The following is a 115,343-nucleotide window of genomic DNA, read 5'->3' as shown; positions in this document are numbered from 1 at the left end:
TGCTGCACTTCTAAAACTGCCTTTTTTACTTCGGTGTTATTTTTCATCACACATTCCAAGATCGCAGCTTCCTCATGAGAAATAGTTCCCATGGCATAAGCTTTGATAACGCCTGATGATATGTAAGTTAACGAAAACATCCTGCATGACTTCATCGGCTTCCACTTCGTAGCGAACGATCCGGATAATCACCCCATAAAGGGCGCCTGAATAATTTTGATACAAATAATTAAAACCTTTCTCATCTCTACTGATAAGTAAAGATAAAAGTTGGTCCAGGGAAATTTGTTCGGTTTTCAATTGTTGTATTCGCCTTCAAAAGTAGTTTTTTTTATTAAGATACAAACCAAATTTTTCATAAATCCGTATATGTTATCATATTAATTAAAAGAAATGAAAAATTTAATCAAAATATCAGTCGTACTGGCTTTAGGAACTTGTGCCTCCGGTAAAATGGAAGCACAAAGAACCCAGACCGTCAACGGGAAGAACGTTGTGAACCCCTATTATTCACGAACAAATACCAATGCCCTAAAATTACCGGATGCAACTTGGAAGAAAGTTTTAAATGCAAATTTATATTCAGTAGCCAGAAAAGGAGATACCGAAATGGCGTTCACCGGAAAATACAATGATTTCGACGGCATTGGAACGTACTACTGTGGCTCGTGTGGAAATGCCCTTTTCAAATCGGATGCTAAATTCTCCAGCACCTGCGGGTGGCCGAGTTTTTTTGAAACGATTCGTCCAAAATCTGTCATCTATAGAAAAGACACTTCTTATAATATGGAAAGAACTGAAGTTTTATGTGGAAGATGTGAAGCACATTTAGGCCACGTTTTCGATGATGGTCCAAAACCCACAAAAAAAAGATTCTGTATGAATTCTATCGCGCTGGAATTTGAAGCAATGGCAAAAATATCAAAATAATCTTTACAAAAAAAATCCAGCCGAACTTTTATCTCGTAAATGATAGTAACACAAATTTATTATATAACATTAAACAAATTAAAAAGATGAACTATTCAAAAATTACCACCGCAGCCTTAGCGCTGACATTAACGATCGGTTTTGCAACACAATCTTGTGCACCCATGAATAATATGGCTCAGGAAAAAACCGTAATGGTTGGCGGAGCGCCAATGTATCCTTCTAAAAATATCGTTGAAAATGCGATGAATTCAAAAGATCATACCACCTTAGTTACCGCAGTAAAAGCTGCCGGATTGGTTGAAACGCTACAAAGTGAAGGACCATTTACAGTTTTCGCGCCCACCAATGCCGCTTTTAATAAATTACCTGCAGGAACCGTGGAAACCTTAGTGAAGCCGGAGAATAAAGCAATGTTGACCAATATCCTTACCTATCATGTTGTTCCTGGAAAAATTTCAGCGAAAGATTTATCAATGTGGATCAAGAAAAATGATGGAAAATACATGGCTAAAACAGTACAAGGAGAGGAACTAACCTTCTGGATGAAAGGAATGGACCTCTACGTAACAGATTCTAAAAATAATACTGCGAAAATTACAACAGCAGATGTTAATCAGTCAAATGGCGTAATTCATGTGATCGACACGGTTTTAATGCCATAGTTTCATAGTTTTATTTTTAATGTTGCTACCCAGATTTCGGTCTGGGTAGCTTTTTTATTTTGTTGAATTATACTCAGTTCCTGAAGTTTCATTAACTTTAAAGAAAATAATGATAAATATGAAAAAGATAATTTTAAGTGCATTTCTCGCCGTTTCTGTATCAGCTTACTCACAATGGTCTACGCCCGTTGCCAGTCCAAAGCAGGTGATCGAGCAGCAGTTTTCAATGTCGAAGATTTCAGTGGATTACGGAAGGCCAGCGGTAAAAGGTCGAAAAATTTTTGGCGAACTCGTTCCTTACAATAAAGTTTGGCGTGCGGGCGCAAATGAAGCTACAAAAATTACTTTTGGACAAAATGTAAATTTTGGCGGCAAAATGGTGATGGCCGGAAATTACAGTCTGTTTGTTGTTCCACAAGAAAAAGAATGGAAGGTTATTCTTAATTCAAATGCGAACCAATGGGGAGCGTATACGTATGATGAGAAACTGAATATTGCAGAGGTTACGGTACCTGTTCAGAAATTAAATGATAAACAAGAATCCTTTGAGATCACCTTTCAACCCCTTGATGATCATTCGACAAATCTCGTCATGAAATGGGATATGACTCAAGCCAAGGTCTTGATTAAAGAAGCAAAACCGGAAACAGTACTTAAAATCATTGAAAAACTGAACGAAATTAAGCAGATCGAAAAAGAAGCTGCCGCTAAAAAATAACGCAAGTGAACTTCGGTTCACTTTTTTTCGAAAAATACTTGTTAAGTTTTCGGTTGCAGCGCAATTGGAGTTCAGGTATTTTTGATTTAAATTTACGATATGCAACTTTCACAGGAGATCATGTATCAAGCGTCAATCAATAAAAACCCTGACTTCGAAGGCGTTTTCTGGATGGGCGTAAAAACGACTGGAATCTTTTGCCGGCCAACATGTACCGCTCGAAAACCAAAACCTGAAAATGTAGAGTTTTTTCAGAATACAAAAGATGCGATCTTAAAAGGTTACCGCCCTTGTAAAGTTTGTAAACCATTGGAAAATCCTGATGAAACGCCAGAATATATTCACACAATTCTAGAAGAACTGGGAGAATATCCATCTTTGAAATTGAAAGATTCAGATTTAATTCAGCGTAGTTTAGAACCTGAAACAGTAAGAAGATGGTTTCAGAAAAATCATGGAATGACATTTCAGGCTTTTCAAAGAATGTTTCGTTTAAATAGGGCGTTTAAAAAAATACAGCAAGGAGAAAATATAATGGAAACTGCTTATGACAGTGGTTTTGAAAGTTTGAGTGGTTTTAGTGAAAGTTTCAAATCGGTATTTGGAGTTTCGCCGAAAAATTCGAAAGACCAAAAAATCATTGATTTAAAAAGAATCGAAACTCCGATTGGAACAATGTACGCTGCAGCAGTGGAAGAGGGAATTTGCATGCTCGAATTCACCGATCGAAAAATGCTGGAAACTGAATTCAAAGATTTAGCAAAATCATTAAATGCAACGATTGTTTAAGGTGAAAATCCACATTTTAAAACTTTAGAAAAAGAACTTTCAGAATACTTCGATGGAAATAGAACAGAATTTACCGTTCCACTTTCACCGGTAGGAACAGAATTCCAAAAATCGGTCTGGAAGGTTTTACTCAAAATTCCTTATGGAGAAACCTGGAATTATAAAAAACAATCTGAAGTTTTAGGAGATATAAAGAAAGTTCGTGCAGTTGCCAATGCGAATGGAATGAATAAAATATCCATCTTAATTCCCTGTCATAGGGTAATTGGCAGCAATGGAACTTTAACCGGTTATGGTGGCGGAATCTGGCGTAAACAAAAACTATTGGAATTAGAAAAAGCAATTCTTTTTTAAGTTCCAAGCAAAGCAATTTTTTCTAAATTATAAAGAAATCAACAAGTCAATTGCACGCTGCCAATTCGCCAGAGGCGAACTTTGCGCCTTAATTTGTTTCAAGAAGTTAAAACCTTTGCGCCTTTGCGTGAAAATTTTCCACACTGATTAAAATCCAAAACTATGAATCCAGAAGAATTAAAAAATATCGCAACACTTTGGTTCAAAGCCTTCAACGAACATGATTTAGAAAATTTACTCGAACTGTATGATGACAATGCAGAACATTTCAGTCCAAAATTAAAAATCCGCGAACCCGAAACAAATGGATTAATACAAGGCAAAGAGGCGTTAAGAAAATGGTGGAAAGACTGCTTTGAAATACTGCCAACATTACAATATCAGCTTAATAAATTAACAGCCGATTCTGACCAGGTCTTTATGGAATATACCCGAAGAGTAGACGGAGAAGATGATATGGAAATTGGCGAAGTTCTGGAAATTAAGAACGGTAAAATTATTTTCTCCCGAGTCTACCACGGATAAATTTTATCAAAATAGGTCTAAAAATACATGAAAACCTGTAGTCAAAATTTCAGATGATTTTTATATGGTTGCCAAAACTTATTTTTATCTTTGAAAAAACATCACCTATGAATTTCTCGATTCAACCAACTTTAGAAAATGAAAACATCAAATTGATTCCTTTGCAGGAAAGTGATTTTGAGAGATTATTTGTGGTCGCATCTGATCGGGAAGTTTGGGCGATGCATCCTAATAAAGAAAGATATAAAAGACAGGTCTTTCAGAATTTCTTTACTGGAGCACTGCAAAGCAAGGGCGCTTTTTTGATCATTGATAAAAATTCAGATGAAGTTTTAGGCAGCACAAGATTTTATGACTTTAATGAAAAGGATAAAAGCATTTTTATTGGCTATACTTTTTACGGCATTAAATCTTGGGGGAAAAACATTAATTCCAGCGTTAAAAAAATGATGTTGGATTATATTTTTGATTTTGTTGACAAAGTTGTTTTTCATGTTGGTGCAGACAACATCCGTTCGGTTAAAGCCATGAATAAACTTGGTGCAGAAAATCTGGGGGAGGAAGAAGTTGCCTATTTCGGAGAGGCATCAAAAATGAATGTCGTTTTTCAAATCAAAAAAGAAGAATGGAAATTAAAGCAGAATCTACATTAAATCTATCTACTGGAACAATCCTGAAACAGTTCTGCGCCGTAATAAAAAACGAAAAGCCACGCAATTCCTTTCACCGTAAAAAAAATAAGTCCGCCAATTCCAACGCGCTTAAACCATTTTTTAAATTTCGAATTTTTATCTTTAGGCTGTAAATTTTCCATGGATAACTTTTTTCAAAATTAGTACAATTATTTTAGACTTTAAAATTTTGGTGACCGGATAAATGTCATTTTTAATTTTCCGTCTTACTTATGCTGTTCATCGTATTTACAGTATTGTTCAAGATTGTTTTAATTAGTTAAATTTTAATTAAAAGGTAGCTTAAATTTTTCAGATTTCAGTAATTTTTCTATCTTTAAGGACAATTCAAATTAATATTATGTCCCAAACAATTCAGGATTTTGGAATCGAAAAATCCCTTTCTAATTTAGGTATTACAAAAGAAAATAAAGGAGTCTCTTCCGGCGGAAATTACTTTGCCAATGGAGATCTACTCGAAAGTTACTCGCCTACAGATGGCAAACTCATCGCAACTGTTAAAACCGCAAACGCGCAAGACTATGATCAGGTGGTGGAAACGGCCAAAAAAGCGTATTTAGAATTTCGTCAAATCCCAGCACCAAAAAGAGGAGAACTGGTTCGTCAGTTTGGTTTAAAACTCCGTGAATATAAAGACGATCTAGGTAAGTTAGTTTCTTATGAAATGGGAAAATCGCTTCAGGAAGGTCTGGGAGAAGTTCAGGAAATGATTGATATTTGTGATTTCGCGGTGGGATTATCCCGTCAACTTCACGGTTATACCATGCATTCAGAAAGACCAGGTCACCGTATGTACGAACAATATCACCCACTTGGAATTATTGGAATTATTTCTGCTTTTAACTTTCCGGTTGCGGTGTGGTCCTGGAACACTGCACTTGCCTGGATCTGTGGAAACGTTACCATCTGGAAACCTTCAGAAAAAACACCACTTTGTGGAATTGCATGTCAAAATATTATTACCGAAGTTTTAAAAGAAAACAACCTTCCGGAAGGAATTTCTACCATGATTGTGGGCGACCATGAAATCGGTGATAAAATGGTAAATGATAAAAATGTTGCTCTAATTTCCTTTACCGGTTCTACTAAAGTTGGAAGAATCGTAGGAACAAATGTGGCAAAAAGATTTGGAAAGTCGATTCTTGAGTTAGGTGGAAATAATGCCATCATTTTTACTGAAAATGCTGATTTAAATATGTCAATTATTGGCGCAGTTTTCGGCGCGGTCGGAACTGCGGGACAAAGATGTACTTCCACCAGAAGATTAATTATTCACGAATCTATTTTTGATGACGTTAAAAACCGTTTGGTAAAAGCGTACGGACAAATTAAAATCGGAAATCCTTTGGATGAAAATAATCACGTTGGACCATTGATCGATAAGCAAGCCGTTCAACAGTATCTAGATTCCATCGAAAAATGTAAGAAAGAAGGTGGGAAATTCATCGTTGAAGGTGGAGTTCTTGAAGGCGAAAATTTAGAATCTGGTTGTTATGTAAAACCATGTATCGCTGAAGTTGAAAATTCATACGAAATCGTTCAACACGAAACTTTTGCACCGATACTTTATGTGATGAAATATAAAACTTTGGAGGAAGCAATCGCAATGCAGAATGATGTTCCACAAGGCTTGAGTTCCGCAATTATGACGACAGATATGCGTCAGGCAGAATTATTCCTTTCGCAAAATGGTTCCGACTGTGGAATCGCGAATGTGAATATTGGAACTTCCGGCGCAGAAATCGGTGGTGCTTTTGGTGGTGAAAAAGAAACCGGTGGCGGTAGAGAATCCGGTTCCGATGTTTGGAAATACTATATGAGAAGACAAACCAATACTATTAATTATACAGATAGTTTACCTTTAGCACAGGGAATTAAATTCGATTTGTAAAAATAAAGAAACTAAATTTTAACCTTGGACTTCGGTTTTCCGACTTCCAAATTTTAATACAAAAATATGAACAACGCAATAGCCTCCCATCCACAACCAACAAACGAAGTCAAGCAAATTCTCTCCAGGCACATGCTTGCTGATGGTTTTGATTTTGTGATGGATTTTGATAAATCTCAAGGTTCCTGGATTCACGATCGAGTGACGGGTAAGAATTATCTTGATATGTTTTCCATGTTTGCCTCGGCATCTATTGGTTACAATCACCCTTATTTAGTGGAAAAATCTGCTTGGCTGGGAAAAATGGCCATCAACAAACCGACTTTAGCCGATGTTTACTCAGAAGAATTCGCAAACTTTATGAAAGTTTTCGAAAGAGTAGCCATTCCAAAAGAATTACAGTATTGTTTTTTCATCGAAGGCGGAACAATGGGTGTAGAAAACGCCATGAAAGCATGCTTCGACTGGAAAACACGTAAGAATTTCGAAAAAGGATTAGACCTTGAAGCTGGAATCTGTATTCATTTCAAACAGGCTTTCCACGGTAGAAGTGGTTATACATTGAGTTTAACAAACACTTCAGACCCAAGAAAATATCAGTATTTCCCGAAATTCGACTGGCCGAGAATTCTGAATCCTCATTTGACTTTCCCAATAACGGAAGAGAATTTAGAGGAAACCATTAAAAATGAAAACTTAGCGCTTTTAAATATTGAAGAAGCCATTCTTTCTAATCCAAATAAAGTTGCGTGTATCATCATCGAACCAATTCAGGCTGAAGGTGGCGACAATCATTTCCGGGATGAATTTTTTGTGGGTTTAAGAAAGCTTTGTGATCAAAATGAAGTTCTACTTATATTTGATGAAGTGCAAACCGGAATCGGCTTAACCGGAAAAATGTGGGCTTTCGAACATTTCAGTGTTGTTCCGGATATTATTTCTTTTGGTAAAAAAGCACAGGTTTGCGGCGTTTTGGCCAATAAAGACAAGTTCGATGAAATTCCAAATAATGTTTTCAGAGAAAGTTCCAGAATTAATTCTACTTTCGGTGGGAACTTTATCGATATTCTTCGTTTTCAGCTAATTTTAGAAGTGATTGAGAAAGAAAATCTGGTTGAAAATGCAAGACGTGCCGGTGAATATCTTTTATTAGGTTTAGAAGGTTTAGCGCAGAAATATCCTCATCAAATTTCAAACCCGAGAGGACGTGGTTTGATGGCGGCTTTTGATTTGCCAACAGGCGAAGACCGTGATCGTTTACGCGAATTGATCTATGATGAGAATATGATCATTCTTGCTTGTGGAGATCATTCGATACGTTTTCGACCGCACTTAAATGTATCCACTGAAGAAATTCAGATGGCACTTGATATTATAGAGCGCTGTTTGCCTAAATTGTAAGGAAATGCGCTATAAGAAGTGATTTCAAGATAGATTATGGTTTTTCTCTTATTTTTTAATTAAGATAATAGGGAAACCATAATTATTTTGTAACTTTATCATTCTAAAATGAAATGATTATGGAAAGAGAAACTAGAGTAGCAGTATTTGAAAGTGAAAAACCGTCAGACATTCAGTTGATAAAATCAAAACTTGATGCGGAAAAAATCCCCAATTTTTTAAATGATAATTACATGTCTTTTACGACCACACCAACAGCGCAAACTGTTCGTTTGATGGTCAATCTTCAGGATGAGCAAAGAGCATTTGAGATTATTGATGCCGTAGTAAAAGACACAGACCTAAATCCAACTCATAACTAAAACCAATTCATATTTTTAAATTTTACGTTTTACAGAAGTCGGAATCATTTTTTGAGGTTCCGATTTTTTTGCTCTCACGTTAAAAATTGGTGAAGAATTAAGTTTTGGTTTCTTAAAAAACTTACAATTTACTTTTCATCATTTTCATAAAAACCGATGGTTTTAAATCAAATTTTCTTCGGAAATGGTCAGAGAAATTCTCCGCACTTGAAAACCCTGCAATAGTGGCAAGTTCTTTTACATCCATATTAAGATATTTTACGTCATTTCTCAAATGGTCAATAATGTAATCTAAACGAAGATCGCTAATGTAGAGAGTGAAATTTTTTCCTTTATATGTATTGATAATTTTTGAAAAATAAGTGGAGTTGGTTCCTAAATCGTCACTCAATGATTTTTGTGAAATCTGAGAATCCAAGAATTTATTTTCCTTTTCGAAGACACCGAGCTGCTTCAAAATATTTTCTACAAAAAGTGGATTAAGACCCGGAATTTTATTATAAAAATCGTAATCAAATTTTTGGTCCTCTTCCTTTTCTGTTGAATCGACCATTATTTTTTCTTCTGTAGAATTTTCTTGATTTAACTGATCAATAATTTCTTCAAACCTCTTTTTATAATTTTGTTTTTCTTTATAAATCCTGAAACCGAAAAATACAGAAATGACCAGTAGAATGATAAATAATGTTATGAAAATTGTTCTTTGGTTTTTAAGTTTGCTTTCAATTCTGTTTTTTTCTGCAACCAGTTTTTTAGTGTCATATTCTTTAGCAATTCTTTGGTATAAAGATTTGTAATTTTTTTCATATGAGCGATCCAGCGTCATCAGTTTGTTGATGTATTCCAACTGTTTCTCCGTATTCCCTGTAGACTTATAGTATTTTATTAAAATCTCATAAGCAGATCTGAATTGTGGATCTAGTTTTTTTGTTTTATTGTAGTGTTTATCCAGTTCTTCCAGATATTTGACGGCTAATTTTTTCTTTCCGGTATGCCAGTAAGAGAGTCCGAGATAAAAAACTTCGGTGTTGTGTTGCCATTGATCATTATAAAGTCTTACTGCTTCTGAAAGTTTTTTTATAGCAGTTTCATAATCTTTGTTGTAATACGCATTGGTTCCTTCTGATGAAATAAAATACGGAAGGTATTGTTCAAGTTTATTTTTGTCGATATATTCGAAAGCTTCATTTAGCAATATTTTATTTTCTTTAAACCTTGAAAGTTTTGTGTTAGAATCAATGAGGCTCATTAAAGAATAAATGTAATACATCTCGTAATTCTTTCCTAAAGAAGATTTATTTTTCAGATTATCTTTAAAAAACTTTAAACAAGTTTCAAGCTCCCTATTTGCATCTTCATATTGACCCAGATAAATTTTATTTTGAGCGATGTAATAAATTGTTTTATTGAAAATGTAATCATTTCCGGATTCTTGGGAAAGTTTATTTGCGACCAAAATATCATCAAGTGCTTTTTGATAGAATTCTTCAGACATATTAATGTTGCCACGGTTCAAATAGGCATCCAATAATATTTTTTTAATTTCCGATTTTTGACCTGTGATTAATGCACTGTCTGCATACTTAATGTTTAAAGGATGTTTGCTTGTGTTGCTTGCGTATCGATATGCGTAAAACAGAGCCTCCTTATCATTATTCTTTTTTGACTTACTGATATAGAAATTAATAAGTTCCCACATTTTGGTAGGATTGCTACTGCTTTCGTCAATCTTTTTTTCAATTTCCTCATTGCTGAGATTTGAATTCAAGACGGTTTGAGCTCGAAAAGTATCAGTTGAAAGGAGTAAGAACAGTAAAAGAACAGAAAAAATATATTGAAGTTTCATAAAACCTTAACAAAATGATTATTAATGATATAACTTAATTTTCTTCATTTGTTTTACAATAATACTGCTATTTTTTTAAAAAAGCAGTACTCAATTTACAATATGCTTGTGATTTTTTATAAACTAACGGCTGTTTTTTTTGTTTAATATATGTTGGTAACGATACATTTGTAAAAAATAAAACGAATGAAAAAAATAGCATTTATCGCCGCCGTAGTTTTTACTACACTTAGTATTCAGTCTTGTAGAGAAGCAGATGATATACTTTCTCCAGAGGAAGTAGTTACCCTAAAAAGAGTACAGGATTTATCAGATGCAAATTCAATTAAGAAAGATGCTGATACGATAGATACGCAGCAGGCACCCGAAACCACTTCTAATCTTGACGTCGAAGTTGACGGAGAAATCGCAGCCCCACCAAAAAAATAACATTCATTTTACATTCATATTAACTAAAAAAATTTTTTTTTTCATCATTTGTGTTGGTTCTTCCGTGGATTTATTCGCGGAAGAATTGTTTTTATACGAATTTAACCAATACTTTTCTCTCAGTTTTAAAGACGATTTTAGTAGAAAAATAAATCTTTAAAACAGATTTAAGGTTACTAAAACCACGGATGCCGAAATACATAACAGCGCTGTAATGAATAAATAATCTGCAATTTTTTCGTATTTTTTTTCGTAATTCTCTTTAAAGCTTCTAATCGCCATAAAAGACAATAAACAACTTATAGATAGACAAAAACTCGCTATTCCCGCAATTTCATCAATGTAAGTTCGGTCACTTACTTTGGTTATTTCTAAGGAAGTTAGGATGACCAGGCAAAAGCCCAATAATCCGGAAGAGGCATTTAAAATGTGTGGAGATTTCTTTTCCATGGTAATTAAAAGTTTTTTTTATGATATTAGTTTTATCAAATTTATAAAAAAGGATTCGAAAAAATAAAAAATTTGTAAAAAATTAAATTTCAAATTTTATAGATTCAATTCTATTATTTATCTTTGTGAAAATTCACGTTTATGGAAACTACCTATATAGAAACGCAGCAAATTTCTTTTCAAGACTTTAAAAACCAGATCCTGGAAGATTATAAACTGGGCAGAATTTCCCGGGAGATGTCTTACCTCGGAAGAAGGGAAGTTTTGACCGGAAAAGCGAAATTTGGAATCTTTGGCGATGGTAAAGAATTGCCGCAATTGGCGATGGCCAAGGTTTTTAAAGATGGTGATTTCCGATCTGGATACTACCGTGATCAAACTTTTGCATTAGCAATTAATGCTGTAACGGTAGAAAGTTTTTTTGCGCAATTGTATGCTGATACCAGTATTGAGCGCGAACCCGCTTCTGCAGGACGTCAAATGAACGGGCATTACGCGACCAGAAGTTTGAATGAAGACGGAAGTTGGAAAAACTTAATGAAGCAAAAAAATATTTCTTCTGATATTTCCCCAACCGCTGGCCAAATGCCTAGATTATTAGGATTGGCCTTGGCTTCGAAAGTATATAAATCTGTAAAATTTGAAGGTTCAGAAAAGTTTTCAGATAACGGAAATGAGGTTGCTTTTGGAACCATCGGAGATGCCTCAACGGCAGAAGGACATTTCTGGGAAACTTTAAATGCGGCTTGTGCCTTACAAGTTCCGATGATCACCTCAATTTGGGATGATGGTTACGGGATTTCTGTTCCTACCCATAATCAAAGAGCAAAAGCAGATATCGCAGAAATGCTTTCAGGCTTCCAAAGAAAAGAAGGAGAGAATCAAGGTTGTGAAATTATTCAGGTAAAAGCTTGGGATTATCCATCGCTCTTAGATGCTTATGCAAGAGCGGAACATTTTGCGAGAACAGAAAGTGTTCCTGTTGTAGTTCATGTTATTGAAGTTACGCAGCCGCAAGGTCACTCAACATCTGGATCTCACGAAAGATATAAAGATGAAGACCGATTGAAATGGGAAGGAGAATTTGACGGATTACTAAAATTCAAAGAATGGATTTTAGATTACTCCATCGAAATTGAAGGCGAAGAACAACAGTTGGCCACTGCAGAAGAATTAGAAAAAATTGAATCTGAAGCAAAATCTTTTGTAAAGGCGGGACAGAAAAAAGCCTGGGAGAATTATCAGAAAACGATTCAGGATTTGAAAGAATCGGTACTTCCTTTGGTTGAAAATTTAAAATCACAGAATGCTGAAGTTGCTGCAGAATTAGAAAAATTCAAGGCGGTGATTTCTGTAGCGAAGAAAGATATTTTCCATTTGGTAAGAAAATCTTTATTGCTAACAAGAGCAAATCAATCGGCAGAAAGACAAAATCTTCAAACGAAATTCGAAGAAATTTACGCTGTTGAAAAAGAAAATTATTCTTCTCATTTATATTCTCAGTCCGAATGGAAAGCAACGAATGTGAAAGAAGTTGCACCAGTATTTTCTGAGGCTTCAGAAACCGTTGATGGTAGAGTGGTGGTTCGAAATAACTTTGATAAAATTTTTGAAAAATATCCTGAAACTTTAGTCTTTGGTGAAGATGCTGGAAATATCGGTGATGTAAATCAAGGTTTAGAAGGACTTCAGGAAAAATATGGCGAAGTAAGAATTGCTGATACCGGAATTCGTGAAGCCACAATTCTTGGACAGGGAATCGGAATGGCAATGCGTGGTTTAAGACCAATTGCAGAAATCCAATATTTGGATTATATTCTTTACTGTTTGCAAGGAATGAGCGACGATTTAGCAACCGTTCAGTACCGAACAAGAGGCGGCCAAAAAGCACCATTAATCATCAGAACCCGTGGACACCGATTAGAAGGTGTTTGGCATTCAGGTTCACCGATGGCCGGAATTCTTAATCTTTCTAAAGGAATTTTAGTTTTGGTGCCGCGTAACTTAACGATTGCTGCAGGGTTTTATAACACGATGCTTCAGGCTGATGAACCTGCTTTAATTATAGAATGTTTAAATGGTTACCGTTTGAAAGAAAAGCAACCGGATAACTTAGGCGAATTCACTATTCCTGTTGGGAAAATTGAAGTAACAAAAGAAGGGTCAGATGTTACTTTGGTAACGTACGGTTCAACCTGGAGATTAGTTATGGAAGCAGCAGCAGAATTAGAAAAAATCGGAATCTCGGCGGAAGTGATTGATATTCAATCCTTAATTCCATTTGACTTAAGTCACGAGATTTCTGAAAGTGTAAAGAAAACCAATAGATTAGTAATCATCGATGAAGATGTTGAAGGTGGAGCGTCTGCATTTATTCTTCAGCAGATTTTAGAAAAACAAAAAGCCTTTAGATATTTAGATTCTGATCCATTAACAATCAGTGCAGAAAATCACCGTCCACCGTATGCGAGCGATGGCGACTATTTCAGCAAACCAAGTGTTGATGATATGGTGGAGAAAGTTTACGCATTGTTTACGGAAACTAATCCAACGAAATTTCCGAAAATCTAATAAATACAATTTACTTTGTCAAAGTTTAAAATCTTTGACAAAGTTTTTTTACACTCAACCCTTTCAGCCTTTCAAAAGCTGAAAGGGTTTTTAATTAAGGCTATTAAACCTCAAAAAAATTCCGTAAATTCGCATTAAATTTTTAAATAATGAACTACGATATTATTGTCATTGGGAGTGGACCTGGTGGATACGTTACGGCAATCAGAGCCGCACAATTAGGTTTTAAAACTGCCATTATTGAAAAAGAAAGCTTAGGCGGAATTTGCTTGAACTGGGGCTGTATTCCAACCAAAGCATTATTAAAATCTGCACATGTTTTTAAATATTTAAAACAAGCCGAACAATACGGTTTAAATAAAGTAGAAAATCCAGGTTTTGATTTTTCAAAAGTCATCCAGAGGAGTAGAGGAGTTGCTCAGAAAATGAGTGGTGGAATCGCTTTCCTGATGAAGAAAAATAAAATTGATGTTATTATGGGAACAGCAACCTTACAAAAAGGTAAGAAAGTTTCTGTAACCGATGAAGATGGTAAATCAACTGAATATTCAGGTGAACATATTATTATCGCAACCGGAGCACGTTCCAGAGAATTGCCAAATATTCCACAGGATGGAAAAAAAATAATCGGATACCGTCAGGCAATGACGCTTCCTGAGCAACCAAAATCTATGATTGTTGTAGGTTCAGGTGCGATCGGAATTGAGTTCGCAGATTTCTACAACACCATGGGAACCAAAGTGACGGTGGTAGAATTCATGCCGGTTATTTTGCCGGTTGAAGATGAAGATACTTCAAAACACGTTGAGAAATCTCTAAAAAAATCAGGGATTGAAATTATGACCAACGCTTCCGTAGAATCTGTTGATACTTCCGGAAACGGCGTAAAAGCAACCGTAAAAACAGCAACCGGAAATATTACTTTAGAAGCAGATATTTTACTTTCAGCCGTTGGAATCTCTTCCAATATTGAAGGTCAAGGTTTCGAAGAAGTAGGAATCCAGACTGATAAAGGAAAAGTTTTGGTGAACGAATGGTACGAAACTTCTGTTCCGGGCTATTATGCGATTGGTGATCTATTGCCAACCCAGGCTTTAGCGCACGTTGCGTCTGCAGAAGGAATTACGTGTGTTGAAAAAATCAAAGGTCTTCACGTAGAAAAAATCGATTATGGCAATATTCCGGGATGTACGTATGCTCATCCGGAAGTTGCGTCTGTTGGTTTAACCGAAAAGCAAGCAAGAGAAAAAGGTTACGAACTGAAAGTAGGAAAGTTCCCGTTCTCAGCTTCCGGAAAAGCCACTGCAAACGGTGATACCGATGGTTTCATCAAAGTGATTTTCGATGCCAAATACGGCGAATGGCTCGGTTGTCACATGGTCGGCGACGGCGTTACCGATATGATTGCAGAAGCAGTTGTAGCGCGTAAATTAGAAACAACTGGTCACGAAGTGTTGAAGTCAATTCACCCGCATCCAACCATTTCAGAAGCCGTGATGGAAGCAGTTGCTGCCGCTTATGGCGAAGTGATTCACATCTAAAATATTCGAAATATTGATATAGAAAACTCCAGTAATTTGCTGGAGTTTTTTTATTTGGGCAACTGTTTTAATTCTTTTTATTTGGGCAGCTATCTGACTTCGTCGAATGTCTATTAATTGTTTTTTTATGGCAGACATTTCCGTCTTCCACTCCCGCTTTTTTGTTCCACTTCGTTACACAAAAAGAGCTCCGTTCAAGCCGGGCTGCAGAGTGGGTGTTTTTAAAATTTTTTTTCTATTGTTTTAAGAACTTACGTATATTTGAGAGTTAGCGGTAATGTTAAATTGAGTATATAAAATTAGACTAGGTTCATAAAATGTTTAAATTTGTACTGTGAGTACTAGAATAGAAAATATAAATAAAGAATTAATTGAATGGGCTATTATTAGAAATGGTAATAGTGTAGAAGAATTTTATTCTCAAAATGCAAATGTTGAAAGTTGGATTAATGGAGAAAAATTTCCTACCGTAAAACAACTAGAAACCTTCACCCACAAAGTCCATGTTCCTTTTGGGTATATGTTTTTGCCAAAACCGCCAAATGAAACTATTCCATTACCCTTTTTCAGAACTGGAAAAAATAGCACTAATAAGGTTAGTCTTAATGTATTTCATACAGTTCAAATAATACAAGATAGACAAAATTGGCTTACTGAATATTTGGAAGATTTACACTTTCCACAATTAGATTTTGTGGGGAAATTCAGCATTAACGATGATTATATAGATATAGTTAATCACATTAGAAATGTCCTTAAACTTGAACTTGATTGGGCAAGTAAACATAATAAATGGGAAGAAGCTCTTGATTATCTAACTATTAAGATTGAAGAAGCGGGTATTATTGTAACTTATAATGGTATTGTGGGAAATAATACCCATCGAGTTATCGATGTAAATGAATGTAGAGGATTTGTATTAGTTAACAAAAAAGCTCCATTTTTATTTATAAATTCTGCAGATGCTAAAGCAGCCCAAATGTTTACAATAATGCATGAATTGGCTCATGTATGGCTTGGTGAGAGCGCAGGTTTTAATAATGCTAATTTAATACCTGCAGATGATCCATTAGAAATACTTTGTGATAAAGTTGCTGCAGAACTTTTAGTTCCTGAAATATATTTTTTAAAGAAATGGAAAACTAGTCAGAATTTTAAATATTTGAGTAAGATTTTTAAAGTAAGTCCAATAGTAATTGGTCGTCGAGCTTTAGATTTAAAATTAATTACTTTCCAACAGTTTATTCGATTCTACAATGAATATATGAATGAAATCAAAGAAAGAAAAGACCGACAAAGTTCCGGAGGTGACTTTTACGCAACTACAAAAAAAAGAATTAGTTTGCGTTTTGCAGCGTTTGTTAACAATGCAGTGAAAGAAAACAAACTTTTATATCGTGACGCTTATAAACTCACAAATATGAAAGGCGAAACGTATAATAAATTTATTAACGAATATCTTTATTAGTGGCAAAATACTTATTAGATAGTAATGTTTTTATTCAAGCACATCGAATGTATTATCCATTTGATGTAGTTCCTAGTTTTTGGAATAAAATATTAGAATTATCTAATGATGGAATAATTATAAGCATTGATAAGGTAAAAAAAGAACTTTGTGAAACAAGCAACCCTGACCAACTATCGGTTTGGTGTGAAAATGAATTGGTTAGCAGTTTCTTCGTAGATTCGACCTCTTGTGTAGATATTTATGCACAGTTAGCAAATTGGGCACATTCAAGTACCCACTTTTTACAATCTGCAAAAGATGAATTTTTAGCAACCGATCTAGCCGACCCTTGGTTAATTTCTTATGCTAAAAAGCATGACTTAACAATAGTTACGCATGAAATTAGTCAACCACAAAGGAGGAATCGAATAAAAATTCCTGAACCATGTATTCATTTTGGAGTAAAATATCTATCTCCTATTGAAATGTTTAGAGAAATAGGCGAAAACTTCTGAAATAACACCCGATGACGCGGATTTATAATCCGTGTCTCTTCACCAAAACTTTCCCATCTAGTAATTTAATTTCAAAAACAAAATTATAAAACCATTATTCGAAACCTGTTAATAAATCGATTACAAATGAAAATAAATAACGAACTCCTCACAAAAGGATTTATTGCAGCAGGATTGATGAATGTCTTTGGCGTTATAACTTTTTCCAGAATTTTCACCAATACCGTCATTCCGGAGTTTGACTCTCAGGCGATGTCCAATTTTGGGTTGTTAATGATCGTAATTTGGGGCTTGGTATTTATCGCGGTTTCTAAAAATTTTCAACATTTAAAATGGCTCATCGCCGTATTTACCCTTGAAAAATTGATTTATGCAACACATTGGACAAAATGGATGACAACAAATAATCTTAGAGACGTATTTGAAAAAGATAAAATGGCTGGAATATTTTATACAATTTACGGCATCAATGATTGGATCTTTTTCACATTCTTTTTATTTGTTTTTATCCGTTTAACACCTGAAAGATAAGCCCACGTTACTGCACGAATCCTTTCGTCTGGTGTAGCCAATATAAATAAAATTAAACTGTGGAAACTTTATGAAGTGGGTAAAAAAAATGTAATCCTTTAAGTTTCAAAATCGCTTCCTCAAAACCATCTTTTATAACTTCTCAATATTTACCCGATGTCGCGGATTTGTAATCCGTGATTTTATCTTCAACACTTTGTCTTCCAATAATTTAACTTCAAAAATAAATTTTTGAAATCAACATTCGGTACATTTGTGTAAACTAAAAACACAATACCATGAGATTCTTCGATTTTCATTGCCATCCGATTCTGAAACAACTATTTAGCGATTCGCCCAATATTGATTCCCTGATTTATAAAAACGATGTTGCTTTTCTACCCCGATTTATGTCGGATCTTCCAAATATTATTTAATCGCAAATCCATCAGTCCCAACTCGCGCAGTTTAATGAAGAAGTGGTTGTTGGTGCTGTACTTTACAGTCCGGAACGGTATGTTGCAAAAGCCGTAATTCCTTTAATTCCATATTTAAAGGCAAGTTCTCGTTATAAACTTTCGACAGCGCTTTTAGAAAAAATTGAGAATAATCAATACAAAGCCTTCAGCGATTTCTTGATGAACAGAACGCTGCAACCTTATCTCGATGCGAAAACCTCGTTCAATATTCTGACAAAAGATAGTTTCAAGACCGGACTTCCAAAAAATAAAGTCAATGTTTTCTTTATTATTGAAGGTTGCCATTCTTTGGTGGACGAAAATAATTTCTGCGATGCGACTCATCATTATAATCCGGATACGATTTTAAAAAACCTGGATAAAGTTTTGGCAAAAGTCAATGTGCTTGCGGTCAACATTACACATTTACAACAATCCAATCTTTGCAACCACGCTTTTGGAATGCAGATTTCTGATACTATTGATTTTCTTCCGGCGGGAAATGGTTTTGAAAACGATGGACGAAAAGTCGTTCAAGGCTTATTTGACCGAAAAATTTGTGTGGATGTAAAACACATGAGTTACCAATCCAGAAAAGATCTCATCACCGAAATCGAAGCGGGGAAATTCAAGAATAAACAACCTTTAGTTTGTACGCATGCTGGATTTACTGGGACTTCATTTAAAAACTGGCCGGGTTTTATTCAAATGAAAAAACCACTTTCAGGTGCGATTTATGTGGAACATACCAAACCATTTGACGCTAAAAAAATGCTGACCAGACCTGGATTTCCTACCTTTAATTCATCAACCATTAATTTATTTGATGAAGAAATTGCCTGGATTGTAAAAAATCGGGGAGTCATCGGAGTTTCTTTAGACCGAAGAATTTTAGGATATGTCGATCGAAATGATGAAAAACCTACGGGTCAGGATTCTACCGGCGAAAGAATTGTGGATAAAGAATATTTCAGCAAAACAGAATGGGCGGCTTTAGGAATTAAGAATCAGGATATCGGCAAAAACATTGATGATGATTTTACTTTAAAAATGAGCGAATTAGAGGAATGTACTGAACAATCAATTCCGCAGCGTGATGAATATTTTTACGATCACTTTTTGAATCACCTCTATCATTATTTTAAAGTCTGCAAAGCAAACGGAATCGATCTTAAAAAAGCCCAGAAACAAATTACGGTCGGTAGCGATTATGACGGATTGATCAATCCTTTCCTGAATATTTCAACTGTTGATAAAATGTCGAATCTGAAAAGTTATGTACGCATTAATTTCGGATATTTTCTAAACTCTATGGAGGATTCTAAAAAATGGTCCGGCGAATTAAACCTTGATGCTTTTGTTGAAGATCTTTTTTACAACAATGGAATTGCGTTTGTGAAATCAAGATTTTAGAAAACGGAAAAAACTGATCGTGCGTTCAACCAATTGCACAGATTTGTATTTTGAAGCGGTGTATTTTTTATTTCCTAAATAGTCTTATCTTAACATCAAACTATTATTAATGAAAATCAAATATCTATTACCGATTTGTCTGTTTTCCGGTGCGGCATTGTTTGCTCAAACTAAAAACGATATTGTCGTTCCGAATGAAAATTTAATTACGGAAAATATTCCGGCGATCCCGAAAAGTTTAAACGAGAAAATCAAGAAATATTCTGAAAGCAGAGGGGCGAACTTTACCGCAATTCATCCGAATGGAAAGGAGTTGATTATGGTCACACGATTTGCTTCTACCAATCAACTGCATCAATTATCAAAACCTTTAGGAAACAGAAAACAAATTACCTTTTTTGATGAACCTGTGAATTCTGCAGATTTCGAACCCACAAAAGGAGAATATTTAGTGTATTCAAAAGATATTGGCGGAAATGAATTTGGTCAGCTTTTCACATTAGATTTAAAAACCATGGAATCCACCTTGCTGACTGATGGAGGAAGATCCCAGAATGGTGGAATGAAATGGAAAAAAGATGGTTCAGGATTTTACTTTTCCTCCACCAAAAGAAATGGTGGTGACCGCGATATTTATTACATGAATCCTTTGAGCCCTACAGAAACCAAATTAATTTTGGAACTGAAAGGCGGTGGTTGGGGAATTTCTGATATTTCAGACGATGATAAAAAGTTGATTATCGGAGAATATGTATCAGCAAATGAATCTTACCTTTATTTATTCGATACCGAAACAAAAAAGCTGGAGCCAATAACGGATCGTAATGAAAAGCAAATCGTTCAAAGCAGTGCAAAATTTGCGAAGAATTCAGACGAGATTTATTATGTAACCGATCGTGACAATGAGTTTAAAAGATTGGCTTTGATAAATTTAAAATCCAAAAAAATCACTTATTTCACTAGCAATATTCCTTGGGAAGTTTCCGATTATACTTTATGTAAAGACAAATCTAAAATTGTTTTTGAAACCAATGAAAGCGGTTTGAACAAGTTGTATTTAATGGATACTGGAACTAAAAAGTATGCACCAATAAAAGGTTTACCGATTGGTTTAATCAATAATATTGAGTTTACAGATGATGGGAAATCACTCTTTTTCTCCCAATCCACTTACGATTCTTCATCTGATATTTATCGTTTAGATATGGCTTCTAAAAACATTGAAAGATGGACGGACAGCGAACAGGGAGAAATGCAGAAAAGCGATATGGCACAACCGAAACTTATCGAATGGACAAGTTTTGACAAGATGAAGATCTCGGGATTTTATTATCCGGCCTCTAAAAAATTCACCGGGAAAAGACCGGTGATGATCAATATTCATGGCGGTCCGGAAGGGCAGTCGATGGCTTCATCTTTAGGAGCGAATAATTATTACCCTAATGAAATGGGCGTTGCGATTATTTACCCGAATGTTCGTGGTTCTTCCGGTTTCGGTAAAACATATATCGCAAGTGACAATGGTTTTAACCGAATGAACTCTGTGAAAGATATCGGAGCATTATTAGACTGGATTGCCAAGCAGCCGGAATTGGATAAAGACCGAATTATGATTATGGGCGGTAGTTACGGCGGTTTCATGACTTTGGCCACGGCGTACGAATACGCAGATAAAATCAGATGTTCGGTTGACGTAGTAGGAATTTCGGACTTCAATACTTTCCTGAAAAATACGGAAGAATACCGACGTGATTTAAGAAGAGCAGAATATGGCGACGAACGCGATCCGAAAATGAGCGCATTTTTCACCAAGATTGCTCCTTTAAACAATACAGACAAAATCAAAAAGCCAATGTTCATCATCCAGGGAACCAACGATCCCAGAGTTCCTGTTACCGAGGCGATGCAAATGCGCGATAAGTTAAAGGCGCAGGGAAATACGGTTTGGTATTTGGAAGCAAAAAATGAAGGACACGGATTCCGAAAGAAGGAGAATGTAGATTTTCAAAGGTTAGCGGTAATTAAATTTATGCAGGAATATCTTTTAAAATAAAAGAGATCTTACCATTCATACACACAAAACCGCAGATTTAGTTTGCGGTTTTGTGCTTTTAAATAATATTTAATTATGAAAAATTATAAACTCGGACTGGTGCTTTCGGGCGGAGGAACAAAAGGGATAGCACATGCCGGCGTATTGAAGTTTCTGGGGGAACAGAATATACGGCCTGATGTTTTGGCTTGTTGCAGCGCGGGTTCAATTGTTGGATCATTATATGCAATTGGTAAAACTCCCGAAGAAATGCTCGATTTCTTCAAGTTAGTCTACCTATTTAACTGGTGGCATTTTGCTTTTAACAAACCAGGTTTGATTTCATCAGAGATTATTGCGACTTATCTGAATCCTATTTTTGGTGACATGCGAGTAGGTGATTTAAAGATTGATCTTAAAATTGTTGCAACAGAACTGGTTACAGGAAAGCAGAAAGTTTTCGGAAAAAAAGATAAGGTCGTAGATGCGATAATCTCTTCCTGTTCGATTCGCGGAATTTTTACGCCTCATGTCATCGGTGAAGAAATGTTTAGCGATGGGGGAGTTTTAGATAATTTTCCGGCAGATATTATTTGTCATGACTGCGATAAATTAATCGGGGTGTATGTCTCGCCGTCTCATAAGGTAGAAGTTTCAGAATTAAATTCCATCAAAGCAATTACCACACGCGCTTACGAGTTGCTTTCTCACCGTACAGAAATGTATAAGTTCTCTTATTGCGATTGGTTCATCAGTCCACAAAAATTATCGAAATACGGCATTTTTGAAAAGAATGCCAGCCGGCTGGAAGAAATTTTTAATATTGGCTATGAGGCAGCAAAAAGTTCCTATGAAGAATGTGTTTTAAATTAGAAAAGTAAAATGCTCGATCAATATTAAAGTAATTTCCATTAAAAATAATTAATGGAAATTGAAAGTCCATCAATTTTAATAAAAGTAATAAGCATCGCATTCAAAAATAAAAAAATGAAATCACCGAATTGTGTTGCTGGTTTCTTAATTTTGACCAACTTTTTATTATGGAAAAATTTAATCTCGGTTTGGTCCTTTCGGGCGGTGGAACAAAAGGCGTTGCACATGCAGGTGTTTTAAAATTTTTGGTAGAGAAAAATCTTGAAGCAGATGTTTTAGCTTGTTGTAGTGCGGGATCTATTGTTGGTGCACTCCATGCATACGGAAAGAGTTCAGATGAAATTCTGAGTTTTTTTAAATCGGTCTATTTTTTCAACTGGCGACATTTTACTTTTAATAAACCCGGTTTGGTTTCATCTGTGATTTTTTCTTCTTATTTAAATCCGATTTTTGAAGATATGTTAATTGGCGATTTAAAGAAGGAAGTCAAGATTGTGGCCACAGAACTGGTCTCGGGTAAACAAAGGGTTTTCGATAAATACACGAAAGTGGTTGATGCGATTATTGCCTCGTGCTCCATTCCCGGCATTACCACGCCTTATGTGGTGGGTAATGAAATGTTTAGTGATGGCGGTGTTCTTAACAATTTCCCGGCTGATATCATTAACAATGATTGTGAGCACTTGATTGGAAGTTACGTGTCTCCGCCGCAAAATGTAGAATTAGGAGATTTAAAGACGATTAAATCTATTACTTCGCGCGCCTACGACCTCATGTCGCACCGTACAGAAATCTATAAATTTTCCTATTGTGACTGGTTCATTACTTCTCAGAAATTGGCAGACTACGGAACATTTGAAAGAAAAGCCCACCGTTTGGAGGAAATTTTTGAGATCGGATATCAGGCTGCAAAAACTTCTTACGAAGAAAGCGCATTTAAAACAGATATTTAGAATACACCAGTAAACCGACGATTACAGCGCCAATTGACATTAGAAATACTGCACTTGCCGCAATATCTTTAATGATTTTTATGCGTTCATCAAATTCGGGTTGAATGAGATCGCAGATTTTTTCAACGCAGGTATTTAGAATTTCTAATCCCAAGACAGCAAATGAGACCGCAAAAATTAGAGCGGCATCATTTACGGTTAACTTTAAATAGAGTATCAAAAAGACATTAATTAGAAGAGCAGAAACTTCAATCTGAAAATTACGTTCAGATTTGATCAGCCACATCACGCCTTTAATGGCATTCCAAAAACTACGGTGAATTGGGGGTTTTCTCATTACCAGTTTTTATCGACCATGTAAATTAACTGTGCCATTGCTGAAGCTCCTAAAAGCAATTCTCTGCGGTTCACTTTATCGAAAGTATCTTCTTCGGAATGATGAATGTCGAAATATCTTTGTGAATCCGGACTTAATTCGGCTAAGGGAACTCCGAAAGGTTCCATCGGTTCAATGTCGGTTCCGGCATATTCCAATTCGAAATATGAACGCCGTACGGTAAGAAAAGATTTCTCCAAGACTGAACTTGCTGGCGTTTTTCAGGACTCATAACCAAGCCAAATCCGCGTGGGGTAAAACCGCCACCATCACTTTCTATGGCGAAGATATGTTTTTCATTATTTTTCTTAACGTTCTCTGCATATTGATTTCCACCGCGAACGCCGTTTTCTTCATTGGCAAAACAAACGACGCGGATCGTATGGTTATTTTTAATGCCCAGTTTTTTTAAAGTTCTTAAAACTTCGATACTCTGAACAATTCCGGCGCCGTCGTCCTGTGCTCCTTCGCCCACATCCCACGAATCTAAATGTCCGCCAATTACGATTACACTTTGGTCCTTATTTCCTGTAATCTCTCCAATCACCGAATGCGAAAGTTTCTCCCCTTTCATGGTTGCATTGGAATTTAATCTGGCGAATACCTTTTTGTTTTTCAAAGTTTTCTCCAGTTCATCGGCACTTTTCGGACCGATGGCAACGGCTGCTATTTTTGCGGTGTCATCTTCATCATAGCGCATCATTCCCGTATGCGGAACATCATCAAAAGCAGAAGACAGCGAACGGATGATAACGGCCTTTGCACCTCTTTTTCCAGCCCAGGAAGCAGCACTTCTTCTATATTTCCCGGCATCACCATAAGCTTGCCCGGTCGAAATAAATTTTTGGTTAAAGGCGTAATTAAAGAATATAATTTTTCCTTTTATCGCAGCATCAGGAAGTTTGTCAAAGTCTTCTTTGTTTTTTACAAAGACAATTTCGGCTTCTACATCTTTACCTTTTGTTCCTTCAGAATTCCCCAATGAAAGCATTTTTAAAGATCGCCACTTTCCGTTTCCTTCTTTTATCTGAAGCGATTCTTTGCCACGTTCCCAAACCGGAACCATCACTTCTTCTTTCCAGATCTTATCTGCGCCGGCTTCTTTCAATTTTTGAACAGCCCAGTCAGTGGATTTTTCATAAGCTGCAGATCCGCTTAAACGGTGTCCAATGTTTTGTGTTAGATCGCGTAAATTTTCATACGCAGTTCCATTAACCAAAATTTCATCAGAAATATTTTTAAATTGAATGGAATCAACGGCATTTTGGGAAAACAAAATTCCGCCCAGAAAGAGCGGAAGTATTTTTATAATAGAATATTTCATAATTTTTAAAATTGAAGTACCCAAATTTAAATAAAATTAATAACAATCTGGATTTGCAATTTCAAAACTTTACTTATTGCTTCATATCATACATAATTAAAGCAGTCACCAATTTTGGTTCTATATAAGTGCATTTTGGTGGCATGATGATCTTGTTATCTGAAACCTTTAACAAATCATTAAAACTGACGGGATAAATTCCGAAACCTACTTTTGCTTCACCTGAATCTACCATTTTTTTAATGTTGTTCATTCCGTCAATGGTAGAATTTCCTTTCAGATAATCCACTTTATCGGTGGTTTTTGGATTTTCAATGTTTAAAATATCCTTTAAAATATATTTTTCCAGGAATAAATGATCCAGATCATTCATCTCGTTCTCTTGTTTCCGCAGATCATGTTTTACGTGAAGCGAATAGAACTTCCCCTCTAAATACATAGAGATATGAAATTTTTTGGAAGGGAAATAAGGCTCAGTCCCTTTCTCGTGGATCAGGAAACTTTTTTCAATTTTACTTAAAAATTCTTCTGAACTTAATTCGTTTAAATCACTTACAAGACGGTTGTAATCATGGATTTTTATGGATTGATTTGATACAATATAGCTGAAAACATAATTGTAAAGTTCAGTCCCGGTGTGTTTCTTATTCTTATCTCTTTGATGCTTTGCGTGTAGAGCGGCAGAACCAATGCGGTGATGGCCATCGGCAATGTAGAAGGAATCGATTTGCTCCAGAACTTCTTTAAATTGAAGCATCTTCAAGCGATTGTTGATACGCCAAACTTTGTGCCGGGTTCCGTTGTCATCTAAATAATTCAGAATAGGAACATTCTTTTCTTCGTGATTCATCAGCATTTCCACCTTAGGATTTGCCATGTACGTGAGCAATACGGGTTCCGCCTGCACATTTACTTTATCTAAGTAATAGGCGAGTTTCTCTTTTCGCTGCGTAAGCGTGGATTCATGTTTCTTGATCTTGCCGTTCCAAAAATCATCAACACTCACCAAACCTAAAAGTCCGCGATACACTGTTTTATTTGGTAAAAACTGCTCGTATAAATAGTAAGATGAGTTATCCTGTATCAGCTTTCGGTCTGCCACAAGTTCTTCGAAATTGGTGCGGATTTTACGCAGATTACGGTCCAGATCCTTGGATTTGCTTACCACGTACGGTTTGATCATCTGAATATAAGATGAATCGATTTGAGATTTTTTATTTATTTCTTCTTGCGTATAATTATCCAGCGGATGAGTAGGGAAGATATCAACATAATCTTCGCTGGGTCGAATTCCTCGAAATGGTTTAAATGTTGGCATACTTTTCTACAATTTCTTTTTAATCTCGATGATTTGCTCAGCAAGTTCCCGGCCAATTTTCTGTTGGGCATCCTTTGTATTTCCCCCTAAATGTGGAGAAAGTGACAAATTGGGATTCATTAAAAGGGTGAGTTCAGGGCTCGGTTCATTTTCAAAAACATCCAAAGCAGCTCCTGCTACTTTTCCGTTTTCAATGGCGTCCAGTAAAGTGACTTCATTGATGACACCGCCTCTTGCTGTGTTTACGATAAAGATCCCATCCTTCATTTTTTCAAATTGGGGAGTATCAATAATATATTCTTTTGTTTTTGGCGTGTTGATGCTTAAAAAATCCAGATCTTTCAAGAATTCATCTGTATTGTTGTCTGAGGAAATCTTAAAATCAACCTTTTGCCCATCAAAAAACTCCAGAGAGATCGTTTCTGTTCGAGGTTTTCGGGTCAGCACTTTAACTTTCATTCCCAAAGAAATTCCAATCTTTACCACTTCCTGACCAATGCCGCCAAAACCAATAACGCCTAAGGTTTTTCCCTCCATTTCTATCGCATTTGAAAAAGCTTTTTTCATGGCTTTGAAATGGGTATCACCTTCCAGAGGCATTAACCGATTCGACTCATGAAGGAATCGGGCTAAAGAAAAGAAGTGTGCAAAAACCATCTCCGCGACAGACCGCGAGGAAGCATTTGGGGTGTTGATGACGTACAGTCCTTTTTCAATGGCGTATTCTACATCGATATTATCCATACCAACGCCGCCACGACCAACTATTTTTAATCCGGGACATGCATCGAGTAGATCTTTACGAACTTTGGTGGCACTGCGGACCAGTAAGACATCTACCTTATTTTCATTAATGAAATTGATCAGATGTTCCTGAGAAACTTTGGCTTCTAGGAACTCTATTCCTGCCCCTTTCAGCAGCTCTTCTCCGGCTTTAGATATACCGTCGTTTGCAAGAACTTTCATATCAGTTTAAATTTTTCATTACATCGACCAAGACCTGAACACTTTCGATTGGCATTGCATTATACATACTTGCGCGGTAGCCGCCTAAACTTCGGTGACCATTCAGACCACTGATTCCGGCTTCTTTCCAGGCGTTATCGAATTCTTCTTTTTTTGACTCGTCTGTTAATTTAAAAGAAACGTTCATTAGCGAGCGGTCTTCTTCTTTCACACAGAACGTTTCGAAGAATGGATTTCGGTCAATTTCTCCGTAAATCAATTTTGCTTTGGCTTCATTTCTTACTTCTGCCGCTGCGATTCCTCCGTTATTTTCTAAATGTTGTAACGTTAAAAGGGAAGCATAAACCGGGAAAACCGGTGGAGTATTATACATGGATTCTTTGGCAATATGTAAAGAATAATCCAACATCGATGGAATATCACGTCCTGTTTTGCCTAAGATTTCTTTTTTTATAACTACTAAAGTTGTTCCTGCCGGACCCATATTTTTCTGAGCTCCAGCATAAATTAAATCAAATTGTGAAAAGTCAATGACTCTGGAGAAAATATCTGAACTCATATCGCAGACCAACAAAGTATCAACTTTTGGGAATTCTCTCATTTGAGTTCCGTAAATAGTGTTGTTGGAGGTGCAATGAAAATAATCGTATTCACTTCCTACTTTATAATCTTTTGGAATAGAAGAATAATTTTCTGCTTTTGAAGAACCAACTACATCAACAGTTCCTAATTTTTTTCCTTCTTTAATGGCACCTGCAGCCCAAGTTCCAGTATCTAAATAAGCAGCTTTTCCATTTTCAGATTTCATTAAATTAAAGGGAACCATTGCAAATTGTAAACTGGCACCACCACCTAAATATAAAACTTCATAATCGTCACCCAATTTCATGAGTCTTTTCACGATGGCTCTGGCTTCATCCATGACCGCTACAAAATCTTTGCTGCGGTGAGAAATCTCTAGTAGAGAAAGTCCGCTTCCGTTGAAATCCAGAATGGCTTCTGCAGATTTTTGAAAAACTTCTTCCGGTAAAATGCAGGGTCCTGCACTAAAATTGTGTTTTTTGCTCATTACTATTTTTATTTTTTAGAAGAATTTGAGTGACAATGAAATTGTTGAGATTCTTGTGATAATGAATCTAAACTTGCTAGAAAAAACGCCCACAATGAGTGAGCGGTATTATTTATTCTCCGTGTAGAAATGCTTTTTTCTCGAGTAGACTTTCTTCTGATTCTACGTGATCTTCATCTGGAATACAGCAGTCGACCGGGCAAACCGCGGCACACTGTGGTTCTTCATGAAAACCAATACATTCGGTACACTTATCGGTGACTATGAAATATACATCGTCACTTACGGGTTCCTGCGGTGCATCTGCATCAACAGTTAAACCGGATTTCAAAACCACTTTACCTTTTAAGGCAGTGCCGTCTGATGCTTTCCAGTCTACTGCACCCTCATAGATGGCGTTGTTCGGACATTCCGGTTCACAAGCACCACAATTTATACATTCGTCTGTTATTTTGATAGCCATTGCTACTTTATTTTTTAAATTTGCACAAAATTACTAAAAATCCCTCAATTTTCCACACAATGAAGACAGAAAAACAAATTTTAGGACTTTGTAAGTTAAGCACTTATATTAAGGATTTTCTGAATACTGATCCAGAGAATTTTTCTGCAGAAGAAGAGGAGTTTATGGGGGTTTTGAGAAGATCTGAAATTGAAAATTCTTGGTTTACCATTGAAAATCAAAAATTTGCTTTACAAAAATGGACCGATTTATTGGAAGAAAAGTCCCTTAAAAGTTGGCTTGCCGATTATGAACCCGCAAAAATTCCAAAAAAAGTAGGACTTATTTTAGCGGGAAATATTCCTTTGGTAGGATTTCATGATGTGATTTCTGTTATACTAAGCGGTCATAGTCCGATCATTAAACTGTCCTCCAAAGACAAAATGATGCTTCCGTTTTTATTGAAGAAATGGCAAATTTTTTCGGAGGAATCCATAGAATATGAATTGGTGGAAAGACTGCAGAATTTCGATGCAGTAATTGCGACAGGAAGTAATAATACCGCCCGCTATCTGGAGTATTATTTTAAAGATTCATTAAGTATTATCCGCAAGAACAGAACTTCGGTAGCAGTTTTAAAAGGAGACGAAACGCCAGAGGAACTTGAGCTTTTAGCGGAAGATATTTTCCGGTATTTTGGTTTGGGTTGCCGCAATGTGACTCGACTTTTCATCCCGCAAGATTTTAAAATTGATCTCATCTTCGAAAGTTTCCTGAATTTTAAAAATGTAATAAATCATCATAAGTATGCCAACAATTATGAGTACAACCGTGCGATTTATCTGTTGAATGCAGAGCGTTTCTGGGATAATAATTTTGTGATGCTGAAAGAAGATGCTGCTTTATTTTCTCCGCTTTCGGTGCTGAATTTTACGCGGTATAAAACACTGGATGAGGTGAAGGATTTCTTATCCGAAAACGAGGAGAATATACAGGCCGTGGTCGCTAAACCGGAGTTGGGATTAGACTCCATCAACTTTGGTGAAGCTCAGACTCCAGGCTTGGATACTTACGCCGATAACGTAAACACCATTAATTTTTTAGCCGTGATTTAATGTGTTCACGATTTCATTTAAAGGCCGAAAAGCTTTTAGTATCGTTAAAAACATTTTCTTAAAATAAAAACCCCAAACTTTAAATTTGGGGTTTTGTAATGGATATGTTCCTTCTACATCTGTGATTTTCTTGGATTGAGAGCGGTTTGAAAAATCATCACCTGGTCTCCAAATTCTTTTTCTATTCTTTCCGTAATATTCGGGAGTTCAATTTCAATAAAATCCTGACGTTTTTCTATGTTTTCAAACATCAAAAGCAGGTTGGTATTTTTTCCTTCCGAGATCATATCGCTTTCAACTTCTGACAACAGATACTTTTCTGCATCAAGTAAATTTTCTACCATTTGGTGAAGATCTTCAACAAGGTATTTTTCCCAGGCAGCGCTGAGGTTTTCTGTGGTGTGAAATGTGATGCTTAAAACGCTCATTATTTTTAACTTTTTTTATGATTTTAAGGGCGGGATTTAGGGCAAAATTCGGTAATTTTTTCGTAATTTAGCGCGTTATTAAAATTAGAATTGTAAGAATTTTCAAGCGTAATTATAACTGCTTGATTTTCATTTTATTAAAATATTATGCATAAAGAAGGAGAAAGGTTAATTCCTATCAACATTGTTGATGAAATGAAATCCTCTTATATCGATTATTCGATGTCGGTAATCGTTTCCAGAGCGTTACCCGATGTAAGAGATGGCTTAAAGCCCGTACACAGAAGAGTTCTCTACGGTATGTACGGATTAAACGTTTTTTCAAACAGGAAACATTTAAAATCTGCCAGAATCGTAGGTGATGTTCTCGGTAAGTATCACCCACACGGTGATACCTCCGTTTATGATGCGATGGTAAGAATGGCGCAGCCTTGGAGTTTGCGTTATCAGCAGGTTGATGGTCAGGGTAACTTTGGTTCTATGGATGGTGACCCGCCGGCAGCAATGCGTTATACCGAAGCAAGATTGCAGAAAATCTCCGATGAGATCTTGGCTGATCTTGACAAAGACACCGTTGATTTTCAAAACAACTTCGATGACTCCATGACGGAGCCTACCGTAATGCCTACAAAAATCCCCAATCTTTTGGTGAATGGAACTTCGGGTATTGCAGTAGGAATGGCGACGAATATGGCGCCTCACAATCTTACAGAAGCCATTGATGCAATTAATGCGTACATCGATAATCCTGAAATTACAGTTGATGAGTTGATGAAACACATCATCGCACCGGATTTCCCAACAGGTGGAATTATTTACGGTTATGATGGTGTTCGTGATGCTTTACATACCGGTCGCGGTAGAATTGTGCTTCGTGCGAAAGTTGGTTTTGAAGAAATCGGTAACAGAAATGCAATTATCGTTACTGAAATTCCTTATCAAGTTAACAAAGCCGAGATGATTGCCAGAACGGCAGAACTCGTAAAAGACGAAAAAATCCCGGGAATCTATGAGATCCGTGATGAATCTGACAGACAGGGAATGCGCGTGGTTTATGAATTGAAACATGATGCCATACCGAATGTAGTTTTGAACATGCTTTATAAATATACGGCATTACAAACCTCTTTTAGTGTAAATAATATTGCCTTGGTGAAAGGCCGTCCGGTACAGTTAAATGTAAAGGATATCATTCACCATTTCGTAGAACACCGACATGAAGTTATTGTTCGAAGAACGAAATATGATTTAAGAAAAGCCAGAGAAAGAGCCCACATTCTTGAAGGTTTCATGAAAGTGATTGGAACACAGGATGACTTAGATAAAGCAATCGCAATTATCCGTCACAGTTCTAATCCAGCGGAAGCGAAAGATGGTTTGATGAAAGAATTTGATCTTTCTGAAATCCAGGCACAAGCGATCTTAGATTTAAGATTGGCCCGTTTAACCGGAATGGAACTCGACAAAATCCGGGCGGAATACGAAGAGATCATGGCCTTAATTAATGATTTAGAAGATATTTTGGCAAATGAGCCAAGAAGATATCAGATCATTAAAGAGGAAATGCTTGAAATGAAGGAAAAATACGGCGACGAAAGACGTACAGAAATTGATTATTCAGGCGGCGAAATGTCAATTGAAGATTTAATTCCGGACGAAAAAGTGGTGCTTACAATTTCTCATGCAGGTTATATCAAAAGAACTTCGCTTTCAGAATACAAAGTACAAAGCCGTGGTGGCGTAGGAAACCGTGCAGCAACGACCAGAGATGAAGATTTCTTGGAATATATTGTCGCCGCAACCAATCACCAGTATATGTTGTTCTTTACAGAAAAAGGAAAATGTTTCTGGTTAAGAGTATTTGAAATTCCGGAAGGTTCGAAAACGTCCAAAGGAAGAGCTGTTCAAAATTTAATAAATATTGAGCCGGACGATAAAATTAAAGCGTACATCAGAACCAATGATTTAAAGGATCCGGAGTATGTGAATCAAATGAATGTGGTGATGATTACCAAAAACGGAACCATCAAGAAAACTTCATTAGAAGCTTATTCCAGACCAAGAACCAATGGAGTAAATGCCATTGAAATTAGAGAAGGTGATCAGCTTTTAGGTGCGAGATTAACCAATGGAAGTTCCCAGATTATGATCGCGACGAAGAATGGTAAATGTATCCGCTTCCCGGAAGAGAAAGCCAGAGCAGTTGGACGTGGATCCATCGGAGTTCGTGGAATCTCTCTTGAAAAAGGAGATGAAGTTATTGGTATGATCGTTGTAAACGATCTGGAAAATGATACGGTCTTAGTGGTTTCTGAAAAAGGTTATGGTAAACGTACCGCGGTGCTTGACTATAGAGAAACAAACCGTGGTGGGAAAGGAGTAATTACCTTAAACGTGACGGAGAAAACAGGAAATCTGATCGCTATTCAATCAGTTACCGATGAAGATGGTCTAATGATCATCAATAAATCAGGTGTCGCCATCAGAATGGGAATGGATGAAATGCGCGTCATGGGTAGAAATACTCAGGGTGTGAAAGTCATTAATCTTAAAAAGAATGACGAAATCGCCGCCATTGCAAAAGTTGAAATGGATAAGGAAGTTGTGGATGAAGAAGCAGATGAATCTACGGAAGGTCTACCAACCGAGCATGTTGATTCTGCAAATCCTGATTTCAGCGAACAGCCTTTAACCGGGAATAATGCCTACACCAATATCGGAGATCCGGAAGAATTGAAGAAAATTGAGGATGAGGAGGCAGCACAAAACGAAACAACGGAAACAGAAGAAGATTCTGAAGAAGAATCGGAAGAATAATAAATAACCAAATTAGTAAATAAAATGAAAAAAATATTTTTAAGCGTAGCAACATTAACGGTTGCCTTCGCATTTGGACAAAAAAAGGAGGTCGCAGCCGCTTTTAAAGCAATTGAAGCGGGCGATGTAGCAACAACCAACGCACAAATTGCACAGGCAGAAAGTGCGATGGGAGATAAAACCTATCTCTTGGAGCCTGCAGTCTTAGAGCAGTATTATTATGCGAAAGGATTAGCACTTTTAAAATCAGGGAAAACTGCAGAAGGTGCTTCTTATTTAGCTAAAATTAATAGTCTTGCTAAAAATAAGATTTATGTAGGTAAAGATTCCTCAAAAAATAAAGTCTATTACGTAGGAAAAGAAGCAGCTGATGCTTCCGGGATCCAGGGTTTAAAAGAAGAATCTTACACTCCAACGCTAACGGGTAAATTAGGTTCATCTCTAAATCCGGGAATTGAGGCAGCCAACAAAGCCGCTTTAGATTCTTACAATTCGAAAAAGTATGCAGAGGCCGCTCCAAAGTTTAAGGAAGTCTATGACTTATTAAATGCAGCGGGACAAGACAATAAAAAATACCTTTATTATTCAGGTCTTACCTATGCTTTAGCAGATAAAAAGAAAGAAGCGATCGATGTTTACATGCAGTTGTTAAACGACGGCTATACCGGAATTGAAACTACTTACACGGCGAAAAATAAGAAAACCAATGAGGTTGAAAATTTGGAAAAAACCAGCTGGGACCTTTATAAAAAAATGGGAGCTGCCGGAGATTACACCGATTTTAAAACTGAAACTTCAAAAAGTTTAGAGCAGGAAATGTATGAAACCACTGCTGCTTTGTTGCTGGATTCAGATCGTGCTGAAGAAGCTTTGGCCTTAATCGAAAAAGGGATGAAAAAATTCCCCGCAAGTTCAAAATTGTCTGAACTTCAGGGGAATGCGTATTATAAATCAGGGAAAACCAATGAGTTTGTAAACAATTTGAAAGCGCAATTGGCGAAAAACCCAAATGATCCTAACAACTGGTACAACTTAGGAGTTTTGCAAAGTAAGGATCCGGCAACTGAAGCGGACGCCTTAACTTCTTACAAAAAAGCCATTGAGTTGAAACCGGATTTTGCACAGGCGTACCAAAACCTTACCTACATGACGATGGGTGACGATGCCAAAGCAATTGATGATTACAATGCAGCCAGAAAAGCCGGAAAAACTGAACAGGCCAATAAAATCATCGAAGCCAGAAGAGCGAGATTAGCAGCCACACTTCCATACGCTGAAAAATGGTACCAATATGACCAAAACAATATTGACGCTGTTACTTTGTTAAAAGGTCTGTATCTTTCAACTAAGAATGACGTAAAATTTAAAGAGCTTAAAGCAAAAGAAGATGCGATGAATGCTTCTCAGAAGTAAACCTTATCGTTGATTATTTTATAAAGTATGCTGAATTCGTTTCAGCATAGTTTTTTTATGCGCATACATTATAAATTTAGTAAAACTTTAGCATTAAGACTTTTTTAGAGTCTGATATTCTTCGTAAATTCACATCAAATTTTATAATATGACTTCATCAGAAAAAATAGCAGCACTGCGCGAGCAGATGGCTCTTCATAAAGTAGATGCTTTTATCATTTACTCCGCCGATCCTCACATGAGTGAATATTTACCTGACGAATGGCAGGAAAGATCTTGGCTTTCAGGATTTACAGGCTCTGCGGGGTTGGTTGTAATTACCCAAGACAAAGCAGGTTTATGGACCGATGGAAGATATTTCGTGCAGGCACCTTTAGAACTAAAAGGTTCCGGCATCGATCTCTTTAAAGATGGCATGGAAGGAACACCCCATTATATCGACTGGATCATTTCTGAAATTCCGGAGGATGGCACCGTGGCAGTTAATGCTTTGGCAACTTCACACGCCAACTGGGAATTATTAAACGAAAAATTAACAGCCCAAGGTAAAAAGCTGATTGATTTGCCTTTATTAAAAGAGATTTGGAAAGACAGAAATCCCAACGCGAAAAAAAATCCGGTCTTTGTTCATCCCGTTGAAAGAGCCGGGAAGTCGGTTACCGATAAAATGGCCGATATCCGTGCTAAAATGGAAGAATTGGGCGCTTCCGTACATATTATTTCCAGTTTAGATGATGTCGCCTGGACTTTAAATCTCCGTGGATCTGATGTACAGTCGAATCCCGTTTTTTTAGGTTACATTATCTTAACTAAAAATGAGGCAAAACTCTTTGTCGATTTAGAAAAGTTAGAGGTCGAGTCCAGAAAACAGATGGATGATGCTTGGGTAAAAATGTTACCATACGAAGAATTTTATGAAGAGCTTAAAAACTTTAAAGATGAAAAAATATTGGTTTCACCTACGAGCAATCAAGCCATATTTGAGACTTTAAAAGAAAACAACACCTTCATCAAAGCGCCAGTTCCCGGAAATTTAATGAAAGCCATTAAAAACGAAACAGAATTGGAGGGATTTAGAACCGTGATGCAGAGAGACGGTGTTGCCATGGTGAAATTTCTGTATTGGTTAACGCATCAGGCAGGCAAAGAAAGCATGAATGAATATTCGATTGGGGAGAAGTTGTTAGGCTTCCGAAAAGAGGGTAAAAACTTCGTGGGCGAAAGTTTTGGCAGCATCGTCGGATACAGAGAAAATGGTGCGCAAATGCATTATTCTGCAAAACCTGAAGGCAGCAAAGAGGTAACCAATGACGCGACCATTTTGGTAGATTCGGGTGGTCAATATTTAGAAGGAACTACCGATATCACGCGAACTTTCGCCTTAGGCAATGCCTCCGAGGAATTTAAACACAATTCAACTTTAGCTTTAAAAGGAATGATTCAGCTTTCCATGGTCAAATTTCCGAAAGGTACACGTGGCGTTCAGCTCGATGCTTTTGCGAGAATGGCGCTTTGGCAGGAAGGTAAAGATTACAACCACGGAACCGGTCACGGTGTAGGTAGTTTTATGAATGTGCACGAAGGCCCACAAAACATTAGAAAAGACATGAATTTTCAGGAATTGATTCCGGGAATGGTTCTGTCAAATGAACCCGGTTTTTATTACGAAAACCATTACGGAATCCGTCATGAAAACCTGATTGCTGTTCGCGAAGTAGAAACTACGGACTTCGGAACATTCTATGATTTTGAAACATTGACGATTTGTCCTTTCGACAAAAATGTGATCGCCACCGAATTATTGACACAGCCGGAAAAAGACTGGTTAAATAATTACCATAACTGGTGTAAAGAAAAACTCGAAAACGATTTGCAGGGCGAAGTCAAAGACTGGTTCCTGGAAATGGTTCAACCGATATAAAACCTTAAAGTGTAGATTTTTCTACACTTTTTTTATTTGGGCGTGCCCCAAGGGTCGGGCTATTCATTACAATCTTTTTATTTGCAGTAAAGCACCTCTACGGCGCATTACTGCAAACAAAAAGGATTTCCATTGCTATCCCTCACGCAAAGAGATCATTTAAATAGAGGAGGAATACAATCGTAGTTTCATCATTATTAAAGATGTTCCACAGAAAAGCCTTCATGTGCTAATATGAGCGTTTCCGTGGCGAGTTGAGAATCATTACTCATCAGCACAGGACCGATATAGTGAGAAGGAAAACAATTTTTAACCCTCCAGGAAATGACAGGTTCGTGTTTTTCATTAAGTAGAGAAATAGTAACAATGGTTCCAAAACTTCGGGTTTTAATCCAATTGTAAAATTCATTATCACCGACTTTTACTGCTCTTTTCAAAACAATATCTTTATATCTCGTTAATCCCGGAATTTTTATTTCACTCTCTTCTGGAGAACTTCCGCCTCGCATGGGGACGATATCGACTACAATATCCAATCCCGAAATTTCGAGAAAATCGATTCTGGATCCGCCCCATTCTGCTAAGAAATGATACTGACTGATAACTGGTTGTGTCATGGTATTTTGTTTTTGTTTAAGCTAAAGATACTCGTTTTCTGTGAGTTAGCTTCTTTAAAAAACACATGTATAAATAGAGATGGGATTCTATTTAATTTTAATCTATTCGTTTTTAATTTTCATGTAAGAAATTACTCAGTCCGCAAAGGCTTGTCCGTAGAATATGAGAAAAGAATCCGAAGAGCTTTGGTAGGTGAGGCATTCCCAATTGCTGTAGACTTGACTGGTCGGGATTGCGACAAAGCGCACTTTTTTTGCGGTGCTCATTCCTTTTGAAAAACAACCATGCTCAGGTGCAAAATTTTCATCTTTTTTTAAACCCTGCAAAATGATCGGTTTTGCTATAAAAAATTGACCCACATTTTTTCCCAGAAAGTCTTTCTGCTCAATAATTTCTTCTCCCATTTGATAATCAAGCGTTCCAAAAGTACTGTAGTTGCAGCCTGCATCTTCCAAACCATTTTCAACTTTCGCCGTTCGGTAGAGTTCCCGATAACTATTTTTATCTGCCTGATACACAAAAATTTTAATGATGGATTGATTCTTATCAAACAAGATAAAAACATGATCACTTTCTTCTGCAGAAGTAAGCGAGCCTTTGGTAACAGATAAAAGTTCATATTGCGGATGTGCTGAAAAAAAACTTTGATGTTGGGAAGAAAGTTTTTTCAGTAGAGGACCGCTGATTGCTTTAAAAATTTTATGGTCTGAAAGAGAAGCGAGTGCTGTTTTATGATTTTCGAGTCTTTCTTTTAAATCAGTCCGATCATAAGTGGACTCCTCAAATTTCTGAAATATTTCGGCATTTGTAGCTGTAGTTTTTTCAGTGACCTCAGGTCTCAAAATATTATCTTTAATGGAGATTTTTTCAGCAACTCTGATATCTTCATTTTTCGAAGCAGATTCTACAGTTTTCTTGGAGTCAGTATTACTTTTTGATTCTAAAGCGGTGTTTGCTTTATCGCAATTCACCATTAATAGAAAGACACTGGAACAGACTACTACTTTAAGCATATCTTTTTTAATAAAAATGATTCTTTTTATTTTTTCGTCCATTTCAATTCATGAAGTTTTTTAATTTCCTTCAGTAATTCACCCTCCGCTGGGCCACGAACTTCCACATTTTTAATAATATCTTCTACGGGTACAAAGTGAATAGGAGCAGAAGGAAGATTAAATTCCTTTTGCCATTCGCCCAACTGTTGCGCAGAACTTAAATAAACCAAAGTTCCAATCCCAACCCAACCATGTGCCGCCGAACACATCGGACAATGTTCGCCGGTAGTATACATCGTTGTCGTGCTTCTTTCCTCCGCCGATAAATTTTCAGCAGTCCAATAGGCCAGATCAAGTTCTGGATGAGCCAGGATTGTTTTTTCATGGACTCTGTTTCGGGCTTCTGCAATAATTTTTCCGTCTACATTGACCAATACAGAACCAAACGCTACATCTCCCGCTTCTTCCGCTTCTTTTGCGAGTTCCAAACATCCTCTTAAATATTTCCCGTCGCTGTCTTTTAATTGTTGCGCCATGTTATATTGATTATTAAAGATGAAGATATGATTTATTATTGACCTGATTCTACTCAAGCCATTTCCTGAAGTTCGCGGTAGTCGCCGCACTTGTTATCAATTTAGTTTTATGATTTCGCAGGGTTATACACAGCCGGTCACCAAAGTAAGGTTCTATTTTTTCGATGTAATGAATATTAATGAATTCACCTCTGTTGATCTGGAAAAATATTTTTGGATCTAGTTCTTCCGCCAGATCAGCCATTTTGTACCGGAATTCATGTGATTTACCGTGGTCATCAATTGCAGACAGTTTTCCGGCATTTGATAAAATAGCTGCCGTTTTTTCAGTATTGAGAATATAGAGTTCTCCTGCATTTTTAATGATCAGCCGCTCTTTGTAGGTCTTCGAATTTTGATGAATAAGTTGCGAAATTTGGCTCCAGTCAATATTTTTTGAGCTCGAATTTAAACTTTCAAATTTTTTCATCGCTTCACAAAAACGCTCATAACTCACAGGTTTCAGCAAATAACCGATTCCGTTAACGTCAAAAGCTTCCTGATAGAAGGTATTGTAGGCGGTCGTAAAAATAATGGGCGACGTAATTATATTTTTTTTTAAAAGTGAAAAAACATTACCGTCCAGCAACTCGATGTCGCAAAAAACCAGATCTGCCTGTCCATTTTCTTCTACCCAAATTTGCGTTTGTTCCTTGCTCTGAAGAAGTCCAGGAATACGAATCGTTGGATCGTACCGCTGCAGAAAATCTACGATAATTTCAGCGTTTAATGATTCATCTTCTATAATTAATACGTTCATACGATTAATGGTATTTCGACAGTGTAATGAGTGTCTGTGGTGTTAAAATTAACTTTTTTTCCGAAATGAACTTCATAACTCTTTTGAAGGAAAAGATTGCCCATTTTCGCTCCCTGCGTAAAATCGACGGGGCGCAAATCATTAGATACAATCATCATATCATTTTCTCTTATGATCTCTATATTTAAAGGGTTTTCTTCTGCGCCACGATTATGTTTGATGGCATTTTCTACGGCAAGTTGAAGCGAACAGGGTAAAATCAAGCCTTCTTCATTCTCAATGTGAATGCTGAAACGATAAGCATTCTTAAAGCGCTTTTCCATCAGCGAAATATATTTTTTTAGAAAAACAACCTCCTTATGTAAAGGTACAAGCTCCTGATCATTGTGTTTTAGATAGTAGCGATATACTTCCGAGAAGTCATGAATAAATCCATCAACTTCCGCCGGATCTTTTCGTATCAAGCCCGATAAAACACTCAGGTTATTAAAAAGAAAATGAGGTTCCAGATTTTTTTGTAGCATTTTGAACTGCAACATTTCCTTTTCTTTTTCAACACGTTCTAATTGAACAGCATTTTTTGCGTTTTCCTGAAAAGAAAAATAAGCCAGAGAAAGTCCGCTGATATAAAGATGAAAAATAATGAAAGTAAAAACGAAATTTCCCACAAGCAGGTCCAGATCAGTCGATAATTGATAGACTAAAAAACGTTCTGCTGCGAAAAATATACTTTGAACTATTGCGTAGATTAGAATCGACGCTCCAAACGCAAGCACCATTTTCGGAATCTTTCTTAAAGTCAGTTTGCCAACCAATTTCCACGCAATAATGGTACTTAGAAGCGAAAGTGCGCAGGAAATAATTCCAAAAATATGCGTCGGGATTTTATAAAAATCAATATCCCCAAATTCCCGCGTGATGTGTAAAACATACGTTTGTATCGTATTAACTGCTACAATAAAAAGCAGAATTAACACCACGCGTAAAATAACTTTCTTGTCTTTCATAAACCCAAATATAAAAATGAGCATTTTTTTTCACATAAAGAGGGGCATAATCTAATTTTTATTTCGTTTCGCTCACAAGAAAATCGCGTGTTTCCCCTTTATCATTCATTGTTTGAATTTTTGGCTGTCCTTTTTCATCTACATAAATCATCAATTTTGGCTGTCCGCTTTTGTCAGATATAAATAAACCCTGAGAGTTTCCTCTTGTTTTTCCGACAAACAGTAAGCTTTTACCACCATGAAGTTTAGTGATCTCGCGTAACTTTTCAGTACGGAGTTTTTCATCGGTGATCTTTTCTGCTTCTGCATAGGCTTTATTTCTCGCAGTCAGACCTTCCAGATCCGGATAATCATTAATAATGAGCCCACGTTCGGAAAGTATTTTATTATTTTTAATACTTTCACTGTTCAAGATTTGTAAAACCTGGTCGTCACGGTATCGATCCATGGTGATGGACATGCCGCTCACAATGGAGCCATCTTCTTTTTTCTTGGCGGCGTAAATTAGTCCACCAGATTCATCGCCCAGATCATTGAAAAACATTAAGCCTGCCTGTCTTTCACGTTTTTCAAAATCCTGACCGTCCATTCTTCCGGAATGTTGAAGTTCTTTGTTGGAAATAACCATTCGTAGAGTGCCGTCTTTTTCAATGATGTTGATGCGTTTTACATTAATTTCATCAAAGTTTTCTATTTTACGTTCCAGACGAAAAGAGTTCAACTAAGTGAAAAGTAAGACAACGATGCTAAAAAGAACAATGCTTACCGGGATTTTTAGGGTAGTTTTCATGATGTAAAATTTTTAGGTTTTAATAATGAATCAAAGGTATATTGACCCCACTGTTTTTGAAAGCAGATTTCATTGAAGTGGGGAAAATCAAATTTGAATCCCGGGAAACTTGAGATGAAGTTATTTCTGTAAAAATCATCTACGCAGAGCGGCTCGCAGTTTCTCTTAAAAAATAAGAGGTTTCAGCATTGTTAACCACTCGAAAATCAATACGAGGAATCCACTTATTTTTTTTATAATATTAAATTTATAAATGAAAACACCATCGATCACGGTTACTTTTCCATGAGCGATTGTATCAAAAATGCCAAATTGAAGTGCTGTAAAACGATAATCTTTCCTATAAGTAATTTTGAGATACGAAAAAATCGGAGTTAAAATTTCGCACAGAAGTGCTCAGAACAGAATTCTTAAAAACCAGTAATAAAAAAAATATGGAGACTTAAAGGTGGGATCGCATCAAAAATTTTTATGCTTTCCAAATCCGTGCAATAAAATCCAAAGCATTCTGACTGCTGATTTTATTCATTTTTTCCGCGCCAAATTGATTCTCCAGCTCCGTGTTAATTTCCGGATAACAACCCGCATTCTCATGTGCTGCAAAATAAAACGGAATTCGAGATTTATCGGGATGATCTTTCGTGTAAAAATAGTCAGCGCCGTAACATATTGCGTTTTTTCCGCCCAAACTAATTCCGTGAGCGACGTGTTCTTCCAAAGCATTTGCATTTTCCGGATTTACGAAAGCGCGCACAAAGTTAAGTCCGATCAATCCTTTTTGATGAATGATTTCTTTGGCCACATCATCGGGTAAATTCCGTTTGTGATCAAAAACCGGACGATAGTTGGAATGACTCGCTATAATCGGAACGTTGATGTTTTGTTTAGAAATGTAGTTTAAAATATCATACGCTAAAGCATCACTCGTATGCGAAAAATCAATGGCAATTTTTCTATTGTGCATGTAATCGATTAAAGCTTTTCCGTCGTTTTTCAAGCCGGCAGTAGAGTAGTTGCCGCCACCAAATCTGTTTTCAGCATGATGCGTAAATCCAATATAAAGGATCGAACCTACGTTTTCAATGATCTTTTCTAAGTTTTGAAAACCTTCTTTCAAAGAAATGTTTTCATCACAAAATGCCGAACCACTTTCTACCGAAGCCAACATTCCGATATTTTCATTCGTATGAAAATTTGCTAAATGATGTTTTTCGAAACGGTATAATTCGTTTTCTTCCTTATTTAAATTCTTAAAAATTTCACTTTGTTTTAATCCAAATTCATGACTGTTATATTCAACGGGTGCAAAAATCGCCATGATTTGTAACTTTACATTTCCCTTTGTCAAATAGGGAACGGCGCAACCAACATCTTCGGTATTGTAAATGCTTGATTCTGGACGCGTCAGATAACTGAGTAAGTCGCAGTGGAGATCGATTACAGGTTGGTTCATGAAAAGTTTATTTTTTTAAGAATTGCCAGCTTGTTAGTTCTTGACAAAGAATTCTATTTTATTTAATCTACTAAAATACCACTTTTGAAATAACCGTATATTCCTTTGATTCAAAAATGTTTTTACGCAAAGATTCAAAGTGGTTTTATCTCGTATAAAGGACGAGACAGTAGTTTTCATCTCGTGTAAAGTTCAAGACTGAGGTTTTCATGCAAACTTGCAATGATTTTCATCTAGCCTTTATAGACGATACAATGGTTTATGAAAAAGGAGATTCCGGAGGAATCTTATCTCTGTAGATTATATTAGGGGATAGTTTGGGCGTTCCGGAGGAACGCTATCTTGTAGATAGGTAGCTTTGTTCCATTCACAATGAATTTTTCGCTCGATTCAATCAATTTGTATATTTCTCTTCCAAAGGTTTGTAAATTATCCTGTTTTTGTCGGAGTGATTTTGGATTTTCGAAACCGTACTTTAAAGTTGTCGAGTTGAAAGCGTGCGCAGCATATTCCTGACTTTGATTCAGGTTGAATGTTTTTTTAACTTAAATTACATGGTTTAAAAATCAATTCTTCAATTAATTCAAGGTCGGGAAACTGAGCATTCAATTTCTGCTTAGAGGGAATTAGTTTGGTTTTTTTCTCCGGCATCTTTGTTTGCTTCTGATTTGTTTTGTGCGTCCGGATTATCCAATTCCGGAGTGGCCATTACTCTAGACATGAACTAAATTGTCCCTTTCCCTTTCAAGGCTTTGTTTGCCCACATAATACCTAAAAACAATCCTAAAATAGCTACAATAATTCCTAAAATAAGAGTGATTGAACTTGGATTGGGGAAATAGATTAAAGCCCCAATTATAATCCCAATAAGAAAGGGTGAAGCTACGATTTGTAACCAACCGATTGATTCTGTTATTAATTCAAAAAAATTTTTCATTGATCTATATTATTTTATTTCATTGTTTTTCTGATAAAAAAGAATCGTCGGCCACGACGAACAATACTGGAAACAAATTTTCAAATTATCACATTCACAAATTAATATTTATTCTTCCTTCTTTTTTCTTGATAAAAAAGAATCAAAAAATCAAGACTGGAAACTTACCTAAAGTTAGAATTTAATTCTAAGACTACCAAACTCGGGCGGAAATGTTAATTTTGGTTCTTGTCATTATTTTTGCCGCCACTCAAACACTGGAAGTTTTTTAACGAATTAATTTCTAATTTTCTTAACGGCTCCGTTTCCTAAGTCATATTAAATACAAGTTTGTTTTTTATAAACTAATTTTGTCATTCAGAGCGGAACAAAGTGGAGCGTGGAATCTCATCATTAATTTTTACTCTTCATTCTTTTTTCTTGATAAAAAAGAATCAAAAAATCAAGACTGGAAACTCACCTAAAAATTAGAATTTAATTCTAAAACTTCCAAACTCGGGCGGAAATCTAAAGTTTGATTCTTATAATTATTTTTGCCGCCACTCAAACACTGGAAGTTTTTAAACGAATTAATTTCTAATTTTCTTAACGGCTCCGTTTCCTAAATCATATTAAATACAAGTTTGTTTTTTACAAACTGATTGGTCATTCAGAGCCGAACAAAATGGAGCGTGGAATCTCATCATTAATTTTTACTCTTCCTTCTTTTTTCTTGATAAAAAAGAATCAAAAAATCAAGACTGGAAACTCACCTAAAAATTAGAACTTAATTCTAAAACTTCCAAACTCGGGAGGAAATGTTAGTTTTGATTCTTGTCATTATTTTTGCCGCCACTCAAACACTGGAAGTTTTTAAACGAATTAATTTCTAATTTTCTTAACGGCTCCGTTTCCTAAGTCATATTAAATACAAGTTTGTTTTTTATAAACCGATTTTGTCATTCAGAGCGGCACAAAGTGGAGCGTGGAATCTAATCATAAATTTTTATTCTTCATTCTTTTTTCTTGATAAAAAAGAACCAAAAAATCATGACTGGAAGCTCACCTAAAAATTAGAATTTAATTCTAAAACTTCCAAACTTGCGGGGAAATCTAAAGTTTGATTCTTATAATTATTTTTGCCGCCACTCAAACACTGGAAGTTTTTAAACGAATTAATTTCTAATTTTCTTAACGGCTCCGTTTCCTAAGTCGTATTAAAACTCGTTTTTAAACTTTCAAATATGCACATCAGCACATTCTCAAATTCTCCCTAATCCATCGCCAATAAGATCTTCCCAATATGTTCGCTGCTTTCCATTAATCGATGTGCTTCGGCGGCTTCGGCGAGGGGGAAGGTTTTGTAGATGATGGGATGAATTTCTTTTGAATGAAACATGGGCCAGATATTTTTTTCAACGTCTTTGGCAATCTGGGTTTTTACTTCGGCGGTTTGGGGTTTTAGAAAACTTCCCGTCACCATGAGATTCTTTGCCATAATGGTGCGCAGATTAATATTGACGTCCATGCTTTTCATGCCGTTGATGTAACAAAGGCTGCCTTTTTTGTTCAGGATTTCGAGATTCTTTTGGGTATAATCTCCACCGACCATGTCTAATATGACATCGATTTTTTCGTCTTTGAGGACTTCTTCGAAAGCCTCTTTTTTGTAGTTGATGACTTTGTCAACGCCCATTTTTTGGAGGAAATCGATCTTGTCTTCACTTCCGGCGGTAGTGTAGGTTTTGCAGCCCCACGCTTTTGCCATTTGCAAACCCATGGTTCCGATACCGCTCGTTCCGCCGTGGATTAATAATTGTTCACCCGGTTGAAGTTTGCCTAAATGAAAGACATTGAACCAAACCGTAAAAACCGTTTCTGGAATTGCCGCCGCGTCGGTCAGACTGATTCCTTCAGGAACAGGAAGACAATGAGAACTGTCGACTGCCACATATTCGGCATAACCACCGTCTGCAATAAGAGCGCAGACTTTATCTCCGACTTTTTTATCTGTTACGGCTAAACCGATTTCTATTATTTCGCCGGAAACTTCTAAGCCGGGAATTAAAGTAGTTGGCGAACCTTTGCCATAAGTGGCTGTGTTTTGTCGCGTGATAATATCGCTGCGATTGACTCCGGCAGCTTTTACTTTAATAAGAACCTGGTTTTCTGTCGGTGATGGTTGTGGAGTTTCCTGTAATTGTAAAACTTCCGGTCCGCCTGATTTTGTGATATGGATTGCTTTCATTTATTCTTTTTACGGATTGACCTTAAAGGTAAAAAAATGTTACTGGAATCGAAAGAAAGTATAAATGAAATTAGTAAAACTTCAAAAGGAAAACTTATGTTTTGGACTTAATTAACTGAAATAGGAGCTTAGATTTAATCTTCAGATTCGTAATCAATCCATTCAAACTTAGATTTTCCGTTTTCAGATATTGTTAGATGAAAATCATTTTCAAAATCGGTGTTGGGAATGGATAAGATTCCTACGAAAATGAGGTCGTTATTTTCTTCATTAAGTGATTCAAACCTAAAATCTTTAATGGTGGCCTTGTTAATAAATGACACTGTCCCGCAAAGTGTGTAAGTTGAAAAGTTTAAGACTTGAGTTTTTTATAACTTGAGCCTTTCTTCAAATATAAGCATAAATTGATTTAATACGATTCCCCAATCTCGAATCGGCATTGTCCATTTTTTTGTTGCTTCTCTTAAGGCAAGGAAAACTGACTTTAAAACCGCATCATCAGTAGGAAAAGACATTTTATTTTTAGTATATTTTCTTATTTTTCCGTTGAGATTTTCTATTAAATTGGTGGTGTAAATGATTTTACGGATTTCCACCGGAAATTCGAAAAATACCGTTAATTCATCCCAATTATCTCTCCAGGATTTGATGGCATACGAATATTTAGATTCCCATTTTTCTGCAAAATCATTTAAGGCGGCTTCTGCGGCTTGCTTGGTGGGAGCGTTGTAAATGTGTTTCATGTCGGAAGTAAAGGCTTTTCTGTCCTTCCAAACTACGTATTTACAAGCATTTCTAATCTGATGCACCACGCAGATCTGAGTTTGAGATTGTGGGAAAACACTGCGAATAGTTTGGGTAAATCCATTGAGATTATCCGTTGCAGTGATCAGTATATCTTCTACGCCACGTGCTTTTATGTCAGTTAAAACGCTCATCCAAAAACTGGAACTTTCGTTTTTTCCAAGCCACATTCCCAGAACTTCTTTTCTTCCATCCCGTCTTAAACCAACGGCAAGATAAATGGTTTTGTTGATAACTTTTGAGTTCTCACGGACTTTAAAAACAATTCCATCCATCCAAACAATGAGGTATAAATCCTCTAGTGGCCGATTTTGCCAAGCGACAATCTCACTGGAAACCGCATTGGTAATCCTGGATATTGTGGATGTTGAAACATCAAAATCATACATTTCCTTGATCTGATCTTCAATATCACTTACACTCATTCCTTTGGCATAAAATGAGATGATAACATTTTCCAAACCTTCAATAATATTATGCCTTTTGGGAACTAAGGCTGGCTCAAAAGTACTTTCCCTATCCCGCGGAACTTTAATTTCATCTTCGCCAAAAGAGGTTTTTATCTTCTTGGTTTGATGGCCATTGCGATAATTTCCGTCTTTTGTTTTTTGATGTTTCTCGGTATCCAGATGGTCATCTAATTCGGCTTCGAGCATATGTTCTACGGCTCGTTTGTGCATTGTTTTGAAGAAAGAGGTTAAATCTTCTCCACTCTTGAAGGATTTGTAGAAATCCTTGTTGTTTAATAATTCTTCTTTGTCGATCATAACTGTATAAAGTTTAAAAATAGTAAAAAGTTATTTCCGAAAAAGTTTTGAGCTTTTGAAGGCTCAAAATTTTTCAGAATAACTTTTCAACTTACACAGTTAGTGAAACACTACCTAATAAATTCGTAGAAATTCCCTTTTGGAAAGTCTTTTTTCAAAAAAGATTGATTGAAAATAACTGCGTTATCCCGTTCTATTTTAATAGTGCTTTCCATTTCGGGATAATAATTTCTGACTACAATAGAATCCGCTAAGTAAAAATCCTGATAAATATATTTTTCGTAAATATTCTTATTGGTTACGGAGATTTTCAAATTTCCTATTAAAGTATCTCGAGTTACATTGTAGACAATCTGTTCGTTTCTTTTTAAAGTGTCAATTTTAAAAGTGTCTTTATTAAGCGTTTGAACGTTTACAACTTTTTCTTCTAGTTTCTCATTGTCGTTTTTTGAAGAACACGCAAAGATGGATAGGATCAAAAAGGAAGCAGTAAGGAGGTTGAGTATTTTTATCATGGTCTTCGTTGAAAAATTTGTCACACATTTTGTTTTTTATAAATACAATTAGGGAATCACTTTATATATTGTATTGTCATTATTTCCAAAAACTTCTTTTTGAATACGTTTTGCTAAATCGACCGTTTCCGTGATACTCGTATTTGTTTTAAGACTTAAATAGGGGATTCTGTCCAGTTTTTCTGTTTCAAAATTGATATTGTGTTTCGAAGCAAATTGTTCTAAGAGTTCTAAGTAAGGAAGTTGAATCTTTTTAAGTGCCCTAAACTCTACATTAAAATTCCGGTCGTTCCTGACAAAAAAGAGACTGTCGTATTCATTTGCAGTGATTCCAATAAAATTAAAGTCGGTTTTTCCCTCCAGGAGCAGGTTGAGTTCTTCAGCTAAATCATCCAATTGAATTTGCTTTGCAGTAAATCGATCTCTGCGTTTTTCAGTGCTGGTATTTTTACCAAAATTTTTGACGCTGTTGATGATGGATTTAAGTATATTCATATTGATTTAGCTTTTTAATAGAACGCTTTTACTTGCTTTTTGCTTTCTGCAATTCAAGACGGAAAACCTTACTGTCTTTTAAAAGTTCTGCCTCTTTACTTTTCTTATCCATTTTAGTAAAAAACTTTTTTCCTGTTTGCTTTATTGAAAATAATTTGGAGTTTTCGAAATAAAATCGACCTGTGTAGATGGATTCGATTTTTGTGTAATCCAATCCAGTTACTTGATTTGATTGGTCTTTTATATCTGCAAATTGATCCTGCTTTTCAAAAACGAAAATTAATTCATCGTCTGAAAAGAAATATTCGTAGGTTTTCATTCCATAAGAAAAACCGACGATGTAAACTATTTTTTTCATTTTCCCATTTTTATAATAACCGGAAAGTTCTTGTCCGCCATCAGTAACTTCGTTTTTTACATTCGCGAAATAGTCGTTATCTAATTTTTTGATCTGGTAACTTTTTTCTGTATTGATGGTTTCAACCTTTTTGCGAACAACAGCAATTCTCTGTGCGGTTTGTCCGAAAAGCAAAGTCGTTAAAGCAAGAAATGTTAGCAGGATGAGTTTATTTTTCATTGAGGTTTAGGAGTTTCTTTTAAGTATAAAACTTTTGATATACAGGATTTTGTGATGTTGATTATTTTGGTATTATTTAATAGACTAATTGTTAAGCCAGTTAATTGGTAATTCAAAAATTTCACGTAGATTTTGACACTCGTTATTTATCACTTGGCTTTCCTTAACGTAACAATAAGGTAACCCTAGTTGTTTAAAATCTAAAGAATTTTCCGTAAAAGGATGCGCAAAAATCCAATATTTGCTCTCAGGAATATTATTAGGAAATATCCTATTAACCATTACGCCACTTACATTTCGAATTCTTTTGGCTCCGTTGTTATAAAATATTCCATCTGCATTTCTAATAAATTTTCCATTTGTATTCTCTGGATTAGTAGAAAAGGATATTGCAAGAGAACCCCAAATCGCACTTTCAATATCATGTAAAGAAGAAGATTTTATGCTCAAAGCATTTACGCAAATTAGATAAGGTTTGTCAAGTTTTCCGTATCGCTTCGACTTTTTACGAATTGATTCTCTAATTGCTTCTTCTGCGCCTCCAATAAATGTTTCTATTGGTGTAATCCCAACGCTTCTTCTTGCATTACCTATTGCATCTACATTAACTGGTAAGAAAGTTATTGAAATATTAATTTCATTATTCTCGTAATTTATTTTTTGAAAATTATCAAAATTTTTAGTTTTCGCTTTTTCTAATTCAGTATTATGATTTAACGTAGCTAACTTTTCTAGTATTTTAGCTTTCAGTTCTTTTGTGGATGGCTGATTTGTGGTTTTAATAGTTAATTCTTCAATATGAAAAATAAAATGATCTGATTTTATCTTACTTATTTTATCATAAAATCTTCTTATCAAATTATCAAACGATTTTTCCACTTCGGATTTAGCTTCTGATATTTTAGCTTCTACGTATATTTCTAGATTATCTTTTTTTATTAAAAAATCTGGACGTTTCTTAGTGTTTTTAATAATTGGATGAATTATAATTTCAAAACCTAGTTTTAGAAAAAAATTATAAAGAAATAATTCATAAAATACAGAATCAAAATTTTTCTTAAACCTTTCTTTTGTTTCGTTCTTTTCATTATTCGGCAAATTTTCAAACCAACTTTCAAGAAGTTCTCTCACATTTCCAATATCTTTTCTTGCACTTCGATCGTAATAATTATATATTGTTTCATTCTCATCTGCAGGTCCTTGAAATTTTCGTGGCTTATTTTCAAATAGTTTCATATTTTCGGTGTATCATCTTTAATTTGAGAGTGTGAATTAAAATTAAATTAAATACCTACAAAATTTAAATACTATTTCTTAATTTCATAATGTTTTTCATAAAAAGTGAGGACATTTCTATTATGAATTCAACTTCTTGTTTATTAACTTTATCATTGTGCTTTATGTACGAGTTTTGATATTTACTATAATAATCAATTAACTTTTGAAACATATTAGTAAATTCTATACTTCCACCTTTTTTAGTGACAAAATTTCCTATTTCAGAAATTTGATTTTCTAATGATTTATTATTATTAAAAATTTTCTTTAGTAGTAATTCTAAACATAATCGCATATCATCTAAAACACTTCTTTCAAAATATTTTAATTTGTAATTATTAATCGCTTTATCATAAAGAGTTTTTATTTCTGGAAAATCGTCCAATAAATGTTTTGTTTTATCTAAAATTTCCAAATCCAACTCATCATTTTCTGTATTAATCATATCTAAATTAGAAAAATCATTTTGAAGTTTGATTCTAAGACCAAGTACTTCGTTTGAGCCTGTAAATATTTGATCTGTGCATAAATCATCAATAATAAAGTATTTTTCTTCATCCGAAAAAGATTCCAAATTCATTCGGAAAGCTTCTCTTTTCGGAATAAGTTTACCGTCTTTTGTAAAAACGTTGTTATGAAATGGGATGGGCTTATTAAATTTTACTGAATATTCTACAAATCTTTTGACTATTTCAGATCCTGTGAATCCTTTATTTGAATCTGCTAAAATTTGGCTTGAGTAAGAGATGAATGCATTTGTCATTAATATACTTTTTATTTAGAAAGATTATTATCAAATATACAAAACCTTCTCATAAAATATATTCTGCTTATTAACCTTGAAAGAAACCACCCTTCAATCTAGCCCCGATGGAAACGGCATCCTTTTTTGTTTCGCCGACAGGCGGAACAAAAAAGATAGAGTGGACAGCGGGACGGGTCTTCGAAAGAGGCGAAATCTTGGTGCTCCTAAAAACAGGAATAATTCCGTAATTTTGGGGCATGAATCAAGATACTATTTGTGCAATCGCCACGGCAAACGGAGTTGGAGCTATTGGAATTATAAGAATTTCGGGTCCCGAAGCGTTTAAAATTGCAGCCAAAATTTTTGAAGGTAAAAATCTGGAGGAGGCGAAAACGCACACCATTCATTATGGATATATCGTTGATGGTAAGAGCCAAGTAAAAAGTGAAAAGAGCCAAGAGGAAAGAGAAAAGATAATAGATGATAGACAGATAGAAGAAATTCAGAATCAAACATTATTTGAAGCTGGAGAAACTATCAACCCTCAACTATCAACTGTCAACCAAACTGAGGTGATTGATGAAGTGATGGTTTCGGTTTTTAAAGCGCCGAAAACCTTTACGGCAGAGGATTCTGTGGAAATTTCTTTTCATGGTTCACCGCATATTGCGAAGAAAATTCTGGAAGTTTTGGTGAAGAATGGGGCTCGACTGGCGAAAGCCGGGGAATTTACGATGCGTGCTTTTATGAACGGCAGAATTGATCTGGCGCAGGCGGAATCGATTGCGGATTTGATTGCTTCGGAAAATGAGGCGTCGCGGAAAGTGGCTTTGAATCAGTTGAAAGGGGGAATTACGAATGAGATTTCGATCCTGAGAAATGACTTGCTGAATTTTACGTCGCTGATTGAACTGGAACTGGATTTCGGGGAAGAGGATGTGGAATTTGCGGACCGGACCGCCATGAATAAATTGCTGCTCAACCTGCGTCATAAACTGAGCGCTTTGATTGAGAGTTTCCAATACGGAAATGCGCTGAAAAATGGAGTAGAAGTCGCCATTATCGGGAAACCGAACGCCGGGAAATCGACGCTTTTGAATGCTTTGTTGAAAGAGGAAAGGGCGATTGTTTCTGAAATTGCAGGGACGACGCGCGATACGATTGAGGAAGTGATTCATTTGAAAGGAACGGCTTTTCGGTTTGTGGATACGGCGGGACTTCGGGAAACGACGGATATCATTGAGAAAATTGGCGTGACGAAAGCGAAGGAGAAAATTGCTTCTGCAAAAGTGCTATTGTATCTCTACGATGAGCACGATTCTACAACGGAGGAAGTGATTGCTTTTGTGAAGGAATTTCACCGCGAGGATTTGAAAATTGTGCTGGTTCATAATAAAGTGGATTTGACCAACGACGAAACTCTAAACGAATTTGACGCCACTTTAACTTTGGAATTGTTTCCGGATTATTGTGATGAGTTGTTGCGGATTTCCGCGAAGGATCAAACAGGAATTGAAGCCGTGAAAACGGTTTTGATCGATTACGTGGAGAATTTGAAAGATCAGGAAAGCAATGTGATTATTACGAATCAAAGGCATTTTGACGCCTTGCAGAAATCGCTGCAATCTGTTCTTCAGGTGGAGGAAGCGGTGAGTTCTGGGATTCATACGGAATTGTTGGCGTATGAGTTGAGAAATGCGCTGGAGCAGTTGGGAGAGATTTCCGGGGAGTTTACGAACGATGAAGTGTTGGGGAATATTTTTTCTAAGTTTTGTATTGGAAAGTAATACCTAATCAATATAAAAGAAGCCTCCAGATCATCATGTTCTGGAGGCTTTATTTTTGCTGAATAACTTTATTACTACTATTTCTATCAAAAACATAAATATTTCAAACTTAATTTACATATTTTTGATCATCTAAATAACTTTCTCATCAATATCATTTCAAATATGAAAAACATCCTTATTCTCTTCATTGCCCTATTTACATTTTCTGGAGTCAAAGCACAAGATAAAAAACTGAAGGATATCAATGGTTTAGATACCTCCATTAAACCTGGTGATAACTTTTTTATGTTCGTCAACAAGAAATGGTATGACGCCACGCCCATCCCTTCAACGCAAGCTGGAGTTGGTGCCTACATGTTTCTGAACTTTCCCCAAAGAATGCGGTTGCAGGGGATTTTGGAAGAGGTGTCACAGCGTAAGCAACCTGCGGGAAGTATCGAGCAAAAAGTTGGAGATTTTTACGCTTCCGGAATGGATACGATCACCATTGATAAACGAGGTTACGATCCGATAAAGCCAACATTAAATCGTATTGAAGCCATTAAAGATATTTCCTCTTTAATGAAATTTGTTGCGAATGAAATTAAAGTAGGCAATGGTTCCATTATGTCTTTTGAAGTGGGACCTGATGATAAAAACAGCAGCATCAACATCGCTCACAGCTACCAAACAGGAATCGGTTTGCCGGATCGGGATTATTATTTTAAAGCAGATGCACCAACCGTTACCATTCAAAATGCCTACAAAACCTATCTTGCTACCTTGTTTCAATTGACAGGTACTGATGCAGCAACTGCTAAAAAGGATGCGGAGCTTGTTTATAATATCGACCAACAAATTGCGGCTTCCCATAAAACAAGAGTTGAACGTCGAGATGTTCATGCGAATTATAATATGATGGCCATCTCAGATTTAGAAAAAAGCCAACCCAATATTGAATGGAGTACTTTTCTAAGAAACTTAGGTGCTCAAACAGATTCCATTGATGTGGCTCAACCTGCCTATTATGACAAATTGAATTCCCTTTTAAAAACCGTTCCTCTTAAAAACTGGAAACTGTACCTCAAAGCAAAAACGATAAGAAACTATGCGGGTGATTTAAGTAAACCCTTCGTGGATGCCAATTTTAATTTTAATAAGGTGATTTCGGGCCAGGCTGTTCAAAAAACACGTGGAGAATTGATGGCCACGGCGGTTGATAATTATTTGGGTGAAGCCCTGGGACAATTGTATGTGAAGAAATATTTTTCGGAAGCGGCAAAAAAACGCATGGCTGTTTTAGTGGATAATGTACAAAAGGCTTATGCAGCAAGGATTGACAAACTGGACTGGATGAGTGACATGACCAAAGTAAAAGCGAAAGAAAAGCTGTTTGCCATCACCAAGAAAATTGGATATCCGGATCAATGGAAAGATTACAGCAATGTGAAAATTTTAAGAGATACTTATTTTGAAAATATGATGAATGCTTCTGCGGCCGAATTTCAACTTGAGATTGCAAAATTAGGAAAGCCAGTGAATAAGTCAGAATGGTTTACAACGGTGCCCACGGTTACTGCATATAACAATCCGTCTGCCAATGAAATTGTGTTTCCGGCGGGAATTTTACAAGCTCCTTACTTTGATAATGAGGCCAATGATGCTTTGAATTATGGCGGCATTGGAATGGTGATTGGACACGAACTGACGCATACTTTCGATGATCAGGGTGCGCAATATGATAAAGAAGGAAATGTGAAAGACTGGTGGACCAAGGATGATTATACTCAGTTTAAATCAAGAATACAGCAAGTTATCAACCAGTACAATCAGTTTACTGTTTTAGATAATTTACATATTAATGGCGCGATGACGGTAGGCGAGAATACCGCAGATATTGCCGGAATCGCAGTAGCCTACGATGCTTTTAAAATGACAAAAGAAGGTCAAAGCAATACGAAAATTGATGGTTTAACGCCGGATCAGAGATTCTTTCTTTCTGTTGCTAAAATATGGAGAGTGAAGATGAAGGATGAATTTTTACGTTTGTGGATCGAAACCAATCCGCATTCCCCTCCAAGGTGGAGAGTAAATGGTCCTTTGATGAACATCACCCCTTTTTATGAAGCATTTGAGGTAAAGGAGGGTAATAAAATGTTCTTGCCTAAAAAAGAACGCATAACGATTTGGTAGATATGATACCGATAAAAGTTTTTCCAATGAAACAACTCTTGGTTTTTATATGACCTTGCAATTAATGACAGATCATTTATCAGAAATCTATAGTATTGGAAATCATACGTAAACAAGAAGGAAGCTCCGTTAGAAGCTTCCTTTTCTTATGAACAATTTGGGATTTTGATCTATTTCTGATCAATGTCTACCATCTCAATTTTAGAAATTGATTTTGGATTTTGCCCCAAAAGAATTCTTAGATTTTATCTTAAATTTTAGAGAGCAGAATGAAATTACTGCTATTTTTAATTTTCTTTTACGGCACTCATAAATGCTTGCGAACCGCCCACGATTGGCAGAGTCAGCATCGTTCCATCAAGGTCCACTGTTAATTCTGTTCCGGGTTCCGGGTGTAGGGTAAATTCTTTATCACTCGACATAATCATTAAACCTATTTGCTGTCCTTTTTTGATGATTTGATCGTCAGGCTGTAAATCAAAAGATACTTCATAGAATTTGCCTGGTATCAACGGTTCTCCTTTTCTTATTGAAGCCTGGTTTTGCGGATCAGCCCAACCGCGCGTAATAATATTGTCCGTTATTTTTGTGGCTCTTCCTTCATTCCACGGGAGCGAAACCAACCAAACCGATAAATTTGCGGCTGGTTTGCTGCTTGCTAATTTGACGGTGATTTTGGGCACTCCAGAAAGATGAACGTCGGTCATAAGTTTTGGACTTACATATAATAAACGGTGATCCGTGTTTTCTGCTTTGGCTAAACAGGCGCCCTCAAATGAATAGTTATCTACTAAAGTTTCTTTTCCTTGATTGGAAGATTTGGTGGTCATTAAACCTCCAGCTTTTGGTGCACCTTTCGTTAAATAAAACGAGACTGGTTTCGCGTCTGGATTCGGATAATCTTTGTAAGGCGTTGGATTATTTAAATCATCATTTTCCCGAACAATAAAGGCTTTGTTCTCTTCTTTTTCGATGCCATTATCAATCCCAAATAAATAATGGGTGAACCATTTATTCATCATTTCAAGAGGCGGATTTCCGCCGTGTCCATTTTGGTGATAGTAAATTGCGGTTTCCAGGCCCATTTCTTTGGCTTTCTTATAAATACGGTAACTGTGCTCCGGCATCACATTCCAGTCATTAAAACCATGCGCCATCAATATCGCTGCTTTCATCTTTCCCATCTTGTTCAGGTAATCACGTCCGGCCCAAAAATCGTTGTAATCTCCCGTAATCCGATCCATTCCGTTTTTCATTTCGGTGTCCCGAATTTTTGCATTGCTGTAGGCGCGTTTCGATTCATCACCACTGTGAATAAAATCATACAAAACATCAACGTCTTCTCCTAAATAACCGCCGGGTGAACGTACTAATCCGTTAGAACGGTAGTAATGATAATAGGAAGTATTGGGCGCCACGGGAATGATTACTTCTAAACCTTTTACTCCCGTGGTAGCTGCGGCAAGTGGAATTGTTCCGTTGTAAGAAGTTCCGGTCATCCCAACTTTTCCGGTTGTCCAGTAGGCTTTCACTTTTTCATTTCCATCTGGGGAAGTATATCCGTTTGCTCTTCCATTCAGCCAGTCAATGACTGCTTTTGGCGCTAAAGATTCATTTTCTCCACCGACCGTTGGTGAGCCTTGCGATAAACCTGTTCCCGGAGAAGAGGAGTGAACTACAATAAATCCGCGTGGTACCCAAGTTGAAATAAGTGAGTTCGAAATAATCGGACGTTTTCCGGTTCGAACAACTTCCGGGTGAACTCTTTCCTTTGCAGCCGCTCCCAATTCGTGATTCACGTTCCAAAAACTACCCTCTACATCTGGTGCAACTCCAGCATAGTAAGGACTTGATTCATAAATTACAGGTAGTTTCAATCCTTCATTTTCAGTTTGAAAAGGCCGCGTTACATCAACGTGCATGCGGTCTTTTTTACCGTCGCCATCGGTGTCAAATGAGGTTTCTACCCAAAGATCAGTCCTGATCCATTTGTCGGCATCTTTAAATTCCGGGACTATTTGGGCTTGTCCATTTTCAAAAACCGGAACTGCTTTACCTATGGTTTGAGCATGTACAGAATGAAATGTAATAAGAATTAAAAAAAGAAAACTTGACTGAATGATTTTTTTCATAATATTATTTGTAATGATAATTTTCAAGATAGGGTAGTGTCCAGGCCCATTTGTGGCCGTTTCGAAGTCTTTTTGTAAAGATATAATTTCTTCTTTAAGGAAAACATAATTTATAAAAAAAAATATTTGTTTGGTGAAAACTCTTTGTTTTCACTATTTCATTGAAATAAAATGTTCTAAATTTCTAATACTGGATTAAACAGAAACGGTCCTGCTTTATATTTCTTTTGCTTCAAGTTGAACAAATACAAAGCGCTTTTCGTTTACATACAAGCTGGAAAAATCGTTTATTGCTGAAATATTTTCCAGATATTGTACCGCAAAATAACTTAACTTATCTTGATCTCTTATTTATAACGTTTTAAGATGACCTTCAATATATGACAACCACCGACATAAAATACGATTATATCATCACGGGTTCCGGATGTGCAGGATTAAGTTTACTGTATAGAATGCTCATTGATCCCGTTTTGAAGTCTAAAAAAATACTGGTAATTGATAAATCTGAAAAGAAACAAAACGATCGCACGTGGTGTTTCTGGGAAGAAGGAAAAGGAATATTTGAACCGGTTGTAACGCATGAGTGGCAATCTTTAATTTTTAAAACATCTGATTTTACACGCCAATTTGATTTGGAAAAGTATCGCTATAAGATGATCCAGGGAAAGGATTTTTATGAGTTTGTGCTGTCATTTGCAGAAAACTTTCCAAATGTTACTTTTAAAGTCGAAAATATCGTAGGTATTAAATCCAACAAAACGGAAGCGACCGTTGAAACGGAGGGTGGCTTTTACAGCGCTCAATTTGTCTTCAATTCTACCGCGCTCTTCAATCCGGAGATCAATACAGAGAATTCTTTGCTGCAACATTTTACGGGTTGGGTGATTAAAACGAAAGCTGAAGTTTTCAATGATAAGGTTGGGACTTTAATGGATTTCACCCTTGATCAAAAAAACGGCGTCACTTTCATGTACGTTCTTCCGACAAGTTCTACGGAAGCCTTGGTCGAATTTACCTTATTCAGCAAACACATTTTGGCTAAAGAGGAGTACGAAAAATCCTTAAAAAATTATATTCAAAATGATCTTCAGATAGCAGATTACGAAATTAAGCATACCGAATTTGGAGTCATCCCAATGTCTTTGGCAAAATTTGAAAGAAGTACAGATGCATGGCAGCGTATTGTAAATATCGGTACTGCAGGCGGATATACGAAAGCGAGTAGTGGCTACACTTTTCAGTTCGTTCAAAAAAACACAGAACAAATTATCAAAAACCTACGTGCTGAAATCAATCCAAATCCTCAGAAATCATGGAGTGATAAGCGGTATGAATGGTACGACCGTACTTTACTGGAAGTCATTTTGTCGGAAAAAATGGAAGGAAAAGAAATATTTGCGACGATGTTTTCCAAGCGCTCGCCGGAAAAAATCTTAAAGTTTTTAGGTAATGAAAGTTCCCTTTTAGATGATATCAAAATTGTAAGTGCACTGCCAATTAAACATTTTTTAATAGCGGGATTAAAACAAATTTTATAAGAAACAATGCAAAAAAATGATGCACTCATTGCAGTCGTAAACAATCTTCAAATCACAGAAAAGAGGATGGGAGGCGAATCAGATGAAAAGCAGTTCGAACTTCTGGTGGAATTTATCGATGACTTGATTCGGAATGATTTCAACCGATTATTAAGTATTCTCTATCGGGTAGATATTTCTGAAGAAAAGCTAAAATTAAAATTGGCTCAAAATAAAGAAACGCCGGTGCCATCAGCAGAAATTATTGCACACCTACTTATTGATAGAGAAGCGGAGAAGATCCTATCGAGAGAAAAGTACAGAAAGAAATGAAGACTGTAATTTTAAAATGTAAATCGCCTTTAAGACCACAGAATTCAGGAATTTAAAATACATTTATAAAAGTTATTTCTAATTAATAATGCTGCAATTGCGGCTCGATCATTTATTTTTTAATGGTGAATGTTTGATTTTAAAGGAATTAAATAAAAATTATTTTTAAAAAGGTGATGATTTTAATCGTAGTTTTACTTCGTATTCTCTTCACTCAATAAAATATACTTCTGATATATGATGTTGAAATTTAACACATTGCAAATTTTCTGAATCATAAAGAAGCCTCTTATCATATTCGCTGTCATTATTTTCATTTTCTTAACGACTCAAATCTATTTTATTGTGGCAAAAACGGAAACGCAACCTTACCAGGTTATTAAAAAAGAAAAAGATTTTGAGATCAGAAAATATCCGCCTGCGACCATGGCAACGGTTTCGATGGATGCAAGATCCTACAAAGAATTGTCTTCTACGGGTTTTAGGAAATTAGCCTCTTTTATTTTTGGTGGCAATCAGTCGAAAAAAGGTATTGCGATGACCTCGCCGGTTCATATGGATATCAACGAGAACAAATCGTCAATGAGCTTTGTAATGCCTTCACAATATACCAAAGATAATTTACCAAAACCCGACAATACGGATATAAAAATTCAGACCACTGCCGAAGAATATGTGGCCGCGATTCAGTTTGGAGGATATGCCGACGATGAGAAGATAAAAAAATACGCTACCCAATTAGAACTTGATTTGAAGGAAAATGGAATTGAATATTTTGGTAACTTTCGTTTTTTAGGCTACAATGCGCCCTATCAAGTGTTGGATCGCAAAAATGAGATCATTGTAGCTATTCATTGGAAAGAGTGATCAGATTTGAATTTTCTTAGGTTCAAAAATTTTAGTCGTTTCTCAATTTACTGTAAGCCTCACTTAGTAATTTCATCGCTTCCTCCATCTCCTGAAAATTAAGATGCGCAAAACCGAGTCTCAGAGAAGTAGTTTTTCGATTTTGGTACAGGCAAGACCTTGGAATAAAAAGTCCTTTTTCTTTAGCCTTCTTTTGTAAATCAGTGAGCGAAACAGAATTTTTAAACTGAATCCAAAATGCCAGTCCTGAAACCGGTATATTAAAAGAAATCTCATCTTCAAAATAAGTGGCAAGCAATTTAGCAAAAACCTCTTTTCTTTCCGCAATAACCTTTGTAACTTTCCTCTGATATCGGTGAATATCACCTTGATGAATCAGTTCGCCCAGGGCTTTTTCCATCATAGAATCGGGTTTACCGAAAATATTCAGGTATTTTGCACCTTCTTCTAAAAGATCTTTTGGCGCGATAATGAAATTCATTTGAAAACCAGGAGTCAGAAACCGCCCGAAAGAGCCGATGTAAATAACGCGGTTGCCTCCTTTTTTTCGCAGCAAAATTTCTTTTTTATTTTTAATGGAAGAGAACTCAAAGTCGATATCATCTTCAATCACAATGAAATCGTATGCTTCGGCCAAAGCCAGCAATTCCGTTTTTCGCTTTTCAGAAAGCGCAACCGTAGTTGGATATTGGCATTTGGGATTAAGGTAGACTGCCCGAATTTCTCCGGGTTTAAAATGCGTTTGAATATAACCGATATCCATTCCTTCTTCATCCGTCGGAATGGTTTTCAGCTGAGCACCCGCCTGACTGTAAATCATATTAGGTAAAAAATAACTGAGTTCTTCCACCAAAATTACCTCGCCTTTGTTAATTAAAAGTCGCGATAATATGGAGTGAACTTTTTCCAAACCCGCTACTGGCAATAAAAAATCCCGGGAAAGGTGAAATCCTCTTGTTAAATTCAAATAGTAGCTCAATTGATCTCTAAAGAAAATACTTCCATCACTTGCGCGATCCATAATTCCTGATCGGTTTTTTCGCCGTACTACCGCGGTGTAAAAACGCACCAGTTCCTCTGATTTTATGATGGTGTAATCCGGCGTACCATCTGTGAAATAGAATTGTTCCCTACTTTTTTCCAGCGGAGTGTCCAAAATAAATTCTTTTCTGAAAAGAAAAGGCGCTTCTTCAGGAGGATGTTGGAATGCTTTAGATTTTTGAATGGAAGAGGCTGAACGTTCCGGATTTCGGACAAAAGTGCCGATATTAGGAATCGTTTCTACCCAACCCTGATCCTGTAATTCCGCCAACGCAGCAACTACGGTCTTCCGGTGAAGCTGAAGGTTTTCAGCAATCACCCTGCTGCCCGGAAGTTGGTCATGTTCTTCCAGAAGATTGCTTTTGACCGCATTAATAAACTGATAAACAATCTGTAAATAAACAGCATCTTTTTTACGACGGTCTATTTTAACAAAGGATTGAAAAGGACGAATAACCGGACTACTCATTATTTACATTTCGGACTACCAAAAGTACTGTTTTATTTCAAATCTTTGCACCCGATTTAAAACAATACGGTTTACACCATCAGATATGAAAAAAGTAATACTCAGCTTGGGAATTCTTTCTACGATGTTGACTTTTGGACAACAAAGTAATGAAGGCATAGATTTAAAAATTAAAAGTGATGATCTGGAGGAAGTTATTATTCAGGGGAATCGTCTGCAGACCCCTTTTAATGAAGCGACCCGCGATATTCAAATCATTACCCAAAAGCAAATTCAGAACCTTCCCGCGAAGTCTTTGAATGAGGTGCTGTCTTACATCAGCGGTGTTGATATCCGGCAGCGTGGGCCATTTGGAACGCAGACCGATATTTCTATTGATGGTGGAACTTCCGAACAAACCATAGTGCTGATCAATGGGGTAAAAATGATTGATGCCCAATCTGCCCATAACATGATGAATATTCCTGTTCCCTTAAGTGCCATCGATCATATTGAAGTAATCCGAGGGGCTGCAGCACGAATTTACGGTATTAATGCGTTGACTGGCGCGGTAAATATTGTGACTAAAAAAGGGAAAAATTCTTCAATTTCTGCAGATATTCAAGCCGGGAGTTCTTTCAAATCAAAAGACGAAGGCGATGGATCAGGAATTTATGGTGGAATTTCAGCGGAACTGACCGGAGTATATGGTACTGAAAATCAAAGTCAATTATTCTCCGTCGCACAAAGTGATTACAATGGTCAGCGTTACAATTCAGCCGCAAAAAATACGCGTCTTTTCTACACGGGTCATTATGCTTTCAATGCCAATAACAGCATTCAGGCCATGGCGGGTTATGCCCGGAACCGCTTTGGTGCTAACGGATTTTATGCGGCTCCGGGTGATGTGAATTCTGAAGAGCACACCGATTCTTCAGTCTTCAGTCTTTCCTCCAAACACACCTTTGGTAATTTTACCATTTCTCCCAGAATCAGTGACCGTTATGGGGAAGATGATTACCGTTATTACAGAGATGATCTAAGCAAAGGCAGATCGGTTCATTTCACCAATGCTTTGATGTTGGAGGTAAACAGCAGTCTTACAACAGCCATCGGAACTTTTGGGTTCGGTGTGGAGTCTAGGTTAGAAAAGATCAACAGTTCAAATATAGGGCAGCATCAACGTGATAATCACGGAATTTATGCAGAATTAAAAACGAATATAGGGCAGAAATTGAGAGGAACTATCGGCGTCTACGGAAATTATAATACTGATTTTGGATATCAACTTTATCCCGGACTTGATGTCTCTTATCTTTTGAATGACTATTGGAAAATATCCACAAGCATAGGGTCGGGGCAACGAATTCCATCTTTTTCTGATTTATATCTGAATCAACGTCCGGGAAATATAGGTAACGAATTGCTTCAACCCGAAAGTGCCTGGAATTACGAAGGAAATCTACAGTACAGCAAAGGAAATATGCAGTTTAAAACCGGTTACTTTTACCGAAATATTACAGATTTTATCGATTGGGTAAGAGATAATCCTTCTCAGCCTTATTCACCCAGCAATTTGGGGAATAATAAAATGCAGGGTTTTTATGGAAGACTGCAACAGGATTTTAATCTTTCGGAAAATCAGACGCTTGGTTATGACGTGAGTTATAATTACTTAAATCCTTCGTTGGAAACATCTGGCGATAAGCAATCAAAATACACTTTAGAATCTTTGAAGCATCAGTTTGTTGCAGGAATTCATTATCAAATCAATGATTTTTCATTTCAATTAAAAGACCGGTGGCTGAAACGGGAATTGGGAGATTCTTACCACGTTGCCGATGTCCGTCTTAATTACAAATTGCAAAAATTTCTAGTATATACGGAAGCTACCAATCTTTTCAATGCAGATTACAAGGAAGCTGGTGCGGTTCCGATGCCCACAAGATGGTTGAGTTTGGGCGTAAAATATCAATGGAATCAGAAGTAAATCTAGTTTTAAATCACAAAAAATGTTTCGCTCGCAGATTTTGGGTTTAATGCCACAAATGAACAAATATTTTTTTGTGATGATGTATTGTAATTATAGACAACAAAAGGTGTTTTTCTCCCACATGTTTACCGATTCCGCATCTTTTAAAATGCAAAAAATAAATCTGCGGAGTTTTTAAAACCTTTCCGTTATCAATAAAAAACTTACCATATGAACCACTCCAGAAAATGGACTCGAGATGAAGTCGTCTCTCTATACAACAAACCGTTGATGGATCTGCTTTTTGAAGCAGCGTCCGTTCACAGAAAATACCACGATCCAAACAAAGTACAGGTTTCAACCTTGGTTTCCATCAAAACTGGTGGTTGCCCGGAGGATTGTGGGTATTGTCCACAAGCGGCAAGATATCATACCGATGTTAATGCAAAAGAATTAATGGGTGTAGAAGAAGTAATTGCCAAGGGACTTGAAGCAAAAGCTTCCGGAAGTTCGAGGATTTGTATGGGCGCCGCGTGGCGAAATATAAAAGACGGACCGGAATTCGATCAGGTTTTAGAAATGGTGCGTTCCCTTAATAAACTCGATATTGAAGTTTGCTGTACGCTTGGTATGATCACCGAAAATCAGGCACACCGACTTTCGGAGGCAGGACTTTACGCTTACAATCACAATATCGATTCTTCCGAAGAATATTATGAAGAAATTATTTCGACCAGAGGTTATAAAGATCGGCTTCAAACCATTAAGAATGTACGAAAAACCAATATCACCGTTTGTAGTGGTGGAATTATTGGCATGGGCGAAAGCATCGAAAACCGTGCGGATATGTTGATTACACTGGCTTCCATGACACCTCATCCCGAATCTGCCCCCATCAATGCTTTGGTTCCTGTAAAAGGAACACCTATTGGGGAAATGGAATTGGTCACCTCCTGGGAAATGGTGCGAATGGTTGCTACGGCCAGAATATTATTGCCGGAAACCCAAGTTCGTTTGTCTGCTGGAAGAACAAATATGAGTCGGGAAGGGCAAGCTTTGTACTTTTTTGCCGGAGCCAATTCCATATTTGCGGGCGATCAGTTGCTCACTACTCCGAATCCTGATATCAATGAAGATGTGAAAATGTTTGAAGCGCTGGGATTGGTTCCGCAACAGCCTTTTGAGAAACATGCGCAGCGACAAACAGTGGAAGCTGAAAATGCACAGTTTCATGCTTTAGGCGAAAAGCCGAAATGGTCCAGACCCGATCATAAGATTCAAAGAAATCTTGAGGCGCAAACTAAAAGAAAATAGGCCTTTTTAACTATTAATATTCACATTCCTTATTATAAAAGGGTTGTACTTTCCATGAAATACAACCCTTTTATATTTATATTATCATCATCAAGTTAATTTGTTTTATCATGAGAATCTGTACTGATAAACATTTCGTTTCTTTCTTCAGATACAATATCTAAAAACCGATCATAATGTTTTAAGACATCGGAGATTAATTCATTTTTAGTGAAATACTGAATGTCATAACTTTCTCTGGTATCCCCAAAATAAGCTCGTGGGTAAAAGGCGCCATTTTTTACAACTTCAGGAAGATTTTCTTCGTCAACTAAAAAATTGGAAACATTTTTTGCACTGGTTTCAACTCCATAGATAAAATTATTGATGACATCATACTTGATCTCAATTTCAATTTTTGAAGATTTTATTTGATTGATGTTCGCGGTAATTCCATTTTCTGCAAATTCTGCCTGTAACTCCAGAAAGGCTTCTTTCACAGTAGTGTTGATGAAAAGATCGATGGATTTACGGTCTTTTGTAGCAACGATGAGTTTTAGCCTTTCTTTCCACAATCTTCCGGACCATGGAACGGTGGCTTTCGAAAAGTTGCGTTCGTAATAGGACTGGTCGATGCTTAGCGCTTTAAGTAAACTTACAATAAAGAGCAGCATAATGATTGAAAATGGTAAAGCCGTAATAAGTGTCATGCTTTGTAAGGCTTTTAAGCCACCTGCATTCAGTAAAAGTAAAGCAAGTACCGCCAACAAAGTTCCCCATAAAACGGTCTGCCACTTCGGAGATTTTGCTGCATTTTTTGTCGCAATACTGTTCATTACAAATATTCCGGAATCAGCTGAGGTCACAAAAAAGATGATCACGATAAGAATGGTAATGAAACTCGCAACGGTAGAGAAGGGAAAGTATTCTAAAAATTGAAACATGAGCGCATCCGGATTACCGGCGACGGCGCTTAAAGCACCTTTGCCAATGTTCATATCAAACCAAATGGCACTGTTTCCAAATACGGTCATCCAAATAAAATTAAACAAAGAAGGAATCACCAACACGGCAACAATGAATTCCCGGATCGTTCTGCCTTTAGAAATTTTAGCTATAAACAGCCCAACATAAGGCGACCATGAAATCCACCATGCCCAGTAAAGGATAGTCCAGTCATAAAACCAGGGTAAAGCTTCTTTATCATAAACGTGTGTACTGAAAGTCAAATTGAAAAAATTATTGATATAATTACCGAGGCCTTCTGTAAAACTACCGATCAAAAATGGTAGTGTTTCACTAACTGTGTAAGTTGAAAAGTTATTCTGAAAAATTTTGAGCCTTCAAAAGCTCAAAACTTTTTCGGAAATAACTTTTTACTATTTTTAAACTTTATACAGTTATGATCGACAAAGAAGAATTATTAAACAACAAGGATTTCTACAAATCCTTCAAGAGTGGAGAAGATTTAACCTCTTTCTTCAAAACAATGCACAAACGAGCCGTAGAACATATGCTCGAAGCCGAATTAGATGACCATCTGGATACCGAGAAACATCAAAAAACAAAAGACGGAAATTATCGCAATGGCCATCAAACCAAGAAGATAAAAACCTCTTTTGGCGAAGATGAAATTAAAGTTCCGCGGGATAGGGAAAGTACTTTTGAGCCAGCCTTAGTTCCCAAAAGGCATAATATTATTGAAGGTTTGGAAAATGTTATCATCTCATTTTATGCCAAAGGAATGAGTGTAAGTGATATTGAAGATCAGATCAAGGAAATGTATGATTTTGATGTTTCAACATCCACAATATCCAGGATTACCAATGCGGTTTCCAGTGAGATTGTCGCTTGGCAAAATCGGCCACTAGAGGATTTATACCTCATTGTTTGGATGGATGGAATTGTTTTTAAAGTCCGTGAGAACTCAAAAGTTATCAACAAAACCATTTATCTTGCCGTTGGTTTAAGACGGGATGGAAGAAAAGAAGTTCTGGGAATGTGGCTTGGAAAAAACGAAAGTTCCAGTTTTTGGATGAGCGTTTTAACTGACATAAAAGCACGTGGCGTAGAAGATATACTAATCACTGCAACGGATAATCTCAATGGATTTACCCAAACTATTCGCAGTGTTTTCCCACAATCTCAAACTCAGATCTGCGTGGTGCATCAGATTAGAAATGCTTGTAAATACGTAGTTTGGAAGGACAGAAAAGCCTTTACTTACGACATGAAACAGATTTACAACGCTCCCACCAAGCAAGCCGCAGAAGCCGCCTTAAATGATTTTGCAGAAAAATGGGAATCTAAATATTCGTATGCCATCAAATCCTGGAGAGATAATTGGGATGAATTAACGGTATTTTTCGAATTTCCGGTGGAAATCCGTAAAATCATTTACACCACCAATTTAATAGAAAATCTCAACGGAAAAATAAGAAAATATACTAAAAATAAAATGTCTTTTCCTACTGATGATGCGGTTTTAAAGTCAGTTTTCCTTGCCTTAAGAGAAGCAACAAAAAAATGGACAATGCCGATTCGAGATTGGGGAATCGTATTAAATCAATTTATGCTTATATTTGAAGAAAGGCTCAAGTTATAAAAAACTCAAGTCTTAAACTTTTCAACTTACACACTTTGCGGGACAGTGTCTCTTTAAACTGAGCATTACGTGCCAGCACTTCTTTGTGAATCGCCTGATCGACTTTTACGCCATAATTTTCGACCAGGTTTTTTGCGGCGTTATAATCGCCTTCCGACTTAATGCGTTGTGTTTCGCGCAGGAGCTGACCAAATAAGTCATGGAGCTTATCGTAATCGGTAATGTTGAAATAGGTTTTGCCGTTGCGTACCACTTTCTCAATCACATTGTCTTTTTTACCTTTCGCAAAAACCCACGCACTGACCCATTGGCGGTTCCGCATGTGTGATTCTTCAATCTCGGCCCCCGGTTCCAAACGCACAAGTTGCATCATCAAGCCATTACGGATATAATTGTCATAAGCTGCTTTACCCATGTCTTTCCAGTTGTCTACCAAACCTAATTCCTGCAATTTGGGATCATAAAGAAAATAAAGTCCTACCAGATCTGCGCGGCCTTCTTCCATGGTAGAGGCATAGCTTTTCAAGGTTTCTTTCGGCGTTCCCACACCCGGATTAATTTGTCCCGAAGCATGACCTACCACTTCATGAAGTGCCGTGTGCAGCTTGCTGGAAAGCTCGCCATATTTTTCAGCCAGACGAAGCTCTTCGTCATCATTGACGAATTCTTTTAATCGACCCGAACCGCCCGCATTGTTATAGGCATCGATAATATTCCCGAGTGAAACTGATTTTGAACCGTGCTCCGCGCGGATCCAGTCTGCATTTGGCAGATTAATACCAATAGGCGTGCTCGGTGAGGAGTCGCCGGCTTCGGAGGCAACGTTGACCGTTTTATAACTCACACCCACCACATTCTTCTTTTTGTGTTGCGGCAGAAGTGGGGAGTGGTCTTCAAACCATTGTGCTTCGCGGGAGACTACTTCCATTTTTCGCGACATGTCAAAATCTTTGATCTGAACAACACTTTCATAGGAACCTTTGTGTCCCAAAGGATCGTTGTACACTTCGATGAAGCCGTTAATGTAGTCTATGTTTCCGTCGGTAGCGCTCACCCAAGCGGTGTTATAATCATCCCACTTTTTCAGATCGCCGGTTTTATAATATTGAATAAGCAAGGCTAAAGCATTTGCCTGTTTTTGATTTTCGGCAACGCTTTTGGCTTTTTCTAACCAATTAATCACCTGGTCAATCGCTGGACCGTACATACCACCGCTCTTCCAGACTCTTTCAGTGAGCTTGCCGTTTTCTTTAACCAACTTAGAATTTAAGCCGGTGGATAAAGGACGTTCTGCATCCGGGCTCTTCATTTGGGCATAAAACTTTTCAGCTTCATCCGAAGTGACACCGTCTCCATAAAAGTTGACGGCGGAACCTTGAAGTAAGCCTTTGCTCAGATCCAGGTTCACCTTTTTGGTGTCTACATTATTAAAGAGGATATCAGCGATCTGGGCGTCAAGTTTGGTATTGCTTGCCTTTAAAAGCTGCTCAAAATATGCTTTCGAAAAAGTGGGCTTCATCTTCTCGTTGGAGTAGTGGTGGTGGATGCCGTTGGCAAACCAAACCCGTTTCAGGTAGATCTCGAAATTTCGCCAGTCTTCGGTGTCCTTATTACCGCTGTAATTCTGGTAAATATTTTCCAATGCACGGCGGATTGTCAGGTTGTGTTTATAATTCTGATCCCAGATGATTTCGCGGCCTGCATAGCCAGCCTGACTCAGATAATAGACATATTCTTTTTCTTTTAAAGTTAAATCACTCCAGCCCGGCACTTGGTATTTCAGGACTTCGATGTCGGCAAAACGATCGATGCTGTTTCCATCATTCTTTACACTTTGTTCTTGTGGAGTCGATTCAGACGTCATCTTTTGCTGTGCAGTACAGGAAAATAAAAGTACCGCAGCCAGCGCAAGAAGGGTTATTTTGGATTTTTTCATAAACAATATTTACACAAATATATTTAATTTTATTTTCAGCAACGAAAACGAGTGTTACAATAAATTTATGAAAAGAAGCATCCGACCATTCACACAGATTTGATGCAACTTAAATAAATGCTATGCAAACGAGGAATTCTGTGCTGTAAAAAGTTGATAAGAAGTTTTCTTAAATTGAGAAAATAAGTAAGTAGTTGATGATTTAAATTAAAAGTTGTCAATTTGAGGTTAATTTCGGCAATGCATTACCTTTATCTAAAGTTGTGATAAAAGATAGATCATCATGAAAATCTATTGTTGCACAGCCAGGAGAAATCTCCAACCGCTAACTGCAATTTTAAACAAGACAGAATGAAAAAAGTAATTACGAGAATGTGGCACGGACGGGTAAAGAAAGACGATGCCCTCAATTATAAAAAATATGTAGAGGAAACAGGCCTTAAAAATTACCGTGAAGTAAAGGGGAATCTGTCTGCAAAAATTCTCCTGCGCTATGAAGATGAAATTTGCCATATCTTAACGGTTACAGAATGGGATTCCTATGAGAGCATAAAAAAGTTTGCGGGGAAAGATTTTCGAAAAGCCCGATATTACCCGGAAGATGAAAAATATCTACTGGATTTTGAAGAATTTGTAACCCATTATGAAACCTATATTGAGGAAAGCTAGGGAATAAAGTTGTAGATTTATTCGACGAATTTTATCACTGCAATTTTGGATAAAATAAAAGGAGACGTAAACGCTAATGCAGAAGTCTAAATAGTCTTTTAATAAATATTCAGGATTTTTTGGATGAGCATTTTAAACAAGTTGAAGATTTTAATTTTACACCTTAAAATTTTCCGTTAAAAGAAAGAGCATTCCCAAAACTGATATTTACAGTAGCTGAAGCAGTTTAAGCTGATGTTTTCTATGTGATCGAAGCTTCTCTTTTGGGAGAATTTGGCTGACTTTTTGTAAAAAGAATATTTTTCATCATTGATGAAAATAAAATAGTGCGATTCCATTCCTTTAGACTGCTAATTATCGGAAAAATAATTTTCTATTTCAGGCCTTTATATTTGTTGATTATATCATATTAAAGAAAACTTCACCGAATTTTAAAAATAAACTATGTCTACTTACCAGGTTAATTCTATTCCCCTAAAAGACGTCATTATCAGTTTGGCGAAGTCCTTCGGTGTAAAATACCAAAACCGCTGCGGTGAATATTTCTTATCAATTCCCAAACACATTGGAGAAGGCCAAATCCGAGGTATCAATTTTGAAAATGGTCTGGGATTAATTATTTATAAAGCAATTTTTAAGGAAGACACGCGCCTGGAATTTACTTTAGATGAAATTCATCCCGTAAAATTTGTTTATACGCTACACGGTTCTATTTCACATGAATTTGCAAACGAAAATATAAAACATTCCATTGAAGAATTTCGGTGTGCCATTGTAGCCAGCGAACGAAATAATGGTCATATCATCGAATTTAAAAAAAATATCCTGCACGAAGTGGTAAGTGTAGAGATTGATCGAAAAACTTTTGGGGTAAAGGAAAACTGTGAACTTGCAGGCTGGAATTCCGAACTTAAAAATGTAATTACCGATGTGGAAGGGGTTAGCCAGTTTTATCATGTAGACAGTTGTGGAATCTATTACAAAAATATTTTACAGAATATCGATGATTATAAAGAACTGCTCATTGCGCATCAACTGAATCTACAGGCGATGACTTTAGAAATGTTTGTTCAGCAGGTTGTTCAGTTTGATGACGATCGGTTAACAGCGGAAGAAAGATCTATTCTTAGAATTCAGGAATTGAAGCGCGTGGAAGAGGCCGGAAATCATATCAAAGAAAACATCAACGGTGATTTATCCGTAAAAAATATTTCGCGTATCACCGGTTTAAACCCGAACAAATTACAGACTGGCTTTAAGTATTTATATTCTACGACCCTGAATGAATATGTAACGAACAGCCGCCTCGAACAGGCAAAAATCCTCCTGCAAAATAAAGAATATAATGTAAACGCGGTTGTTGCCGCAGTTGGTTTGGAAAGCAGCAGTTATTTTTCTAAAATTTTTAAGAAAAAATATGGCATTACGCCTAAACAATATAAAAATGTTGAATTTTGAATTTAAGAAGTTCAATTGATCTTTTCGTTAAACTTTCACCTTTATCCAATTAATTTTTAGTCCTATTAAATTTAGATGATTGTTTAAACCGTATTAATGATAACTTTATTCCTTCCGAAAAAACTTATCATTGATCGACCAAATATCTTCTGAATATTCTGATTTAATAGAGGCTGTAAAAAAAAGCATTCCTCTTGCTTTAACAGAAGCATCGGAAACCGATTCACCCAATTTGTTTCCTGAAAAAACTTTGCAGTGTCTTAAAAATTCAAATATTTTCACAGCCTGTATTTCCACCGATTTTGGCGGCAGAGATTTAGGATTAAAAGAAGGCTCTAATCAGGCTTTGCTAACTATTTTAAAATTGATTGGGTCCGGAAATTTAATGGTCGGCAGAATTATCGAAGGTCATTTCAATGCCCAATTCCTTATTGGTCGATACGGCACTTTCGACCAGAAGAAAAGATTTGCAAAAGACAGCTTCGATGGAAAATTATTTGGAGTCTGGAACACGCAGGCTGAAGATGGAGTCTCCCTGAAGTTTGAGAAAGGGCGTTACCAATTAAATGGTTCTAAAACTTTTGCTACAGGCACAGATTACGTTTTCCGGCCAATCGTTACCGCGTCCTCGCAAAAAAAAGGGTCATGGCAGATGTGCATCGTTGATCTGGATGAAGTTTCTTTACAAAAAGATTATACTTGGTGGAATCCAATGGGAATGAAAGCCACGCGAAGTTATAAAGTAACTTTCAACAATATTCCCCTTCCTCACAATAATTTATTAGGCCTTGATGGAAATTACTATGAACAGCCTTACTTCAGCGGCGGTTCAGTTCGTTTTTCAGCAGTTCAGCTGGGCGCAGCGGAAATTCTTCTCTCGGAAACGATACTTTATCTGCAAAAATTAAAAAGAACGGAAGATCTTTTTCAAAAAATGAGAATTGGACAAATGCGGATTCTTGTCAATTCAGGAAATCAATGGCTAAAAGCTGCAGCGGAGTCCATGGACGTTTTTACAGCCGTACCTTCGGCGGAAAATTCCAACTTATTTCTGGATCAGAGTAATATGGTAAGAATTGCCATTGATGAAATCTGTACAGAAATAATGATGCTTTGCCAAAAATGTATTGGCGCACGCGGCCTGAATAAACCTCATCATTTCGAAAGAATTATACGGGATTTGAATACTTATATACGTCAACCTGCACCGGATCACACTTTATTAGAAATCGGAAAATTTGCTCTGGGCGAAACCCCACCGGTAAAAAATTCATTTATAAAAAACATCAAAAAATGGATCAAATTAAAATAGAAAATATTCCTGTAGCCCCGGAACATTGTGTTATGGGTTTAGGCACCACATTAATTGTAGCACCGCATGCTGATGATGAAAGTCTTGCTTGTGGCGGAGTTATTTCTTTATTAAGAAAGTATAACCAAACCGTCTATATTCTTTTATTAAGCGATGGAACTCTTTCGCATCCGAACAGTGTAGAATATCCGGCGGAAAAACTAAGAAATCTTCGGGAAAATGAATTGCTGACGGCCGCCCGCGCCTTAGATGTTCCTGTTGAAAATATTATATTTTGCAGATATAAAGATCGCCAAGTTCCTGGACTTCAAAATCCGCATTTTGATCAGGCCCTTTCCAATATGAATAAAATAATTGAAATCATTGGTCCTCAAAGTATTTTTGTGCCGTGGCGAAAAGATCCACATCCGGATCATATTGCCGCTTATGAATTAATTGATAACGCAGCAACAAACGGTGCCAAAATTTATGAATATGCGGTTTGGCTTAATGCAATAGCATCTGCTGCAGATTTCCCTTCATTAAATGAAATCATTCCATTTAAACTGGATATTTCCAGTGTATTAACTAAAAAGCAGAATGCCATTTCCGCTCATCAATCCCAGATCTCGGATTTGATCACAGACGATCCGGAAGGATTTAAATTATCTCCCGAAATGTTAGCTCATTTTAATCAACCCTACGAACTATTTTATATTTCAAAATAATGGAAAAAAAAGAAACACTGTCAGCCGATTACTTCGCTCAGGTTTATGATGCACAAGATGATCCCTGGAATTTTGAAACCAGTCCTTACGAAGCGCAGAAATATACCGCAACCATACAGGCTTTACCGAATTCACATTATCGAAAAGCGTGGGAGATTGGCTGTTCAATAGGAGTTCTTACCAAAATGTTGGCTGAAAAATGCCTGAATCTTTTAGCCACTGATGTTTCAGAAAAAGCCCTGGATTTTGCTAAAGTTAGATGTAATGATGTACCAAATGTAACTTTTAAAAAATTAAGTTTTCCTCAGGAACTTCCTGACGACCGTTTTGATTTAATCCTTATATCAGAAGTTGCCTACTATCTGTCGGAAGAAGACTGGAAACTTTCGATTCATAAAGTATACGACCTGCTGCCAGAAAATGGTGAAATAGTGTTAGTTCATTGGTTACCAGAGGTTCCTGATTATCCGCAGACGGGCGACCAGGTTCATTATTCTTTTAAGAAAGAAATAGGAGCAAAAATGAATAATGTTTTTAAAACCAGAACAGAGCAATATCGGATCGATGTTTGGAGAAAATCTTAGGAAGAATAATTCGATAGGATAGACCGTAAGTCTACTATGGCTTCATCAATCTCAACAGCTTGAAATTCTGCTTTCCACCGGAGTTTATTCAAAAGTTTAATTTCTTGAAACCATTCTCCGAAATAGGTGCTGGTACGGAATGCTTCTATAATGTTCTGATCAAAGACCATTTCTGTTTCGATGCTTTTCAACTCCTCTTCAATTGAATTGTTGATAGAATTTCGCTTATTCCACAGCTCAGTCACCCGTTTTTTAAGGATGAACCGATGTAAAAGCGAGTTGCCGGACTCCACCAGGAATTTATTTTTCTGAATATTCATATTTTTCCACATATTCAACTGTTGTGATAATCCAATATCAGTTCGACCAATACATCGCGCGGAAGTGCGCACTACAACGTCATGGCTATGTCTAGTTCTGGCATCAATTTTTTCTAATCGCTCATAGCACAATCTTCTAAATGCGTAACGAGTGGAATTCCTCCCGATTTTTTGTAGCATTCAGTCGTTACTGCAAAGCTTCCATTAAAGTGTTGATGATGGCAACATTTTCCATGATCAAAATTTTCCAAAATTTTCGCCTCTAATTCAGCAATTAGCAGTTGATATTCTTCATCTTTTTTATGAAAGAACGCACTTCCTTTATCCAGACCTTCCCACTCATTTTCTTTTAATAAAATTCTTCCTCCGACGGCGTCTGCTCCTTTTTCAATTTCTGCCATATTTTGACAGATCCACTCTTTCGATACGATGGTGTCACCATCAGTGGTAAGAATGATCCCGCCGCCATTTGTACATAGTCTTGCGTAGGCTAAGTCCATCAAAGTTTTACGGACATAACCGATATTTGCTTCCTCCGCGTCGAGCGTAACTTCTTCTAAGTAAAGGTTAATTTCGTCATTCTTTTTCTTAAACTCTTTAATTAAATTAACCGTTTCGTCTGTGCAATTGTTGGCCAGGATTAAGATTTCAAAGTAGACGTAATCGATCTTATTTCCAGACAAATCGACTTGACCCTTGAGCGAATTCAATAAATCTTCAATATAAGTTTCTTCATTTTTTACTGGAATTACAATCGACGCTTTAACCGTTTGTTGAATGGGGAAATTACTGAATAATTGTTTGTGGTGATGAATATACATTTGCCTAATATCTTGTTGATTTTAAAGAAATTTAACAGCGCTCTTTAGATAATTCTGTTTGAATGGTAATTTTCACAAGGGTCAAAATGCGATGTCAAACACATTAAAACATTTTCGATGGTTTACTCGTCAACATGATTTACATTTTTTTCAATGTTCATAAAACGAGCTTTTTTAATCTTAAACTTAAATTCATTTTCACTCTTAAAATAGAAAATAGCTTACCAGTTATCTAAGGTAAACTCTTTTTTCGTTGGAAATTGATTGATAATGCGACATAAAATGATATGCATCTTTAAAAATTTTTTTAAGGGCATTTTTCCTTTCCAGATGTTCTACTTTTACTCTACCACAAAATAATTAACATATGAAATTACTAAAAAATACAGATTTTCACTCGCACTATGATATGATCGTATTCTGTCATTTGCGCTGGGATTTCGTGTACCAACGCCCACAGCATCTCATTAGCAGGATGTCTGAAGATTTTAAAATATTGGTAGTAGAAGAACCGATCGGAAAGAGAGACCACAGTGAATTACAAGGTTTGGAGGTCAGTGAATCCATCCACGTTTTGCAGCCGACGATTGACCATATACAAGAACTGGGAAGTTTTCTGAAGAAAATTTTAAAAGCCCAAGTTTTCCAGGTCGGTTGGTTTTACTCCGCCGCATTTATAGATGTATTAAATTATCTGGATTTCGGAGCGATCGTTTATGACTGTATGGATGAACTTTCCCTTTTTAAAGGTGCTTCACATCAATTAATCGAGCAGGAGCAATCTTTATTAGCAGCCGCCGATGTAGTTTATACAGGTGGCAAGTCTCTTTATGAAGCAAAAAGAGAAAAACATCATAATGTGCATTGCTTTCCAAGTTCTGTCGATCAGGATCATTTTGAAAGAAATGGGAAAAAGGATGAACTTCTGTTGGATATCCAATCCATCCCAAAACCTATTGTGGGATATTATGGCGTAATTGATGAACGTATTGATCTCGATCTGCTGGAAATGAGCGCCTTAAAAATGCCCGAAGTTTCTTTCGTGATGATTGGCCCCATTTGCAAAATTGAAGAAGAGGATCTGCCCAAAGCGAAGAATATTTTTTATCTGGGAATGAAGACCTACGAACAGCTTCCAACCTATCTTAATGAGTTTGATTTCGCCATGATGCCGTTTGCCTTAAATGATTTAACCAAATTTATCAGTCCCACCAAGACTTTAGAATACATGTGCGCGGGGAAACCGATCATTTCTACAAAAATTAAAGATGTCGTGCGCGATTACAGTGACTGTATCAATTTAATTGAAGATGAAAATGATTTCTACAAAGCAGTTAACGAGCCTAAAAGCGGCTACGAACAACACTATGATCAAATTTTAAAACAGACTTCCTGGGATATTACAGCCTCGAAAATGTCTCAAATCATAAAAGTAATAGCATGACCAATTTTGATATATTAATTATCGGTGCCGGGATTTCCGGTGCTGTCCTGGCAGAACGATACGCTTCGGCAGGAAAAAGAGTTCTGATCATAGAAAAGAGAGACCATATCGCAGGTAATTGTTTCGATTATTACGATAAAAATGGAATACTAACGTCTAAATATGGAGCCCATTTATTTCACACCAACGACCAGGGCGTGTGGGATTATGTGAATCAGTTTGCCGAGTGGTATACGTGGGAGCATAAGGTGATTGCGAAAGTTGATGAACATTTGGTGCCGATTCCGGTAAACATTACGACCGTTAATACTTTATTTCAGGAAAAAATTTCTTAAGAAAAAGAAATGCAGGAATGGCTGTCGAAGAACAGAGTTATTTACAATCCACCAAAAAATGGAGAGGAAGCAGTTTTAAATAGAGTAGGTGAAGTTTTATACGATAAAATGTTTAAACATTATACGAAAAAGCAGTGGGATAAATATCCTGCAGAATTGCATGCTTCAGTTTTAGAGCGTATTCCCGTAAGAGATAATTATGATGACCGTTACTTTTCCGATGTTCATCAGGCCTTGCCAAAAGGGGGCTATACCAAAATGTTTGAAAATATTTTAGATCATCCAAATATCACTGTCCTGCTTAATACCGACTATTTTGAGGTTAAAGATCAGATATCCGGGTACGAGAAATTATTCTATACCGGACCTATCGACCACTTCTTTAAATTTAATAAAAATCTTACTGAAAAATTAGAGTATCGCTCCATTAATTTTGTTCGGGAAGAGATTGACCAGGAGTTTTTTCAGGAGAATTCTGTTGTGAATTATCCCGGAAAAGAAGTTGATTTCACCAGAATTGTGGAATATAAGCACTTTGGAAATCAAAAATCACCAACTACGAGTATTGTTAAGGAATTTACGGTTGATGAAGGGGAACCTTATTATCCGGTTCCGAACGAAAAAAACCAGGTAATTTATGCTCAATATAAAAAAGAAGCCGATAAGTTGCTCGATGTTCATTTCGTAGGAAGATTGGCTAACTACAAATATTTCAACATGGATCAGGCTTTTAGAAATGCTTTAGATCTTTTTGAAAGTTTAGAATTAAAAATGCCTAAACACCACCAACATGCAAAATCCATTTAGTTCATTTTTCCTGGGAGGTTTTGAATGTGCCGATCACATTAATCGCTCCGGCGAGCGCGTTAATCTTTTAGAAAACACGCAGCATCATTTAAGAGTAGAAGAGGACTATAAGCTCCTGATCGATATTGGTATCAACTCAGTACGGGAAGGAATATGCTGGAGTTCTGTCGAAGTCAGTCCCGGTATATATAATTTTAGTGAAGTATTAAACAGGATCAAAATCGCAGAAAAGTTGGGCATTCAGCAGATTTGGGATCTGATTCATTTTGGTTATCCCGATGATCTGAGTCCCACGCATCCGAAATTCTGTGAACGTTTTACTTTGTTGTGCGTAGAATTTGTGAAATTTTACACACAACATTCTACCCAACGTCTCATGATTGTGCCGATCAATGAAATTAGCTTTTTATCCTGGTTTTCCGGCGATGTCAGAGGAACAGTTCCCTTCCTGGAAAAATGTGGCTGGGATGTAAAGTATCATCTCTGCAAAGCGGCGATCTATGGAATCAAAGCCATCAGGGAAGAAGATCCCTCCGCTTTAATTATTTTGGTTGAACCTTTAATAAAAGTTCATCAAAATGGAGAAGTTTCAGACGAAAAGATTTTTGAAATTAATGAATATCAATTTGAAGCTGCCGATATGATCTCCGGGAGGATCTGTCCGGAATTGGGAGGAAGTAATGATCTGTTCGATATTCTGGGAGTCAATTATTATTGGAACTGTCAGTGGGTCGAAGGTGGTGAAACCGTGTACTGGCCGGATGCTCTTAACGCAAGAGTTCCATTAAGTAAGTTACTGTTTGGCGCTTTCCTTCGCTATGAAAAGCCGATATTTATTTCAGAAACGGGCCATTTTGGGGAGGGACGCATAGAGTGGCTCCAGGAAATTTCCGCGGAATGCCAGTCGGTCATAAAAGCAGGGATTCCGTTTTGGGGAGTTTGTATTTATCCTGTAACGGACCGACCGAACTGGGACAACCTTTCTGAATATAGCAATTGCGGTATTTTTGATCTTGATGAGCAAGGCAACCGAATTCCTCATTTGGAATATATCAAAGAACTAAAAGATCAACAACTTTATTTTGAAGATCTTTTGGTTAAATTAATTTAATAAAAACATTGTTATGGAACAATCATCTAAAAAAACAGGCATTACATTTAGTGCTTTTGATCTTCTACACGCGGGACATATTCGTATGTTAGCAGAAGCAAAACAACAATGTGACTATTTAATTGTTGGCTTACAAACTGACCCTACGATAGACCGACCGGAAAAAAATAAACCAACTCAAACGGTAGTTGAGCGTTATATTCAATTACACGGCTGCAAATTCGTTGATGAAATTATTCCCTATACTACAGAGAAGGATTTGGAGGATATTTTGCGACTTTATGAGATCGATGTTCGGATCTTAGGTGATGAATATCGGGAAAAACCTTTTACAGGCAGGGAATATTGTGAAAGTGCCGGGATTCGCCTACACTTTAATGAAAGACGGCATCGCTTTTCCAGCACCAATTTAAGATTAGAAGTTTTTAATAAGGAAAATCTGAGATTAAATATTTCCCAAAATTACAAATAAAATAAATATTTTCATTTAAAAACTTAAGCATCAAAATCAAATTTTGGTGCTTAGTTATGATCTGTTTTTTAATAATATTGAAGCTTAAAATATATCATGCTTAGTAAATCAAGAATTTTAAAATTAATTAAATTTCTACCATCTAAAGTTTTCGTATTTTTAACTCAAGAACTACAATATCCAAAAGTCAAATTAAATAGATTTAAAAACAGGATATAATAACCTTTAACAATTATGAATATTCAAAAGTCAAAAACCAATTTCTCAAATATTGCCATCATAGGAAGTGGACCGACGGGACTTTATTTACTTCAATATATTTGGGAACATATTGATGTTTTGGCGTCTGAAATCAAAGAAATAACCATCTTTGAGAAAGAAGATATTCTGGGAATGGGAATGCCTTATCATCCGAAAACAACCGACATATACAATCTTGCAAACATCTCCTCAGAAGAGATTCCCCTCCTGCAGGAGTCTTTTGGAAACTGGCTTCGAAAACAGGATGCAGATTTTCTGAAAAAACTTAATATCACTGATCTACCGATTGATGACTCTGAAGTCTACAGCCGCGTTTCTTTGGGTCATTATTTCGTAGCACAATTTAAACAGATTGTTTCTTTGCTTGATTCCAAAGGAATAAAAATTGTACAGAAAGCCAATTGTGAAGTCTCTGATATTCGTGAAGAGGACGGGAAATTAACGGTGACAGACTGTAATAATGACAGCCATCAGTTTTCCACAGTCGTCATTGCAAACGGTCATGAATGGAACAATGAAGATCACCCGGCTTCAGGATATTACGCTTCGCCCTGGCCGATTCATAAATTAATTCCAAAAACCGGAGAAACGTATGATTTTCCTGTGGGTACCTTAGGTGCTTCTTTAAGCGCTTTCGATGTGGTAACCTCTTTGGCACACCGACACGGAATATTTGCAAAAGAAAACTTGAAATTGATTTTTAAGAAGAATCCTTCAAATCCAAATTTTAAAATTGTTTTACACTCCGCAGAAGGTTGGTTGCCGCACTTGCAATATGAGCAGAAAGAACCCATAAGAGAAATATATCGCCATTTCAGCCGGTCTCAATTGCTGGATATTATCGATGACGAGGGATTTATGAGAATTGAAACCTTTTTTGATCGCCTTTGTCGACCTGCCTTAATTGAAGCTTTTAGTAAAGACCGTTTAACACACGTCGTTGATCAGTTAAAAAAGCCGGATTTCACTTTTAAAGATCTAGTCTCTTTAATGTCAGAGAAGCATGAATATGTCGATTCTTTTGAAGGAATGAAGAAGGAAATGATTACCGCAAGAAATTCGGTCGTTCACAACATTCCGATTTACTGGATGGAGACTCTTGATGATTTAATGTACAGTTTAAATTATCATGCAGAACTTTTACCCGCGGAAGATCATCAATTTTTCCATAAAGAAATTATGTCTTTTTTAATGAATGTGATCGCTGCTTTGCCGTTGCAGTCTGCAGAAATACTGTTGGCTCTTTATGATGCAAACTGTATCGAATTAAAATCGGGATTCGTCCATTTTCCTGAAGATGCTTTTTCCGAAGGTTTTACCAAAATAATTCTGGAGAATGAAAATGGAGATAAGGAAGAGGTTGATTACCAGTTGTTTGTTAATTGCGGCGGAGGTCAAAAATTAGAATTAAAGGATTTTCCCTTCCAGACATTAGTTAAACTAGGGGTTGTAAAAGCGGCAACGGTAAATTTCGCTGATGAAAAGGAGTATAAAGATAATCTAACGGAAGATAAAAAGAAAGGTCTGAAAATTCTGGATGATCATATCGCTTTCAAATTGTCGGGCATACAAATCGATTCAAGTTACAGAACAATTAACAGTCAAGGTTTAGCCAACAACTTTCTCTACGACATCAATTTCACGCATACGAATGGATTACGACCGTATTCCTATGGATTGCAGGCGTGTAGTGCAACAAGTTTAATTTTAGTTGAATCCTGGATCTCTGAAATTGTAGATCATAAAAACGTAGGTGAAGAAATAGAAACCATCACGAAACTATATAAAGATATTGAGGGATTATAAAATGTTTCTTCCATTTTTTATTCTTCATCAAGGTATTCTTTCTGCTTCCGTGCTTATCGTTTTTGCAGATAAATAAATAGCGTTTTTTTAAAAAAGATTTAAAGACTTAATAATCAAGATATATTTTTGACTTCAATTAGAATAAACAGATAAAAACTCGAAATCATTTAGGATTACATTTTAAATAGAGCTTCGACTTACTTAATTAATATTTCCAATAATTTATAAAAAAGAGCGGCTGTGAAGCCGCTCTTTTAAAGTTATAATTTACAATTTTTAGGCAGGGACCGAATTCCCTTTTTCCCTTTTCCAAAAGCGGTGTTGTTTAATATCTGCGACGAAATCATTTAAATTTCCCGTCGTAGAAAGACCTTCACTTTTTAGAGCAGATTTTGGTAAGGCTTCTTCCAGTAAATTTTTACCGTTCTTATTAACAGCAATAGGTTTACAATGTTTAAAGGCTTCTGCAACAAAATGAACCGCATCGGCATTCTCGCACAGGATTTTCACACTGTCACCTCCGGGCACATATACGGCATCGAAGACAACGGAAGCAGCGGTCAATAAACTCTCATCAACTGGATATTGATCACCCGATTTTGTAGTAACAAACCCATGTTTTGGTGCGATAATAGCAACCATTGCACCCAGGTCGCACAAGTTTTTTTTCACTTTTGTGAACGCCTCATCTTCCACACCATCTGCAGTCAAAATTGCAATTCTTCTTGCTTGAATGTCGGTGGGTAATTTTTTAGACATAGTTAAAGACGGTGCATCCTGAATCGGAAGTTTTTCTTTAAAGGAATGGTAACGTTCTAAATCACCATCCGCAGGAATGCTGTCGGTGATAGGCTGTGGTAATCTTTCAGGGACTAAACCTAATTTATCGCCCACGATTTGAGCCAGTTCTTTATCGATTTCTAAAAGCATATTCACCATTCGCTGGCGGATCGGAACGATTTTCACCTTTCCTAATTCAAAAGCAAAGGCATTTTGAATATGTCTTTTTTCATCTTCCGACATGCTTTTGTAGAATAATTCAGGTTGACTGAAATGATCAAAGAAACTTTTGCTTCTTCGTCTGATTTTCTTAGAATCAATTCTTTCCTCGAAAGAAGAGAATCCACCTTCGGAGATCATGGCTTGGAACGGACATCCACCGCCCATAGAATTGGGATTATATGCCACTCTTCCTTTATTGATCTGCATTCTGTGCATTCCATCACGCTGATTATTGGTGACTTCAGGAATCGATTTATTGATTGGAATCTCATGGAAATTTGGACCTCCTAAGCGAGAGATCTGTGTGTCGGTATAAGAAAACAATCTTCCCTGAAGCAGTGGGTCATTTGTAAAATCAATTCCGGGAACTAAATGTCCGGGATGAAAAGCGACTTGCTCCGTTTCTGCGAAGAAATTATCCGGATTTCTGTTTAAAGTCATTTTTCCAATGATTTCTACAGGAACCATTTCTTCCGGAATCAATTTTGTTGGGTCCAGAAGATCGAACGGATATTTATGCTCATCTTCCTGAGGCACGATCTGTACTCCCAATTCCCACTCCGGGAAATGTCCTTCATCAATGGCTTCCCATAAATCTCTTCGGTGGAAATCAGTGTCTTTACCGGCAATTCTTTGTGCTTCATCCCAGGCTAAACCGAGGACTCCCTGTTTTGGCTTCCAGTGGAATTTTACAAAATGCGACTTTCCTTCGTCATTAATGAATCTGAAAGTATGAATTCCAAAACCTTCCATCGTTCTCAAACTTCTTGGGATGGCACGGTCGCTCATGAGCCACATCACATTGTGCATTGCTTCCGGCATCAAAGAAATAAAATCCCAGAAAGTATCGTGCGCAGATGCCGCTTGTGGAATTTCATTATGGGGTTCGGGTTTTACGGCATGTACTAAGTCCGGAAATTTCGTGGCATCCTGAATGAAAAAAACAGGCATATTATTTCCTACCAGATCGTAGTTTCCTTCCTGCGTATAAAATTTAACAGCAAAACCCCGAACATCCCGCGGTACATCGGTAGAACCTCTAAAACCAGCCACCGTTGAGAATCTTACAAACACGGGCGTTTTAATCGAAGTATTGTTAAGGAATTTTGCTTTGGTATATTTTTCCATTGACTTGTACAGTTCAAAAACGCCATGAGCGCCGGAACCTCTTGCATGAACAATTCTTTCCGGAATTCTTTCATGATCAAAATGCGTAATTTTTTCTCTCAGGATAAAATCTTCCAGTAAGGTTGCACCTCTTTCGCCAGTTTTTAGAGAATTCTGGTCATCATTAATTTTTAAACCTTGATCTGTGGTCATAAATTCACCCTGATTATCGGTGGTAAATTTCCCCAGCTGTTCTTGTTTAGGATTTGCGCCGTTCTCGAACGGTTCGCTTTCATTTATTTTCATAAGGCTATTTCTACGGTGTTGGGATTGTTTTAGACTGCATTTAGATCTTTGGACTGAAGTTTTCCATCTACAGCTTGCGAATTCAAATTGGTATCGGCGATATAGCTCAACAGCATATCCGATTTTTTTTCTTCGCCTAAAGTTTTCAATATTAAATCTAAGGCTGTTCTTTCATTTAGAGTTTTCGCAAACGCGGCTAAAGTTCCGTAAGTTGCAATCTCATAATGCTCTACTTTTTGAGCACTTGCAATAATTCCTGCGTCGCGAACCGGTCCTTCTGCCGTTTCATTCATAATTTCTTCGCCTTCCTTAATGATACCGTCAATGGCGTGACATTGTTTTGCTTCTGCTTTTTCACCCATCGATTCGAATGTTTTTTCTAATCTTACAACTTGCTCTTTTGTTTGAGCCAAATGGTCTTTGATGGCTGTTTTTAATTTTTGATCAGTTGCCTGTTCGAACATTTTTGGCAATGTTTTTACCAGAGCATTTTCTGCATAATAAATATCCTTTAACCCATCGATGAAAAAATCTCTTAAATTAGATGCTACGGCGGATTTGTCTTGCTTTTCTTTAGCTTTTTTGTTTTTTTCCATTGTTTTTTATTTTAATGATATTATTGGAACTACAAATTGAATCCTAAGTTAGTTATAAAAGTGGATAAAATTCCTCATTTATCTAAGAATTATATAAAGTAAATGTTTTTGCAGATTCAAAACAGCATCCTAAAGTCATATAAATTCTTTTGCATCTGTAAAAAATTGTTTTAGGTCATTTTTTCATTGAGACCTCTGATTTTTACGATAGAATAAATAACGGAAAGTTAAAAAAGTAAAAAACGGGAAGATTATTATTCCACTTTCAACGAATCTGGACGAAATTATTTTGATCAGTTGCGTTGAATGTTTTTTATCGGCGACCGCATCTTTAGTTATTGCTGGACTTTAAAAAAGAGCATTTGGAAAACAGATGAAAGAAATATTAATACAAAGTTTGACGATGGTATTTACTTTTGTGATCATCGCTTCCCCTTATAAGATGGTAGAAGAGGAGATGCATTAGAATTAAAAAATCTTTAATGTAAAGTAGATTTTGATGATGAAATAGGAAGCATTCGAACTTATTTTCATTTTATATGAACATTTATTGCTAAAAATGATGCTTCGAAAATATCAACTCGGACTATAGAAAATGGGTTTAATTAACACATATCATATTCGCCTAAACGGATTTTACAGCTAAGATTTTGGTGTGTTTTGAAAGGATTTGAATTATTTTTTCTGATGAAAGTTGTTTTTTCGCCAATAATTTATGATACTAAAAAGGCAGATCGATTCCTTCCGGTATAACAAAATCCTTCGTGTAGGGATTTTCCAGAAAGCTTAAAAAGGGTTTTTGAAACTGAATGATATCGCCTCTTTGAATTCCGTAAACTGACCAGTAATTGGTGAGCAACTGTGCGAAAACTTCATCATCCCAGAAGCCGAAAACCGGACGGTTTTCTTTTGCTGTAATAGGAATCGCTTCGATGGTAATTCCGGCGTCGGTGTTTTCAATCTTATATTCCGCTTTGTACTGTAAAAGATAATCGCAGTAATGAAAACGAGCAAACAACTCTTCAAACTGAATGGGATGCAGAACATGACCTTCCATTTTTTCCAGAATTTCTTTTTGCTTGTCGCCAATTACTCCATTATCCTGCAAACACGCAACTAAACCAAAACCATTTACCCCAAACTGAAACAATAAATTTACCGTATCATCACGGTAACTGAAGATATCAGCAGAATATTTTAAGGGGAATACCGCAATACTCCAGGGTTTTTGTCCCACAAAAGAAATCGGTTCTATGATTGACTGCATCATGAGATGGAAATTCCCGAAACGTTCCCGCAATAGTGGTGATAGATTGAAAGGTTCCCGCATTCGGAGCATGCGTTCGCTTTCGTACCGCATTTCGTAATAGAGCATTCCATAAACCATTCTGCCCGTCCAGAGGAAAAGCAGGTGTTCGTCTAGGGACTTCATTCCTTCAAAACCTTTTTTATAGGCTTCCTGAATTTTTTCTTCCAGCTCTTCAAAGGCTTTTTTCACGCGTGCAGAACAAGGCAGCTGAAGATCTGCATAGGTGTAAGATTTGGATTTATCCATCATCTCAATCCGGTCGCTGCCAAATTTGAAATGCTCCATCAGCCATTCCGGATAGACCGTCATTTTCTCCGTGGTTAAATCGCCGGTAAGAAAACAGAACTGTTCGTCGAAAATTAAATCAGTAAATGGATTGAAAAGGGATAAAGACATAGTGGGTAATTAAATTGAAAACTTCGGACAAAGATAATGATAATCGCTGATTTACCTTACGATATTCGGTTCAACTTCTTTTATAAATAAAAGAAAAATGGACAGCTATTCCTCTTTAACTGAGTCTGAAATATTTTTTTTCAATAATCTAAAAATCTGCTGTAAAAAATAAAAAAAATTAAAATTTTAAGTGAATAAATGATAGATTTGTAAATACAATTCGTTTTTTATTAATCCTAAGTTAATATCATGATTGACGGCAGTGAATATACATTTGATCTCGGAAATTTGTTATTTGGAGATTTCAGTTTACTGATTTACTTAGAGATCATTATCAGGGTGACCATTATTATGGCGTATACGATCCTGATTATCAGATGGATAGGTAAACGCGCCATAGGAAGTTTGGGCAGTGCAGATGTTCTGTTGATTATCGCGATGGGAAGCGCGGTGGGTGATGCTACTTTTTATCCCTCAATTCCATTGGCAATACCACTAACTGTTATTACTTTAATCGCTGCTTTTCAAAAACTCTACGTTTATATCGGAATTAAAAATGAATCTGCCCGCATGGTAACGCATTCTAAAGTTGTAAAACTCGTGGAAAAGGGAAGGCTCATGACCGAGAATTTTACAGTGGACGAAATTGATGAAAATGAAGTCTATATGCTTTTGAGACAAGCGGGAATCCGGTATCTTTCGGAAGTTGAACATGCCTATTACGAGCAATCCGGCGTCATGAGTGTTTATAAATATGAAAATCCAAAACTGGAACATTCAATTTTGCCCGAACACTTGAAAGAACAAAATGTGGTGGAATAATTCTCTATTATTCTAATTTTAATATTTTTTAAATTTCCTTTAATTAAAGTCATTATCACATCAAAAAATGGACGAAAATATTTTAGGTCTTGTCGCAGGAGGAATAACCTCAGTCGCGATGTTGCCACAACTCATCAAAGTTTTAAAAAATAAAGACGTAGAAGATTTGTCGATTCTCATGATTCTTTTTTTAGTCCTCGGATTATCTCTGTGGGTTTGGTATGGCATTATCAAAGAGGAGTTGCCCATTATTTTGTCCAATGCTTTTGCGGTGCTGGTGAATATCTGTCTTCTAATTTCCTATTTTAGGTATCGAAAAAAATAGAAGTAAAGATTATCTTTTTTCTTTGAATTTTTTTGTAAGAAATTAATATCATTTGTAAGTTTTACCATTTTATTCATCGATGATCGGAATATTATTCTGTAATTCTGTGCTTCTGTCGTGTTTTAAACTACACTTGCTAAAAGCAAATTCTCCGATTTAAAAATTACTCCTATATTTAACTTTAAATTATAAAAATTAAAACGCATGAAAAACGCTAGGTATTTACTACTTCCACTGGCTTTCGCCCTTTTACAAAGTTGTGCTGCCAACCTTTCTTACTCTGGTTCACCATTCAAAAAATCAATGGAATCAATTACTGCAGATGAATTGAAAACCCATCTTTACATTGTCGCTGCGGATGATATGGAAGGTCGGGATACGGGCAGTGAGGGACAGAAAAAAGCCGGTCGGTACCTGATCGAACAATATCAAAAAATGGGAGTTTCTCATCCAAAATCAATGACCTCTTATTATCAAACCGTACCTTCGGAAGCAATGAAAGGCAGACGAGGAAATTTACCGCAATCTGAAAATATTCTGGCTTTTGTAGAAGGTTCCGAAAAACCTGAAGAGATTATTGTAGTTTCTGCACATTATGATCACGTGGGAATCAAAAACGGAGAAGTTTATAATGGTGCTGATGATGACGGAAGTGGAACAGTAGCGCTGCTCGAAATGGCGGAAGCTTTTCAGATGGCTAAAAAATCAGGTCACGGACCGAAACGTTCGATTCTGTTTTTACATGTAACAGGCGAGGAGCATGGGCTTTTAGGTTCTAAATATTATGCTGATAATCCCATATTTCCTATGGCAAACACCGTTGCCGATTTAAATATCGATATGATTGGCAGATGCGATGCTGAAAATTGTGGAAAAGAATATGTGTACGTCATTGGTTCTGAAATGTTGAGCACCGATTTAAAGAAGATCAGCGAACAGGCCAATAAAGAAACGGTAAACTTAGAACTCAATTATAAGTATGATGATCCGAATGATAAAGACCGATTATATTATCGATCAGACCATTACAACTTTGCAAAAAATGGGGTTCCTGTCATTTTCTATTTTGATGGAATTCACGAAGATTATCATAAACCAACTGATACGCCTGATAGGATTGATTACAAAGCGCTCCAAAAAAGAACGCAACTTGTTTTTGCGACAGCTTGGGAATTAGCCAATAGAAAGGATCGGATTGTAGTAGATAAGAAGTAGAATAGTCATAGTGAAATAGTCACCAAAAAAGTTTAAGAATAAAAAGAATCAAGGTCAATCTTGATTCTTTTTACTTTTTCATCTGTCTTATTTTAGTAGCCTCACCGGGAATCGAACCCGGATCTAAAGTTTAGGAAACTTTTGTTCTATCCGTTGAACTATGAAGCTGAAATTGCAGTCAAATTTATAACATCCCCGATAGAAAAGCTGGGAAATTTCAATCACTCTAAAAAATCAAGCCAACTCTTGAGAAGTTGGCTTTCATTATTTATAACAAAAAAATAATTTTATTTCAACTTCTCTTTTAAATATTTCCCCGTATGTGATTTTTTATTTTTTACCAAATCTTCCGGTGTTCCTGCAAAAACAACTTCGCCACCATATTTTCCGGCTTTCGGTCCGATATCGATGATGTAATCTGCGGTTTTAATAATATCGGGTTGGTGTTCAATAACGATAACAGAGTGTCCCAGTTCAATTAAAGCCTGAAGTGATTTCAACAGTTTATTAATATCATGAAAATGAAGTCCCGTAGAAGGCTCATCGAAAATAAACAGTGATTTATCTGTTGTCACCCCTTTCACTAAAAAGGACGCCAGCTTCACTCTTTGCGCCTCGCCGCCGGAAAGGGTGGAGGAGCTTTGTCCCAATTGCAGATAGCCCAAACCAACTTCCTGCAAAGGTTTTAATTTGGTCACGATCTTCTCCTGCTGATTTTCTTTAAAGAACGTTAAAGCTTCATCAACTGTCATGTGAAGAATGTCGGAAATATTTTTTTCGTCAAATTTAATTTCCAGAATTTCATTTTTAAAACGTGTACCATGGCAGGTTTCACATTCCAGTTCAATGTCCGCCATAAACTGCATAGAAACCGTGATCACGCCTTCACCTTTACAATCGTCACATCGTCCACCATCTACATTAAAAGAGAAATGTTTTGGCATTAATCCCTGCATTTTTGCCAATTTTTGTTTTGAATACAAATCCCGAATATCATCATAGGCTTTCAGATAAGTGACAGGGTTTGAACGCGACGATTTACCGATCGGATTCTGATCGATCAGCTCAATGTTTTTAATGAGTTTTGCCGGAAAATCAACCGAGTCATAATCGCCTTTTTTTCCACCCATTCCGAGTTGAATCTGAATATCATTCGTCAGAATTTCTTTCATTAAAGTAGATTTTCCACTTCCTGAAACTCCCGAAATGACGACCAAACATTCCAGCGGAATATCAACATCGATGTTTTTTAAGTTATTCTGACGCGCACCTTGGATATGAATCCACTCTTTCGGTTTTCTCCGGCTTTTTGGAACTTCAATTTCCAGTTTTCCTGTCAGATATTTTGAAGTTAAAGTATCTGCATCTTCCAACTCCACAAAGTTTCCGGCAAAAACCAGTTCTCCTCCAAGATATCCTGCTTCCGGACCAATATCAATGATATAATCTGCCGCTTTCATTACATCTTCATCATGTTCAACCACGATGACCGTATTTCCTAAATCCCGCAGACTTTTTAAAACTTCAATTAAATTTTCAGTATCTCGCGAATGTAACCCGATCGAAGGTTCATCTAAAATGTAGATCGATCCCACCAAAGAACTTCCAAGCGACGTCGCCAGATTAATTCTTTGACTTTCCCCACCGGAAAGCGTATTCGAGGTTCTGTTAATGGTTAAATATCCCAACCCAACTTTAGTTAAAAATTCCAGGCGTGTCGTAATTTCATACAGCAAACGTTTGGCGATTTCTGCATCGTGTTTGTTGAGTTTCAAAGATTTTATTAACGGTAAAAATTCATCCAAAGGCAACTCAATTACCGACTGAATATTGTGGCCATCGATCTTTACCCATTCTGTTTCTTTACGCAGACGCAATCCTTCACAAGATGGACACAAGGTTTTGCCCCGATATCTGGACAACATGACGCGATACTGGATTTTGTATAAATTCTCTTCCAGCATTTTAAAGAAATTATTAATGGAAGGAAAACTTTTCGATTCATCGCCTTTCCACAAATAATTTTTCTGATCTTTTGTTAATTGATGATAGGGTTTATGAATCGGGAAATCTTTGGCTTTTTTAATAAAATTTCTTTTCCATTCACTCATGCTTTCGCCTTTCCAGCTTGCCACGGCATCTTCAAAAACCGATAAATTTTTATTGGGAATCACCAGATCTTCATCTATTCCAATTACTTTTCCGTAACCTTCACATTCCGGACAAGCTCCGTAAGGATTATTAAAGCTGAAAAAATGGACGTTCGGTTCCATGAATTCCATTCCATCCAGTTCAAACTTATTGGAGAATTCCGTTATTTTTCCCGTCTCTACATTTTTCAGGGAACAGTATCCGTGACCCTCATAGAAAGCCATTTGAATAGAATCTGCTAAACGTTGCAGAAAACTTTCATTCTCCTCATAACTGAAACGGTCGATCACGAGCTGAATTTCCATATCAGGTTCAGGAACGAATCCGAAACTTTCCAAATCTTCTATACCGGCAACATTTCCGTTTACTTCCAATCTTGTAAAACCTGAGAGTTTTAAAGTGTTTGCCTGTTCTGTAAATTTTGAAACTTCGAAAGTTAATGGCGTTCTTAAAAGGAAGGTCTGGTTTTCATTCTTTTGAATAAAATTGATGACATCGGTTACGGAATCTTTTTTTACCTCATTTCCGGAAACTGGAGAAAAAGTTCTTCCTACGCGAGCAAACAACAGTTTTAAATAGTCATACACTTCCGTAGAAGTTCCCACGGTAGAACGGGGATTGCTGGATATTACTTTTTGCTGAATGGCAATGGAGGGCGCCAAACCTTTGATGTCATCCACTTTCGGCTTTTCTAATTTGCCCAAAAACTGTCTGGCGTAAGAACTTAAACTTTCTACGTAGCGGCGCTGTCCTTCAGCATAAATGGTATCGAAAGCGAGAGACGATTTTCCACTTCCGGAAACTCCCGTGATGACGATGAGTTTGTTTTTAGGAATAAGAACGTCAATATGTTTGAGATTATTAAGGTGTGCATTTTTTACAAAAAGCTGTTTCTTAATATCAATATCGTTAGGTATAATCATTATAAATTTTAAAGCCTACAAAAATACGGATTTTTTGAGAGAAAATTTTGCTAAGATTATTGCATGTTCAGGTTTTTTTTACAATATTTGTGTAACAAATAAGTAATAATCTCATGAAAAAACTTTTGAATGATTTGATTACACATTTGATGAGAAAAAGATAAGGAGTACCTCTTAAGATGCAATACCGAAGTGTTGCATTTTTTTTGTTTTTAAAGCGGCCTTTAATCGATTCTAAAACAGATCATGTTAATCTGCTCGTTGTTTGACTTTAATTTCTTTTGAAAAAAAATTTGACAACGTTAATTCCGCATGAATTTATTGTTAATTTTTTTTAATTTTGCGAAATGTCAAAACGCCTCTACGTACTCTTCGCTTTTCTCTTACTGCTTAAATTATCAGCACAGAAGGAAAATATATCCAGCTATAATGTTATAAATGTGACTTATCACATCAACCAGAAGTCTTTTGTGTATGCGGAAGGTCAGTTGCGGGGAATCAACGATTTTGCTTATCCAGACTATTACGAAATTAAAGGTGGGATCGGCTATGAAATATCAGATCGACACAAACCTTTGATTGGAATCGGCAGATATGTGAATTACAAAGACCATTCTTTAGATAAGGAAGAATTTCGCGTTTGGCTTCAGGATGTTTACGATGTAAAAGCTGGGAAATTTAAATTTGAAAACCGCGTTCGTGCCGAGAAGAGTTGGTTTTACTCGCCTGCAAAAGATGAACATTCGGATCGAATTCGCTTACGGTATCGATTAAATGTCTCCGTTCCTTTAAATGCTGAAAAAGTGAAGCCCGGGACTATTTCTGCCAATGCTTATGATGAAGTTTTCTTTGTAACCACCGACGAACCCTTGTTTGCACGCAACCGTGTTTTTGGCGGACTCAGTTATCAAATTGATAAAATCTTTTCAATTTCTTCCGGGTATCTTTGGCAGAGGGAATTTGCTGAGTCGGGCAATAAAAACATCCACTTTCTTTACTTGGGTTTATCTCTGAATTTAGATCGCAGTGGATTAAAAGAAATTAATTTGCAGACCGCAGATTAATGTTGGTAACTTTTTACAGGAAACACTTTTTATCACTTAAAATCTTGCATTTTTTGGGGTTTAATTTATATATTTGTGAAATTAATAATAATTGAGTTTTATGAAATTTATTGTTTCAAGTAGTGAATTACAAAAAGCCCTGCAAACGGTGAGTGGAGTTATCTCTAACTCCCAGTCTCGGCCAATTCTTGAGAACTTTTTGTTTGAGATTGAAAAAGATATCCTAAAAATTACCGCTTCGGATGGGGAAACCACTTTAATCACTTCCCTGGAAGTGAGATCTGATGCGGAAGGAAAAATTGCGGTACCTGCAAAAATATTTCAGGAATTTGTAAAAACATACGGGGAACAGCCGCTTACGCTTTCTGTAAAAGATGCGGAAGATGGAAACGGTAAATTACTCGAAATTTTAGATGAGAAAGACAACTTCGCGGTGGCTCTTGATCATGCTGAAGATTACCCGGAAATTCCAGAATTTGATGCTGCACAAAGTGTAACTATTTCTGCCGGAATTTTATCTGAAGCCCTTAACAATACTTTGTTTGCTACAAGTAACGATTCATTAAGACCTGTAATGACTGGAGTTTTATTTCAGTTTAAAGAGGATGAAACGAATTTTGTTTCCACAGATTCACACCGATTGGTGGTTTATAAAAGAACCGATTTGATTAATGCTGATCCTGTAGAATTCATCATGCCGAAAAAACCGCTTGCAATTTTCAAAAGTATTCTGGCTTCTTCAAACGACGAAGTTTCCATTGAATTCAATGAGAATATGGCGAAATTCACTTTTGGCAATAATATTTGGATCTGCCGTTTGATCGATGGAAAATATCCAAATTACTCTGCAGTAATTCCAAAAGAGAATCCGAATATTTTAACCATCAATAGAAATCTTTTATTGAACTCCATTAGAAGAGCTTCCATTATGTCGAATAAATCGACAAATCAAGTTCGTTTTAAATTATCTGGAAATATCTTGCATTTGCATGCAGAAGATACTGAGTTTGCTAATAAGGCAGATATGCAGATTCCGTGTGATTATAATGGAGAAGACATCAATATCGGTTTCAGTTCGAAGTTCTTAACAGAAATGTTATCCGTTCTTTCTGCAGATGATATTACCATGAAAATGTCGCAGCCAAACCGACCGGGAATTATCGAACCTGTAGATGGATTGGAAGATGAAGAGAAAATCCTTATGCTTTCCATGCCGGTTATCGGAATGTAAAATACACGCTAAAAGAGCTAGCAAAACATATTAATTGAGATTCAAAATTTTTTGAATCTCAATTTTTTTTTAACCTTCAAAATCACGATATTTGCACCTTTCGTATTTCAATTAATCAACGATTGAAATCTGATCCCTAATTTTTAGAAATCTCTTTACAATGAAAATCTCAAATAACTGGCTTAAAGACTATATTAAAACGGACCTTAAAACTGAAAAAATCGGTGATTATCTTACGGATATCGGTTTGGAAGTGGAAGGGATTGATTCATTCGAATCCGTGAAAGGCAGTTTGGAAGGAATCGTTGTCGGTAAAGTCTTGACGTGTGAGCAACATCCAAATGCAGATAAATTAAAACTGACCTCTGTTGATGTAGGAAACGGTAAAGTTTTAAATATTGTTTGCGGTGCACCCAATGTTGCGGCCGGACAAATAGTTCCGGTTGCCGTAGTCGGAACAAAAATTTACACCAAAGACGGAAGTTCTTTTGAGATCAAAGAAGCAAAAATTCGGGGTGAAGTTTCGCAGGGAATGATTTGCGCAGAAGACGAATTGGGATTAAGTGATGATCACGGCGGCATTATGATTCTGGATGATTCAAAATATGAAGTAGGGAAAAATTTTGCAGATTATTTTGATTTAACCAACGATCAGGTTTATGAAATCGGATTGACGCCAAACAGGACCGATGCCATGTCACATTACGGTGTTGCACGGGATTTAAATGCCTTCTTAAGCACCAATCAACTCAATACGACCTTCGAAAAAGTGGTTTCAAAACCTTTAACAATTGAAGGAACAACGGATTTTCAGATCGAAGTAGAAAATTCAGAATTATGTCCAAGATACTTAGGTGCAGTTATTAAAAATGTTAAGGTGGAAACTTCACCCGACTGGTTGAAAAACCGCCTGAAAGCCATTGGTTTGAGTCCTATTAACAATATTGTTGACATCACCAATTACATTCTGCATGGCTTTGGTCAGCCACTTCATGCTTTTGATGCCGATAAAATTGGCGGTAAAAAAGTCAAAGTTGGTGTGAATGAAAAGGGAACAAAATTCACTACTTTAGATGGGGTAGAACGTACATTGAATGGTTCGGAAATTATGATCAAAGATGGCGATAATAATCCGATGTGTATTGCCGGAGTTTTTGGTGGACAAAATTCAGGAGTGTCGGAAAATACCCAAACAATATTTTTGGAAAGTGCCTATTTTAATCCGGTTGGCGTAAGAAAAGGAGCGAAATTTCACGCTTTGAATACCGATGCATCTTTCCGTTTCGAACGTGGAGTAGATCCTAACTTAACCAAAACTGCTTTAACCCACGCCATTAAAATGATCGAGGAAATCGCAGGAGGAAAATTGGTTGGCGATCTATTGGAACATTATCCTGCAAAAATTGAAGATCACTATATCATCTTAAGATATTCTAAAATTGAACAGATTTTAGGTACAAAAATTCATCACGAAAAAATAAAGGAAATCTTAAAAGCCCTGGAAATTTCCGTGTTGAATGAAATACAAAACGGTTTGGAAATCTCGGTTCCTGCGTATAGAGCAGATGTAACGCGGGAGATTGATGTGGTCGAAGAAATTTTAAGAATTTATGGATATAATAAAATTGATTATCCGCAGAAAATATCTTTCACGCCGGTTAAATTAAGTTTTGATGATCAGGATGCTCTGGAGAATTCTTGGGCAAGAACTTTACAGAGCAATGGTTTTAATGAGGTCATGAACAACTCCCTAACTTCTGTAAAAGATGAAACTGATGCGGTGAAACTCTTGAATCCTTTGAGTGGTGATTTGGCATTTATGAGAAAGTCTTTGTTAGAAGGACTTTTGGAAAATGCAGATTATAATATCAAAAGAAAGAATCAGAATATCAAGTTTTTTGAACTGGGAAAAATTTATCATAAAAAAGAAAAATATCTGGAGAGAAAACAGCTCGCTGTTCTGGTTTCGGGAAGAGATCAGGCTGAAAACTGGTTACAGCCGAAATCCGGTACAGACTTTTACCGCTTAAAATCGTATGTGAAAATCCTTTTGGATACTTTACCATTAATGATTGAAGAGAAATATCTGGAAGATGAGCGTTTTTCCGATGCTATTGAATTATCTGCAAACGGAAAAACAGTAGCACGATTAGGAAAAGTTTCGCCGACTCTTTTAAAAAATGCAGATATTGACCAGGAATGTTTCTATGCAGAAATTGAGCTGGAAATATGTCAGAGTTTACGATCAAAAACGAATATAAAGTTCAAGGACATCCCTAAATTTAATAAGACGAGAAAAGATTTGGCCTTGTTGCTGGATAAAAATGTGAGTTATGCAGAACTTTATACAGCAGCGAAGAAAAATCCATCAAAATATTTAAAGACGGTGAATCTGTTCGACGTTTATGAAGGAAAAAATCTGCCGGAAGGAAAGAAATCCTACGCCATGAGTTTCGAATTGTTGAACGAAGAAAAAACATTGGAAGAGAAAGACATAGCAGAAGTGATGAATTCATTGATTAAAACCTTTCAAAAAGAGTTTGCAGCAGAATTGAGATCTTAAATGTTATTTAATTAATTATTATTTAAAAATGCATTTCTACGGAAATGCATTTTTTATTTCCCTGAAAGAATAAAAATAGGGCAGCCGTGGTCAACTCAATATTATTACTTAAATTTGAGAGATAAAATTTTAAAGATGAAAGCAATTCACTTCTCACAAAAGAATATTTTTAGAAATACTTCCCTGGCTCTTTTTGCTGCGGTAACTTTAGCTTCTTGTTCTACCATGGCGACTTCTAAATCGAAGGTAGGAACGTCTCAGGCAAATATCACCAATACGCAATGGACTTTGGCCGATAATGTAAAAGGTAATAAACCGACACTGGTGATCGAAGGTTCAAAAATTACCGGAAATGGCGGTTGCAATAATTACTTTGCAGAATTAATGCTTGATCCCACGGTTGGTAATTTCTCTACAAAGAATATTGGAGCGACCAAAAAAGCTTGTCCAAATATGAGCGAAGAAAGCAATTATTTCAGCACGCTGTCTGCGGCCACCAAATATGTAGTGAATGGCAATACGTTGGAACTTTATAAGGACAATCTTTTGCTTTTGAAATTTACCAAATTATAATTTCGCTTACAGATAAAAAAAAAAGGAACTCAATTTTGAGTTCCTTTTTTTCTTATTTATTCTTCGTCTTCTTCCTCATCATATTTTGCGAGCTCCTCGTCACACCATTTGAAAGCAGCTTCAACTACTTTGGTTGCTTCGTCTGCAACGGTTTCTTCGTCATCTCCTTCCAGATCGTCGAACCATTCTACTTCCTCTTCCTCAACATTCAAAACAAATCTTGGGTATTCGGTATGTACTACGAATAAATCTTCAGGAAAATCTGAATTGTCTGCTAATAAAAACTTTGGTAATTTCATTTTCTTAATGTTTAAAACTGAGTCAAAGATAATCAAATTTATCGAAATTGGTTCCCGGGAATTTTAATTTTAACTAAATAATATCATGGATTATTTAAAGATTAAAAATCGAAAATTTTCTTCTTTTTTTCCTAATATCATTTTAAAATTCGTAAAGAAATTCTCTTGATTAAAAAGAGATATTCTTACTTAGTAAACATTTTAGAAACCTTTTCTGCCTTTTTACTTTCAGAATAATCGTAGAATCCTTCTCCTGATTTAACGCCCAATTTCCCGGCGGTCACCATATTAACAAGTAATGGATTTGGTGCATATTTAGGATTTTTGAAACCGTCGTACATTACATTTAAAATCGCAAGGCAAACATCTAAACCAATGAAATCCGCCAATTGCAATGGTCCCATCGGATGCGCCATTCCCAATTTCATTACGGTATCGATTTCTTCAACTCCTGCAACGCCATTGTATAAAGTTTCGATGGCTTCATTAATCATCGGCATTAAAATTCTATTGGCTACAAAACCCGGATAATCATTGACTTCCGTTGGTGTTTTGTCCAATCTTTTGCTCATTTCATAGATCTCGTCAAACGTTTCTTTTGAAGTAGAGTAACCTTTGATGATTTCCACCAATTTCATAATTGGCACCGGATTCATAAAATGCATTCCGATGACTTTGTCCGGACGGTTGGTGACCGAGGCAATTTTTGTAATAGAAATGGAAGAAGTGTTGGTCGCCAGAATACAGTTTGCAGGCGCTAAATCATCCATTTGTTTGAAGATCTTCAGTTTCAGATCAAGGTTTTCGGTAGCCGCTTCTACAATTAAATCTGCCTTGGTTGCGCAATCTTCTAATTTTGTAAAAGTTTTAATGTTGCTTAAAGTTGCTTCTTTTTGCGCTTCCGTCAAATTCCCTTTGGAAATGATACGGTCCAGGTTTTTAGTGATCGTTCCCAATCCCCGGTCTAAGGCTTCCTGAGAAACATCAACTAAACTAACCTTAAATCCGGTTTGTGCAAAGGTATGGGCAATTCCGTTTCCCATGGTTCCTGCCCCGATAACGACAATATTCTTATTCATTTTTTATAATTATTAATAATCTTTTGTATAACTTTTTCCTTCTTCCAAAAGTATGGCGTCACTTTCAGAAGTCTTAAATTTAGTCTTAATAAATGTTCTTTTGCCATCAATTCTATTAATGAAGACGGCGAAATGAAGATGCGGTCCGCTTGCAAAACCAGTACTCCCACTGTAACCGATGAGTTGATCTTTTTTTACGAATTCTCCTTTTTTCACCACGGTTCCCTTGTATTTCAAGTGCGAGTAATCCGCAAAAGTTCCATCGCTGTGCATGATCAAAATTTTATTATTGTACTTCGCACAGGAAATATCAGGACAGCTTTGGGTGAATTGATTAACGACCTGAACCACTATTCCTTCTCGAGCCGCTAAAATTGGACTTCCCGATTTAAGATCGAAATCCAGGGCAAATTCATTCTTATGCGAAAATTTACCGTCGTATCCCTGAAAGATAGACTGTGTTTTTCCTTTTTCGAAAGGTAAGGAATAAATATAATCTGCATCAAAATCCTCCTGCAGTGCATTCCCAAAATTGTAGGTGTTGCTGTAGGAAAAGGAGTTGGCAGTATTTGGTTTTATTTCTGAAAATTTTGTGATCAGGAATCTTTTCGAATTTGCGGGGATCACTACGATTTCATCATTGGAAAGGGTAGAAGCCAAATTATTCAGTTTAAAATTAAACTGAGCAGACATGGGCATCGGTTCATTATTATCTGCAAAAACTTCGATGTCCCGCCCAACGATCTCGTTGTAAAATCTAATATCCCATTTCTGTTGTGAAAACAAAGCGCTTTGGATCAGTAGAACCAGGATTAAAAATATTCTTTTCATTATTTATTTCCTGCTAAAATAATCAAAAACAATCTTAGAAATATCAGCAATCATTTTGGTGTTTGTATTTTCACTTTCCATTGAATCTGAAACCAATATGCTAATGGCATAGTGCTTTCCATTTGGTAAAGTAACAATTCCTATATCATTTTCTGCAGCAGTTAAACCGTTATCATTTTTTCCTGACGATCCTGTTCTATGCGCTACGGGAATATTTTTCGGCAATTGTGCTACCAATTTATTTGCGCCAGTCGTAGTTTCCAACATGGTCTGCATTAGAAAATCAGTAGATTGTTTCGAAAGAAGTTTCCCTTTATAAAATTTTTGCAACACAGCATTTAGAGAATTTGTGGTACTGGTGTTCCAATATAAATATTCCCAGCCTTCGTGCATTTTTCTTTCATCAGCAATTATGGTGAAATTTTTCACGCTGCTTTTGTCCATCTTTTTTTGGACTGTTTTTGTGCCTCCAATGAGATTTATTAAAATATCGGTAATGTTATTATCACTTTTGGCTACCATATATCTTAAGAGTTGTGCCAAAGTTTTTTCTGCATTTCCATCAGGAAATTCTTTCCGGAAAGGACTGTATGTATTTTCATACAACTCTGCTTTTGTTACGGGAATATTTTGATCCAGACTCAACTTCCCCTGATCAACTTGATCCAAAACTGCGAGAGCAATATGAAATTTAAAGACGCTCAACAGCGGAAGTTTTTTATTTCCGTTGATGCTTAAAGATTTATTTGTTTCAAAATCTAAAACAGAAACGGCTACGGTGGCATTTTTACCTTTTATAATTTGGTTAATATCCTTCTTTAAATCAGAATTTTGCGCTATTCCTAAAGAGAAAATTAATAAGAACAAGATTGATAATTTATTTTTCATTGAGGTATTCTAAGATTTTTGAAGTCAGATATTTTCTTTCTTCTTGATTAGCATCATTGTCCATACTGCTGTGTTTTATATCAGTAAATTGAACGGTAATTCCAAAATTTTTCTTTTCTTCATCAGAAGGTAAAACGGCTTCGTCGGCAGGATAATCGCTTGAACGTAAAGTATAAACTTTTGGTTTAGACGTTCTGGGTAAATCCATTCTTCTGTTATCCAAAGAAATTAATTTATGAATTAATTCCGGATGTTGATGTGCAAATAGAACCGACATATCTCCGCCATTAGAATGACCAATCACGGCCAGTTCATTAAAATTTAACGAAGGAAATTCCGTCTTTATTTTATTCAAAACAAAACTAATATTTTCTGCGCCACGTTTCCAATTAGACATTCTTGTCGTTTTGAAAGGTTCTTCCATCGACAACAGATCATCGTTTTTTAACTCGTGCTGAATGCTAATTATAAAATACCCTTTTTCAGCCAGAGCTTCTAAGAGATAAGTGTAATCTACGGCATAATCATCTCCTTTGTTACCACCATAACCATGACTGAATATAATTGGTGTTATGTTATCAACTTTTAAATTCACAGGTTGATAAATCGCCACAGGAATCAATCGATCCCGCGCAGAATCTATATATTCCGTTAAGATAAAATGATAGTTATATTTTCCTTCGTCAGCAGCAAGTCTTTTAGACTGGCAACTTAAGATCATCAATGAACAGAAGAATAGTAAAAAGATTTTTATTTTTGACATTAATTAAATGGAATCAATTTAGAAAATAGATTAGCTGATCAATCTCACAATTTCCAACGCCACTTTCAACGCTTCAGTGCCGTCTTCCAAAGAAACTTCTACCATCTTATCTTCGGTAATCGCATCTGCGAAACTTTCTAATTCATCCAAAATAGCGTTATTAGGCTGGATGTTCGGATATTCAAAAATAATTTGATTTTTTTCTCCTTCCGCATTTTCAATGATCATATCAAAATCACTCGGGCTTTCCGGAGCCGGTTTCATTCGAATGACTTCGGCTTTTTTCTCTAAAAAATCTACCGAAATATAGGCATCTTGTTGAAAGAAGCGGGATTTGCGCATGGCTTTCATTGAAATTCTGGAAGTTGTTAAATTCGCAACACAACCATTTTCAAATTCAATTCTCGCATTACAGATATCCGGAGATTTTGAAACTACAGAAACGCCGCTCGCATGAATTGCTTTTACCTTTGATTTGACAAGAGACAGCAGAATATCCAGATCGTGAATCATTAAATCTAAAACAACAGAAACATCAGTTCCGCGTGGATTAAATTCTGCCAGTCGGTGAATCTCAATAAACATGGGATTCTTAATATAATCTTTGGAACCGATAAAGGCAGGATTATATCGCTCTACGTGACCAACTTGCGCTTTAATTCCGAATTCTCGGCATTTGTAGAGAATTTCTTCTGCTTGCTCTAAAGTTTGTGTAACGGGTTTTTCTATGAAAAAATGAATGCGTCTGTCAATCGCTTTCATGGCATAATCATAGTGATAAAGGGTAGGCGTTACAATATCCAGCATTTCGATTTGATCTAAAAGTGCCTCGAAATTTTCAAAATATTTATATCCAAACTCCCTTTCGAGTTTTTTACCATTCTCTACATCAGCATCATGAAAGCCTACCAATTCGTACTTTTCAGATTGCTGAAGTAATTTTAAATGTATTTTCCCCAAATGACCTGCGCCAACTAAACCCGCTTTAAGCATAGAAAATTAATTTTTGTAAAGATAAAAAAAGATGTTAGATGCGAGAAGTTAGCTGTTAGAAAATTCTAAAATCTAAATTCTTATTTCTAAAATCTAATTCCTATTTTTGTGAAATGCAGGATTCGTACGTACATAAAGGAAAGAGAAAAATTTTGGTAGATTATCTTCGTGACAACATTGGGATTGCTGACGAAAATGTTTTGGCGGCCATTAATAAAGTGCCTCGACATCTTTTTCTGGAAAGCGTATTCGAAGATTATGCTTACGAAGATCGCGCCTTTCCTATCTTAGCAAAACAGACGATTTCCCATCCTTCCACGGTGGCGGAGCAAACCGCTCTTCTGGAAGTGGAGGAAAAGGATAAAATTCTCGAAATCGGCACGGGAAGCGGTTACCAGACTGCAGTTCTTATTGCAATGAACGCCTTTGTTTATACGATTGAACGCCAGAAGGATCTGCATGATTTCTCTCATCGTAAATTCCGTGAACTTAATCTTCGTCCTAAATTTCAAAGTTTTGGAGATGGCTTTTTAGGACTTCCAACATTTGCTCCTTTTGATAAAATTTTGGTGACTTGTGGCGCAGAAGTTTTGCCCACAGAATTATTGCATCAATTAAAAATCGGCGGAAAAATGGTGATTCCACTAGGGAAAACGGAAGAGCAGATCTTAATGAGATTTACAAAAAAATCGGAACGAGAATTTGAAAAGGAGGAATTTGGTGCCTACAAATTTGTACCCATGTTGAACAATACCAACCACTAAATCAACAATTCCAGTATTTTTAAAACATAGTTCCCAAACTCTTTTTTTATTAGAAATGTAATTTTGTAAGATGTTAAAATACAGCAGAATTACGTTGTAGAAATTATACGAAAACAAATCTAAACGATTTTGCAGAGGACAAATGTGTCCTTTTTTATTTTATTGCGGAAGAAAAGTATGATTTTATTCATATTTTTCAATGTAAATTAACTCAAAAAACAAGAGGTAAATTCTTCTTTTCAATATATACGTTGTATTTTTGCAATCGTTCAAATTTATTCTAAATTAAAAATAGCTGAAGTAATCGGTTACCTTTTTTTTCAGCGAAAGTAAATTTTTTATGTTCTCATGAAAAAAATTCAAAACATTCTTATTTCCACAAGAACCATGGCGGTTTTATTGTTGGTATACGCCGGTTCGATGGCTTACGCCACATTTTTGGAAAACGATTATGGTACTCCCACTGCAAAAGCATTGATCTACGAAGCGAAATGGTTCGAGGGCTTAATGCTCCTGTTGATCCTCAATTTTATTGGAAATATTACGAGATATCGGCTTTGGCGGAAAGAAAAATGGCCGGTTTTGGTTTTTCACCTTTCCTTTATTTTAATATTTTTAGGTGGTGCCATTACGCGATATGTAAGTTTCGAAGGAATCATGCATATTCGGGAAGGCGAAACAAGCAACGAAATTATTACCGACAAAAATTTCTTTAAAATTCAAATTGAAGAGAATGGTGATGTTCTTAATTATCAGGATGTTCCTTATTTAATGTCGCCGCTTCACAAGAACTTCAATGCAAATTACGAATATCACGGTAAGAAGATCGCGGTAAAAGCAATTGATTATATCCAGAGAAAAAAAGACAGTTTGGTGGTTGACCCACAGGGAATTGAATATCTTCATTTGGTTTCTACGGGACAAAACGGGCGGGAAAATATTTACATCAAACCCGGTGATTCAAAGTTGGTGAACGGAACTTTGGTTTCTTTCAACAGAGCCATCGAGGGGGCTGTGGAATTCAATAATACCAACGGAACTTTGCTCATTAAAACTCCGGTTGAATCGGAATATATGACCATGGCGACCCAGGCGAAAGGAACGACGAAAAAAGATGAATATGAACCTTTGGTTTTAAGAAGTCTCTATTCTATAAATGATTTGAAATTGGTTGTTCCGGAAGGTTTGATGAAAGGAAAACTCATCGCTTATGAAGGAGACCGTAAAAAAGACAAAGATGTTTCCGATAATTTGACGGTCGAAGTTCAGGGACCAAAATCAAAAGTACGCGTTGATCTTCCTGTTGAAAAAGGGAATCCAAATGCCTTCAAACAGATTTCACTGGACGGAATGAATATTATTCTTGGTTTCGGACCAAAAGTATATAACACTCCGTTTTCCTTGAAACTGGATAAATTTGTAATGGAAACCTACCCGGGAAGTTCTTCCCCAAGTGCATATGAAAGTCACGTACAAATTATCGACAAAGGAAAACAAACACCTTATAAAATTTACATGAATCACGTATTAAATCATGATGGATATCGATTATTCCAGGCAAGTTTTGATCCGGATAGAAAAGGAACCGTGCTTTCTGTGAACCACGATTTCTGGGGAACGCTGATTACTTATATCGGTTATTTCTTCCTTTTTGGGGGAATGTTTGTCATCTTCTTCTGGAAAGGAACGCACTTCTGGAAACTGAATACCATGTTAAAAAATGTCAGCAAAAAGAAAGGGGCGACCATCTTATTGCTTCTTTTAACGCTGAATTTAAATGCGCAGTCTATAGAAACGCATGGCAATACCGATGGTGGAAGTGAAATTTCCCATTCCGCAGATGATGGCCATAACCACGACGCTGCAGATTTACTGACTGAGGAGGCTGCTCCAAAAAAACAAAAGGCTGTTGGAATGTTAAGATCTCCGAAGCCAATTACCGCTGATGAAATTATCGCAAGAAATAAAATTTCTAAAGAACACGCCGATAAGTTCGGATATTTGTTAGTTCAAAATTACGAAGGTCGTATTGTTCCGATGAGTACTCAGGCTTTAGACGTTCTTAGAAAATTGTATAAACACGATAAATTTAATGGAACAGACGGAAAATCAATGACAGCTGAACAATGGTTTTTGTCAATTAATACCGATACTGCAAGTTGGACCATGGTTCCTATAATTAGAGTTGGTTCTAAAGGAGGAGAAGAGTTAAGAAAAAAAACCAAAGCTATTTATAAAGATCATAAGGCTTTAGGTGATGAATATTATACGTCCCTGATGAGCCTGTTCCCGGCCGACCAAAATGGTGCACTTCACTATGTTTTAGAAGAAGATTATCAGGAAGCCTTCCGGAAAAAACCCGCAGATCAGACCAATTATGATAAAGAAGTAATTGCCGTAAACGACCGTGTTCAGGCATTTAACGAATTCTTCAGTGGCCAGTTCATGAGAATTGTTCCCGTACAAAATGATCCGAACAATACGTGGCATTCCTGGTTAGACCAAAACTTCGAGCCGGACACAGAATCTCAGAAGGTAATGGGTCCTTATTTCTCCGAAGTATTATCTGCCCAAAAATCAGGTAACTGGTCCAAGGCCGATGCCGAATTGGTGAAACTGGAGCAATACCAACAAACCTGGGGTAAAAACGTAGTGCCAAGTGAATCGAAAGTGAAACTTGAAGTCTTGATGAACAAAGCAAATATCAACTTTTATTTATTGATGTTCTATTCGGTCATCGGTGGACTACTTTTGATTTTAGGTTTCATTGAATTATTTAAGCCGAATAGGCTCTTAAATAAAATAATCAGAGGATTAATTCTTGTGGGCTTGGTGGGCTATTTCCTACAATTCTTAGGCTTGGTAGGAAGATGGTATATTTCAGGCCATGCACCATGGAGTAACGGTTATGAAGCCATAATATTTATTTCGTGGGTGGCGATTTCTGCAGGATTATTACTGTACCGAAATTCAAACGCCCTGATTCCTGCGGCAGGATTTATGGTTGCCGTAATTATGATGGGATTTGCTCACGGTGGTTCAGCACTTGATCCGCAGATTACACCGCTGGTTCCGGTGTTGAAATCCTATTGGTTGATTGTTCACGTTGCGATTATTGTGTCGAGCTACGGCTTCTTCGGCCTCTCTATGATGATTGCGATAATCGTGTTGTTCTTCTATATTTTTGCGAACAAGAAAATTTTCAAAATTCACCACGATACCACGATCAAGGAATTAACCATCGTTTCAGAAATGTCCTTAACCATTGGTTTATATGCCTTAACCGTTGGTACTTTCCTCGGTGGGATTTGGGCCAATGAATCTTGGGGAAGATACTGGAGCTGGGATCCAAAAGAAACCTGGGCGTTTATCTCCGTCATGGTGTATGCATTCGTTTTACATATGCGATTAGTTCCGGGATTACGCGGAAGATGGGCATTCCATGTCGCTTCATTGTTTGCGATCAGCACTATCGTGATGACCTATTTTGGAGTAAATTACTACCTAAGTGGTTTGCATTCCTATGCAGCAGGAGATCCGATTCCTGTTCCGATCTGGGTGTATATCGGCATTGCATTTATGTTTACGCTCGCCATTATTTCTTACATCAAATTCAAAAAATTGAAGACGAAATAATATAAAATCTTAAGATCCTGAAAATTATTTTCAGGATTTTTTTTTTGAAGCATCCAGATTTTTCTTTTCTTACACAACTGGTCGCGCTTTCACTTCTCGCTTTTTTTGCGTTTGAAAACGGGATCTTAACTCGAAAGAAGAAGCAACGCAAAAAAGAGCTCATACAGGCCGTTCAATCGCGGCTATGATCAAGATCCGTTTTTCTTTTCAGAATCCCCCAAATAATCATTAAATTTGTCTACAACAAATAATATTCTGGATCAACCATCCCTCATCTAATATTCAAAACTTTTGAGCACTTATCTTACAATTCTCGGTTTTAACTCTGCCATTCCTACCATTAATTCGGCGCCCACGGCCCAGTTTCTTGAGATGGACGAACGCTGCTTTCTGATTGACTGTGGCGAAGGAACGCAGGTACAGCTACGAAAAGCAAAAGCACGCTTCTCAAAAATCAATCATATATTTATTTCTCATCTTCACGGGGACCATTGTTTTGGTTTGCCCGGTTTAATCGCCTCCTTCCGTTTGTTAGGGCGGGAAACTCCGCTGCATGTTTATGGGCCGAAAGGAATCAAAGAGATGCTCGAAACGATTTTCCGGTTGACAGAAACTCACAAAGGTTTTGAAGTCGTTTATCATGAACTCAACAACAAGAAGTCCGAAAAAATATATGAAGATCAAAAGCTGGAAGTTTTTACCATTCCTTTAGACCACCGAATTTACTGCAATGGCTATCTTTTTCGGGAGAAACCAAAAGAAAGGCATCTAAATATGGAGGAGATCGCAAAATATCCTGAAATAGAAATCTGCGATTACCAGAATTTAAAAAACGGAAAAGACTTCGTTTTAAATGACGGTTATGTTTTGAAAAATACAGTTTTAACAAAGGATCCCTCAAAATCCGTGACTTATGCATTTTGCAGTGACACTCGTTATTCCGAAAAGATTTTGCCTCTTATCAATGAGGTTGATGTGTTATATCACGAATCCACATTTCTGCATGATCTGAAAGAAATGGCCGATTATACTGGGCATACCACCGCTTTGGAAGCAGCCAGAATTGCACGGAAAGCCAATGTAGGAAAACTAATTCTGGGACATTTTTCCAACCGTTACCACGATTTAAATGTATTTTTAGAGGAAGCACGGGAAGTTTTCCCCAACACCGATTTACCGAAAGCCCTACAACAGGTTGAGATTTTATAATTAGGATAGTGAAAAACTCCACCAAAATTCCGGATACCGAATTCTTAAAAGATTTCCTGGATGAAAAAGCAGATCTTTATAATCATATCGATTTTATTGAAAATGATCCTATCCAGATCCCACACCGTTTTTCGTTAAAACAGGACATAGAAATTGCAGGATTTCTGACCGCCACGATTTCTTGGGGAACCAGAAAATCAATTCTGACTGATGCGGACAAGATCTTATCATGGATGGGAAATTCGCCCTATGATTTTATATTAAATTATAATGAAAAAGATATTGATGCATTCCAACATTCGTCGGTACACCGGACTTTTAACAAAGAAGATTTAGAGAACTTTGTCAAAAATCTGAACCGGATATATAAAGAACACGAAAGCCTGGAGAATTTGTTTTTATTAAAAGAAGGTGAAACCAATTTTTATCACAGCTTTCATCGCTTTAGAACGGAATTTTTTAATAATGACGAACAGCATCGCAGTACAAAACATGTAAGTTCAACCTACAAAAACTCGTCCGCAAAACGCTTGATGATGTATCTTCGCTGGATGGTTCGCCAAGATCGAAAAGGCGTTGATTTTGGAATCTGGCAAAATATTGATCAAAAATATTTATCCATCCCTTTGGATGTTCATACCGGAAATATTTCGCGTAAATTGAATATTATTCAGCGAAAACAAAATGACTGGAAAACGGTAGAAGAAATGGATTTGGCTCTAAGAAAATTTGATGATCAGGATCCTGCCAAGTATGATTTTGCGCTTTTTGGTGTGGGAATTGCTAAGGAGTTTTAGAAAAAAATAGAAAAAAATGAAAACTAAAGAAGAAGAACACAAAGAAAAAATAGATTTTTTGGTACGCGTAACCGATGGGGTGATGTGGTGGATTGGCTCAATTCCGTCTCTGATTGTACATTCTATTGTTTTTATAACGGCTTTTTTATTGCCACTTTTCGGTCTGGTTGCTTTTGATAAAATGCTTTTGGTCCTTACAACGGTACTTTCCTTAGAAGCAATTTATCTTGCTATTTTTATTCAGATGTCTGTGAATAGGAGTCAGGAACATATTGAAGATTTGAAAGACGATGTAAATGAAATTCAGGAAGATATCGAAGATATTCAGGAAGACATTGAAGAAATTAGTGAGGATATTGATGATATTCAGGAAGACATCGAAGATATTGCGGAGGAGGAAGAGGACGAGGATCACAACGAACGTGCAAAAAATGTGATGTTGAAGAGTAATGTAGCAACAAATAAAAGCCAGCTTAATAATCTAAAAGGAAAAATTTCCGAGCTCGAAAATCTGCTTGCTGAACTAAAGAAAGAGGATAAAAAGGAGACCCTTTAAAACCGCATCTCTATTAATATTGTAAAAGAAAACCATTCAAATCTGAATGGTTTTTTAGTTTTTAAGAATGTTCTTTCCAAAGCTTTGTAAATGCAATAAAATCTGCGACTGATAATTCCTCTGCGCGTTTATCCATAAATTCGTGCGTTTTCAATTCCTCTGGGATACCCAAGGCTTTCCAGGAATTTGAAAGCTTTTTGCGCCGTTGTCCAAAACCTGCTTTTACAATTTGCTTGAACAAAACCTCATTTCCGGTTAAACCTTCTTTTGGATTTCGGGTCAAACGAATCACTCCGGATTTTACTTTTGGTGGCGGATTAAACACATTTTCATGGACCGTAAAAAGATATTTTACATCATATAATGCCTGCACCAATACTGAAAGGATTCCGTAATCTTTGGTTCTAGGCACCGCGGCAGTTCTCTCTGCAACTTCCTTTTGGAACATTCCCACCATTTCCGGAACACGATCGTAGTGATCAATAATTTTAAAAAGAATCTGGGACGAAATATTATAAGGAAAATTACCGATAACGGAAACTTGCCCTTCAAATGAATCTGCAATATTTAATCGTAGAAAATCACCCACAAAATGCCGGTCCTCCAATTTCGGATAGTGGCTTTTCAAGTAGGCGATGGATTCCGTATCGATTTCTGCCACAAAAATTTCTGCGTCCTTTTCTAAAAGATATTTGGTAAGCACGCCCATTCCAGGACCTACTTCTAAAACCTGGTTATAATTTTCGTAACTCAGTCCGTCTACAATATTTTTGGCAATATTTTCATCAGTCAGGAAATGTTGACCGAGATGTTTCTTAGCTCTAACGCTCATGAAGGAATCTATTTATTTTAAGGAGAAACAAAAATCAAAAGTCCTATTTTTAAGTCCTTCTGCAGTTTCTTTTAAGTTTTTTTTAACAGCGATTTTCCGCCTTTCTCCGCAAATTACGGAAGTTTTTTTCTATTTTAGCAGAAATTTTTTATTTAATGGCTAAGACAGTTGAAGATTTTAACAAAAGAAGACTTCGCTCCAGCAACATCACCGTGGTGATTAGTATTGCATTGGTGTTATTTTTATTAGGATTGATGGGACTTATTCTGATCAATGCGCAAAAATATTCAGATTATATCAAGGAGCAATTGGTAGTGAACGCTTATTTTGATGAAAATTACGATGCAAAGGATTCGGTGAAAACCGCAAAGATGGAGGCTGAGACCTTTAAGAAAATACAAAATTTAGCACCGGTAAAACGGGCCACCTATATTTCCCGGGAAATGGCGGCGCTGGAAGCTAAAAAAAGTATGGGCATTGAAAGCAGTGCACTCTTCGAAGAAAATATTTTTCCCTCTTCTGTTGAAGTCGCTTTAAAGCCTGAGTTTGTAGACCCTACAAAAATCGATGAAGCCATAAAACAAATCAAAGCGACACCCGGTATTACTGATGTTAAAAATAACAGCACCTTAATGGTAGAAGTGTACAACAACTTAACAAACATCATGAAATGGATCCTCGGCTTCTCGATTCTGTTTTTGATCTTAGCGGTTGTTTTGATTAATAACTCCATCCGTTTGAAAATATTTTCAAAGAGGTTCATTATCAAAACGATGCAGTTGGTTGGTGCCAAGCGACGCTTCATTTTAAAACCTTTTATTAAAGAAGCAATTATTCTTGGGGTAATTGGTGCTTTAATCGGTTTAGGCGTTTTATTTGGTGCCTGGTATTATTTCGTTACTCAAATCGGAACTCCATTTGCGCAGGACAACAATCAATTGATTATTCTCGTCGTAAGCATCTTTTTGCTGGGCGTTTTGATCACCGTTTTCTCCACCGTTTTTGCAACATGGCGATTTTTAAAATCGAATGTTGATGATCTTTATTATTCTTAAAAATGAGCAAAAAACATAAAAACTTTTCCGCCGATTCGGTCGGTAAAAAAGTTGAAGTTTCCGAAAATGCAACTTTTTATTTCGGAAAAGAAAATTACAAGTGGATGCTGATCGGATTGGCATTAATTATCTTAGGATTTATTTTGATGATGGGCGCTGATGCGAACACGGTCGATGGTAAATTCGATCCCAACGTATGGAATGAGGATATCTTCTCTATACGTAGAATCCGAATTGCCCCAATGCTGGTCATTGCCGGTTTCATCGTGGAGATTTACGCCATTTTGAAGAGAAACAAATAAACGGTCATAGTGATCAAATACTGCTTTGTCAAAGTTTAAATCTTTGACAAAGTTTTTTTTAAAACCACTTTACTCAGACATTTTCACAGACTTTTAACAAAAAATAAAAATGGATTTATTTAAGGCAATCATCATTGCAATTATTGAGGGACTTACCGAATTCCTTCCTATTTCTTCTACCGCACACATGGGTTTTATCGCCAACTTAATGGGGATGGAAGAAACAGAATTTTTAAAAATGTTTCAGGTTTCAATACAATTTGGGGCAATTTTAGCCGTGGTTGCCGCGTACTGGAAAAAGTTTTTTGATTTTCAGAATCTAAAATTTTATTACAAATTGGCTTTCGCCGTTATTCCAGCCCTCGTTTTAGGATATCTTTTCGATGATAAAATTGAAGCCGTTTTAGGGAATCAGATAGCAATTTCGGCGGTTTTGGTCGCAGGTGGAATTGTTTTACTTTTTGCGGATTCCTGGTTTAAAAATCCAAAAATTGATGATGAAAAAGACATGTCCATTAAGAAAGCCGTGATCATCGGTTTTTGGCAATGTCTCGCCATGATGCCCGGAACGAGTAGGAGTGCCGCTTCAATTATTGGGGGTATGACGCAGGGATTAACCAGAAAAGCAGCCGCAGAATTTTCTTTCTTTCTAGCCGTTCCGACCATGTTAGCCGTGACTGTTTATTCAATTTTCGTGAAAACCTGGGGCAAAGAAACCCCCAATCCAATGAAAGGGTATGAAATGATCCTGTCTTCTTCAGACAACATTATTGCATTTGTTGTGGGAAATGTGGTGGCATTTATCGTAGCTTTAATCGCCATAAAATCGTTTATTGGGTTGCTAAACAAATACGGTTTCAAGCCTTGGGGTTGGTACCGGATCATCGTGGGAATCGTGTTGTTGATTTATTTTACACAGTTTCAATAGTTTTATTTGGGCAGCTTAATCCGCCCTCCGTTCCCGCTTTTTTGCCTCCACTTCGTTGCGGCAAAAAGAGCTCCACTCAGGTCGGGCTGCAAACCAGAATTTTTTATAAATTTAATTTTTAAAAATGACCGATACCGATTTCTTAGAAGGCCAGATTATACTTCTCGACAAACCTTTGGATTGGACGAGTTTTCAAGCGGTGAATAAACTGAAATACAAACTCAAAAGTGAATTTAATCTTCCGAAGAAATTCAAAATTGGTCACGCCGGAACATTGGACCCGCGCGCCACAGGATTACTAATTGTCTGCACCGGAAAATTCACTAAGATCATTCCTGAAATTCAGGATGCGCCAAAAGAATATTTCACTGAAATAAAGATCGGTGTTCAAACAGAATCTTACGATACCGAAAAACCCGAGATTCTCCAACAGGATATTTCAAACATTACGGAAGAACAAATCAAGGAAACTTTAGAAAAATTCCTCGGTGAAATTGATCAGAAACCGCCGATTTTTTCCGCTATTAAAATCGAAGGAAACCGCGCCTATGATTTAGCCAGAGCCGGAAAAGAAGTGGAAATGAAATCCCGGAAAACCACCATTAATTATATTAAAGATATTGAGATAGAATTACCTTTCGTTCGCTTTACCGTTGGTTGCTCCAAAGGAACTTATATCCGAAGTTTAGCCCATGATATTGGTCAGGAATTGGGAGTTGGTGCTTATTTAACCAACCTTCGCAGAACCAAAATTGGAGATTACAAAATTGAAGATGGAAGTTCTGATTATTTGAAGGACGACTACCGTTTTGAAAATTTCAATCAGTATTTGGAATAAAAATGGGAAAATTAATCTCCGTCAACGCTTAAGCCAGCATGGCGGCTTCTATGTTGAAGGTCAAAAGTTAGGAAATACGTGATTTAGCATTGTGGGGATATTTTACGGACTGACGATTTTCAGTTACAAAAACTATAATGAGTATGGAAAAGACCAGAATAAATAAATACCTTTCAGAAGTAGGTTTCTGTTCACGCCGAGAAGCAGACCGACTTTTAGAACAGGGAAGAATTACAATCAATGGCGCTGTGCCGGAAATGGGAACTAAAGTTTCTGACGACGACGAAATTTTTGTCGATGGCGTGACCATTAGAAAAACAGATGAAGAACCCATTTATATCGCGTTGAATAAACCGGTCGGAATTGTCTGCACAACGGATACCAAAAGAGAAAGAGACAATATCATCGAATTCGTGAATCATCCGAAAAGAATTTTCCCCATCGGAAGATTAGATAAACCGAGTGAAGGATTAATCCTTCTTACGAATGATGGAGATATTGTGAACAAGATTCTGCGTTCCAGAAACAACCACGGAAAAGAATATATCGTAAGAGTTGACAAACCAATCACGCCAAAATTCCTCATGCAAATGCGCGGTGGAATCCCTATTCTTGATACTGTGACCAATAAATGTGAAGTTGAGCAAATCGATAATCTTTCTTTTAGAATTGTCCTTACGCAAGGTTTAAACCGTCAGATCCGCCGCATGTGCGAATATTGTGGCTATGAAGTAAAAAAGCTGAAGAGAATTCGCGTCTTAAATATTAAGCTTGATCTTCCGGTCGGCAAATGGCGGGATCTAACGGCGGCTGAAGTCAAAGAACTGAAAGCCATCGTAGCAGATTCGCAAAAAACGGTCGACTAATATTTTGCCTTTAAGTACAAATAGGCGGTTAAATATTTGTTCAGACGTTTCATATCGCGCTCAGTAAGCGGTTGCGTAAATCTCTTTAAATCCATATTATCCTGCAGGTCATTCATCTTTACCGAAACTGCAAGGGGTGATTTTTCGGTCTGTTTTACAAATTCGGTGTAATCCTGATCCGCCGGAGTTTTGGTTAAGCATTGAATGGCAAAAACAATATGTTCAGGAAATCCTTCCTCTTTCAAATATTCCAAAGTAATCTCGGGGCAGTCTTCAATCACGTCGTGTAAAACACCAACTATTTTTTCATCATAGGTCTTTCCTGCATTCATGACCCGAATTACATGACCGATGTACGGCGTTCCGAATTTATCGGTTTGTCCTTTGTGGCCTTTTTGGGCAATCTTTATGGCTTTGTTCAGCAGTTCTTCTTTCGTCATGGTGGTAAAATTCTAATTTAAATATAAGATGATTTTTTTAATTCTATAAGTATTTATTCCTTTAATTTTAAGAAAGATTGGAAGGCTTTGAAAGCAATCTGACTTTCTTATTTAATTCTTCTAAAAGTTCTAATTGCTTCTGTTGAATGTCACAAAGATGTTTGTACTGATCAATGATAGAAAGATCGACCTTTTCGTGTAGATTTCTGATTTCAATTTCCGATTTCAGGTTGATCATGTAATCATTGATGGATCTTTTTCGGTCTTTAACCTCCTTTCTGTTTTGACTCATCATGATGATCGGTGCCTGAATTGCGGCAATACACGAAAGTATTAAATTTAATAATATGTAGGGATATGGATCAAAACTTTTTATTGTGCATGACCTGCGTGTTGTAAAGGATCCAAATCATTAGAATAAGGCCGAAAATAATGATGAACCTCCAGCTGCCACCAAATTGTGCAACGCGGTCCGATAGTTTTTCACCGTAGCTTCTTTCCTCGTCGTTTTCCTGTATGGTAGTGGTGATAAGCGTTTCCTCTGTAAGAGCTTTTTCGATAATTGCGTGCATTTTTCGAAGTTGCTCGTCTTCACTTTTCAAAAGATCAAGCACGTATTTTTTATTTTTCATAACTCATATTTATGTCAGGTTGCATTATAAACTTAATTAAAAGTAAGCGTTATTTTCTTAATTTCTTTATTAGAGCCAGAACTTCTCGAAAGAACCAACACAATGATTTCGATCTCGGTAATTTCAATTCCGAAAAGAATTTCTGCAACCAGTTCGGGCCGTGATGTTAAGATTCGCTTTTCACTTTTAAGGGAACATCACTGAAAAACAAAGCAAAGCGGCCAGAATGGGCTGTGAGGTTTTATTGGTCATTCAATTAAATTTTAAAAATATTTTACAACAGAATCAGCCAGCATTTTTGTATTACCGCTGAAATGATGATTTCCGGGGAGATGAAGAAATTGATAATTTTTTAATGTGATTTCTTTTCTTGGAAAATAAGTATACTCAAAATCACTCAGGACTAACGTAAAGGGAACGTTTTTCAGCTGATTGATTTCGTGAGTAACACTGAAACCATATTGTTGACTTCCCATAATATATTCTTGAAGATGAATTTCAAAATCATTCACTTTTGAAGGTCCTATGATAAGTAAGTGCTGAATATTCCTTTTGAAATCAGGATCGAAACGGTTGCAGATAAAAGGTGCAATGTCAGCACCGTAGGAATAACCGATGATGATTATTTTTTTATTGGTTCGGTTTTTAGTGATCTGTTTTAGAAAATTTTCAGAATCTTCGGAAGCTTGCAAAGGTGTTTTCTTATCCCAGAAATATTTTTTACTATTCAGGGCAA

General features: G+C 36.6%; 109 protein-coding genes, 1 tRNA gene and 2 pseudogenes (2 of these 112 running past the window's edge). 62 read left to right on the top strand and 50 right to left on the bottom strand.

Annotated elements, in window-relative coordinates:
- Window positions 1–140, bottom strand: the beginning of a protein-coding gene (locus EIB73_RS04390) for an anti-sigma factor (protein WP_164467855.1). Its footprint begins 640 nt before the window's first position; the window shows 140 of its 780 coding nt (coding positions 1–140); its start codon is at window positions 138–140; its stop codon lies off the left edge, out of view.
- 253 nt (window positions 141–393) lie between these two features.
- Here EIB73_RS04390 and msrB point away from each other — a divergent pair, with 253 nt between their 5' ends.
- The 7 genes and pseudogenes from msrB to EIB73_RS04360 all read left to right on the top strand — a co-directional run bounded on the left by msrB (window position 394) and on the right by EIB73_RS04360 (window position 4,634).
- Window positions 394–930 carry a peptide-methionine (R)-S-oxide reductase MsrB gene (gene msrB, locus EIB73_RS04385; protein WP_125022996.1) on the top strand — a complete coding sequence of 179 codons (537 nt, stop codon included), beginning with the start codon at window positions 394–396 and terminating at the stop codon, window positions 928–930.
- A gap of 86 nt (window positions 931–1,016) precedes the next feature.
- Complete coding sequence (locus tag EIB73_RS04380) at window positions 1,017–1,595, top strand: fasciclin domain-containing protein (protein ID WP_125022994.1); 579 nt, start codon at window positions 1,017–1,019, stop codon at window positions 1,593–1,595.
- Window positions 1,596–1,713: 118 nt separating this feature from the next.
- Window positions 1,714–2,313, top strand: a complete 600-nt coding sequence (locus tag EIB73_RS04375) for a DUF2911 domain-containing protein (RefSeq protein WP_125022992.1) — start codon at window positions 1,714–1,716, stop codon at window positions 2,311–2,313.
- Between the two features lie 99 nt (window positions 2,314–2,412).
- A pseudogene (locus EIB73_RS15275) lies at window positions 2,413–2,874 on the top strand (bifunctional transcriptional activator/DNA repair enzyme AdaA); the annotation flags it as partial.
- 114 nt (window positions 2,875–2,988) lie between these two features.
- A pseudogene (locus EIB73_RS15270) lies at window positions 2,989–3,456 on the top strand (methylated-DNA--[protein]-cysteine S-methyltransferase).
- Between the two features lie 162 nt (window positions 3,457–3,618).
- On the top strand, window positions 3,619–3,981 hold the full coding sequence (locus EIB73_RS04365) for a nuclear transport factor 2 family protein (RefSeq protein WP_125022990.1): 363 nt from the start codon (window positions 3,619–3,621) through the stop codon (window positions 3,979–3,981).
- A 107-nt stretch (window positions 3,982–4,088) separates the two neighbouring features.
- On the top strand, window positions 4,089–4,634 hold the full coding sequence (locus EIB73_RS04360) for a GNAT family N-acetyltransferase (RefSeq protein WP_125022988.1): 546 nt from the start codon (window positions 4,089–4,091) through the stop codon (window positions 4,632–4,634).
- A gap of 2 nt (window positions 4,635–4,636) precedes the next feature.
- On the opposite strand, the gene EIB73_RS15015 is transcribed toward EIB73_RS04360, so the two are convergent.
- A complete protein-coding gene (locus EIB73_RS15015) occupies window positions 4,637–4,795 on the bottom strand; it encodes a hypothetical protein (protein WP_164467854.1) in 159 nt (52 codons plus the stop codon).
- Between the two features lie 218 nt (window positions 4,796–5,013).
- On the opposite strand from EIB73_RS15015, the gene amaB reads away from it, so the two are divergent.
- The 3 genes from amaB to EIB73_RS04345 all read left to right on the top strand — a co-directional run bounded on the left by amaB (window position 5,014) and on the right by EIB73_RS04345 (window position 8,327).
- Entirely contained in the window at window positions 5,014–6,564 is a 1,551-nt protein-coding gene (amaB, locus tag EIB73_RS04355) for an L-piperidine-6-carboxylate dehydrogenase (RefSeq protein ID WP_125022986.1), read from the top strand.
- Window positions 6,565–6,630: 66 nt separating this feature from the next.
- Window positions 6,631–7,965 carry an L-lysine 6-transaminase gene (gene lat, locus EIB73_RS04350; RefSeq protein ID WP_125022984.1) on the top strand — a complete coding sequence of 445 codons (1,335 nt, stop codon included), beginning with the start codon at window positions 6,631–6,633 and terminating at the stop codon, window positions 7,963–7,965.
- Between the two features lie 119 nt (window positions 7,966–8,084).
- Window positions 8,085–8,327, top strand: coding sequence for a putative signal transducing protein (locus EIB73_RS04345; protein ID WP_125022982.1), 243 nt, complete (start codon window positions 8,085–8,087; stop codon window positions 8,325–8,327).
- A 121-nt stretch (window positions 8,328–8,448) separates the two neighbouring features.
- On the opposite strand, the gene EIB73_RS04340 is transcribed toward EIB73_RS04345, so the two are convergent.
- The gene (locus tag EIB73_RS04340; RefSeq protein WP_125022980.1) at window positions 8,449–10,173 is read right to left on the bottom strand and encodes a helix-turn-helix domain-containing protein; all 1,725 of its coding nucleotides are present in this window, start codon (window positions 10,171–10,173) and stop codon (window positions 8,449–8,451) included.
- Between the two features lie 186 nt (window positions 10,174–10,359).
- Between EIB73_RS04340 and EIB73_RS04335 the strand changes: the two genes are divergently transcribed.
- On the top strand, window positions 10,360–10,602 hold the full coding sequence (locus EIB73_RS04335) for a hypothetical protein (RefSeq protein WP_125022978.1): 243 nt from the start codon (window positions 10,360–10,362) through the stop codon (window positions 10,600–10,602).
- Between the two features lie 156 nt (window positions 10,603–10,758).
- On the opposite strand, the gene EIB73_RS04330 is transcribed toward EIB73_RS04335, so the two are convergent.
- Window positions 10,759–11,052 (bottom strand): hypothetical protein, encoded by a 294-nt coding sequence (locus EIB73_RS04330; RefSeq protein ID WP_125022976.1) that lies wholly within the window; start codon window positions 11,050–11,052, stop codon window positions 10,759–10,761.
- Between the two features lie 141 nt (window positions 11,053–11,193).
- Between EIB73_RS04330 and EIB73_RS04325 the strand changes: the two genes are divergently transcribed.
- The 10 genes from EIB73_RS04325 to EIB73_RS04285 all read left to right on the top strand — a co-directional run bounded on the left by EIB73_RS04325 (window position 11,194) and on the right by EIB73_RS04285 (window position 23,368).
- The gene (locus EIB73_RS04325) at window positions 11,194–13,623 is read left to right on the top strand and encodes an alpha-ketoacid dehydrogenase subunit alpha/beta (RefSeq protein ID WP_125022974.1); all 2,430 of its coding nucleotides are present in this window, start codon (window positions 11,194–11,196) and stop codon (window positions 13,621–13,623) included.
- A 149-nt stretch (window positions 13,624–13,772) separates the two neighbouring features.
- Window positions 13,773–15,164, top strand: coding sequence for a dihydrolipoyl dehydrogenase (gene lpdA, locus EIB73_RS04320; RefSeq protein WP_125022972.1), 1,392 nt, complete (start codon window positions 13,773–13,775; stop codon window positions 15,162–15,164).
- Between the two features lie 334 nt (window positions 15,165–15,498).
- Window positions 15,499–16,632 (top strand): ImmA/IrrE family metallo-endopeptidase, encoded by a 1,134-nt coding sequence (locus tag EIB73_RS04315; protein ID WP_125022970.1) that lies wholly within the window; start codon window positions 15,499–15,501, stop codon window positions 16,630–16,632.
- Entirely contained in the window at window positions 16,632–17,129 is a 498-nt protein-coding gene (locus EIB73_RS04310; protein WP_125022968.1) for a DUF4411 family protein, read from the top strand. The genes EIB73_RS04315 and EIB73_RS04310 overlap by 1 nt, the downstream gene beginning before the upstream one ends.
- Before the next feature lie 126 nt (window positions 17,130–17,255).
- Window positions 17,256–17,660 carry a hypothetical protein gene (locus EIB73_RS04305; protein WP_125022966.1) on the top strand — a complete coding sequence of 135 codons (405 nt, stop codon included), beginning with the start codon at window positions 17,256–17,258 and terminating at the stop codon, window positions 17,658–17,660.
- A 278-nt stretch (window positions 17,661–17,938) separates the two neighbouring features.
- Window positions 17,939–18,076, top strand: a complete 138-nt coding sequence (locus tag EIB73_RS15010) for a hypothetical protein (protein WP_164467853.1) — start codon at window positions 17,939–17,941, stop codon at window positions 18,074–18,076.
- 42 nt (window positions 18,077–18,118) lie between these two features.
- Window positions 18,119–19,510 (top strand): amidohydrolase family protein, encoded by a 1,392-nt coding sequence (locus tag EIB73_RS04300; RefSeq protein ID WP_125022964.1) that lies wholly within the window; start codon window positions 18,119–18,121, stop codon window positions 19,508–19,510.
- A gap of 109 nt (window positions 19,511–19,619) precedes the next feature.
- Entirely contained in the window at window positions 19,620–21,563 is a 1,944-nt protein-coding gene (locus EIB73_RS04295; RefSeq protein ID WP_125022962.1) for a S9 family peptidase, read from the top strand.
- 75 nt (window positions 21,564–21,638) lie between these two features.
- Window positions 21,639–22,415, top strand: coding sequence for a patatin-like phospholipase family protein (locus tag EIB73_RS04290; protein ID WP_125022960.1), 777 nt, complete (start codon window positions 21,639–21,641; stop codon window positions 22,413–22,415).
- Window positions 22,416–22,582: 167 nt separating this feature from the next.
- Window positions 22,583–23,368, top strand: coding sequence for a patatin-like phospholipase family protein (locus EIB73_RS04285; protein WP_125022958.1), 786 nt, complete (start codon window positions 22,583–22,585; stop codon window positions 23,366–23,368).
- On the opposite strand, the gene EIB73_RS04280 is transcribed toward EIB73_RS04285, so the two are convergent.
- From EIB73_RS04280 to EIB73_RS04255, 7 genes are all read right to left on the bottom strand, one after another.
- Window positions 23,352–23,705: a diacylglycerol kinase family protein gene (locus EIB73_RS04280; RefSeq protein ID WP_125022956.1), complete on the bottom strand. Its 354-nt coding sequence runs from the start codon at window positions 23,703–23,705 to the stop codon at window positions 23,352–23,354. The genes EIB73_RS04285 and EIB73_RS04280 overlap by 17 nt on opposite strands.
- A complete protein-coding gene (locus EIB73_RS15310; protein ID WP_317132689.1) occupies window positions 23,705–23,872 on the bottom strand; it encodes a hypothetical protein in 168 nt (55 codons plus the stop codon). Before EIB73_RS15310 ends, EIB73_RS04280 begins: the two co-directional genes overlap by 1 nt.
- Window positions 23,848–25,068 (bottom strand): M20/M25/M40 family metallo-hydrolase, encoded by a 1,221-nt coding sequence (locus EIB73_RS04275; RefSeq protein ID WP_317132688.1) that lies wholly within the window; start codon window positions 25,066–25,068, stop codon window positions 23,848–23,850. The genes EIB73_RS15310 and EIB73_RS04275 overlap by 25 nt, the downstream gene beginning before the upstream one ends.
- 73 nt (window positions 25,069–25,141) lie before the next feature.
- Window positions 25,142–26,386: a DUF1015 domain-containing protein gene (locus EIB73_RS04270; RefSeq protein WP_125022954.1), complete on the bottom strand. Its 1,245-nt coding sequence runs from the start codon at window positions 26,384–26,386 to the stop codon at window positions 25,142–25,144.
- 6 nt (window positions 26,387–26,392) lie between these two features.
- Window positions 26,393–27,352, bottom strand: a complete 960-nt coding sequence (locus tag EIB73_RS04265; RefSeq protein WP_125022952.1) for a D-2-hydroxyacid dehydrogenase — start codon at window positions 27,350–27,352, stop codon at window positions 26,393–26,395.
- Between the two features lies 1 nt (window position 27,353).
- Window positions 27,354–28,421, bottom strand: a complete 1,068-nt coding sequence (gene serC, locus EIB73_RS04260) for a 3-phosphoserine/phosphohydroxythreonine transaminase (RefSeq protein WP_125022951.1) — start codon at window positions 28,419–28,421, stop codon at window positions 27,354–27,356.
- Window positions 28,422–28,533: 112 nt separating this feature from the next.
- Window positions 28,534–28,884: a 4Fe-4S binding protein gene (locus EIB73_RS04255; protein WP_125022949.1), complete on the bottom strand. Its 351-nt coding sequence runs from the start codon at window positions 28,882–28,884 to the stop codon at window positions 28,534–28,536.
- A gap of 59 nt (window positions 28,885–28,943) precedes the next feature.
- Between EIB73_RS04255 and EIB73_RS04250 the strand changes: the two genes are divergently transcribed.
- The gene (locus EIB73_RS04250; RefSeq protein WP_125022947.1) at window positions 28,944–29,978 is read left to right on the top strand and encodes an acyl-CoA reductase; all 1,035 of its coding nucleotides are present in this window, start codon (window positions 28,944–28,946) and stop codon (window positions 29,976–29,978) included.
- A gap of 113 nt (window positions 29,979–30,091) precedes the next feature.
- On the opposite strand, the gene EIB73_RS04245 is transcribed toward EIB73_RS04250, so the two are convergent.
- On the bottom strand, window positions 30,092–30,406 hold the full coding sequence (locus EIB73_RS04245; RefSeq protein WP_125022945.1) for a DUF4286 family protein: 315 nt from the start codon (window positions 30,404–30,406) through the stop codon (window positions 30,092–30,094).
- Window positions 30,407–30,553: 147 nt separating this feature from the next.
- Here EIB73_RS04245 and gyrA point away from each other — a divergent pair, with 147 nt between their 5' ends.
- The 3 genes from gyrA to EIB73_RS04230 all read left to right on the top strand — a co-directional run bounded on the left by gyrA (window position 30,554) and on the right by EIB73_RS04230 (window position 36,557).
- Window positions 30,554–33,223: a DNA gyrase subunit A gene (gyrA, locus tag EIB73_RS04240; protein WP_125022943.1), complete on the top strand. Its 2,670-nt coding sequence runs from the start codon at window positions 30,554–30,556 to the stop codon at window positions 33,221–33,223.
- A 24-nt stretch (window positions 33,224–33,247) separates the two neighbouring features.
- Entirely contained in the window at window positions 33,248–34,636 is a 1,389-nt protein-coding gene (locus EIB73_RS04235; protein ID WP_125022941.1) for a hypothetical protein, read from the top strand.
- A gap of 148 nt (window positions 34,637–34,784) precedes the next feature.
- Entirely contained in the window at window positions 34,785–36,557 is a 1,773-nt protein-coding gene (locus tag EIB73_RS04230; RefSeq protein ID WP_125022938.1) for an aminopeptidase P family protein, read from the top strand.
- Between the two features lie 197 nt (window positions 36,558–36,754).
- Here EIB73_RS04230 and EIB73_RS04225 read toward each other — a convergent pair whose 3' ends face one another.
- From EIB73_RS04225 to EIB73_RS04150, 16 genes are all read right to left on the bottom strand, one after another.
- Window positions 36,755–37,174, bottom strand: coding sequence for a phage tail protein (locus EIB73_RS04225; protein WP_125022936.1), 420 nt, complete (start codon window positions 37,172–37,174; stop codon window positions 36,755–36,757).
- 135 nt (window positions 37,175–37,309) lie between these two features.
- The gene (locus EIB73_RS04220; protein WP_125022934.1) at window positions 37,310–38,230 is read right to left on the bottom strand and encodes a hypothetical protein; all 921 of its coding nucleotides are present in this window, start codon (window positions 38,228–38,230) and stop codon (window positions 37,310–37,312) included.
- A complete protein-coding gene (locus EIB73_RS04215) occupies window positions 38,215–38,706 on the bottom strand; it encodes a nucleoside deaminase (RefSeq protein WP_125022932.1) in 492 nt (163 codons plus the stop codon). The genes EIB73_RS04220 and EIB73_RS04215 overlap by 16 nt, the downstream gene beginning before the upstream one ends.
- A 49-nt stretch (window positions 38,707–38,755) precedes the next feature.
- Window positions 38,756–39,505 carry a LytR/AlgR family response regulator transcription factor gene (locus tag EIB73_RS04210; RefSeq protein WP_125022930.1) on the bottom strand — a complete coding sequence of 250 codons (750 nt, stop codon included), beginning with the start codon at window positions 39,503–39,505 and terminating at the stop codon, window positions 38,756–38,758.
- Window positions 39,502–40,512, bottom strand: coding sequence for a sensor histidine kinase (locus tag EIB73_RS04205; protein WP_164467852.1), 1,011 nt, complete (start codon window positions 40,510–40,512; stop codon window positions 39,502–39,504). The genes EIB73_RS04210 and EIB73_RS04205 overlap by 4 nt, the downstream gene beginning before the upstream one ends.
- A 58-nt stretch (window positions 40,513–40,570) precedes the next feature.
- Window positions 40,571–41,233, bottom strand: coding sequence for a hypothetical protein (locus EIB73_RS04200; RefSeq protein WP_125022926.1), 663 nt, complete (start codon window positions 41,231–41,233; stop codon window positions 40,571–40,573).
- Between the two features lie 538 nt (window positions 41,234–41,771).
- On the bottom strand, window positions 41,772–42,755 hold the full coding sequence (locus EIB73_RS04195) for a dipeptidase (protein ID WP_125022924.1): 984 nt from the start codon (window positions 42,753–42,755) through the stop codon (window positions 41,772–41,774).
- Window positions 42,756–43,479: 724 nt separating this feature from the next.
- Complete coding sequence (locus EIB73_RS04190; protein WP_125022922.1) at window positions 43,480–43,692, bottom strand: hypothetical protein; 213 nt, start codon at window positions 43,690–43,692, stop codon at window positions 43,480–43,482.
- Window positions 43,693–44,944: 1,252 nt separating this feature from the next.
- Complete coding sequence (locus tag EIB73_RS04185) at window positions 44,945–45,919, bottom strand: NAD(P)H-quinone oxidoreductase (RefSeq protein WP_125022920.1); 975 nt, start codon at window positions 45,917–45,919, stop codon at window positions 44,945–44,947.
- 134 nt (window positions 45,920–46,053) lie between these two features.
- On the bottom strand, window positions 46,054–46,242 hold the full coding sequence (locus EIB73_RS04180; RefSeq protein WP_125022918.1) for a hypothetical protein: 189 nt from the start codon (window positions 46,240–46,242) through the stop codon (window positions 46,054–46,056).
- 45 nt (window positions 46,243–46,287) lie between these two features.
- Window positions 46,288–47,490, bottom strand: coding sequence for an IS256 family transposase (locus tag EIB73_RS04175; protein ID WP_125021533.1), 1,203 nt, complete (start codon window positions 47,488–47,490; stop codon window positions 46,288–46,290).
- A 110-nt stretch (window positions 47,491–47,600) separates the two neighbouring features.
- Window positions 47,601–48,005, bottom strand: a complete 405-nt coding sequence (locus EIB73_RS04170) for a hypothetical protein (RefSeq protein ID WP_125022916.1) — start codon at window positions 48,003–48,005, stop codon at window positions 47,601–47,603.
- 48 nt (window positions 48,006–48,053) lie between these two features.
- A complete protein-coding gene (locus EIB73_RS04165) occupies window positions 48,054–48,500 on the bottom strand; it encodes a hypothetical protein (protein ID WP_125022914.1) in 447 nt (148 codons plus the stop codon).
- Window positions 48,501–48,528: 28 nt separating this feature from the next.
- The gene (locus EIB73_RS04160; RefSeq protein ID WP_125022912.1) at window positions 48,529–49,077 is read right to left on the bottom strand and encodes a hypothetical protein; all 549 of its coding nucleotides are present in this window, start codon (window positions 49,075–49,077) and stop codon (window positions 48,529–48,531) included.
- Window positions 49,078–49,161: 84 nt separating this feature from the next.
- Window positions 49,162–50,313 (bottom strand): hypothetical protein, encoded by a 1,152-nt coding sequence (locus EIB73_RS04155; protein ID WP_125022910.1) that lies wholly within the window; start codon window positions 50,311–50,313, stop codon window positions 49,162–49,164.
- 64 nt (window positions 50,314–50,377) lie between these two features.
- Entirely contained in the window at window positions 50,378–51,118 is a 741-nt protein-coding gene (locus tag EIB73_RS04150) for a hypothetical protein (RefSeq protein ID WP_125022908.1), read from the bottom strand.
- A gap of 107 nt (window positions 51,119–51,225) precedes the next feature.
- On the opposite strand from EIB73_RS04150, the gene EIB73_RS15265 reads away from it, so the two are divergent.
- From EIB73_RS15265 to EIB73_RS04140, 3 genes are all read left to right on the top strand, one after another.
- Window positions 51,226–51,348, top strand: a complete 123-nt coding sequence (locus tag EIB73_RS15265; protein ID WP_262706716.1) for a hypothetical protein — start codon at window positions 51,226–51,228, stop codon at window positions 51,346–51,348.
- Window positions 51,349–51,357: 9 nt separating this feature from the next.
- Window positions 51,358–52,887 carry a tRNA uridine-5-carboxymethylaminomethyl(34) synthesis GTPase MnmE gene (gene mnmE, locus EIB73_RS04145; protein WP_125022906.1) on the top strand — a complete coding sequence of 510 codons (1,530 nt, stop codon included), beginning with the start codon at window positions 51,358–51,360 and terminating at the stop codon, window positions 52,885–52,887.
- A 165-nt stretch (window positions 52,888–53,052) separates the two neighbouring features.
- Window positions 53,053–55,062: a M13 family metallopeptidase gene (locus EIB73_RS04140; protein ID WP_125022904.1), complete on the top strand. Its 2,010-nt coding sequence runs from the start codon at window positions 53,053–53,055 to the stop codon at window positions 55,060–55,062.
- A gap of 287 nt (window positions 55,063–55,349) precedes the next feature.
- Here EIB73_RS04140 and EIB73_RS04135 read toward each other — a convergent pair whose 3' ends face one another.
- Window positions 55,350–57,194: a Xaa-Pro dipeptidyl-peptidase gene (locus tag EIB73_RS04135; protein WP_125022902.1), complete on the bottom strand. Its 1,845-nt coding sequence runs from the start codon at window positions 57,192–57,194 to the stop codon at window positions 55,350–55,352.
- Window positions 57,195–57,574: 380 nt separating this feature from the next.
- Here EIB73_RS04135 and EIB73_RS04130 point away from each other — a divergent pair, with 380 nt between their 5' ends.
- From EIB73_RS04130 to EIB73_RS04120, 3 genes are all read left to right on the top strand, one after another.
- Window positions 57,575–58,735 carry a lycopene cyclase family protein gene (locus EIB73_RS04130; RefSeq protein WP_228411279.1) on the top strand — a complete coding sequence of 387 codons (1,161 nt, stop codon included), beginning with the start codon at window positions 57,575–57,577 and terminating at the stop codon, window positions 58,733–58,735.
- Window positions 58,736–58,741: 6 nt separating this feature from the next.
- Window positions 58,742–59,047, top strand: coding sequence for a hypothetical protein (locus EIB73_RS04125; protein ID WP_125022900.1), 306 nt, complete (start codon window positions 58,742–58,744; stop codon window positions 59,045–59,047).
- A 345-nt stretch (window positions 59,048–59,392) separates the two neighbouring features.
- On the top strand, window positions 59,393–59,914 hold the full coding sequence (locus tag EIB73_RS04120) for an SOUL family heme-binding protein (protein WP_125022898.1): 522 nt from the start codon (window positions 59,393–59,395) through the stop codon (window positions 59,912–59,914).
- Window positions 59,915–59,945: 31 nt separating this feature from the next.
- Here EIB73_RS04120 and EIB73_RS04115 read toward each other — a convergent pair whose 3' ends face one another.
- Window positions 59,946–61,424, bottom strand: a complete 1,479-nt coding sequence (locus tag EIB73_RS04115; protein WP_125022896.1) for an aminotransferase-like domain-containing protein — start codon at window positions 61,422–61,424, stop codon at window positions 59,946–59,948.
- Between the two features lie 85 nt (window positions 61,425–61,509).
- Here EIB73_RS04115 and EIB73_RS04110 point away from each other — a divergent pair, with 85 nt between their 5' ends.
- On the top strand, window positions 61,510–63,393 hold the full coding sequence (locus EIB73_RS04110) for a TonB-dependent receptor plug domain-containing protein (RefSeq protein ID WP_125022894.1): 1,884 nt from the start codon (window positions 61,510–61,512) through the stop codon (window positions 63,391–63,393).
- Between the two features lie 213 nt (window positions 63,394–63,606).
- Window positions 63,607–64,689 (top strand): biotin synthase BioB, encoded by a 1,083-nt coding sequence (bioB, locus tag EIB73_RS04105; protein WP_125022892.1) that lies wholly within the window; start codon window positions 63,607–63,609, stop codon window positions 64,687–64,689.
- Window positions 64,690–64,784: 95 nt separating this feature from the next.
- Here bioB and EIB73_RS04100 read toward each other — a convergent pair whose 3' ends face one another.
- The gene (locus EIB73_RS04100) at window positions 64,785–65,951 is read right to left on the bottom strand and encodes a BCCT family transporter (RefSeq protein WP_228411278.1); all 1,167 of its coding nucleotides are present in this window, start codon (window positions 65,949–65,951) and stop codon (window positions 64,785–64,787) included.
- Window positions 65,952–66,070: 119 nt separating this feature from the next.
- Between EIB73_RS04100 and EIB73_RS04095 the strand changes: the two genes are divergently transcribed.
- Complete coding sequence (locus EIB73_RS04095; RefSeq protein ID WP_125022888.1) at window positions 66,071–67,273, top strand: IS256 family transposase; 1,203 nt, start codon at window positions 66,071–66,073, stop codon at window positions 67,271–67,273.
- On the opposite strand, the gene EIB73_RS04090 is transcribed toward EIB73_RS04095, so the two are convergent.
- The gene (locus tag EIB73_RS04090) at window positions 67,263–69,137 is read right to left on the bottom strand and encodes a dipeptidyl-peptidase 3 family protein (protein ID WP_380219203.1); all 1,875 of its coding nucleotides are present in this window, start codon (window positions 69,135–69,137) and stop codon (window positions 67,263–67,265) included. The genes EIB73_RS04095 and EIB73_RS04090 overlap by 11 nt on opposite strands.
- 423 nt (window positions 69,138–69,560) lie before the next feature.
- Between EIB73_RS04090 and EIB73_RS04085 the strand changes: the two genes are divergently transcribed.
- The 5 genes from EIB73_RS04085 to EIB73_RS04065 all read left to right on the top strand — a co-directional run bounded on the left by EIB73_RS04085 (window position 69,561) and on the right by EIB73_RS04065 (window position 73,939).
- On the top strand, window positions 69,561–69,878 hold the full coding sequence (locus EIB73_RS04085; protein ID WP_125022884.1) for an antibiotic biosynthesis monooxygenase: 318 nt from the start codon (window positions 69,561–69,563) through the stop codon (window positions 69,876–69,878).
- A 444-nt stretch (window positions 69,879–70,322) separates the two neighbouring features.
- On the top strand, window positions 70,323–71,336 hold the full coding sequence (locus EIB73_RS04080) for a helix-turn-helix domain-containing protein (protein WP_125022882.1): 1,014 nt from the start codon (window positions 70,323–70,325) through the stop codon (window positions 71,334–71,336).
- Between the two features lie 130 nt (window positions 71,337–71,466).
- Window positions 71,467–72,648: an acyl-CoA dehydrogenase family protein gene (locus EIB73_RS04075; protein WP_125022880.1), complete on the top strand. Its 1,182-nt coding sequence runs from the start codon at window positions 71,467–71,469 to the stop codon at window positions 72,646–72,648.
- Window positions 72,630–73,355, top strand: coding sequence for a PIG-L deacetylase family protein (locus tag EIB73_RS04070; RefSeq protein ID WP_125022878.1), 726 nt, complete (start codon window positions 72,630–72,632; stop codon window positions 73,353–73,355). The genes EIB73_RS04075 and EIB73_RS04070 overlap by 19 nt, the downstream gene beginning before the upstream one ends.
- Window positions 73,355–73,939, top strand: coding sequence for a class I SAM-dependent DNA methyltransferase (locus tag EIB73_RS04065; protein WP_125022876.1), 585 nt, complete (start codon window positions 73,355–73,357; stop codon window positions 73,937–73,939). The genes EIB73_RS04070 and EIB73_RS04065 overlap by 1 nt, the downstream gene beginning before the upstream one ends.
- Here the strand turns inward: EIB73_RS04065 and EIB73_RS04060 are convergent.
- On the bottom strand, window positions 73,936–74,259 hold the full coding sequence (locus EIB73_RS04060) for a hypothetical protein (RefSeq protein ID WP_125022874.1): 324 nt from the start codon (window positions 74,257–74,259) through the stop codon (window positions 73,936–73,938). The genes EIB73_RS04065 and EIB73_RS04060 overlap by 4 nt on opposite strands.
- Before the next feature lie 113 nt (window positions 74,260–74,372).
- Entirely contained in the window at window positions 74,373–75,080 is a 708-nt protein-coding gene (locus EIB73_RS04055; protein WP_125022872.1) for a glycosyltransferase, read from the bottom strand.
- Window positions 75,081–75,447: 367 nt separating this feature from the next.
- On the opposite strand from EIB73_RS04055, the gene EIB73_RS04050 reads away from it, so the two are divergent.
- From EIB73_RS04050 to EIB73_RS04030, 6 genes are all read left to right on the top strand, one after another.
- Window positions 75,448–76,524 (top strand): glycosyltransferase, encoded by a 1,077-nt coding sequence (locus tag EIB73_RS04050; protein WP_125022870.1) that lies wholly within the window; start codon window positions 75,448–75,450, stop codon window positions 76,522–76,524.
- Window positions 76,521–76,859, top strand: a complete 339-nt coding sequence (locus EIB73_RS15145) for an NAD(P)-binding protein (RefSeq protein ID WP_228411277.1) — start codon at window positions 76,521–76,523, stop codon at window positions 76,857–76,859. The genes EIB73_RS04050 and EIB73_RS15145 overlap by 4 nt, the downstream gene beginning before the upstream one ends.
- 9 nt (window positions 76,860–76,868) lie before the next feature.
- On the top strand, window positions 76,869–77,666 hold the full coding sequence (locus tag EIB73_RS04045; protein WP_228411276.1) for a UDP-galactopyranose mutase: 798 nt from the start codon (window positions 76,869–76,871) through the stop codon (window positions 77,664–77,666).
- The gene (locus tag EIB73_RS04040) at window positions 77,650–78,777 is read left to right on the top strand and encodes a hypothetical protein (RefSeq protein WP_125022868.1); all 1,128 of its coding nucleotides are present in this window, start codon (window positions 77,650–77,652) and stop codon (window positions 78,775–78,777) included. The genes EIB73_RS04045 and EIB73_RS04040 overlap by 17 nt, the downstream gene beginning before the upstream one ends.
- A 13-nt stretch (window positions 78,778–78,790) precedes the next feature.
- The gene (locus tag EIB73_RS04035; protein WP_125022866.1) at window positions 78,791–79,249 is read left to right on the top strand and encodes an adenylyltransferase/cytidyltransferase family protein; all 459 of its coding nucleotides are present in this window, start codon (window positions 78,791–78,793) and stop codon (window positions 79,247–79,249) included.
- 234 nt (window positions 79,250–79,483) lie between these two features.
- The gene (locus EIB73_RS04030; protein ID WP_125022864.1) at window positions 79,484–81,316 is read left to right on the top strand and encodes an FAD/NAD(P)-binding protein; all 1,833 of its coding nucleotides are present in this window, start codon (window positions 79,484–79,486) and stop codon (window positions 81,314–81,316) included.
- Between the two features lie 276 nt (window positions 81,317–81,592).
- On the opposite strand, the gene EIB73_RS04025 is transcribed toward EIB73_RS04030, so the two are convergent.
- The 3 genes from EIB73_RS04025 to EIB73_RS04015 all read right to left on the bottom strand — a co-directional run bounded on the left by EIB73_RS04025 (window position 81,593) and on the right by EIB73_RS04015 (window position 86,032).
- Complete coding sequence (locus EIB73_RS04025) at window positions 81,593–83,731, bottom strand: catalase (protein ID WP_125022862.1); 2,139 nt, start codon at window positions 83,729–83,731, stop codon at window positions 81,593–81,595.
- A 29-nt stretch (window positions 83,732–83,760) separates the two neighbouring features.
- Window positions 83,761–84,327, bottom strand: coding sequence for a YciE/YciF ferroxidase family protein (locus tag EIB73_RS04020; protein WP_125022861.1), 567 nt, complete (start codon window positions 84,325–84,327; stop codon window positions 83,761–83,763).
- Window positions 84,328–85,048: 721 nt separating this feature from the next.
- Complete coding sequence (locus tag EIB73_RS04015; RefSeq protein WP_125022860.1) at window positions 85,049–86,032, bottom strand: hypothetical protein; 984 nt, start codon at window positions 86,030–86,032, stop codon at window positions 85,049–85,051.
- 249 nt (window positions 86,033–86,281) lie between these two features.
- On the opposite strand from EIB73_RS04015, the gene EIB73_RS04010 reads away from it, so the two are divergent.
- The 3 genes from EIB73_RS04010 to EIB73_RS04000 all read left to right on the top strand — a co-directional run bounded on the left by EIB73_RS04010 (window position 86,282) and on the right by EIB73_RS04000 (window position 88,394).
- The gene (locus EIB73_RS04010; protein ID WP_125022858.1) at window positions 86,282–86,854 is read left to right on the top strand and encodes a DUF421 domain-containing protein; all 573 of its coding nucleotides are present in this window, start codon (window positions 86,282–86,284) and stop codon (window positions 86,852–86,854) included.
- Between the two features lie 67 nt (window positions 86,855–86,921).
- A complete protein-coding gene (locus EIB73_RS04005) occupies window positions 86,922–87,179 on the top strand; it encodes a SemiSWEET transporter (protein WP_125022855.1) in 258 nt (85 codons plus the stop codon).
- Window positions 87,180–87,383: 204 nt separating this feature from the next.
- Entirely contained in the window at window positions 87,384–88,394 is a 1,011-nt protein-coding gene (locus EIB73_RS04000; protein WP_125022853.1) for a M28 family metallopeptidase, read from the top strand.
- Window positions 88,395–88,490: 96 nt separating this feature from the next.
- Here the strand turns inward: EIB73_RS04000 and EIB73_RS03995 are convergent.
- Together EIB73_RS03995 and uvrA are read right to left on the bottom strand one after the other, a co-directional pair.
- Window positions 88,491–88,562: transfer RNA gene (locus EIB73_RS03995), tRNA-Arg, on the bottom strand.
- Window positions 88,563–88,681: 119 nt separating this feature from the next.
- Window positions 88,682–91,468, bottom strand: coding sequence for an excinuclease ABC subunit UvrA (uvrA, locus tag EIB73_RS03990; RefSeq protein WP_125022851.1), 2,787 nt, complete (start codon window positions 91,466–91,468; stop codon window positions 88,682–88,684).
- Between the two features lie 347 nt (window positions 91,469–91,815).
- Between uvrA and EIB73_RS03985 the strand changes: the two genes are divergently transcribed.
- The 4 genes from EIB73_RS03985 to EIB73_RS03970 all read left to right on the top strand — a co-directional run bounded on the left by EIB73_RS03985 (window position 91,816) and on the right by EIB73_RS03970 (window position 96,899).
- Window positions 91,816–92,532 (top strand): DUF2490 domain-containing protein, encoded by a 717-nt coding sequence (locus tag EIB73_RS03985; protein ID WP_125022849.1) that lies wholly within the window; start codon window positions 91,816–91,818, stop codon window positions 92,530–92,532.
- A 100-nt stretch (window positions 92,533–92,632) separates the two neighbouring features.
- Window positions 92,633–93,763 carry a DNA polymerase III subunit beta gene (gene dnaN / locus EIB73_RS03980; protein ID WP_125022847.1) on the top strand — a complete coding sequence of 377 codons (1,131 nt, stop codon included), beginning with the start codon at window positions 92,633–92,635 and terminating at the stop codon, window positions 93,761–93,763.
- Between the two features lie 160 nt (window positions 93,764–93,923).
- Entirely contained in the window at window positions 93,924–96,326 is a 2,403-nt protein-coding gene (gene pheT / locus EIB73_RS03975) for a phenylalanine--tRNA ligase subunit beta (RefSeq protein WP_125022845.1), read from the top strand.
- A gap of 135 nt (window positions 96,327–96,461) precedes the next feature.
- Window positions 96,462–96,899, top strand: coding sequence for an META domain-containing protein (locus EIB73_RS03970; protein ID WP_125022843.1), 438 nt, complete (start codon window positions 96,462–96,464; stop codon window positions 96,897–96,899).
- A gap of 56 nt (window positions 96,900–96,955) precedes the next feature.
- Here the strand turns inward: EIB73_RS03970 and EIB73_RS03965 are convergent, their stop codons facing one another.
- The 6 genes from EIB73_RS03965 to EIB73_RS03940 all read right to left on the bottom strand — a co-directional run bounded on the left by EIB73_RS03965 (window position 96,956) and on the right by EIB73_RS03940 (window position 101,752).
- Window positions 96,956–97,198, bottom strand: a complete 243-nt coding sequence (locus tag EIB73_RS03965) for a hypothetical protein (RefSeq protein WP_125022841.1) — start codon at window positions 97,196–97,198, stop codon at window positions 96,956–96,958.
- Window positions 97,199–97,383: 185 nt separating this feature from the next.
- Complete coding sequence (locus EIB73_RS03960) at window positions 97,384–98,277, bottom strand: 3-hydroxybutyryl-CoA dehydrogenase (protein WP_125022839.1); 894 nt, start codon at window positions 98,275–98,277, stop codon at window positions 97,384–97,386.
- A 12-nt stretch (window positions 98,278–98,289) separates the two neighbouring features.
- Window positions 98,290–99,108, bottom strand: coding sequence for a M23 family metallopeptidase (locus EIB73_RS03955; RefSeq protein ID WP_125022837.1), 819 nt, complete (start codon window positions 99,106–99,108; stop codon window positions 98,290–98,292).
- A gap of 3 nt (window positions 99,109–99,111) precedes the next feature.
- On the bottom strand, window positions 99,112–99,996 hold the full coding sequence (gene bla / locus EIB73_RS03950) for a class A beta-lactamase, subclass A2 (RefSeq protein ID WP_125022836.1): 885 nt from the start codon (window positions 99,994–99,996) through the stop codon (window positions 99,112–99,114).
- Window positions 99,986–100,759 (bottom strand): alpha/beta hydrolase, encoded by a 774-nt coding sequence (locus tag EIB73_RS03945; protein ID WP_125022834.1) that lies wholly within the window; start codon window positions 100,757–100,759, stop codon window positions 99,986–99,988. The genes bla and EIB73_RS03945 overlap by 11 nt, the downstream gene beginning before the upstream one ends.
- Before the next feature lie 30 nt (window positions 100,760–100,789).
- Window positions 100,790–101,752, bottom strand: a complete 963-nt coding sequence (locus EIB73_RS03940; RefSeq protein WP_125022832.1) for a Gfo/Idh/MocA family protein — start codon at window positions 101,750–101,752, stop codon at window positions 100,790–100,792.
- Window positions 101,753–101,865: 113 nt separating this feature from the next.
- Here EIB73_RS03940 and EIB73_RS03935 point away from each other — a divergent pair, with 113 nt between their 5' ends.
- From EIB73_RS03935 to EIB73_RS03915, 5 genes are all read left to right on the top strand, one after another.
- Complete coding sequence (locus EIB73_RS03935; RefSeq protein WP_125022830.1) at window positions 101,866–102,516, top strand: protein-L-isoaspartate(D-aspartate) O-methyltransferase; 651 nt, start codon at window positions 101,866–101,868, stop codon at window positions 102,514–102,516.
- 348 nt (window positions 102,517–102,864) lie between these two features.
- Window positions 102,865–106,152, top strand: coding sequence for a cytochrome c biogenesis protein CcsA (ccsA, locus tag EIB73_RS03930; protein ID WP_125022828.1), 3,288 nt, complete (start codon window positions 102,865–102,867; stop codon window positions 106,150–106,152).
- A gap of 291 nt (window positions 106,153–106,443) precedes the next feature.
- Window positions 106,444–107,361 carry a ribonuclease Z gene (locus EIB73_RS03925; protein ID WP_125022826.1) on the top strand — a complete coding sequence of 306 codons (918 nt, stop codon included), beginning with the start codon at window positions 106,444–106,446 and terminating at the stop codon, window positions 107,359–107,361.
- Window positions 107,362–107,369: 8 nt separating this feature from the next.
- The gene (locus EIB73_RS03920) at window positions 107,370–108,158 is read left to right on the top strand and encodes a TIGR02757 family protein (protein WP_228411275.1); all 789 of its coding nucleotides are present in this window, start codon (window positions 107,370–107,372) and stop codon (window positions 108,156–108,158) included.
- Between the two features lie 16 nt (window positions 108,159–108,174).
- A complete protein-coding gene (locus EIB73_RS03915; protein ID WP_125022824.1) occupies window positions 108,175–108,714 on the top strand; it encodes a DUF1003 domain-containing protein in 540 nt (179 codons plus the stop codon).
- A 61-nt stretch (window positions 108,715–108,775) separates the two neighbouring features.
- Here EIB73_RS03915 and rsmA read toward each other — a convergent pair whose 3' ends face one another.
- Window positions 108,776–109,546: a 16S rRNA (adenine(1518)-N(6)/adenine(1519)-N(6))-dimethyltransferase RsmA gene (gene rsmA, locus EIB73_RS03910; protein WP_125022823.1), complete on the bottom strand. Its 771-nt coding sequence runs from the start codon at window positions 109,544–109,546 to the stop codon at window positions 108,776–108,778.
- A 155-nt stretch (window positions 109,547–109,701) separates the two neighbouring features.
- Here rsmA and EIB73_RS03905 point away from each other — a divergent pair, with 155 nt between their 5' ends.
- The 5 genes from EIB73_RS03905 to rluF all read left to right on the top strand — a co-directional run bounded on the left by EIB73_RS03905 (window position 109,702) and on the right by rluF (window position 113,535).
- On the top strand, window positions 109,702–110,601 hold the full coding sequence (locus EIB73_RS03905; protein WP_125022821.1) for a cell division protein FtsX: 900 nt from the start codon (window positions 109,702–109,704) through the stop codon (window positions 110,599–110,601).
- Window positions 110,602–110,603: 2 nt separating this feature from the next.
- Window positions 110,604–110,903, top strand: a complete 300-nt coding sequence (locus tag EIB73_RS03900; protein WP_125022819.1) for a DUF3098 domain-containing protein — start codon at window positions 110,604–110,606, stop codon at window positions 110,901–110,903.
- Between the two features lie 109 nt (window positions 110,904–111,012).
- Window positions 111,013–111,831, top strand: a complete 819-nt coding sequence (locus EIB73_RS03895) for an undecaprenyl-diphosphate phosphatase (protein ID WP_125022818.1) — start codon at window positions 111,013–111,015, stop codon at window positions 111,829–111,831.
- A 124-nt stretch (window positions 111,832–111,955) separates the two neighbouring features.
- Window positions 111,956–112,669: a tRNA pseudouridine(55) synthase TruB gene (gene truB, locus EIB73_RS03890; RefSeq protein ID WP_125022816.1), complete on the top strand. Its 714-nt coding sequence runs from the start codon at window positions 111,956–111,958 to the stop codon at window positions 112,667–112,669.
- A 143-nt stretch (window positions 112,670–112,812) separates the two neighbouring features.
- Entirely contained in the window at window positions 112,813–113,535 is a 723-nt protein-coding gene (gene rluF, locus EIB73_RS03885; RefSeq protein WP_125022813.1) for a 23S rRNA pseudouridine(2604) synthase RluF, read from the top strand.
- Here rluF and EIB73_RS03880 read toward each other — a convergent pair.
- From EIB73_RS03880 to EIB73_RS03870, 4 genes are all read right to left on the bottom strand, one after another.
- Window positions 113,532–113,975: a phosphohydrolase gene (locus tag EIB73_RS03880; RefSeq protein ID WP_125022811.1), complete on the bottom strand. Its 444-nt coding sequence runs from the start codon at window positions 113,973–113,975 to the stop codon at window positions 113,532–113,534. The two genes, rluF and EIB73_RS03880, sit on opposite strands and share 4 nt — an antisense overlap.
- 67 nt (window positions 113,976–114,042) lie before the next feature.
- Complete coding sequence (locus tag EIB73_RS15140) at window positions 114,043–114,297, bottom strand: DUF1003 domain-containing protein (RefSeq protein ID WP_262706742.1); 255 nt, start codon at window positions 114,295–114,297, stop codon at window positions 114,043–114,045.
- 40 nt (window positions 114,298–114,337) lie between these two features.
- Complete coding sequence (locus EIB73_RS15135) at window positions 114,338–114,607, bottom strand: DUF1003 domain-containing protein (protein WP_228411274.1); 270 nt, start codon at window positions 114,605–114,607, stop codon at window positions 114,338–114,340.
- A gap of 263 nt (window positions 114,608–114,870) precedes the next feature.
- Window positions 114,871–115,343, bottom strand: partial view of an AcvB/VirJ family lysyl-phosphatidylglycerol hydrolase gene (locus tag EIB73_RS03870; RefSeq protein WP_125022808.1) — the 3' portion only. Its footprint extends 199 nt past the window's final position; 473 of the gene's 672 nt are visible here — the last part of the coding sequence; its start codon lies beyond the right edge, outside the window; its stop codon occupies window positions 114,871–114,873.

The sequence above is a fragment of the Kaistella carnis genome (genome assembly GCF_003860585.1).
Classification (GTDB): Bacteria; Bacteroidota; Bacteroidia; order Flavobacteriales; family Weeksellaceae; genus Kaistella; species Kaistella carnis.
Note: the sequence above shows the minus strand (reverse complement) of the source record. Positions and strands in the feature narration are given on the sequence as shown.

Coding starts and splice junctions, on each gene's coding strand:
- EIB73_RS15145 (WP_228411277.1), top strand. CDS start 76,521: ATGACCAATTTTGATATATTAATTATCGGTGCCGGGATTTCCGGTGCT.
- ccsA (WP_125022828.1), top strand. CDS start 102,865: ATGAAAAAAATTCAAAACATTCTTATTTCCACAAGAACCATGGCGGTT.
- EIB73_RS04375 (WP_125022992.1), top strand. CDS start 1,714: ATGAAAAAGATAATTTTAAGTGCATTTCTCGCCGTTTCTGTATCAGCT.
- EIB73_RS04015 (WP_125022860.1), bottom strand. CDS start 86,032: ATGTCTTTATCCCTTTTCAATCCATTTACTGATTTAATTTTCGACGAA.
- EIB73_RS04125 (WP_125022900.1), top strand. CDS start 58,742: ATGCAAAAAAATGATGCACTCATTGCAGTCGTAAACAATCTTCAAATC.
- lat (WP_125022984.1), top strand. CDS start 6,631: ATGAACAACGCAATAGCCTCCCATCCACAACCAACAAACGAAGTCAAG.
- EIB73_RS03900 (WP_125022819.1), top strand. CDS start 110,604: ATGAGCAAAAAACATAAAAACTTTTCCGCCGATTCGGTCGGTAAAAAA.
- EIB73_RS04295 (WP_125022962.1), top strand. CDS start 19,620: ATGAAAATCAAATATCTATTACCGATTTGTCTGTTTTCCGGTGCGGCA.
- EIB73_RS03970 (WP_125022843.1), top strand. CDS start 96,462: ATGAAAGCAATTCACTTCTCACAAAAGAATATTTTTAGAAATACTTCC.
- EIB73_RS04085 (WP_125022884.1), top strand. CDS start 69,561: ATGAAAAAAGTAATTACGAGAATGTGGCACGGACGGGTAAAGAAAGAC.
- EIB73_RS04225 (WP_125022936.1), bottom strand. CDS start 37,174: ATGACACAACCAGTTATCAGTCAGTATCATTTCTTAGCAGAATGGGGC.
- EIB73_RS04230 (WP_125022938.1), top strand. CDS start 34,785: ATGACTTCATCAGAAAAAATAGCAGCACTGCGCGAGCAGATGGCTCTT.
- EIB73_RS04040 (WP_125022868.1), top strand. CDS start 77,650: ATGCAAAATCCATTTAGTTCATTTTTCCTGGGAGGTTTTGAATGTGCC.
- EIB73_RS04330 (WP_125022976.1), bottom strand. CDS start 11,052: ATGGAAAAGAAATCTCCACACATTTTAAATGCCTCTTCCGGATTATTG.
- EIB73_RS04265 (WP_125022952.1), bottom strand. CDS start 27,352: ATGAAAGTTCTTGCAAACGACGGTATATCTAAAGCCGGAGAAGAGCTG.
- EIB73_RS04055 (WP_125022872.1), bottom strand. CDS start 75,080: ATGTATATTCATCACCACAAACAATTATTCAGTAATTTCCCCATTCAA.
- serC (WP_125022951.1), bottom strand. CDS start 28,421: ATGAGCAAAAAACACAATTTTAGTGCAGGACCCTGCATTTTACCGGAA.
- EIB73_RS04115 (WP_125022896.1), bottom strand. CDS start 61,424: ATGAGTAGTCCGGTTATTCGTCCTTTTCAATCCTTTGTTAAAATAGAC.
- EIB73_RS04290 (WP_125022960.1), top strand. CDS start 21,639: ATGAAAAATTATAAACTCGGACTGGTGCTTTCGGGCGGAGGAACAAAA.
- EIB73_RS04335 (WP_125022978.1), top strand. CDS start 10,360: ATGAAAAAAATAGCATTTATCGCCGCCGTAGTTTTTACTACACTTAGT.
- EIB73_RS04060 (WP_125022874.1), bottom strand. CDS start 74,259: ATGAATATTCAGAAAAATAAATTCCTGGTGGAGTCCGGCAACTCGCTT.
- EIB73_RS04255 (WP_125022949.1), bottom strand. CDS start 28,884: ATGGCTATCAAAATAACAGACGAATGTATAAATTGTGGTGCTTGTGAA.
- EIB73_RS03965 (WP_125022841.1), bottom strand. CDS start 97,198: ATGAAATTACCAAAGTTTTTATTAGCAGACAATTCAGATTTTCCTGAA.
- EIB73_RS04360 (WP_125022988.1), top strand. CDS start 4,089: ATGAATTTCTCGATTCAACCAACTTTAGAAAATGAAAACATCAAATTG.
- EIB73_RS04045 (WP_228411276.1), top strand. CDS start 76,869: ATGCAGGAATGGCTGTCGAAGAACAGAGTTATTTACAATCCACCAAAA.
- EIB73_RS04270 (WP_125022954.1), bottom strand. CDS start 26,386: ATGCCAACATTTAAACCATTTCGAGGAATTCGACCCAGCGAAGATTAT.
- mnmE (WP_125022906.1), top strand. CDS start 51,358: ATGAATCAAGATACTATTTGTGCAATCGCCACGGCAAACGGAGTTGGA.
- gyrA (WP_125022943.1), top strand. CDS start 30,554: ATGCATAAAGAAGGAGAAAGGTTAATTCCTATCAACATTGTTGATGAA.
- EIB73_RS15310 (WP_317132689.1), bottom strand. CDS start 23,872: ATGGAACCTTTCGGAGTTCCCTTAGCCGAATTAAGTCCGGATTCACAA.
- EIB73_RS04345 (WP_125022982.1), top strand. CDS start 8,085: ATGGAAAGAGAAACTAGAGTAGCAGTATTTGAAAGTGAAAAACCGTCA.
- EIB73_RS03940 (WP_125022832.1), bottom strand. CDS start 101,752: ATGCTTAAAGCGGGTTTAGTTGGCGCAGGTCATTTGGGGAAAATACAT.
- EIB73_RS04250 (WP_125022947.1), top strand. CDS start 28,944: ATGAAGACAGAAAAACAAATTTTAGGACTTTGTAAGTTAAGCACTTAT.
- EIB73_RS04160 (WP_125022912.1), bottom strand. CDS start 49,077: ATGAAAAATAAACTCATCCTGCTAACATTTCTTGCTTTAACGACTTTG.
- EIB73_RS04380 (WP_125022994.1), top strand. CDS start 1,017: ATGAACTATTCAAAAATTACCACCGCAGCCTTAGCGCTGACATTAACG.
- uvrA (WP_125022851.1), bottom strand. CDS start 91,468: ATGATTATACCTAACGATATTGATATTAAGAAACAGCTTTTTGTAAAA.
- EIB73_RS04020 (WP_125022861.1), bottom strand. CDS start 84,327: ATGGAAAAAAACAAAAAAGCTAAAGAAAAGCAAGACAAATCCGCCGTA.
- bioB (WP_125022892.1), top strand. CDS start 63,607: ATGAACCACTCCAGAAAATGGACTCGAGATGAAGTCGTCTCTCTATAC.
- EIB73_RS15135 (WP_228411274.1), bottom strand. CDS start 114,607: ATGAAAAATAAAAAATACGTGCTTGATCTTTTGAAAAGTGAAGACGAG.
- EIB73_RS03935 (WP_125022830.1), top strand. CDS start 101,866: ATGCAGGATTCGTACGTACATAAAGGAAAGAGAAAAATTTTGGTAGAT.
- EIB73_RS04235 (WP_125022941.1), top strand. CDS start 33,248: ATGAAAAAAATATTTTTAAGCGTAGCAACATTAACGGTTGCCTTCGCA.
- EIB73_RS03960 (WP_125022839.1), bottom strand. CDS start 98,277: ATGAATAAGAATATTGTCGTTATCGGGGCAGGAACCATGGGAAACGGA.
- amaB (WP_125022986.1), top strand. CDS start 5,014: ATGTCCCAAACAATTCAGGATTTTGGAATCGAAAAATCCCTTTCTAAT.
- EIB73_RS04090 (WP_380219203.1), bottom strand. CDS start 69,137: ATGACGTCTGAATCGACTCCACAAGAACAAAGTGTAAAGAATGATGGA.
- EIB73_RS04245 (WP_125022945.1), bottom strand. CDS start 30,406: ATGAGCGTTTTAAGCATCACATTTCACACCACAGAAAACCTCAGCGCT.
- truB (WP_125022816.1), top strand. CDS start 111,956: ATGACCGATACCGATTTCTTAGAAGGCCAGATTATACTTCTCGACAAA.
- EIB73_RS04275 (WP_317132688.1), bottom strand. CDS start 25,068: ATGAAATATTCTATTATAAAAATACTTCCGCTCTTTCTGGGCGGAATT.
- EIB73_RS04070 (WP_125022878.1), top strand. CDS start 72,630: ATGGATCAAATTAAAATAGAAAATATTCCTGTAGCCCCGGAACATTGT.
- EIB73_RS15015 (WP_164467854.1), bottom strand. CDS start 4,795: ATGGAAAATTTACAGCCTAAAGATAAAAATTCGAAATTTAAAAAATGG.
- EIB73_RS04065 (WP_125022876.1), top strand. CDS start 73,355: ATGGAAAAAAAAGAAACACTGTCAGCCGATTACTTCGCTCAGGTTTAT.
- EIB73_RS04185 (WP_125022920.1), bottom strand. CDS start 45,919: ATGAAAGCAATCCATATCACAAAATCAGGCGGACCGGAAGTTTTACAA.
- EIB73_RS15010 (WP_164467853.1), top strand. CDS start 17,939: ATGAGATTCTTCGATTTTCATTGCCATCCGATTCTGAAACAACTATTT.
- EIB73_RS04010 (WP_125022858.1), top strand. CDS start 86,282: ATGATTGACGGCAGTGAATATACATTTGATCTCGGAAATTTGTTATTT.
- EIB73_RS04025 (WP_125022862.1), bottom strand. CDS start 83,731: ATGAAAATAAATGAAAGCGAACCGTTCGAGAACGGCGCAAATCCTAAA.
- EIB73_RS04280 (WP_125022956.1), bottom strand. CDS start 23,705: ATGAGAAAACCCCCAATTCACCGTAGTTTTTGGAATGCCATTAAAGGC.
- EIB73_RS04150 (WP_125022908.1), bottom strand. CDS start 51,118: ATGACAAATGCATTCATCTCTTACTCAAGCCAAATTTTAGCAGATTCA.
- EIB73_RS04095 (WP_125022888.1), top strand. CDS start 66,071: ATGATCGACAAAGAAGAATTATTAAACAACAAGGATTTCTACAAATCC.
- lpdA (WP_125022972.1), top strand. CDS start 13,773: ATGAACTACGATATTATTGTCATTGGGAGTGGACCTGGTGGATACGTT.
- EIB73_RS04205 (WP_164467852.1), bottom strand. CDS start 40,512: ATGAAAGACAAGAAAGTTATTTTACGCGTGGTGTTAATTCTGCTTTTT.
- msrB (WP_125022996.1), top strand. CDS start 394: ATGAAAAATTTAATCAAAATATCAGTCGTACTGGCTTTAGGAACTTGT.
- EIB73_RS03880 (WP_125022811.1), bottom strand. CDS start 113,975: ATGACGAAAGAAGAACTGCTGAACAAAGCCATAAAGATTGCCCAAAAA.
- EIB73_RS04305 (WP_125022966.1), top strand. CDS start 17,256: ATGAAAATAAATAACGAACTCCTCACAAAAGGATTTATTGCAGCAGGA.
- EIB73_RS04285 (WP_125022958.1), top strand. CDS start 22,583: ATGGAAAAATTTAATCTCGGTTTGGTCCTTTCGGGCGGTGGAACAAAA.
- EIB73_RS03985 (WP_125022849.1), top strand. CDS start 91,816: ATGTCAAAACGCCTCTACGTACTCTTCGCTTTTCTCTTACTGCTTAAA.
- EIB73_RS04220 (WP_125022934.1), bottom strand. CDS start 38,230: ATGGACGAAAAAATAAAAAGAATCATTTTTATTAAAAAAGATATGCTT.
- EIB73_RS04130 (WP_228411279.1), top strand. CDS start 57,575: ATGACAACCACCGACATAAAATACGATTATATCATCACGGGTTCCGGA.
- EIB73_RS04030 (WP_125022864.1), top strand. CDS start 79,484: ATGAATATTCAAAAGTCAAAAACCAATTTCTCAAATATTGCCATCATA.
- EIB73_RS04365 (WP_125022990.1), top strand. CDS start 3,619: ATGAATCCAGAAGAATTAAAAAATATCGCAACACTTTGGTTCAAAGCC.
- EIB73_RS03915 (WP_125022824.1), top strand. CDS start 108,175: ATGAAAACTAAAGAAGAAGAACACAAAGAAAAAATAGATTTTTTGGTA.
- EIB73_RS04190 (WP_125022922.1), bottom strand. CDS start 43,692: ATGAAAAATTTTTTTGAATTAATAACAGAATCAATCGGTTGGTTACAA.
- EIB73_RS04325 (WP_125022974.1), top strand. CDS start 11,194: ATGGAAACTACCTATATAGAAACGCAGCAAATTTCTTTTCAAGACTTT.
- EIB73_RS04175 (WP_125021533.1), bottom strand. CDS start 47,490: ATGATCGACAAAGAAGAATTATTAAACAACAAGGATTTCTACAAATCC.
- EIB73_RS04110 (WP_125022894.1), top strand. CDS start 61,510: ATGAAAAAAGTAATACTCAGCTTGGGAATTCTTTCTACGATGTTGACT.
- EIB73_RS03905 (WP_125022821.1), top strand. CDS start 109,702: ATGGCTAAGACAGTTGAAGATTTTAACAAAAGAAGACTTCGCTCCAGC.
- EIB73_RS15265 (WP_262706716.1), top strand. CDS start 51,226: ATGGAAACGGCATCCTTTTTTGTTTCGCCGACAGGCGGAACAAAAAAG.
- EIB73_RS04155 (WP_125022910.1), bottom strand. CDS start 50,313: ATGAAACTATTTGAAAATAAGCCACGAAAATTTCAAGGACCTGCAGAT.
- EIB73_RS04170 (WP_125022916.1), bottom strand. CDS start 48,005: ATGATAAAAATACTCAACCTCCTTACTGCTTCCTTTTTGATCCTATCC.
- EIB73_RS04005 (WP_125022855.1), top strand. CDS start 86,922: ATGGACGAAAATATTTTAGGTCTTGTCGCAGGAGGAATAACCTCAGTC.
- EIB73_RS04165 (WP_125022914.1), bottom strand. CDS start 48,500: ATGAATATACTTAAATCCATCATCAACAGCGTCAAAAATTTTGGTAAA.
- EIB73_RS03945 (WP_125022834.1), bottom strand. CDS start 100,759: ATGTCAAAAATAAAAATCTTTTTACTATTCTTCTGTTCATTGATGATC.
- EIB73_RS04195 (WP_125022924.1), bottom strand. CDS start 42,755: ATGAACCAACCTGTAATCGATCTCCACTGCGACTTACTCAGTTATCTG.
- EIB73_RS03955 (WP_125022837.1), bottom strand. CDS start 99,108: ATGAAAAGAATATTTTTAATCCTGGTTCTACTGATCCAAAGCGCTTTG.
- dnaN (WP_125022847.1), top strand. CDS start 92,633: ATGAAATTTATTGTTTCAAGTAGTGAATTACAAAAAGCCCTGCAAACG.
- pheT (WP_125022845.1), top strand. CDS start 93,924: ATGAAAATCTCAAATAACTGGCTTAAAGACTATATTAAAACGGACCTT.
- EIB73_RS04140 (WP_125022904.1), top strand. CDS start 53,053: ATGAAAAACATCCTTATTCTCTTCATTGCCCTATTTACATTTTCTGGA.
- rsmA (WP_125022823.1), bottom strand. CDS start 109,546: ATGAGCGTTAGAGCTAAGAAACATCTCGGTCAACATTTCCTGACTGAT.
- EIB73_RS04215 (WP_125022932.1), bottom strand. CDS start 38,706: ATGGCGCAACAATTAAAAGACAGCGACGGGAAATATTTAAGAGGATGT.
- EIB73_RS04000 (WP_125022853.1), top strand. CDS start 87,384: ATGAAAAACGCTAGGTATTTACTACTTCCACTGGCTTTCGCCCTTTTA.
- EIB73_RS04050 (WP_125022870.1), top strand. CDS start 75,448: ATGAAATTACTAAAAAATACAGATTTTCACTCGCACTATGATATGATC.
- EIB73_RS04210 (WP_125022930.1), bottom strand. CDS start 39,505: ATGAACGTATTAATTATAGAAGATGAATCATTAAACGCTGAAATTATC.
- EIB73_RS04340 (WP_125022980.1), bottom strand. CDS start 10,173: ATGAAACTTCAATATATTTTTTCTGTTCTTTTACTGTTCTTACTCCTT.
- rluF (WP_125022813.1), top strand. CDS start 112,813: ATGGAAAAGACCAGAATAAATAAATACCTTTCAGAAGTAGGTTTCTGT.
- bla (WP_125022836.1), bottom strand. CDS start 99,996: ATGAAAAATAAATTATCAATCTTGTTCTTATTAATTTTCTCTTTAGGA.
- EIB73_RS04080 (WP_125022882.1), top strand. CDS start 70,323: ATGTCTACTTACCAGGTTAATTCTATTCCCCTAAAAGACGTCATTATC.
- EIB73_RS04135 (WP_125022902.1), bottom strand. CDS start 57,194: ATGAAAAAAATCATTCAGTCAAGTTTTCTTTTTTTAATTCTTATTACA.
- EIB73_RS04035 (WP_125022866.1), top strand. CDS start 78,791: ATGGAACAATCATCTAAAAAAACAGGCATTACATTTAGTGCTTTTGAT.
- EIB73_RS03895 (WP_125022818.1), top strand. CDS start 111,013: ATGGATTTATTTAAGGCAATCATCATTGCAATTATTGAGGGACTTACC.